111 protein-coding genes and 1 pseudogene (1 of these 112 running past the window's edge) are annotated in these 115,343 nt (G+C 42.2%); 93 read left to right on the top strand and 19 right to left on the bottom strand.

Annotation, left to right across the window (positions count from 1 at the left end):
• From ISX45_RS15095 to ISX45_RS15060, 8 genes are all read left to right on the top strand, one after another.
• On the top strand, window positions 1-21 hold the 3' portion of the coding sequence (locus ISX45_RS15095; RefSeq protein ID WP_181555357.1) for an acetyl-CoA C-acetyltransferase. The gene continues 1,161 nt to the left of window position 1, outside the view; the window shows 21 of its 1,182 coding nt (coding positions 1,162-1,182); the start codon falls outside the window, past its left edge; the stop codon is at window positions 19-21.
• A gap of 86 nt (window positions 22-107) precedes the next feature.
• Window positions 108-959: a 3-hydroxybutyryl-CoA dehydrogenase gene (locus ISX45_RS15090; protein ID WP_194520729.1), complete on the top strand. Its 852-nt coding sequence runs from the start codon at window positions 108-110 to the stop codon at window positions 957-959.
• Between the two features lie 33 nt (window positions 960-992).
• On the top strand, window positions 993-2,126 hold the full coding sequence (locus tag ISX45_RS15085) for an acyl-CoA dehydrogenase (protein WP_181555359.1): 1,134 nt from the start codon (window positions 993-995) through the stop codon (window positions 2,124-2,126).
• Between the two features lie 21 nt (window positions 2,127-2,147).
• Complete coding sequence (locus ISX45_RS15080; protein WP_181555360.1) at window positions 2,148-3,287, top strand: acyl-CoA dehydrogenase; 1,140 nt, start codon at window positions 2,148-2,150, stop codon at window positions 3,285-3,287.
• Window positions 3,288-3,316: 29 nt separating this feature from the next.
• Window positions 3,317-3,946 (top strand): TetR/AcrR family transcriptional regulator, encoded by a 630-nt coding sequence (locus ISX45_RS15075; RefSeq protein ID WP_181555361.1) that lies wholly within the window; start codon window positions 3,317-3,319, stop codon window positions 3,944-3,946.
• Window positions 3,947-3,967: 21 nt separating this feature from the next.
• Entirely contained in the window at window positions 3,968-7,225 is a 3,258-nt protein-coding gene (gene icmF / locus ISX45_RS15070) for a fused isobutyryl-CoA mutase/GTPase IcmF (protein ID WP_181555362.1), read from the top strand.
• A gap of 179 nt (window positions 7,226-7,404) precedes the next feature.
• The gene (rpoE, locus tag ISX45_RS15065; RefSeq protein WP_194519341.1) at window positions 7,405-7,959 is read left to right on the top strand and encodes a DNA-directed RNA polymerase subunit delta; all 555 of its coding nucleotides are present in this window, start codon (window positions 7,405-7,407) and stop codon (window positions 7,957-7,959) included.
• Window positions 7,960-8,133: 174 nt separating this feature from the next.
• Window positions 8,134-9,729, top strand: coding sequence for a CTP synthase (locus ISX45_RS15060; RefSeq protein ID WP_181555363.1), 1,596 nt, complete (start codon window positions 8,134-8,136; stop codon window positions 9,727-9,729).
• A gap of 53 nt (window positions 9,730-9,782) precedes the next feature.
• On the opposite strand, the gene ISX45_RS15055 is transcribed toward ISX45_RS15060, so the two are convergent.
• The gene (locus tag ISX45_RS15055; RefSeq protein WP_181555364.1) at window positions 9,783-10,319 is read right to left on the bottom strand and encodes a DUF2529 domain-containing protein; all 537 of its coding nucleotides are present in this window, start codon (window positions 10,317-10,319) and stop codon (window positions 9,783-9,785) included.
• A gap of 147 nt (window positions 10,320-10,466) precedes the next feature.
• Here ISX45_RS15055 and ISX45_RS15050 point away from each other — a divergent pair, with 147 nt between their 5' ends.
• The 13 genes from ISX45_RS15050 (at window position 10,467) to ISX45_RS14990 (ending at window position 23,922) form a co-directional block, all read left to right on the top strand.
• The gene (locus ISX45_RS15050; RefSeq protein ID WP_194519340.1) at window positions 10,467-11,345 is read left to right on the top strand and encodes an IS982 family transposase; all 879 of its coding nucleotides are present in this window, start codon (window positions 10,467-10,469) and stop codon (window positions 11,343-11,345) included.
• A gap of 151 nt (window positions 11,346-11,496) precedes the next feature.
• Complete coding sequence (locus ISX45_RS15045) at window positions 11,497-11,859, top strand: response regulator (RefSeq protein WP_181555365.1); 363 nt, start codon at window positions 11,497-11,499, stop codon at window positions 11,857-11,859.
• 221 nt (window positions 11,860-12,080) lie between these two features.
• Window positions 12,081-12,944 carry a class II fructose-bisphosphate aldolase gene (locus ISX45_RS15040; RefSeq protein WP_181555366.1) on the top strand — a complete coding sequence of 288 codons (864 nt, stop codon included), beginning with the start codon at window positions 12,081-12,083 and terminating at the stop codon, window positions 12,942-12,944.
• Between the two features lie 103 nt (window positions 12,945-13,047).
• Window positions 13,048-13,686, top strand: a complete 639-nt coding sequence (fsa, locus tag ISX45_RS15035) for a fructose-6-phosphate aldolase (RefSeq protein ID WP_181555367.1) — start codon at window positions 13,048-13,050, stop codon at window positions 13,684-13,686.
• A gap of 110 nt (window positions 13,687-13,796) precedes the next feature.
• Entirely contained in the window at window positions 13,797-15,083 is a 1,287-nt protein-coding gene (locus tag ISX45_RS15030) for a UDP-N-acetylglucosamine 1-carboxyvinyltransferase (protein WP_181555368.1), read from the top strand.
• Window positions 15,084-15,111: 28 nt separating this feature from the next.
• The gene (glpX, locus tag ISX45_RS15025) at window positions 15,112-16,074 is read left to right on the top strand and encodes a class II fructose-bisphosphatase (protein WP_181555369.1); all 963 of its coding nucleotides are present in this window, start codon (window positions 15,112-15,114) and stop codon (window positions 16,072-16,074) included.
• A gap of 258 nt (window positions 16,075-16,332) precedes the next feature.
• On the top strand, window positions 16,333-17,619 hold the full coding sequence (rho, locus tag ISX45_RS15020; RefSeq protein ID WP_181555370.1) for a transcription termination factor Rho: 1,287 nt from the start codon (window positions 16,333-16,335) through the stop codon (window positions 17,617-17,619).
• A gap of 154 nt (window positions 17,620-17,773) precedes the next feature.
• The gene (gene rpmE, locus ISX45_RS15015) at window positions 17,774-17,974 is read left to right on the top strand and encodes a 50S ribosomal protein L31 (protein WP_181555371.1); all 201 of its coding nucleotides are present in this window, start codon (window positions 17,774-17,776) and stop codon (window positions 17,972-17,974) included.
• A gap of 176 nt (window positions 17,975-18,150) precedes the next feature.
• The gene (locus ISX45_RS15010; protein WP_181555372.1) at window positions 18,151-18,774 is read left to right on the top strand and encodes a thymidine kinase; all 624 of its coding nucleotides are present in this window, start codon (window positions 18,151-18,153) and stop codon (window positions 18,772-18,774) included.
• 67 nt (window positions 18,775-18,841) lie between these two features.
• Window positions 18,842-19,282 (top strand): hypothetical protein, encoded by a 441-nt coding sequence (locus tag ISX45_RS15005; protein WP_181555373.1) that lies wholly within the window; start codon window positions 18,842-18,844, stop codon window positions 19,280-19,282.
• Window positions 19,283-19,633: 351 nt separating this feature from the next.
• Window positions 19,634-20,782, top strand: coding sequence for an iron-containing alcohol dehydrogenase (locus tag ISX45_RS15000; RefSeq protein ID WP_194519339.1), 1,149 nt, complete (start codon window positions 19,634-19,636; stop codon window positions 20,780-20,782).
• Entirely contained in the window at window positions 20,782-22,440 is a 1,659-nt protein-coding gene (locus ISX45_RS14995) for a sensor histidine kinase (RefSeq protein WP_407649651.1), read from the top strand. The genes ISX45_RS15000 and ISX45_RS14995 overlap by 1 nt, the downstream gene beginning before the upstream one ends.
• Before the next feature lie 24 nt (window positions 22,441-22,464).
• Window positions 22,465-23,922 (top strand): sigma-54-dependent transcriptional regulator, encoded by a 1,458-nt coding sequence (locus ISX45_RS14990; protein WP_181555375.1) that lies wholly within the window; start codon window positions 22,465-22,467, stop codon window positions 23,920-23,922.
• A 168-nt stretch (window positions 23,923-24,090) separates the two neighbouring features.
• On the opposite strand, the gene adhP is transcribed toward ISX45_RS14990, so the two are convergent.
• Window positions 24,091-25,104 (bottom strand): alcohol dehydrogenase AdhP, encoded by a 1,014-nt coding sequence (gene adhP / locus ISX45_RS14985; protein WP_181555376.1) that lies wholly within the window; start codon window positions 25,102-25,104, stop codon window positions 24,091-24,093.
• A 405-nt stretch (window positions 25,105-25,509) separates the two neighbouring features.
• On the opposite strand from adhP, the gene prfA reads away from it, so the two are divergent.
• The 38 genes from prfA to ISX45_RS14795 all read left to right on the top strand — a co-directional run bounded on the left by prfA (window position 25,510) and on the right by ISX45_RS14795 (window position 60,964).
• Window positions 25,510-26,586, top strand: coding sequence for a peptide chain release factor 1 (gene prfA, locus ISX45_RS14980; RefSeq protein WP_181555377.1), 1,077 nt, complete (start codon window positions 25,510-25,512; stop codon window positions 26,584-26,586).
• Window positions 26,576-27,445 carry a peptide chain release factor N(5)-glutamine methyltransferase gene (gene prmC, locus ISX45_RS14975; RefSeq protein WP_181555378.1) on the top strand — a complete coding sequence of 290 codons (870 nt, stop codon included), beginning with the start codon at window positions 26,576-26,578 and terminating at the stop codon, window positions 27,443-27,445. Before prfA ends, prmC begins: the two co-directional genes overlap by 11 nt.
• Before the next feature lie 95 nt (window positions 27,446-27,540).
• Complete coding sequence (spoIIR, locus tag ISX45_RS14970) at window positions 27,541-28,194, top strand: stage II sporulation protein R (protein WP_194519338.1); 654 nt, start codon at window positions 27,541-27,543, stop codon at window positions 28,192-28,194.
• 248 nt (window positions 28,195-28,442) lie between these two features.
• Window positions 28,443-29,447 (top strand): L-threonylcarbamoyladenylate synthase, encoded by a 1,005-nt coding sequence (locus ISX45_RS14965; protein WP_194520727.1) that lies wholly within the window; start codon window positions 28,443-28,445, stop codon window positions 29,445-29,447.
• A gap of 63 nt (window positions 29,448-29,510) precedes the next feature.
• Window positions 29,511-30,065, top strand: coding sequence for a manganese efflux pump MntP (locus tag ISX45_RS14960; protein ID WP_181555380.1), 555 nt, complete (start codon window positions 29,511-29,513; stop codon window positions 30,063-30,065).
• Between the two features lie 123 nt (window positions 30,066-30,188).
• A complete protein-coding gene (locus ISX45_RS14955; RefSeq protein WP_194519337.1) occupies window positions 30,189-30,635 on the top strand; it encodes a low molecular weight protein arginine phosphatase in 447 nt (148 codons plus the stop codon).
• A gap of 11 nt (window positions 30,636-30,646) precedes the next feature.
• Window positions 30,647-31,942, top strand: a complete 1,296-nt coding sequence (locus tag ISX45_RS14950; RefSeq protein ID WP_181555382.1) for a methyl-accepting chemotaxis protein — start codon at window positions 30,647-30,649, stop codon at window positions 31,940-31,942.
• Window positions 31,943-32,060: 118 nt separating this feature from the next.
• Entirely contained in the window at window positions 32,061-32,507 is a 447-nt protein-coding gene (rpiB, locus tag ISX45_RS14945) for a ribose 5-phosphate isomerase B (protein ID WP_181555383.1), read from the top strand.
• Between the two features lie 15 nt (window positions 32,508-32,522).
• On the top strand, window positions 32,523-33,104 hold the full coding sequence (locus ISX45_RS14940; protein ID WP_407649650.1) for a TIGR01440 family protein: 582 nt from the start codon (window positions 32,523-32,525) through the stop codon (window positions 33,102-33,104).
• A 92-nt stretch (window positions 33,105-33,196) separates the two neighbouring features.
• A complete protein-coding gene (gene glyA / locus ISX45_RS14935; RefSeq protein ID WP_181555384.1) occupies window positions 33,197-34,432 on the top strand; it encodes a serine hydroxymethyltransferase in 1,236 nt (411 codons plus the stop codon).
• A gap of 288 nt (window positions 34,433-34,720) precedes the next feature.
• Window positions 34,721-35,350 carry a uracil phosphoribosyltransferase gene (upp, locus tag ISX45_RS14930; RefSeq protein ID WP_181555385.1) on the top strand — a complete coding sequence of 210 codons (630 nt, stop codon included), beginning with the start codon at window positions 34,721-34,723 and terminating at the stop codon, window positions 35,348-35,350.
• Window positions 35,351-35,632: 282 nt separating this feature from the next.
• On the top strand, window positions 35,633-35,854 hold the full coding sequence (locus ISX45_RS14925) for an AtpZ/AtpI family protein (RefSeq protein ID WP_181555386.1): 222 nt from the start codon (window positions 35,633-35,635) through the stop codon (window positions 35,852-35,854).
• A gap of 4 nt (window positions 35,855-35,858) precedes the next feature.
• A complete protein-coding gene (locus tag ISX45_RS14920) occupies window positions 35,859-36,242 on the top strand; it encodes an ATP synthase subunit I (RefSeq protein ID WP_181555387.1) in 384 nt (127 codons plus the stop codon).
• Window positions 36,243-36,260: 18 nt separating this feature from the next.
• Window positions 36,261-36,974 (top strand): F0F1 ATP synthase subunit A, encoded by a 714-nt coding sequence (atpB, locus tag ISX45_RS14915; RefSeq protein ID WP_181555388.1) that lies wholly within the window; start codon window positions 36,261-36,263, stop codon window positions 36,972-36,974.
• Between the two features lie 53 nt (window positions 36,975-37,027).
• Window positions 37,028-37,240: a F0F1 ATP synthase subunit C gene (gene atpE / locus ISX45_RS14910; RefSeq protein ID WP_017436872.1), complete on the top strand. Its 213-nt coding sequence runs from the start codon at window positions 37,028-37,030 to the stop codon at window positions 37,238-37,240.
• A gap of 203 nt (window positions 37,241-37,443) precedes the next feature.
• Entirely contained in the window at window positions 37,444-37,965 is a 522-nt protein-coding gene (gene atpF / locus ISX45_RS14905) for a F0F1 ATP synthase subunit B (RefSeq protein ID WP_181555529.1), read from the top strand.
• Window positions 37,962-38,498, top strand: coding sequence for a F0F1 ATP synthase subunit delta (locus ISX45_RS14900; RefSeq protein WP_181555390.1), 537 nt, complete (start codon window positions 37,962-37,964; stop codon window positions 38,496-38,498). Before atpF ends, ISX45_RS14900 begins: the two co-directional genes overlap by 4 nt.
• A 25-nt stretch (window positions 38,499-38,523) precedes the next feature.
• The gene (atpA, locus tag ISX45_RS14895; protein ID WP_181555391.1) at window positions 38,524-40,032 is read left to right on the top strand and encodes a F0F1 ATP synthase subunit alpha; all 1,509 of its coding nucleotides are present in this window, start codon (window positions 38,524-38,526) and stop codon (window positions 40,030-40,032) included.
• Window positions 40,033-40,128: 96 nt separating this feature from the next.
• Window positions 40,129-40,986, top strand: coding sequence for a F0F1 ATP synthase subunit gamma (locus ISX45_RS14890; protein ID WP_181555392.1), 858 nt, complete (start codon window positions 40,129-40,131; stop codon window positions 40,984-40,986).
• Window positions 40,987-41,090: 104 nt separating this feature from the next.
• Entirely contained in the window at window positions 41,091-42,512 is a 1,422-nt protein-coding gene (gene atpD, locus ISX45_RS14885; protein WP_181555393.1) for a F0F1 ATP synthase subunit beta, read from the top strand.
• 25 nt (window positions 42,513-42,537) lie between these two features.
• The gene (locus ISX45_RS14880) at window positions 42,538-42,939 is read left to right on the top strand and encodes a F0F1 ATP synthase subunit epsilon (RefSeq protein WP_181555394.1); all 402 of its coding nucleotides are present in this window, start codon (window positions 42,538-42,540) and stop codon (window positions 42,937-42,939) included.
• A 320-nt stretch (window positions 42,940-43,259) separates the two neighbouring features.
• Window positions 43,260-43,652 (top strand): NADH-quinone oxidoreductase subunit A, encoded by a 393-nt coding sequence (locus ISX45_RS14875; protein ID WP_323744642.1) that lies wholly within the window; start codon window positions 43,260-43,262, stop codon window positions 43,650-43,652.
• The gene (locus ISX45_RS14870; RefSeq protein WP_181555395.1) at window positions 43,643-44,155 is read left to right on the top strand and encodes a NuoB/complex I 20 kDa subunit family protein; all 513 of its coding nucleotides are present in this window, start codon (window positions 43,643-43,645) and stop codon (window positions 44,153-44,155) included. Before ISX45_RS14875 ends, ISX45_RS14870 begins: the two co-directional genes overlap by 10 nt.
• A 3-nt stretch (window positions 44,156-44,158) precedes the next feature.
• Window positions 44,159-45,265: an NADH-quinone oxidoreductase subunit C gene (locus ISX45_RS14865; RefSeq protein ID WP_194519336.1), complete on the top strand. Its 1,107-nt coding sequence runs from the start codon at window positions 44,159-44,161 to the stop codon at window positions 45,263-45,265.
• 3 nt (window positions 45,266-45,268) lie between these two features.
• On the top strand, window positions 45,269-46,369 hold the full coding sequence (locus tag ISX45_RS14860; protein WP_181555397.1) for an NADH-quinone oxidoreductase subunit D: 1,101 nt from the start codon (window positions 45,269-45,271) through the stop codon (window positions 46,367-46,369).
• Window positions 46,366-47,367: an NADH-quinone oxidoreductase subunit NuoH gene (gene nuoH, locus ISX45_RS14855; RefSeq protein ID WP_194520724.1), complete on the top strand. Its 1,002-nt coding sequence runs from the start codon at window positions 46,366-46,368 to the stop codon at window positions 47,365-47,367. Before ISX45_RS14860 ends, nuoH begins: the two co-directional genes overlap by 4 nt.
• 20 nt (window positions 47,368-47,387) lie before the next feature.
• Window positions 47,388-47,807, top strand: coding sequence for an NADH-quinone oxidoreductase subunit NuoI (gene nuoI, locus ISX45_RS14850; protein ID WP_181555398.1), 420 nt, complete (start codon window positions 47,388-47,390; stop codon window positions 47,805-47,807).
• Window positions 47,804-48,316: an NADH-quinone oxidoreductase subunit J gene (locus tag ISX45_RS14845; protein WP_181555399.1), complete on the top strand. Its 513-nt coding sequence runs from the start codon at window positions 47,804-47,806 to the stop codon at window positions 48,314-48,316. The genes nuoI and ISX45_RS14845 overlap by 4 nt, the downstream gene beginning before the upstream one ends.
• Window positions 48,316-48,630 carry an NADH-quinone oxidoreductase subunit NuoK gene (gene nuoK / locus ISX45_RS14840; RefSeq protein WP_194520723.1) on the top strand — a complete coding sequence of 105 codons (315 nt, stop codon included), beginning with the start codon at window positions 48,316-48,318 and terminating at the stop codon, window positions 48,628-48,630. Before ISX45_RS14845 ends, nuoK begins: the two co-directional genes overlap by 1 nt.
• A 142-nt stretch (window positions 48,631-48,772) precedes the next feature.
• Window positions 48,773-50,629: an NADH-quinone oxidoreductase subunit L gene (gene nuoL, locus ISX45_RS14835; protein WP_194519335.1), complete on the top strand. Its 1,857-nt coding sequence runs from the start codon at window positions 48,773-48,775 to the stop codon at window positions 50,627-50,629.
• Window positions 50,629-52,155 carry an NADH-quinone oxidoreductase subunit M gene (locus tag ISX45_RS14830; protein ID WP_194519334.1) on the top strand — a complete coding sequence of 509 codons (1,527 nt, stop codon included), beginning with the start codon at window positions 50,629-50,631 and terminating at the stop codon, window positions 52,153-52,155. Before nuoL ends, ISX45_RS14830 begins: the two co-directional genes overlap by 1 nt.
• A 5-nt stretch (window positions 52,156-52,160) precedes the next feature.
• Window positions 52,161-53,669 carry an NADH-quinone oxidoreductase subunit NuoN gene (gene nuoN / locus ISX45_RS14825; protein ID WP_194519333.1) on the top strand — a complete coding sequence of 503 codons (1,509 nt, stop codon included), beginning with the start codon at window positions 52,161-52,163 and terminating at the stop codon, window positions 53,667-53,669.
• 71 nt (window positions 53,670-53,740) lie between these two features.
• Window positions 53,741-53,983, top strand: a complete 243-nt coding sequence (locus ISX45_RS14820; protein WP_194519332.1) for a DUF1146 family protein — start codon at window positions 53,741-53,743, stop codon at window positions 53,981-53,983.
• A 146-nt stretch (window positions 53,984-54,129) separates the two neighbouring features.
• Window positions 54,130-54,882 (top strand): YwmB family TATA-box binding protein, encoded by a 753-nt coding sequence (locus ISX45_RS14815; RefSeq protein ID WP_228485563.1) that lies wholly within the window; start codon window positions 54,130-54,132, stop codon window positions 54,880-54,882.
• Between the two features lie 31 nt (window positions 54,883-54,913).
• Complete coding sequence (gene murA / locus ISX45_RS14810; protein WP_181555405.1) at window positions 54,914-56,221, top strand: UDP-N-acetylglucosamine 1-carboxyvinyltransferase; 1,308 nt, start codon at window positions 54,914-54,916, stop codon at window positions 56,219-56,221.
• A gap of 795 nt (window positions 56,222-57,016) precedes the next feature.
• The gene (spoIID, locus tag ISX45_RS14805) at window positions 57,017-58,051 is read left to right on the top strand and encodes a stage II sporulation protein D (protein WP_194519331.1); all 1,035 of its coding nucleotides are present in this window, start codon (window positions 57,017-57,019) and stop codon (window positions 58,049-58,051) included.
• Window positions 58,052-58,180: 129 nt separating this feature from the next.
• On the top strand, window positions 58,181-59,086 hold the full coding sequence (locus ISX45_RS14800) for a stage II sporulation protein SpoIIQ (RefSeq protein ID WP_181555407.1): 906 nt from the start codon (window positions 58,181-58,183) through the stop codon (window positions 59,084-59,086).
• A 264-nt stretch (window positions 59,087-59,350) separates the two neighbouring features.
• Window positions 59,351-60,964: a gamma-glutamyltransferase family protein gene (locus tag ISX45_RS14795; RefSeq protein WP_228485562.1), complete on the top strand. Its 1,614-nt coding sequence runs from the start codon at window positions 59,351-59,353 to the stop codon at window positions 60,962-60,964.
• Window positions 60,965-61,189: 225 nt separating this feature from the next.
• On the opposite strand, the gene ISX45_RS14790 is transcribed toward ISX45_RS14795, so the two are convergent.
• Window positions 61,190-61,681 (bottom strand): BsuPI-related putative proteinase inhibitor, encoded by a 492-nt coding sequence (locus tag ISX45_RS14790; RefSeq protein ID WP_181555408.1) that lies wholly within the window; start codon window positions 61,679-61,681, stop codon window positions 61,190-61,192.
• A gap of 288 nt (window positions 61,682-61,969) precedes the next feature.
• Here ISX45_RS14790 and spoIIID point away from each other — a divergent pair, with 288 nt between their 5' ends.
• From spoIIID to ISX45_RS14750, 8 genes are all read left to right on the top strand, one after another.
• Window positions 61,970-62,227, top strand: coding sequence for a sporulation transcriptional regulator SpoIIID (gene spoIIID, locus ISX45_RS14785; protein WP_181555409.1), 258 nt, complete (start codon window positions 61,970-61,972; stop codon window positions 62,225-62,227).
• A 115-nt stretch (window positions 62,228-62,342) separates the two neighbouring features.
• Window positions 62,343-63,344: a rod shape-determining protein gene (gene mreB, locus ISX45_RS14780; RefSeq protein WP_181555410.1), complete on the top strand. Its 1,002-nt coding sequence runs from the start codon at window positions 62,343-62,345 to the stop codon at window positions 63,342-63,344.
• Window positions 63,345-63,585: 241 nt separating this feature from the next.
• Window positions 63,586-64,422, top strand: coding sequence for a flagellar hook-basal body protein (locus ISX45_RS14775; RefSeq protein ID WP_181555411.1), 837 nt, complete (start codon window positions 63,586-63,588; stop codon window positions 64,420-64,422).
• Window positions 64,423-64,448: 26 nt separating this feature from the next.
• Window positions 64,449-65,297, top strand: a complete 849-nt coding sequence (locus ISX45_RS14770) for a flagellar hook-basal body protein (RefSeq protein ID WP_181555412.1) — start codon at window positions 64,449-64,451, stop codon at window positions 65,295-65,297.
• Between the two features lie 16 nt (window positions 65,298-65,313).
• Window positions 65,314-65,562, top strand: a complete 249-nt coding sequence (locus ISX45_RS14765; protein ID WP_181555413.1) for a DNA-directed RNA polymerase subunit beta — start codon at window positions 65,314-65,316, stop codon at window positions 65,560-65,562.
• Window positions 65,563-66,100: 538 nt separating this feature from the next.
• Window positions 66,101-66,538, top strand: coding sequence for a 3-hydroxyacyl-ACP dehydratase FabZ (fabZ, locus tag ISX45_RS14760; RefSeq protein WP_181555414.1), 438 nt, complete (start codon window positions 66,101-66,103; stop codon window positions 66,536-66,538).
• A 440-nt stretch (window positions 66,539-66,978) separates the two neighbouring features.
• Window positions 66,979-67,338: a hypothetical protein gene (locus ISX45_RS14755; protein WP_181555415.1), complete on the top strand. Its 360-nt coding sequence runs from the start codon at window positions 66,979-66,981 to the stop codon at window positions 67,336-67,338.
• Between the two features lie 536 nt (window positions 67,339-67,874).
• Window positions 67,875-69,206 carry a radical SAM/SPASM domain-containing protein gene (locus ISX45_RS14750; protein WP_194519330.1) on the top strand — a complete coding sequence of 444 codons (1,332 nt, stop codon included), beginning with the start codon at window positions 67,875-67,877 and terminating at the stop codon, window positions 69,204-69,206.
• Between the two features lie 555 nt (window positions 69,207-69,761).
• On the opposite strand, the gene ISX45_RS14745 is transcribed toward ISX45_RS14750, so the two are convergent.
• The 5 genes from ISX45_RS14745 to ISX45_RS14725 all read right to left on the bottom strand — a co-directional run bounded on the left by ISX45_RS14745 (window position 69,762) and on the right by ISX45_RS14725 (window position 74,812).
• Entirely contained in the window at window positions 69,762-70,781 is a 1,020-nt protein-coding gene (locus ISX45_RS14745; protein WP_181555418.1) for a substrate-binding domain-containing protein, read from the bottom strand.
• A 42-nt stretch (window positions 70,782-70,823) separates the two neighbouring features.
• Window positions 70,824-71,510: a DUF624 domain-containing protein gene (locus ISX45_RS14740; protein WP_194519329.1), complete on the bottom strand. Its 687-nt coding sequence runs from the start codon at window positions 71,508-71,510 to the stop codon at window positions 70,824-70,826.
• A 68-nt stretch (window positions 71,511-71,578) separates the two neighbouring features.
• Window positions 71,579-72,430: a carbohydrate ABC transporter permease gene (locus ISX45_RS14735; protein ID WP_228485561.1), complete on the bottom strand. Its 852-nt coding sequence runs from the start codon at window positions 72,428-72,430 to the stop codon at window positions 71,579-71,581.
• Window positions 72,431-72,444: 14 nt separating this feature from the next.
• Complete coding sequence (locus ISX45_RS14730; protein WP_181555420.1) at window positions 72,445-73,458, bottom strand: carbohydrate ABC transporter permease; 1,014 nt, start codon at window positions 73,456-73,458, stop codon at window positions 72,445-72,447.
• A gap of 76 nt (window positions 73,459-73,534) precedes the next feature.
• Window positions 73,535-74,812 carry an ABC transporter substrate-binding protein gene (locus ISX45_RS14725; RefSeq protein WP_194519328.1) on the bottom strand — a complete coding sequence of 426 codons (1,278 nt, stop codon included), beginning with the start codon at window positions 74,810-74,812 and terminating at the stop codon, window positions 73,535-73,537.
• A gap of 971 nt (window positions 74,813-75,783) precedes the next feature.
• On the opposite strand from ISX45_RS14725, the gene ISX45_RS14720 reads away from it, so the two are divergent.
• The 7 genes from ISX45_RS14720 (at window position 75,784) to ISX45_RS14690 (ending at window position 82,256) form a co-directional block, all read left to right on the top strand.
• Entirely contained in the window at window positions 75,784-76,773 is a 990-nt protein-coding gene (locus ISX45_RS14720; protein WP_181555422.1) for a LacI family DNA-binding transcriptional regulator, read from the top strand.
• Window positions 76,770-77,666, top strand: a complete 897-nt coding sequence (rbsK, locus tag ISX45_RS14715) for a ribokinase (protein ID WP_181555423.1) — start codon at window positions 76,770-76,772, stop codon at window positions 77,664-77,666. The genes ISX45_RS14720 and rbsK overlap by 4 nt, the downstream gene beginning before the upstream one ends.
• Window positions 77,663-78,061, top strand: coding sequence for a D-ribose pyranase (gene rbsD, locus ISX45_RS14710; protein ID WP_181555424.1), 399 nt, complete (start codon window positions 77,663-77,665; stop codon window positions 78,059-78,061). Before rbsK ends, rbsD begins: the two co-directional genes overlap by 4 nt.
• A 29-nt stretch (window positions 78,062-78,090) precedes the next feature.
• Window positions 78,091-79,587 (top strand): sugar ABC transporter ATP-binding protein, encoded by a 1,497-nt coding sequence (locus ISX45_RS14705; protein ID WP_194519327.1) that lies wholly within the window; start codon window positions 78,091-78,093, stop codon window positions 79,585-79,587.
• Window positions 79,587-80,525: an ABC transporter permease gene (locus ISX45_RS14700; RefSeq protein ID WP_194519326.1), complete on the top strand. Its 939-nt coding sequence runs from the start codon at window positions 79,587-79,589 to the stop codon at window positions 80,523-80,525. The genes ISX45_RS14705 and ISX45_RS14700 overlap by 1 nt, the downstream gene beginning before the upstream one ends.
• Before the next feature lie 39 nt (window positions 80,526-80,564).
• Window positions 80,565-81,503, top strand: coding sequence for a ribose ABC transporter substrate-binding protein RbsB (gene rbsB, locus ISX45_RS14695; protein ID WP_194520719.1), 939 nt, complete (start codon window positions 80,565-80,567; stop codon window positions 81,501-81,503).
• A gap of 309 nt (window positions 81,504-81,812) precedes the next feature.
• Window positions 81,813-82,256 carry a VanZ family protein gene (locus tag ISX45_RS14690; protein WP_194520718.1) on the top strand — a complete coding sequence of 148 codons (444 nt, stop codon included), beginning with the start codon at window positions 81,813-81,815 and terminating at the stop codon, window positions 82,254-82,256.
• Window positions 82,257-82,342: 86 nt separating this feature from the next.
• Here the strand turns inward: ISX45_RS14690 and ISX45_RS14685 are convergent, their stop codons facing one another.
• Entirely contained in the window at window positions 82,343-83,326 is a 984-nt protein-coding gene (locus ISX45_RS14685) for a Gfo/Idh/MocA family protein (protein ID WP_194520717.1), read from the bottom strand.
• Window positions 83,327-83,385: 59 nt separating this feature from the next.
• A pseudogene (gloA2, locus tag ISX45_RS14680) lies at window positions 83,386-83,776 on the bottom strand (SMU1112c/YaeR family gloxylase I-like metalloprotein).
• Window positions 83,777-84,449: 673 nt separating this feature from the next.
• On the opposite strand from gloA2, the gene ISX45_RS14675 reads away from it, so the two are divergent.
• Entirely contained in the window at window positions 84,450-85,895 is a 1,446-nt protein-coding gene (locus ISX45_RS14675; RefSeq protein WP_194519325.1) for a glycoside hydrolase family 1 protein, read from the top strand.
• A 24-nt stretch (window positions 85,896-85,919) separates the two neighbouring features.
• On the opposite strand, the gene ISX45_RS14670 is transcribed toward ISX45_RS14675, so the two are convergent.
• Window positions 85,920-86,651, bottom strand: a complete 732-nt coding sequence (locus ISX45_RS14670; protein ID WP_194519324.1) for a MurR/RpiR family transcriptional regulator — start codon at window positions 86,649-86,651, stop codon at window positions 85,920-85,922.
• A gap of 201 nt (window positions 86,652-86,852) precedes the next feature.
• On the opposite strand from ISX45_RS14670, the gene ISX45_RS14665 reads away from it, so the two are divergent.
• The 10 genes from ISX45_RS14665 (at window position 86,853) to ISX45_RS14620 (ending at window position 98,208) form a co-directional block, all read left to right on the top strand.
• Complete coding sequence (locus ISX45_RS14665) at window positions 86,853-87,866, top strand: sugar-binding protein (protein ID WP_194519323.1); 1,014 nt, start codon at window positions 86,853-86,855, stop codon at window positions 87,864-87,866.
• Window positions 87,862-89,337, top strand: coding sequence for a sensor histidine kinase (locus ISX45_RS14660; RefSeq protein ID WP_194520716.1), 1,476 nt, complete (start codon window positions 87,862-87,864; stop codon window positions 89,335-89,337). Before ISX45_RS14665 ends, ISX45_RS14660 begins: the two co-directional genes overlap by 5 nt.
• Window positions 89,315-90,877, top strand: a complete 1,563-nt coding sequence (locus ISX45_RS14655) for a response regulator (protein ID WP_194519322.1) — start codon at window positions 89,315-89,317, stop codon at window positions 90,875-90,877. Before ISX45_RS14660 ends, ISX45_RS14655 begins: the two co-directional genes overlap by 23 nt.
• A 310-nt stretch (window positions 90,878-91,187) precedes the next feature.
• Window positions 91,188-92,480: an ABC transporter substrate-binding protein gene (locus ISX45_RS14650; RefSeq protein WP_194519321.1), complete on the top strand. Its 1,293-nt coding sequence runs from the start codon at window positions 91,188-91,190 to the stop codon at window positions 92,478-92,480.
• Between the two features lie 67 nt (window positions 92,481-92,547).
• The gene (locus ISX45_RS14645; protein ID WP_181555433.1) at window positions 92,548-93,519 is read left to right on the top strand and encodes a carbohydrate ABC transporter permease; all 972 of its coding nucleotides are present in this window, start codon (window positions 92,548-92,550) and stop codon (window positions 93,517-93,519) included.
• Window positions 93,519-94,340, top strand: a complete 822-nt coding sequence (locus tag ISX45_RS14640; RefSeq protein ID WP_181555434.1) for a carbohydrate ABC transporter permease — start codon at window positions 93,519-93,521, stop codon at window positions 94,338-94,340. Before ISX45_RS14645 ends, ISX45_RS14640 begins: the two co-directional genes overlap by 1 nt.
• Window positions 94,341-94,398: 58 nt before the next feature.
• A complete protein-coding gene (locus tag ISX45_RS14635; RefSeq protein ID WP_323744676.1) occupies window positions 94,399-95,277 on the top strand; it encodes an ROK family protein in 879 nt (292 codons plus the stop codon).
• 213 nt (window positions 95,278-95,490) lie between these two features.
• The gene (locus ISX45_RS14630) at window positions 95,491-95,652 is read left to right on the top strand and encodes a hypothetical protein (protein ID WP_181555436.1); all 162 of its coding nucleotides are present in this window, start codon (window positions 95,491-95,493) and stop codon (window positions 95,650-95,652) included.
• A 12-nt stretch (window positions 95,653-95,664) separates the two neighbouring features.
• Window positions 95,665-96,585, top strand: a complete 921-nt coding sequence (locus ISX45_RS14625; RefSeq protein WP_194519319.1) for a TetR/AcrR family transcriptional regulator — start codon at window positions 95,665-95,667, stop codon at window positions 96,583-96,585.
• Window positions 96,586-96,603: 18 nt separating this feature from the next.
• The gene (locus tag ISX45_RS14620; protein WP_306465180.1) at window positions 96,604-98,208 is read left to right on the top strand and encodes an MDR family MFS transporter; all 1,605 of its coding nucleotides are present in this window, start codon (window positions 96,604-96,606) and stop codon (window positions 98,206-98,208) included.
• Window positions 98,209-98,261: 53 nt separating this feature from the next.
• Here the strand turns inward: ISX45_RS14620 and ISX45_RS14615 are convergent, their stop codons facing one another.
• The 3 genes from ISX45_RS14615 to ISX45_RS14605 all read right to left on the bottom strand — a co-directional run bounded on the left by ISX45_RS14615 (window position 98,262) and on the right by ISX45_RS14605 (window position 101,078).
• Entirely contained in the window at window positions 98,262-98,597 is a 336-nt protein-coding gene (locus ISX45_RS14615) for a DUF779 domain-containing protein (protein ID WP_181555438.1), read from the bottom strand.
• Window positions 98,598-98,660: 63 nt separating this feature from the next.
• Window positions 98,661-100,181, bottom strand: coding sequence for an aldehyde dehydrogenase (gene adh, locus ISX45_RS14610; protein WP_181555439.1), 1,521 nt, complete (start codon window positions 100,179-100,181; stop codon window positions 98,661-98,663).
• A gap of 327 nt (window positions 100,182-100,508) precedes the next feature.
• Complete coding sequence (locus tag ISX45_RS14605) at window positions 100,509-101,078, bottom strand: hypothetical protein (protein WP_181555440.1); 570 nt, start codon at window positions 101,076-101,078, stop codon at window positions 100,509-100,511.
• Between the two features lie 246 nt (window positions 101,079-101,324).
• Here ISX45_RS14605 and ISX45_RS14600 point away from each other — a divergent pair, with 246 nt between their 5' ends.
• The 4 genes from ISX45_RS14600 to ISX45_RS14585 all read left to right on the top strand — a co-directional run bounded on the left by ISX45_RS14600 (window position 101,325) and on the right by ISX45_RS14585 (window position 104,923).
• Window positions 101,325-101,759 carry a DUF1284 domain-containing protein gene (locus ISX45_RS14600; protein WP_181555441.1) on the top strand — a complete coding sequence of 145 codons (435 nt, stop codon included), beginning with the start codon at window positions 101,325-101,327 and terminating at the stop codon, window positions 101,757-101,759.
• Between the two features lie 132 nt (window positions 101,760-101,891).
• Window positions 101,892-103,262: an aspartate kinase gene (locus ISX45_RS14595; protein ID WP_181555442.1), complete on the top strand. Its 1,371-nt coding sequence runs from the start codon at window positions 101,892-101,894 to the stop codon at window positions 103,260-103,262.
• A gap of 89 nt (window positions 103,263-103,351) precedes the next feature.
• The gene (locus ISX45_RS14590; RefSeq protein WP_194519318.1) at window positions 103,352-104,317 is read left to right on the top strand and encodes a processed acidic surface protein; all 966 of its coding nucleotides are present in this window, start codon (window positions 103,352-103,354) and stop codon (window positions 104,315-104,317) included.
• A 6-nt stretch (window positions 104,318-104,323) separates the two neighbouring features.
• Window positions 104,324-104,923 (top strand): class D sortase, encoded by a 600-nt coding sequence (locus ISX45_RS14585; protein WP_407649647.1) that lies wholly within the window; start codon window positions 104,324-104,326, stop codon window positions 104,921-104,923.
• Window positions 104,924-104,988: 65 nt separating this feature from the next.
• Here ISX45_RS14585 and ISX45_RS14580 read toward each other — a convergent pair whose 3' ends face one another.
• A complete protein-coding gene (locus ISX45_RS14580) occupies window positions 104,989-105,441 on the bottom strand; it encodes a YwpF-like family protein (RefSeq protein WP_181555444.1) in 453 nt (150 codons plus the stop codon).
• A gap of 255 nt (window positions 105,442-105,696) precedes the next feature.
• Between ISX45_RS14580 and ssb the strand changes: the two genes are divergently transcribed.
• Complete coding sequence (gene ssb, locus ISX45_RS14575; RefSeq protein WP_181555541.1) at window positions 105,697-106,041, top strand: single-stranded DNA-binding protein; 345 nt, start codon at window positions 105,697-105,699, stop codon at window positions 106,039-106,041.
• A 182-nt stretch (window positions 106,042-106,223) separates the two neighbouring features.
• Here ssb and ISX45_RS14570 read toward each other — a convergent pair whose 3' ends face one another.
• Entirely contained in the window at window positions 106,224-106,634 is a 411-nt protein-coding gene (locus tag ISX45_RS14570) for a helix-turn-helix domain-containing protein (protein ID WP_181555445.1), read from the bottom strand.
• A 215-nt stretch (window positions 106,635-106,849) separates the two neighbouring features.
• Here ISX45_RS14570 and ISX45_RS14565 point away from each other — a divergent pair, with 215 nt between their 5' ends.
• On the top strand, window positions 106,850-107,341 hold the full coding sequence (locus tag ISX45_RS14565) for a hypothetical protein (protein ID WP_194520714.1): 492 nt from the start codon (window positions 106,850-106,852) through the stop codon (window positions 107,339-107,341).
• 158 nt (window positions 107,342-107,499) lie between these two features.
• Here the strand turns inward: ISX45_RS14565 and ISX45_RS14560 are convergent, their stop codons facing one another.
• Both ISX45_RS14560 and ISX45_RS14555 read right to left on the bottom strand, forming a co-directional pair.
• On the bottom strand, window positions 107,500-110,262 hold the full coding sequence (locus ISX45_RS14560) for a DEAD/DEAH box helicase (protein WP_194519317.1): 2,763 nt from the start codon (window positions 110,260-110,262) through the stop codon (window positions 107,500-107,502).
• On the bottom strand, window positions 110,246-111,844 hold the full coding sequence (locus ISX45_RS14555; RefSeq protein ID WP_194519316.1) for a hypothetical protein: 1,599 nt from the start codon (window positions 111,842-111,844) through the stop codon (window positions 110,246-110,248). Before ISX45_RS14555 ends, ISX45_RS14560 begins: the two co-directional genes overlap by 17 nt.
• Before the next feature lie 244 nt (window positions 111,845-112,088).
• Between ISX45_RS14555 and ISX45_RS14550 the strand changes: the two genes are divergently transcribed.
• Both ISX45_RS14550 and ISX45_RS14545 read left to right on the top strand, forming a co-directional pair.
• On the top strand, window positions 112,089-113,477 hold the full coding sequence (locus tag ISX45_RS14550; protein WP_194519315.1) for a C40 family peptidase: 1,389 nt from the start codon (window positions 112,089-112,091) through the stop codon (window positions 113,475-113,477).
• Between the two features lie 83 nt (window positions 113,478-113,560).
• Window positions 113,561-113,764 (top strand): hypothetical protein, encoded by a 204-nt coding sequence (locus ISX45_RS14545; RefSeq protein ID WP_194519314.1) that lies wholly within the window; start codon window positions 113,561-113,563, stop codon window positions 113,762-113,764.
• A 435-nt stretch (window positions 113,765-114,199) separates the two neighbouring features.
• Here the strand turns inward: ISX45_RS14545 and tagU are convergent, their stop codons facing one another.
• Window positions 114,200-115,135, bottom strand: coding sequence for a polyisoprenyl-teichoic acid--peptidoglycan teichoic acid transferase TagU (gene tagU, locus ISX45_RS14540; RefSeq protein WP_194519313.1), 936 nt, complete (start codon window positions 115,133-115,135; stop codon window positions 114,200-114,202).
• Between the last annotated feature and the right edge of the window lie 208 nt (window positions 115,136-115,343).

The following is a 115,343-nucleotide window of genomic DNA, read 5'->3' as shown; positions in this document are numbered from 1 at the left end:
ATTATGGTGCAAGTCGATTAATGAGTCCATACGTATAAGCGCTGTTGCTCTTCAAGACAGCAGCGCATTCCATTTTCGAAAAAGATTTGGCGATAGGAGATGAAATGATGGATATAAAAACAATCATGGTTGTCGGTGCAGGACAAATGGGGTCAGGAATTGCACAAGTATGTGCCATGGCGGGATATAATGTCATTTTGCATGATCTCACACAGGATCATATCAATCGTGGATTTGCAACGATAACGAGAAATGTAACCCGTCAAGTCGAAAAAGGAAAAATGACGGAAGAAGAAAAAGAACAAGTGTTAGGGCGGCTTACCACTTCTTTAGATTTACAAAACGCAAGCGAAGTGGATTTAGTCATTGAAGCAGTTGTTGAAAATATGGAGGTCAAAACAAAACTTTTCGCGCAACTAGACGAATTTGCTCCTCCGCATACCATTTTAGCAACGAACACCTCCTCGCTTCCGATTACGGAGATTGCCGCAGCAACGAAACGACCGGAAAAAGTGATCGGCATGCATTTTATGAACCCCGTTCCGGTCATGAAACTTGTGGAAATTATTCGCGGCTTAGCGACAGCCGATGATGTGTATGAAACGATTGAACATATTACACGAAAATTGAACAAAGTGCCGGTAGAAGTGAACGATTTTCCGGGTTTTGTATCCAACCGAATTTTAATGCCGATGATCAATGAGGCGATTTACGCACTATACGAAGGAGTAGCTACGAAAGAAGCGATTGACGCAGTGATGAAGCTGGGGATGAATCACCCGATGGGGCCGCTGACGCTTGCTGATTTTATCGGTTTAGATACATGCCTATACATTATGGAAACATTGCATGAAGGATTTGGTGATGATAAATACCGTCCATGCCCATTGTTAAGAAAATATGTGAAAGCTGGTTGGCTCGGTCGCAAAACAGGAAGGGGATTTTACACGTACGAGTAATCGGCTAACATTCAGCAAAGAGGGTGGATGTACATGAACTTACATTTTACTGAAGAACAAGAAATGATGCGAAAAATGGTCAAAGAATTCGCACAAAGCGAAATCGCCCCATTTGTCGAGCGAATGGAACAAGGGGAGTTTCCGCGCGACATTTTACGTAAAATGGCTGAGCTTGGTTTAATGGGGATTACGATTCCAGAAGAATACGGCGGAGCCGGGATGGACTTTATTTCTTATATCATTGCGATTCACGAAATCTCGAAAGTGAGTGCAACGGTCGGCGTCATTTTATCGGTGCATACATCCGTCGGTACTAACCCGATTCTTTATTTCGGAACAGAGGAACAAAAGAAAAAGTATGTACCGAAATTAGCAAGCGGCGAGTATTTAGGAGCGTTTTGTCTAACAGAACCGAGCGCTGGCTCAGATGCGAAAAGTTTAAAAACGAAAGCGATTCGCCAAGGTGACTACTATATGTTAAACGGCTCAAAAGTGTTTATCACCAACGGCGGCGAGGCGGATACGTATATCGTGTTTGCACGTACGAATCCGAATGAAGAGGGGAGCCGCGGCATTTCCGCATTCATTGTCGAAAAAGATACACCGGGCTTTATTGTCGGCAAAGATGAGAAGAAAATGGGGCTACACGGGTCAAGAACGGTACAAATTTTGTTTGAAGATGCAAAAGTGCCAGCTGAAAATTTGTTAGGCGAAGAAGGACAGGGGTTTAAAATCGCGATGGCGAATCTCGACGCTGGACGCATCGGCATCGCTGCTCAGTCGCTTGGCATCGCTGAGGCAGCGCTAGAATATGCGGCCGCTTATGCGAAAGAGCGCATTCAATTCGGAAAGCCGATTGCTGAACAGCAAGGCGTTGCGTTTAAGCTTGCCGATATGGCTACAGCGGTAGAAGCAGCCAGACTGCTTGTCTATCGAGCCGCATTTTTACGTGCGACTGGGCTTCCTTGCGGCAAAGAAGCATCGATGGCGAAATTATTCGCGTCAAGAACGGCGATGGAAGCAGCCATTGAAGCGGTGCAAATTTTCGGCGGTAACGGATATACGAAAGATTATCCGGTAGAGCGGCTGTTCCGCGATGCGAAAATTTGCGAAATTTACGAAGGAACAAGCGAAATTCAACGCATTGTCATTAGCAAGCAATTATAAAAACGATCGGGGGATGGGGACATGAACTTTCAATTAACCGAAGAACATGAAATGATCCGAAAGATGGTTCGCGAATTTGCTAAAAATGAGGTAGCTCCAACCGCAGCGGAGCGCGATGAAGAGGAGCGGTTTGACCGCGAAATTTTTAATAAAATGGCTGAGCTCGGCTTAACAGGGATTCCGTGGCCGGAAGAATACGGCGGTATCGGCAGCGATTATTTAGCGTATGTCATTGCTGTTGAAGAGCTATCAAAAGTTTGTGCCTCCACAGGTGTCACGTTATCGGCACACATTTCTCTGGCAAGCTGGCCAATCTATAAATTCGGAACGGAGGAACAAAAGCAAAAATATTTGCGCGCCCTTGCTACAGGAGAAAAACTTGGTGCTTATGGTCTTTCGGAGCCGGGTGCAGGTTCGGACGTCTCTTCGATGAAAACAAGAGCGGTATTGGACGGAGACTACTACGTACTGAACGGTTCTAAAGTATGGATTACAAACGGCGGTGAAGCGGAAATTTACGTTGTTTTCGCCGTCACAGATCCGGAGAAAAGACATAAAGGTATTAGTGCGTTCATCATCGAGAAAGGTACGCCGGGCTTTTCCATCGGTAAAAAAGAGAAAAAATTAGGCATTCGTTCTTCACCGACAACGGAACTAATTTTTGAAGATTGCCGCATTCCGAAAGAAAACCTTCTCGGCCAAGAAGGAGAAGGATTTAAAATTGCGATGATGACATTAGATGGCGGACGGAATGGCATTGCCGCACAAGCGGTCGGTATCGCTCAAGGGGCGCTCGATGCGGCGGTTGAATATGCGAAGGGGCGGATTCAATTTGGAAAGCCGATTGCCGAACAACAAGGGATTGCCTTTAAATTAGCGGATATGGCTACCGCGATTGAAGCAGCGCGTCTATTAACCTATCAAGCAGCATGGTTGGAGACGAATGGACTTCCATATGGAAAAGCTTCAGCGATGGCCAAATTATTCGCAGGCGATACTGCGATGAAAGTTACAGTCGATGCTGTCCAAATTTTTGGGGGATACGGCTACACGAAAGACTATCCGGTTGAGCGGTTTATGCGCGATGCAAAAATTACGCAAATTTACGAAGGAACCCAAGAAATCCAACGGCTTGTCATTTCACGAATGCTTACAAAGTAAACGGCAGGCTATTCTTGTAGGTGATAAACATGAAAAAGCGCGAAGTGTTAGCATCAGTGAAAGATGAGCGGCTTGTGAAAAAAAGACGCAATCAAATGATTAAAGGTGCAATTTCTCTTTTTAAGCAAAAAGGGTTTCATCGTACGACGACAAGGGAGATCGCGAAGGCATCCGGTTTTAGCATTGGAACGCTTTACGAGTATATTCGCCAAAAAGAAGACGTGCTGTATTTAGTATGCGACCGTATTTACGACGAAGTACACGAACGAATGGAAAAAGACATTGGTACTCATCACGGTACGATCGAAAGTTTCAAATTGGCGATTGCCCGCTATTTCAAAGTCATCGATGACTTGCAAGATGAAGTGCTTGTCATGTATCAAGAAGCAAAGTCGCTCAGCAAAGAATCGTTGCCGTATGTGCTAAACAAAGAAATGCAAATGGTTGCGATGTTTGAAAAAATTTTACAAACATGTGTGAACAATGGAGTATTTCAGCTAACAGAGCAAGAAATTCAGCTGTTTGCTCACAACATTTTTGTCTTAGGACAAATGTGGGCGTTTCGGCGTTGGGCGTTGCAGAAAATGTACACGCTCGAAGAATACATTGAATTACAGACAGATTTATTATTAAGGGGAATTATGGAGAAGCGGTCATAACGAAAAAAAGGGGGAGAGAGAATGGTTCACATTTACCGTCCGAAACATCATGTTCGCTTTGTGACAGCTTCGAGTTTGTTTGATGGCCATGATGCATCGATTAATATTATGCGCCGCATTTTGCAAGCAAGCGGTGCTGAAGTGATTCATTTAGGTCATAATCGTTCGGCCGAAGAAATTGTTAACGCTGCTATTCAAGAAGATGTGCAAGGAATCGCTATTTCTTCTTATCAAGGAGGGCACGTTGAATTTTTTAAATACATGTATGACCTCTTGCAGAAATATGGTGCTTCCCACATCCGCATTTATGGCGGCGGCGGCGGTGTCATTATTCCTAGGGAAATAAAAGAATTGCACGAATATGGAATCGCTCGCATTTTTTCACCGGAAGACGGTCGCGTTCTCGGCTTGCAAGGAATGATTAATGTCATGATGGAAGAATGCGATTTTCCGACCGTCAAAGAAATTACCGATGAGCTTGAACGTCTTCCAGACGGGGATAATCAAGCGATTGCTCGCTTGATTACCCTTTGTGAAAATCGCATTGGCGTTTCCAAAGAAGCAGCCGCTACCGCCGAGAATGTCCTTGAGAAAGTAAAAGCGCTCACAAAACCGGTTCCGGTCGTTGGCATTACTGGTACGGGAGGAGCTGGAAAAAGCTCGTTAACAGACGAATTAGTCCGTCGCTTCCTCAACGAAATTCCGGAAAAGAAAGTAGCGATACTATCCGTTGATCCAACGAAGCAAAAAACAGGTGGTGCGCTGTTAGGCGATCGCATTCGCATGAACTCGATTAACTCTCCGCGTGTTTATATGCGCAGCTTGGCGACGAGAAATTCGCGTTCGGAGTTGTCGCTTGCCATCAAAGACGCGATTAATGTTGTCAAGGCGTCCGGATTTGACTTAGTCATCATAGAGACGAGCGGAATCGGTCAAGGGGATGCAGCCATTGCAGAAGTGTGTGACATTTCCATGTATGTCATGACAAGTGAGTTCGGTGCGCCGACGCAGCTTGAAAAAATCGATATGATTGACTATGCCGACCTCATTGTCATTAACAAATTTGAGCGCAAAGGCTCGGAAGATGCGAAACGTCAAGTGCAAAAACAATACCAACGAAGCCATCAGCTATTCGATAAAGATTTATCGGAAATGCCGGTGTACGGCACAATTGCGAGCCAATTTAACGATCCGGGAACGAATACGCTATTTGTTGCTCTGATTGATTTGATTAATAAAAAATCGGGGACAAATTGGACGACTACTCTTGAGAAAGTTACCGATGTCCAAAAGCACAATGTCATTATTCCAAATGAACGACGTTACTATTTACGTGAAATTACCGAAACGGTTCGCAACTATCATAAAAACGTAGAGCGGCAAGTCGAAATCGCTCGCCGCTTGTTTCAAGTAGAGGGAGCCATCGAGGCAGTAAAAGAGCGCGAACAAAACGAAGAAGTGCTAGCATCTCTCGAAGCATTGAAACAGCACTATGAACAACAGCTAACCCCGGAATCAAAACGGATTCTTGCTTCATGGGAAGACGTGAAAGCTAAATATGCAGCTAAACAATTTGTCACCAAGATTCGCGGTAAAGAAATTGTGACCGAATTAACGACAAAAAGCTTGGCTGGATTAGAGATTCCAAAGGTGGCGCTGCCGAAGTTTAAAGACTATGGCGAAATTTTACGGTGGGTCTATAAAGAAAACGTACCGGGTTCATTCCCTTATACCGCTGGAGTTTTTCCATTTAAGCGACAAGGCGAAGATCCAAAACGACAATTCGCAGGGGAAGGAACGCCGGAGCGAACGAATCGCCGCTTCCACTATTTATGTAAAGATGACCCAGCTAAACGGCTTAGCACAGCTTTTGACTCGGTAACCTTATATGGTGAAGATCCTGATTATCGTCCGGATATTTTCGGAAAAATCGGCGAGAGCGGCGTCAGTGTTTGTACGTTAGACGACATGAAAAAGCTTTATAAAGGATTTGATTTATGCCATCCATCCACATCTGTTTCTATGACGATTAATGGCCCAGCGCCTATTATTTTAGCAATGTTTATGAATACAGCGATCGATCAGCAAGTCGAAAAACGCGAAGAGGAACTAGGCCGCCCGCTAACAGAAGCGGAATACGAAGAAGTGAAAACCTTTACATTACAAGCGGTTCGCGGTACGGTACAAGCGGATATTTTAAAAGAAGACCAAGGACAAAATACGTGCATCTTCTCTACGGAATTCGCGTTAAAGATGATGGGGGACATTCAAGAATACTTCATTAAACATAACGTACGCAACTATTATTCTGTCTCCATCTCCGGCTACCATATTGCTGAAGCAGGAGCAAATCCAATTACCCAACTTGCCTTTACATTAGCAAACGGCTTTACGTATGTCGAATATTATTTAAGCCGCGGCATGAAGATTGATGAATTTGCACCAAATCTTTCATTCTTCTTCAGCAACGGATTGGATCCGGAATATTCTGTCATCGGTCGAGTCGCCCGTCGCATTTGGGCTGTTGTCATGCGCGAAAAATATGGGGCGAACGAACGAAGCCAAAAATTAAAATACCATATTCAAACATCCGGCCGTTCGCTGCACGCTCAAGAAATTGACTTTAACGATATTCGCACAACGTTACAAGCTCTCATGGCAATTCATGATAACTGCAACTCATTACACACGAATGCCTATGATGAAGCGATCACGACACCGACCGAAGAGTCGGTCCGTCGTGCGATGGCAATTCAATTAATCATTACAAAAGAGCACGGTTTAACGAAAAATGAAAATCCATTGCAAGGCTCATTTATTGTTGAAGAGCTCACCGACTTAGTAGAGGAAGCAGTATTAAAAGAATTTGAACGCCTCAATGACCGCGGCGGCGTGCTAGGCGCGATGGAAATGCAATATCAGCGCGGCAAAATCCAAGACGAATCGATGTACTATGAAATGAAAAAACATAGCGGAGAGCTTCCGATTATTGGAGTGAACACATATTTAAACCCAAATCCTCCGTCCGAAGAAGAATTAAACAATATTCAGCTTGCGCGAGCTTCCTATGAAGAAAAAGAATTGCAAATTACCAACTTACGAAAATTCCAAGAACGAAATAAAGATAAAGTCGAGGAAGCATTACAGCGGTTAAAACACACAGCCATAAGCGGCGGAAATATTTTCGAAGAATTAATGGAAACAGTTAAAGTGGCGAGTCTCGGACAAATCACGCGCGCTTTATACGAAGTCGGCGGCCAATATCGCCGCAACATGTAATGATACATGGGAAATCGATTGTCGATTTCCCTTTTTCACTGGAAAAATAGCAATTTTTTAAGTAAGGAACTAGCATAAACGAAGGGAAATTGTTTATAATGAATGGTATGTATTCTAATCGCATTCATAATATTGTACCGGTAACGAAAAGTTTATTACATAGAAAGGGAGTGCCAAATTTGAGTTTGCAGCAATACTCTCCAGAAGAATTACGAGAAATGTCACTTGTCGAACTTGCTTATTTAGTGATGACAGAAAAAAAGGAAGCATTGCCATTTCAACAGATTGTTCAAGAAATTGCTGCGCTAATACACTTATCTGAAGACGAAGTAAGAGAGCGCATCGCGCAATTTTATACAGATTTAAATATTGACGGCCGGTTTATTTGTATCGGAGAAAATCGTTGGGGTCTACGTTCCTGGTATCCATATGATCAAATTGAAGAAGAAACAGTACCAACCATCAAACCGAAGAAGAAGAAGAAAGTATTGGATGAGTTTGAGGATTACGATGAAATCATAGATGACGAAGACCTTGATTACGATGATCTCGATGACTATGAAGATGAAGGAGATGTCGATCTTGACGACGATCTTCTTGACGATGATGAATTCGATCTGGATGAAGCGGATACATTTGACGATGAGCTTCTCGACGAAGATGAATTTGATTTAGCAGACGAAGAGTTAGACGAAGATCTTGACATTGACGAGCCAGAAGAAGAGGAAGAATGATTCCCCTTGACTTTATAGACCAGACTATGTAGAATCTTATTTGGGCTCTTTAAAAATTGATGATTTAAAAATTATATCGCTCCCTTACTAGTGAATGTAAGAGGAGCGTTTTTTATTTTTGCATTTTGTACACACTTTAAGTGTTACATATATTTCGGCAAGGGGGAACTTGAAATGACAAAATATATTTTTGTAACCGGCGGTGTTGTTTCATCGTTAGGAAAAGGAATCACAGCGGCATCATTAGGACGTTTGTTAAAAAATCGCGGGCTCAATGTGACGATTCAAAAGTTTGACCCATATATTAACGTCGACCCGGGAACGATGAGTCCATATCAGCATGGAGAAGTGTTTGTCACTGACGATGGGGCGGAAACCGACCTTGATTTAGGCCATTATGAGCGTTTTATCGATATTAATCTAAATAAATATAGCAACGTGACTACGGGAAAAATTTATTCTACTGTTTTGAAAAAAGAGCGCCGCGGCGACTATTTAGGCGGTACGGTACAAGTCATTCCTCACATTACAAATGAAATTAAAGAGCGTGTTTTTCGCGCTGGTCGTGAAACTAATGCTGATGTTGTTATCACTGAAATCGGTGGTACAGTCGGTGATATTGAGTCGCTGCCGTTTTTAGAAGCAATCCGTCAAATTAAAAGCGATATTGGCCGTGAAAATGTCATGTACATTCATTGTACTCTCGTTCCATATATTAAAGCGGCTGGAGAAATGAAAACAAAACCGACACAACATAGCGTCAAAGAACTTCGCAGCCTCGGCATTCAACCAAACGTCATCGTTGTTCGCACGGAAATGCCGATGTCTCAAGATATGAAAGATAAAATCGCTTTGTTCTGTGACATTGACCCGAAAGCCGTTATTGAAGCGCGTGATGCAGATACGTTATACGCGGTTCCGTTAATGCTTCAGGAGCAAAAATTAGATCAAATTGTTTGTGAGCATTTAAAATTAAACTGTAAAGAAGCGGATATGTCAGAATGGAAAGCACTCGTCGAAAAAGTGCGCAATCTTTCTAACAAAACAAAAATCGCTCTTGTTGGTAAATATGTTGAGCTGCAAGATGCGTACATTTCGGTTGTTGAGGCGCTTCGTCATGCAGGGTATGTCTTTGATACGGACGTAGAAATTAAATGGGTGAATTCTGAGCATGTGAACCGTGAAAATGTAGAAGAGCTATTAAAGGACGTTGACGGCATTCTTGTTCCTGGCGGCTTTGGCGATCGTGGCATTGAAGGGAAAATTGAAGCGATTCGCTATGCCCGTGAAAAGAAGGTTCCTTTCCTTGGAATTTGTTTGGGGATGCAGCTCGCTTCTGTTGAGTTTGCCCGCCATGTCGTCGGATTAGAGGGCGCTCATTCGGCAGAAATTAATCCGAACACACCGCACCCAATCATTGATTTATTGCCGGAACAAAAAGACGTTGAAGATTTAGGCGGAACGCTTCGTTTAGGGCTATATCCTTGCAAATTGTTAGAAGGAACGCTCGCGTATGAAGCGTATCAAGACGAAGTTATTTATGAACGTCATCGCCATCGTTACGAATTTAACAACCAATATCGCCAGGTCATGGAACAACACGGTTTTGTCTTTTCTGGTACAAGTCCAGACGGCCGTTTAGTCGAAATCATTGAGCTAAAAGACCATCCGTGGTTTGTCGCGGCGCAATTCCATCCAGAATTTACGTCGCGTCCAACAAGACCGCAGCCGTTGTTCCGCGAATTTGTCAAAGCGTCGTTAAAACAATAATTTGTGTACAACAGGGCTATCTTCGCAAAAAGATAGTCCTGTTGTTTGTATTTTTATATCTCTTCATATTCTTCCAGAATTTCACTAATAGTAAAAAACAGACAATAGTAAGCGAATAAAGCGGTAATGACAGCAGGAAATCCGAAGCGTGTTCCGTCGTCTTTTGGAATAAGCGGTTTTATGAGTTTGCTGTCAATATGTACATCAGCCACATCCGCAAGCGATGCCCCTTCGTCATGCACTACTGCTGATATCGCTACTATTTGGCTGCCTTTCTCTTTTACGTGTGTAGCTACTTCGATGGCTTTTTCATCGTTTGAAAAGCGCGTAATAAGCAAAATGCAATCTGTCTCATCTATATCGTCACGAATGCGCCCATGTTGCATTAAACGTTCCACTTTTGGCAGTTTTTCTTGCCCTTTTGTTGCTTCCACAACAACTGCTTCCATTTCTTCGAATCCGTGAAGCAAAATGCGCCCTTCCCCGATGATTGCTTGGGCCAGCAACCGCGCTCCATCTTCGATTGACATCTCTTCTTTCTCAGCGATTTTTTGCAAATAACCTGTTAACTGCGTTACAAAGATTTTCAAGATTGTACTCCCCTTTCTTCTATTTAGTAAAGTATACTTTATTACCCGTGGTGCTAGATAAAATCAAACAAGCATAAAAAATAGCTCTTGCCTGGCGAATCTCCTGTAGAATGAAAGTGCGACCTACCATTCGAAAGGAGAATCCCCATGCAAGAGCACTTTCATTTTACTACAGATCGTGTCAAACTTCAAAAACAATATGCATCGATTTTGCTTTTTGTATCGGCTCAACTATCGAGTATCCAGATTCCTCTTCAACGTCGAAATCGTCATTTGTTGAAACAGAAAGACGAAGTCATCATCACCATCCATGTCCTTGGAAAGTTGTTGGGCTTCACTTCCGAACGGGCTTGGCATCGGTTTGTGATTGGGAATTTGTTTCCCAAGGACTTGTTCCCTGAGCGTTCTCGGTACAACCGTCGCTGCCGAGCGCTTAGCTTTGCGATCAAGTGGATTCGGCACCAGCTGGCCAAGCGTGGGCAACACCATGCGTATGCGGTCGTGGACAGCTTGCCGATCGAGCTGTGTCATTCAGCTCGAATGCATCGCGTCAAACGATTCCGTGGAATTGCCGATATTGGCTATTGTGCTTCCAAAAGGATCACTTTCTATGGGTGGAAACTTCACCTGCAGGTCACCGACCAAGGGCTTCCGATGGGATATGTTGTCACCGAAGCGTCTTGTCACGACCGGGTGGCCGCTGAAACCGTCATGACGCAAATTCCACATCCGTATAACCTCGGTGACAAAGGGTATATCAGCCAAAAGCTGCAAAAGAAGCTGTACGAAGAGCACCGAGTCGCTTTTTGGACGCCCGTTCGAAAAAATCAGCGAATTCGCCAATCGGACGCATGGAAACAGTGGATGAAGCGAAAACGTAAAGTGGTGGAAACCGTGTTTTCGATTTTAGTCGATTCGTATCGGATCACCGAGATTCGAGCGAACTCGGTTTCTGGATTTGAAACGGCACTGGATGGTATTTTACTGACTTACTCGCTTGTTGTTCTTGGGCTAGTTGAGCGTTAAGACTCAACTAGCACCACGGGTTACTTTATTATATGATAAAACAGCCGCTGCACGGTAATTTGTCATTAATCGAGCAAAAAGCAGCAGGAAAATAGTAGACAAATGTGAAACTAATACATTTGACGAAAACAAAGAATTGAGGTGCGAAGGGATGAGTAATAAAATTTTAATTGTCGACGATCAATACGGGATTCGAATTTTGTTAAACGAAGTGTTTCAAAAGGAAGGATATGAAACTTTTCAAGCTGCTAACGGAGTACAGGCATTGGAGATTGTTCGGAAGCATCATCCAGACTTAGTATTACTTGATATGAAAATTCCTGGTATGGATGGAATTGAAATATTGAAGCGCATTAAAGAGATTGATCAAGATATCAAAGTCATTATTATGACCGCTTACGGTGAACTTGACATGATTCAAGAAACGAAAGAATTGGGCGCGATTATGCATTTTGCCAAGCCGTTTGATATTGATGAGGTGCGTGAAGCAGTAAAAAAACATTTATCGGTATAAGAATGATCCCGTGTTCGTCAACTTTTTGCATGATTCGTCAAATTTCATAATTTTGTATGATTCGTCAAGCTTCATAATGTTGCTGTTTTTTTTGGAAGTTGGTATGCTTATAACGTAAGTAGAATTGCGCCTTTCATACATATATGAAACAACAAACGGCGATGCTACGCATAGCATCAGATTTTTTCAGAAAGGCGAAGCTAGAAAAGGAGGACATTACAATGCCTTTAGTATCAATGAAAGAAATGCTCAACAAAGCATTGGCGGAAAAATATGCCGTCGGTCAATTTAACATTAACAACCTTGAATGGACACAGGCGATTTTAGCCGCGGCACAAGAAGAACAATCTCCAGTCATTCTTGGTGTGTCTGAGGGAGCAGCTCGTTACATGGGCGGCTTTAAAACGGTTGTGAACATGGTAAAAGGCTTAATCGAAGATATGAACATTACCGTTCCGGTCGCAATCCATCTTGACCATGGTTCCAGCTTTGAAAAATGTAAAGCAGCGATTGATGCTGGTTTTACCTCTGTCATGATTGATGCTTCCCATCATCCGTTTGAAGAAAACGTTCAGATTACGTCTCAAGTCGTCGAGTATGCCCATGCGCGCGGCGTGTCCGTTGAAGCGGAGTTAGGTACCGTCGGCGGTCAAGAAGACGATGTAGTCGCAGATGGAATTATTTATGCTGATCCGAAAGAATGCGAGGAGCTTGTCAAACGGACAGGTATCGACTGTTTAGCTCCTGCATTAGGCTCTGTTCACGGTCCTTATAAAGGAGAGCCAAAATTAGGATTTAAAGAAATGGAAATCATCCGCGATTTAACGCGTGTACCACTCGTTTTACATGGTGGAACAGGTATTCCAACGGAACAAATTCAGCGTGCAATTTCTTTAGGTACGTCGAAAATTAACGTTAATACTGAAAACCAAATAGCGTTTACTAAAGTTGTTCGAGAAGTATTAGCCAAAGACGAGAAAGTGTACGACCCACGCAAAATCATTGGTCCTGGCCGTGACGCGATCAAAGAAACGGTCATCGGTAAAATGCGTGAGTTTGGTTCTTCAGGAAAAGCGAGCGAATAACGTTCGCATAAGTAAGGAAAACCGCATAACGGAAACAACGGGCCGTTGTCAAGTTAGCGCGTTTTCCTTTTTCTTAAACAAAAAGACCAGGGGGACTTTCATCATGAAATTTTTTATTGATACGGCGAATCTAGAAGAAATAAAAAAAGCGAATGAATTAGGAGTTTTAGCCGGGGTCACGACGAACCCAAGCCTTGTGGCGAAAGAAAACGTTTCGTTTCATGATCGCCTCCGTGAGATTACCAAAATTGTATCCGGTTCCGTAAGCGCTGAGGTGATTTCGACGGAAGCGGAAGGAATGATTCAAGAAGGGGAAGAGCTTGCGAAAATCGCCCCAAACATCACGATTAAAGTTCCGATGACACCAGAGGGGCTAAAAGCGGTTAAAGTGTTTAGTGAGAAAGGGATTAAAACGAATGTTACGTTGATTTTCACAGCCAACCAAGCACTTTTAGCAGCTCGTGCCGGAGCAACGTATGTTTCCCCGTTTCTTGGTCGTTTAGACGATATCGGTCATAACGGTCTTGAACTCATTTCCACGATCGCTACTATTTTTGATGTTCACGGAATCGATACAGAGATTATCGCTGCCTCCATCCGTCATCCGCTCCATGTGACGGAAGCGGCTTTAAGAGGTGCGCATATTGCGACTGTTCCGTACAAAGTATTAATGCAATTATTCCAACATCCGTTAACGGATCAAGGCATTGAGAAGTTTCTGGCAGACTGGAACAAACGATAAAAAAGCGGATTTTTGTCTAAAATGTAAAGTAAAGTGAATCGGTGAGTAGCGAACTGTTTCCTTGTACACTTGCACAAATAGCAGTCATCTTCGCTAGAAGGGAGACCATAATGGAAAAACTGAAAATTATCGGTGGCGATCCTTTACAAGGAACGGTGAAAATCAGCGGAGCAAAAAATAGCGCCGTAGCTTTAATCCCTGCCACGATTCTTGCCCAATCACCGGTCACCATCGAAGGATTGCCAGATATCTCGGATGTTCGGATTTTAGGACAGTTGATTGAAGAAATTGGCGGAACATTTCATTTTGATGGAAAACAGGCAACCATTGATCCGACAAATATGGTATCCATGCCTCTCCCGAACGGAAAGGTGAAAAAATTACGTGCTTCGTACTACTTAATGGGAGCCATGTTAGGTCGTTTCAAAAAGGCCGTCATCGGCTTGCCTGGCGGATGTCATTTGGGGCCTCGACCGATCGACCAGCATATTAAAGGTTTTGAAGCATTAGGAGCCAAAGTGACAAACGAGCAGGGAGCAATTTATTTGCGCGCCGACGAATTGCGCGGTGCTCGCATTTACTTAGACGTTGTGAGCGTCGGGGCAACGATTAACATTATGTTAGCTGCCGTTTGTGCAAAAGGGCGCACCATTATTGAAAATGCGGCAAAAGAGCCGGAAATTATTGATGTTGCCACCTTGCTGTCCAATATGGGAGCAAAAATTAAAGGTGCGGGGACGGATGTCATCCGCATTGATGGAGTAGAAACATTGTCTGGCTGCCGTCACTCCATTATTCCCGACCGTATCGAAGCCGGTACGTTTATGATTGCAGGTGCAGCGATGGGGAAAGAAGTGATTATTGATAATGTCATTCCACAACATGTCGAATCGCTCACAGCAAAACTGCGAGAAATGGGCGTGCATGTGGAAACAAGCGATGATCAAATTTTAGTCATGGGTCATTCTCATTTGAAAGCGGTAGATGTGAAAACGCTCGTGTATCCCGGTTTTCCAACCGACTTGCAACAACCGTTTACGGCTTTGTTAACGAAAGCAGAAGGGACGAGCATGGTGACCGATACAATTTATAGCGCTCGCTTTAAGCATATTGATGAGCTGCGAAGAATGAACGCCAATATTAAAGTAGAAGGGCGTTCTGCGATTGTGACAGGTCCTGTGCAATTGCAAGGAGCAAAAGTGAAAGCAAGCGATTTGCGGGCTGGGGCTGCTCTTGTCATTGCCGGGTTGATGGCAGAAGGTCTTACAGAGATTACAGGATTAGAACATATTGATCGAGGTTATAGCCATCTTGTCGAAAAGTTAACAGGATTAGGCGCAACCATTTGGCGGGAAAAAATGACGGATGAGGAGATTGAGCAAGTACAAAATTCATAGGCAACGAAGGGGAGAGGGAGAAATTACGATGGAAAGAAGCTTATCAATGGAGCTTGTTCGTGTGACAGAAGCGGCCGCCCTTGCCGCGGCCCGTTGGATGGGACGCGGCAAAAAGAACGAGGCGGACGAAGCCGCCACATCGGCGATGCGCGATGTATTTGATACGATTCCAATGAAAGGAACAGTTGTCATTGGCGAAGGCGAAATGGATGAAGCGCCAATGTTATATATTGGTGAAAAACTCGGTAACGGTTATGGGCCGCGCGTGGATGTAGCCGTTGATCCGCTGGAAGGCACCAATATTGTCGCTTCCGGCGGATGGAACGCCTTAGCGGTTGTTGCTGTAGCGGATCATGGCAATCTGCTTCATGCTCCCGATATGTACATGGATAAAATAGCCGTTGGCCCAGAAGCGGTGGGCATGATTGATATTAACGCCCCGATTATTGACAACTTGAAAGCGGTTGCCAAAGCGAAAAATAAAGATATTGAAGACGTTGTGGCGATTGTGTTAAACCGTCCGCGTCATGAGCGGATTATTGCGGAATTACGTGAAGCCGGCGCGCGCATTAAGCTCATCAATGACGGTGATGTCGCCGCAGCCATTAATACGGCGTTTGACCATACAGGCGTGGATATTTTATTCGGTTCTGGTGGGGCGCCAGAAGGAGTTTTAGCAGCCGTTGCCCTTAAATGTCTAGGCGGTGAAATTCAAGGGAAGCTGCTTCCGCAAAACGATGCAGAGCTTGAACGATGCAAAAAAATGGGGATTGATGTCAATAAAATACTACGTATGGAAGACTTGGTAAAAGGGGATGATGCGATTTTTGCTGCGACGGGAGTAACAGACGGGGAATTATTACGCGGAGTCCAGTTTAAAGGCTCTTACGGAGAAACCCATTCCGTCGTCATGCGAGCAAAATCTGGAACGGTCCGCTTTATTGATGGACGCCATAGCTTAAAGAAAAAGCCAAATTTAGTTATTAAATAAAGGACTCATTAGCGAGGCGCGAGATCTCGGAACATCGCTCTCGCTCATTTTTTTACATGAATGAAAAAAATATTGATTAAAAAATAGAAAAAAGGGTAAAATAGTCATGCTGCGTGTGCATAAAAATAAGCTCTGCTATTCTGCTTCTTTTTTTAAACCTTCATCATCTTCTTTTCATCCCATCCATATTCATTTCATTACTCAATTCGAAGCGTACATGGGAGAGGAAATGAAAAATTGTAAAAGCGTGGTGTTGAAATGGACTTAACAATTTCAGTATTAGAAAATATGAAACTGAAAGAGCTGTATGAACTAGCTCGCCAATATAAAATTTCTTATTACAGTAAACTAACAAAAAAAGAGCTTATTTTTGCAATTTTAAAAGCGCGAGCAGAACAAGATGGATTATTTTTCATGGAAGGCGTTCTCGAAATCATTCAATCGGAAGGATTTGGATTTTTACGCCCAATCAACTATTCACCAAGTTCTGAAGACATTTATATTTCTGCGTCACAGATTCGTCGTTTTGATTTGCGGAATGGCGATAAAGTGTCCGGAAAAGTACGCCCCCCAAAAGAAAATGAACGTTATTTTGGATTGCTTCATGTCGAAGCTGTTAATGGAGAAGATCCAGAAATTGCAAAAGAGCGCGTTCATTTCCCAGCACTTACGCCGCTGTACCCAAATCGTCAAATGAAATTAGAAACAACGCCTGACAAGCTATCGACAAGAATTATCGATTTAATTGCTCCTGTCGGCTTCGGTCAGCGCGGGTTAATTGTTGCACCACCAAAAGCAGGGAAAACGATGTTATTAAAAGAAATTGCTAATAGTATTACAACCAACCATCCTGAAGTGGAATTGATTGTTCTTCTTATTGACGAGCGTCCTGAGGAAGTGACCGACATCGAACGTTCCGTTGCCGGTGATGTGGTGAGCTCCACGTTCGATGAAGTTCCAGAAAATCATATTAAAGTGGCAGAGCTTGTATTAGAGAGAGCGATGCGCCTTGTTGAACATAAGCGCGATGTTGTTATTTTAATGGACAGCATTACCCGTCTTGCGCGCGCTTATAACTTAGTCATTCCGCCAAGTGGTCGCACGCTTTCCGGGGGGATTGACCCAGCTGCATTCCATCGTCCGAAGCGATTTTTCGGAGCTGCGCGCAACATCGAAGAAGGTGGCAGCTTAACCATTTTGGCAACGGCACTTGTCGATACAGGATCGCGCATGGATGATGTCATTTATGAGGAATTTAAAGGAACGGGCAACATGGAGCTGCATCTTGACCGTTCATTAGCGGAACGCCGCATTTTCCCTGCGATCGACATCCGTCGTTCTGGTACGCGTAAAGAGGAATTACTTATTCCGAAAGAACATCTTGAAAAGCTATGGGCGATTCGAAAAACGATGTCCGATACGCCTGATTTTGTTGAACGCTTTTTAAATAAACTTCGTCAAACGAAAACGAACGCAGAATTTTTTGAGCTGCTTGATGAAGAATGGAAAGAAGTGAATTCACTAGGGGCAAAACGACTTTCGTAAAAAGGGGAAAAACGGAAAGAATAAGCAGTTGCAAAACACCTCAGCCCTTGGTATAATTTTGTCATGTGTGTTTTGACAAACGGTGAGAAATGACTCACAACTCATATATAAACTCTGTTTCGAAATGATTCAGGGCGGAAGGAGATGAAAGATAATGAAAGCAGGAATTCATCCAGAGTACAAAAAAGTCATCGTAAAATGCGCTTGCGGAAACGAATTCGAAAGCGGTTCTGTGAAAGATGAAGTGCGCGTAGAGATTTGCTCTGAATGCCATCCATTCTATACAGGACGTCAAAAATTCGCTTCTGCTGCAGGACGTATCGATAAATTCAACAAAAAATACGGCCTTAAATAAGAAAAGCGGAGCCGATGCGATTCATTCGCGCGTACGCTTACAATTACGTCCGTTGATAAACACGAAAAACAGGCAGGCGTCTGATCACTTGCCTGTTTTTTTCATGAACATGAATGAAACAATAATGACAAAGGTACATACATGGGATAGAAGAGAACGAAGGGAGAGGCCGTTTTATGTATGTAATGAAACAATCAGGCTGGCTCGAAGTCATTTGTGGCAGCATGTTTTCAGGAAAATCGGAAGAGTTAATTCGTCGTGTTCGTCGCGCTACGTTTGCTAAGCAAGAGGTAAAGGTCTTTAAGCCAGAGATCGATAACCGCTATAGCGAAGAAGCCGTTGTATCGCATAATGGCACATCGATTATCGCCATCCCTGTTGCGTCAGCTAGTGAAATTTTCGAACACATTTCTGAAAAAACTGATGTCATCGCCATTGACGAAGTCCAGTTCTTTACAGAGGAGATTGTTGAAGTGGTCCAAACGTTAGCGGATCGAGGATATCGTGTCATTGTAGCTGGGTTGGATCAAGATTTTCGCGGTGAACCGTTTGGGCCTGTACCGACATTAATGGCGCTTGCAGAATCGGTTACGAAGCTGCAAGCAGTTTGTACAGTATGTGGTTCTCCAGCAAGCCGCACACAGCGATTAATTAACGGCTCTCCTGCTTCTTACCATGATCCTGTGATTTTAGTGGGAGCGAGCGAATCGTATGAACCGCGTTGCCGTCACCATCACGAAGTGCCTGATAAACCGACCGGGCGTATACATCGCAATGTGAATAATCATCTGACACGATAAGCGGCGAATCCTTCCATCTATATTTTTTAAATTACTGGAAAAGCTAACAGCAGGGAGGCGACAAGTAATGAAAAGCTTACTGCTGTTACTTTTAGGAATTTTACTTTCGGCCTGTACGATGAACCCAAATGACTCACAATATCACCAGCAAAGCGAAGATAAAAATGGAACAAGACTCATTACACATGATCGAGCGCAAAAAGATTACGATCGTTACTTATATAACAATTTTGATGATCCGGAGAAAACGAATCAAAACCCAAATTTTATCAGCTTAACGGAAGGCAGCGAAAATAATCAAGCGGATGTTCGTAAAGCGGTTCAGGTAATTGAAAAATATACAAATTATGAGCCCAGTTCTGTTTGGATAAATGGCAATGATATGTGGGTGAGTGTTCAAGCTCCTGACTCTGTTTCAACACGACAAAGAGAAAAAGATCGAACCCGACTATATGAACTGCTCACAAAAGCGATCCCTACTTATGATATTCATGTCAATATAAAGTAATACGTGCGCCCTTTTTATAGGGTGCTTTTTATTTATGAGTAAAATGTTTTTAAACAAAAAATAGCTGTCAAATCCATACGGAAGGAAAGAACCATGTTTACAGAAAGGGCCTAGAAGCCATTTTATTCAGTTATTATACGAATTGCTTTGTTTTTGTCTTTGTCTGTTTGTGTAAAAAGGAATTTTCAATTTGTCTATGGAATAAAGATATCAACGTGAATATATTTTGGACATTATAACGATCTATCTTTGTTTTTACATTTAACATATCTGTTGATTCTTGATTTTTCTACAGACTTGAAGCAGTGAAGCGCTTGAAATGTTACGATACGACTTCTGTTGGAGGGAAACATGAATATCCATAAATTTGTTATGCCGGAGATCATTTTTGGCAATGGAGCTATTCACCAAGTTGGGGAAAGCTGTCTTAGACTTGGGGCTACAAACGTATTCATTGTAAGTGATCCTGGTGTCATTGAAGCTGGATGGCTAGATGTCGTCATTAAAAGCTGCAAACAAGTTGGTTTAAAATATACGACATTTTATGATGTAACCATTAACCCAAAAGATAGAGAAGTGGAAAAGGGATGTGAGATGTATATCCAAAATGAATGTGATTCGATTATTGGAATTGGCGGGGGAAGCCCTATCGATGTGGCAAAAGCGATTGCTATTCTTGTAACGAATGGCGGGAGAATTCATGACTATGAAGGAATTGATAAAATTAAAAATCCCCTTCCCCCGCAAGTAATGATTCCAACAACAGCCGGGTCTGGCTCAGAAGTGTCGCAATTTTCAGTAATTGTAGATACGGTAGGACAAAAAAAGATGACCATTATTTCAAAATCGCTTATTCCTGATATTGCGATTGTAGATCCGGAAACATTGTCAACAAAAAGTGCGCATTTAACTGCCTCAACAGGATTAGATGTTTTAACGCATGGAATTGAAGCGTATGTAAGTTTGGCTGCGACTCCGTTAACCGATGTTCAAGCAAAAAATGCCATTTCTTTGGTAGCGGAACATTTACGTCCTTCTGTAGCGTCAAAAATAAATAAGGAAGCTAAGACAAATATGGCGATGGCAAGTTTGCAAGCCGGCCTTGCTTTTTCCAATGCCATTTTGGGAGCTGTACATGCCATGTCACATGCAGTAGGGGGGAAGTATCCAATCCTTCACGGCGACGTGAATTCCATATTGCTTCCATATGTAATGGAATATAATCTTCTGGCAAGTCCCAAAAAATTTGCCGATATTGCTCTTTTCCTTGGTATTGATATTCGTGGCATGTCTTACATGGAGGCAGGAAAAAAAGCAATTGAATACGTAAAGAATTTAACAATGGATATTGGAGCTCCACAGCGATTGTCCGATATTGGTTTGGAGAAAGAGGAAATACGAAAGATGAGCCTGATTGCCTTACACGATGCCTGCATGATTACAAATCCTCGGGACATAACGGTTGAAGATATTGAAGAAATATTCAGAAAGGCATGGTAATGATGGGGATTAAAGAACGGCAAAAAATGATTAATCTTCTAACGGGAGTTCAATCTTCCAAAAAAAGTTATTATACAGAATTAAAAAAGATGGTTGTTGAACTAAAAAAGAAAAATATGCAGTTGGAAATTATAAATGATGTAACCAAAAGTTTTAACATCGATATGTCAATGGACGACATGTTAAAAAATATTTTTGATAAATTAAAAGAAATTTTCCCGCTAGAAAGGATCAGCTTATCTTTATATGAAAATGAAAAATTGATTTTAACCAATGTTTATCCGGCTCATTCGTTATATTTTCCAATCGGCTTTGTTCTGTCCAAAGAACGTTCTCTTTATTGGAAGGTAGTTCAATCACTCGAAAAGGTTTTCTATCAGGTACAGGCAAAAAAAGATTCTTATATTGAAAATAAAGTGTATGAAGTATTGGGAATTCAAAGCGTGTTGTTAATCCCTCTCATTAGCAAGGGAAAAGCCATCGGGGTGTTAAGTATAGGCAGCAAAGAGGTCATTCAATATGATGAGGCCGATCTTTCCTTTTTCCAGCAACTTTGCGATCAATTGGCTGTTTGTATTGAAAATGCTAGGCTTTACAATGAGGTGCTCACAAGTAAAAAAGAGTGGGAGGAGACTTTTCGGGCCGTTTCCGAAATGATATTGGTTGTTGATCTGCAAGGAAATATTTTACGCTATAATGATGCGGCGAAAGAATTCTTTCAATTCGATTTGCAGAAAAATGCTAGGGAAAACGTTCATCAACTGTTATCAATGGACATCAATGAAAGTCCCATAATAGAAAATCTTCAAACCAAAAAACCTGTTCATCGGCAGATTCACATCCAACAAAGGGTGTGTGAACTTCATTCATATCCTGTGTTTAATGAGAGTCAAAACATGTATGCTGCAATTATTTATATCAATGACATCACAGAGAAATGCAGGATTGAAGCTCAATTATTGCAATCCGGGAAACTGGCTGCAATTGGCGAGATGGCAGCGGGAATTGCCCATGAATTGAATAATCCGTTAACTGCTATTCTCGGAAATGCTCAACTATTGTTAAGATCTGTTCCAAAAGATGACCGCTCGTATAAGCTTCTGTCAGATATCCATTCGTGCGGGAAGCGATGCAAAACCATCATTCAAAATTTATTGACCTTCTCACGGCAAGATGAATATATGTTTGAGGATTGTTCTGTAAATGAGGCTGTTGAACAAGTGTTGGGATTAATAGGAGACCAAATCAAAAAACAGAACATTATGATTCAAAAAAAATTAGATGATTCAATTGAATTCATTGAAGGGAATGTTCAACAAATTGGACAAATCATTTTAAATCTTTTAATCAATGCAAAAGATGCACTCGAAGATACTAATATTCCAAACAAAGTTATAACGATTGAAACAAGATCAATCCTAGAAAATGAAAAACATTGGGTTCTTCTTTCTGTCAAAGATAACGGAAAAGGGATAAGCCCCCAACATTTACAAGAAATTTTCAACCCGTTTTTTACAACAAAGAGGCCAGGAAAGGGGACTGGACTTGGATTATCGGTAAGTTTGGGAATAGCGGAAGCTCACGGTGGGACGATTGAAGTGATGAGCGAACTTGGAAAGGGAAGCCAGTTTATATTAAAACTTCCGGCAAAGCAATAACTGTAAATGGGGATGGGGGAAATCATGGAAAATATTTTAGTGATTGATGATGAACGGGAAGTAGGCAATTTTTTTCTGCATTTATTAGAAGGGAAGGGTTATCACGTAAAACTCGGATTTAATGGAAAAGATTTTGCCAAATTAATCAAAGAACACTCATTCGATCTGGCATTGATTGATGTAAAATTACCAGATACAAATGGTTTAGATCTATTAAAACAACTAAAAACAGCCTTGCCATCTTGTAAAGCGATTATTATGACTGGCTATAGCACGGTGAAAACAGCAGTGGAGGCCATTAAATATGGCGCAAGCGATTATATCGAAAAACCATTTGACGATATTGATGAATTAGAAAGATTAATAGAAGGGTTATTAGACAACAGTTCAACATCATCCCAAAATGATATGTATAAGCTGGCTGAAACACTTGGTTTTATTGTGGGAAAAAACAAAGAGATGAATGATTTAATTAAACTAGCCTACAAAATTGCGAAAAAAAATGTCAATGTGCTAATTGAAGGGGAGACAGGGACAGGAAAAGAAGTGTTGGCGCATTTTATCCATCATGCGAGCATGCGTTACGATCAGCCTTTTATCGGAATCAATTGCGGTGCAGTGTCTGAAACCCTTTTGGAAAGCGAGCTGTTTGGCCATGAGAAAGGTGCGTTTACAGGGGCTGTGAAAGAAAAAAAAGGAATTTTTGAAATAGCCAACAGAGGGACACTGTTTTTGGATGAAATTGGCGAAGCCTCTCTTGCTATTCAAGTAAAATTGCTGAGGGTGTTGGAAACAGGGGAGTATATTCGGGTAGGAGGCGAGACGATCCGGAGAACAAATACACGGATCATTGCTGCTTCTCATGTCAACCTTGCCCAAGCGGTAGCTGAAAAAACATTCAGGGAAGACCTATTGTATCGGTTAGACGTGGTGAAATTAACGATTCCTCCTCTCAGAGAACGAATAGAGGATCTGCCGCTTTTTATAGAATACTTCTTGAAAAAATTGAATTCGCATCTATCTTTTTCGGATGACACTATTTTACAAATGAAACAATATCATTGGCCGGGAAATGTGCGGGAGCTTTTTAATGTGGTGAAGCGGGCAGTGACATTGGCAGAAGGGGAAACGACAATCATCACTCCTGATTTCTTGCCTGAAAAATTGAAAACGGAAAGAACCTTGCCGTCACAGAAATTATTTTCCATTGGTAAAAATACTAGAGATGACATAGATTTAGAACGTTATCTGAACGAATGGACAAGCTATATTCTTTCATTATGGAAAGAGAACAAGAAAGTCGACCTCGAACGTGTGCTGTCATTAGTCAAAGATTTAGAGAAACAAATAGGAAGATCTTTTGTAATGAAAACTTTAAAGGAAACAGTAGGGAATAGGAAAGAAGCGTCGGAACGGTTAAATATCACTGTCCGTAAACTTAGATATTTATTAAAAGAAAAAGGGGCTGACCCAAAAGTATAAATCACTTTTGGGATTCAGTCCCTTCTTGTTGGTTAGTTTCAATTTTATCAAATATTTGAGGTGGCAATCCTTCATTTGTGGAAATATAGTATATTTTTCGCTTTTAATAACAGGAGCAGATGATGAAAGCGCTCTCTATTTATTGCAAAGTGAAATGAATGATTTTGTTTATTTCATTGTCAATACAATCCGTCCATTGATTTGCCCCTTTTCCATTTTTTCGAATACTTCATTAATAGAATCTAATGGAGCCGTTTCCACAATTGGACGGACTTTCCCCCTTGCAGCGAAGTCTAAAGCTTCTTGCATATCTTTTCTCGTACCTACGATGGAACCTTTTACAGTCACTCCGTTTAAGACTGTGTTAAAAATCGGAATCGGTAAATCAGCATTTGGCAAACCGACAACAACTAAGGTTCCGCCACGTTTTACTGATTGATAAGCTTGTTCAAATGCCTTTCTTGTTACCGCGACGCTAATCGCTGCTTGTACGCCGCCTACTTTTTCCTGGATTGTTTCTACCGGATCTTCTTTCAACCCATTAATCGTAATGTCAGCGCCTAATTTTCTGGCAAGCTCCATTTTTTCATCACTTATATCAACAGCAACCACATTCAACCCCATTGCTTTGGCGTATTGAAGCGCTATGTGTCCTAAACCGCCAATCCCGTAAATAGCTACCCATTCGCCAGGTTTTGCATTCGAAACTTTTAATGCTTTGTATGTTGTCACCCCTGCACAAAGAATAGGTGCGACTTCAACAGGATCTAAATTTTCTGGAATTCTAGCAACATAGTCAGCTGGTGCTTTACAATATTCAGCATATCCGCCGTCTACGGAATACCCCCCATTTAATTGATGTGGACAAAGTGTTTCTTGTCCGCTTAAGCAATATTCACATTCACCACAAGCAGAATATAGCCAAGGGATGCCAACACGATCTCCTACTTTTATCGATTTGACTCCTTCGGCCACTTCCACAACAATTCCTACCCCTTCATGTCCAGGAATCAACGGAAGTTTCGGCTTTACGGGCCAATCCCCATGCGCGGCATGCAAGTCGGTATGGCAGACGCCACAAGCTTCAATTTTTACAAGCACCTCTCCATACTCTAGTTTTGGTTTCTCTACTTCTTTAATCTCAAGTTTTTGTTTAAAGTCATTGACAACAGCTGCTTTCATTCTCCCAATCCCCTTTCAAATTCGTTTCATTGGTTTCACAAAACAATAATGCAAAAAGTGTGCCAAACCTAAAATAAAGTAAAATACGTATCTATTTCATTTTTTGTGCCAAAATTTTGTTAAATTTGTACAAATAATCGGCATTTTCCTCATAAAATTGGCACGTCTTATGTGAAAGGTTTAACTTCCCTAAATGATCTTATAACAGTAGTTGTGCAATTTTTTCTTGGCATTAAAATGGTGTGGAAATCTTTCTCCTCTTGCTCTTGAATCGAAACAATATATTCTACTGCTAAATACATTTCTCCTAATAGGAGGATTATTTTTCTGATACTTTGCCGTTTGGCAAAACTATAGTATAATTATAAATTAGACTGTGTATGGACAAAGGCAGAGGTGAATAACGTGTTTGAACGTCTTCAAGCAGTAGAAGAACGTTATGAAAAACTAAATCAATTACTCATGGACCCAGAAGTCATTAACGACCCGAAAAAATTGCGCGACTACTCAAAAGAGCAGTCCGATTTAGAAGAAACAGTGCAAACCTATCGAGAATACAAATCGGTTCACCAGCAGCTAGCTGATGCAAAAGCGATGCTGGAAGAAAAACTTGACCCTGAAATGCGGGAAATGGTGAAGGAAGAAATTGGCGAGCTTGAAAGCCGAGAAGAGGAGCTTGTCAATAAATTAAAAGTTCTTCTTCTTCCGAAAGACCCGAATGATGATAAAAACGTTATTATGGAAATTCGCGGAGCGGCTGGCGGCGAGGAAGCTGCTTTATTTGCGGGCGATTTATATCGAATGTATACGCGTTACGCGGAGTCACAAGGATGGAAGACAGAAGTGATTGAAGCAAGCCCGACCGGCTTAGGTGGCTACAAAGAAATTATTTTTATGATTAACGGTAAAGGTGCGTACTCAAAGTTAAAATTCGAAAATGGAGCGCACCGCGTTCAACGTGTTCCGGAAACAGAATCTGGCGGGCGCATTCATACATCGACAGCGACCGTCGCTTGCTTGCCGGAAATGGAAGAAATCGAAGTCGAAATTAACGAAAAAGATATTCGTGTTGATACGTTCGCTTCAAGCGGACCGGGCGGGCAAAGCGTAAACACGACGATGTCAGCCGTACGGTTAACGCACATTCCAACGGGCATTGTCGTTTCTTGCCAAGACGAAAAATCACAAATTAAAAATAAAGAAAAGGCGATGAAAGTCTTGCGCGCTCGTATTTACGATAAATACCAACAAGAAGCGCGCGCTGAATATGATCAGACGCGCAAGCAAGCGGTCGGAACAGGTGACCGTTCGGAGCGCATTCGCACGTACAATTTTCCACAAAACCGCGTGACCGATCATCGCATTGGATTAACGATTCAAAAGCTCGACCAAGTATTAGAAGGCAAGCTTGATGAAATCATCGATGCGCTCATTTTAGACGATCAATCAAAAAAATTGGAGCAAGCAAACAATGAATCATAATCGAATTTACGAAGTCCTAAATTGGGCTTCTTCTTTTTTAAAAGAACATGGGAAGGAAGAACGTGTCGCTGAATTGTTATTGCGACATCATTTGCAAGTAACGCGGGCGCAATTGTTTGCACGGCTGCGGGACGAAATCGATGATCGTGTCAAACAAGCGTTCATCGATGATCTCAAAAGACATGTATATGAACATGTGCCTGTGCAATATGTAATCGGTTTTGAAGAGTTTTACGGCCGCTCCTTTCTCGTAAATCAAGAGGTCCTCATTCCACGACCAGAAACGGAGGAATTAGTCGAAGGAGTTTTAACAAGAATTCAAAGGTTGTTTCCTGAGAGAGAGACGATCGATCTCGTGGATGTTGGAACGGGAAGCGGCGCGATTGCGATTACGCTAGCTCTTGAAAATCCAGCATTGCGCGTCAGTACAATCGATATTTCGCTCGAATCGTTACAAGTAGCTAAAGAGAATGCCCGTCGCTTCAGTGCAGAAGTCGAGTTTATCTGCGGAGATTTATTACAACCTTTTATTCAGGCAGGACGTAAAGTGGATGTCGTCGTTTCCAATCCACCGTATATTCCCGAAAGTGACATTGCCTTTCTTTCCCCAGTTGTGAAAAACCATGAACCGCTTCGGGCACTTGTGGGTGGCAAAGACGGCCTTCATTTTTACCGTCGCTTTATGGAGGAACTGCCGGTTGTATTAAAGGCCCGTGCTTTAGTTGCATTTGAAGTCGGCGCTGGGCAAGGTGAAGCGGTGGCTCAATTGTTACGAGAAACGTTTCATACAGCGATCGTTGAAGTCGTTTTTGATATGAATGGAAAAGATCGGATGGTATATGCTGAAATAAAACAATAACTTCCAGAACTAATCTGGAAGTTTTTTTAGATTCATAGAGTTTAAAATTTGCTTGTGTTGTCCACAATAAGGTAGTGAAAGGACGGTGCAAGCAAATGAAAAAACGAAATATTGTCATTGTTTTATATATACTATTGCTTATTATCGGGGTACTTGTGAATGTTTACGGGCAGCAGACGGAAGCTGGAGCAAATGCGTCGGTTGCTATCCCCGACCAAGCGATTCGCTTGCGGATTTTAGCGAATAGTGATTCAGCGGAAGATCAAGCGCTAAAACGCAAAGTCCGCGACGCAGTCAATGCAGAAATTAACCAATGGGTCGCTGATTTAACATCGTTTGACGAAGCAAAGCAGGTGATTCAATCCCATTTACCTGATATTGAGAACATTGTCGCTAACGTTTTACGGGAAGAAAAAAGTAATCAAGCATATCGTGTTCAATTTGGAAAAGTGAATTTTCCAACAAAAATTTATGGAAACTATGTGTATCCAGCCGGGCAGTATGAAGCGATTTTAATTACGCTCGGCGCAGGGAAAGGGGCCAACTGGTGGTGTGTATTATTTCCACCGCTATGTTTTCTGGACTTTTCCAATAGTGAAGCGGTTCGTGAGGACAAACAGAAGCAGGAAGTGAAACAAGCAAGTGTAACTACTCCTCCACCTTCTCCTTTCGTTGAGGAAGACAAAGAGGAAAAGGTAGAGGTCAAGTTTTTCTTTAAGGAAATACTAGAAAAATTGATACCGTCATAATCTGTGGATAAAGAAACAAATTTATTGACAAAACAACAATGTATCCACAAAGTTATCCACTAAAATAATTATTTTATTCACATTTTGTGGATAACGCTTGTGTTTATTTTCCTTCTTTCTTATACTTTGTATATAACCTTCTACTAAATCATTGATAAATTCATATATTTCGTGATTGTGGTTTGGAAATAGTCGAGGTGAATTCATTGGAAACAAAAATTTGGGTTGTGGACAAAGTTGTGGACAAGATGAATGATTATCCCCAAATTTCACAAGCAGCCAAATTATTGCAAGCGAATGAAGTGGTAGCTTTTCCCACCGAAACGGTGTATGGATTAGGGGCGAATGCGAAGGAGACGGAAGCGGTGAAAAAAATCTTTTTTGCGAAGGGGCGTCCGAGTGATAACCCGCTCATTGTTCATATCGCTCATCGCGATCAGCTTGAAGAAATCGCTTCTGACATTCCTGATGTCGCCTATACATTAATGGAGCATTTCTGGCCGGGACCGTTAACGTTAATTGTAAAAAAGAAAGGAGATGCCATTTCCGATAAGGTGACAGCAGGGTTGCCAACGATTGCGGTGCGCATGCCCGCTCATCCAGTAGCCCTTGCCTTAATCGAAAAAAGCGGGTTGCCGCTTGCTGCACCGAGTGCCAACGTATCAGGACGTCCAAGCCCGACAAGTGCAGCTCATGTATTTGATGATTTGAAAGGGAGAATTGCCGGCATTGTCGATGCGGGAGAAACGGGGATTGGTGTCGAGTCAACCGTGTTAGACTGTACGACAAAAGTGCCAACGATTTTACGCCCTGGAGGCGTAACAAAAGAAGAGCTTGAACGGGTGATTGGCTGTGTGGAAGTGGATCATGCGTTAACGGATGAAAGACAAACGCCAAAATCGCCGGGGATGAAGTATACGCACTACGCGCCAAAATCTCCGCTCATCCTTGTCGAAGGGCAGCCATTTTTCTTACAAAAGCTCGTCGATGAACAACGCGCAAACGGGAAAACGGTAGGGGTGCTGACGACCGAAGAGCGTCAATATATGTATGAAGCGGATGTCGTGCTCGCGTGCGGGTCACGAAGCGACTTACATACGGTGGCCAGCCATCTCTACGACACATTGCGACAGTTTGATGAAACCGATGTTGATATCATTTATAGTGAGGTATTTCCAACTAATGGAATAGGAGCAGCGGTGATGAACCGTCTGAAAAAAGCAGCGGGTCATCAAGTGATTCACGAAAAATAAACCTTCTAAACCTTTTCGGACATACATATGTTAGCAATAAGGCGAGTCCGGGGAGGGAACGGAATGGATATGTTCATCGGCGAACTGATTACGTTATGTATGATGGCATTTGCATTAGGCATGGATGCCTTTTCTATCGGGTTAGGAATGGGCTTTTTTCGGTTGCGTTTAAAACAAATTTTTTACATAGGTGCAACGATTGGATTATTTCATATTATGATGCCGCTGTTAGGAATTGTTGTCGGCCGCTTTTTATCACAACAATTTGGCAGCATTGCTTCTTATATTGGCGGCGCTTTGTTGCTTTTGTTAGGAGTACAAATGATTGTCACCTCTTTTAAAGATGAAAATGAACCGCTTGTTTCTCCGATTGGAATTGGACTCATTTTTTTTGCTTTGAGCGTCAGTTTAGATAGCTTTTCTGTCGGACTTAGTCTTGGCATTTATGGGACGCGAACATTGCTAACGATTTTATTGTTCGGTTTTTTCAGCACAGTGTTGACGTGGGGAGGATTAATGCTGGGTCGCCATTTTCAGCAATGGCTGGGAGTATATAGTGAGGTGTTAGGCGGCAGTATATTATTGGCTTTTGGTTTAAAATTATTATTTCCGTTCTAAGAGACAGCCGTACGGCTGTCTCTTTTTGTACTATATTTCCAGCGGTAATTCGATTATAATGGTACTATATACATTATTATAATGGTACTATATACATCCTCAACGATTACAAGGGGGGGCTTTATGTCTATCCGTGTATTATTTGTGTGTACAGGGAATACATGCCGAAGCCCTATGGCGGAAGCGTTGTTAAAGAGCAAGCAGCTGCCGCACATCGATGTGAAGTCGGCGGGAATATTTGCGATGGAAGGAAGCGATGCGTCAAGTCATGCAAAAACGGTATTAGAAGAAAAAGGAGTTCAGATGGCACACCGTTCCTCGTTTTTAAAACAAGAAGATATCGACTGGGCAACGTACATTTTCACGATGACCGTTGGGCATAAACATCATGTCATCGACAGGTTTCCAGAAGCTAAAGAGAAAACGTTTACCCTAAAAGAATTTGTTTCTGGACAAGAAGAGGATATTCTTGATCCATTCGGCGGTTCTGTCGAAACCTATCGTCAAACGAGAGACGAGCTGGAACAGCTCATTGACCAATTGATTCACAAGTTACAGCAAAACGAGTAGGGGGAAACGATATGATGAGGGAGAAAAAGGGATATCGGTTTAGCTTACGGTTAAAGCTAGTTGTGTTTACGACCATATTAGCAGTCATTACGTATTCAACAAGTGCATTTTTCATTTATTTTTTATATGATTTTGTTTCCGACTATGTTAGTGAACATGTGTTTACGATTATCACGTTGCTGTTGGGCATTTTTTGGTCAGGAGTTCTCGCTTACGTGGCAGCAGGCTTTATTATACGCCCATTACAGCGATTAGAGGAAGCCGCGATAAAGGCAGCGAACGGCCAAATTAACGAAGACGTTCCGCTTGCGAAATCAGATGATGAAATTCGCTCCCTTGGCTTGGCTTTTAATGAAATGTTAAGAAATTTGCGAACGATGGTTCGGAATATCGAAGAAAACTTTTCTCATACGAATGAAAAAGTCGTTGAAATTACAAACGCTTCAAGCATTGCTGTAGAGCGATCGGAAAATATCGCAAGAACCATTGAGGAAATTTCAAAAGGAGCAAACGATTCTGCCGTTTCGATGCAAACAACAGCGGAATCGGTCGACGATGTGTTGCGCATCGCTAATCAAGTGCAGCAAAAGGCTGAACAATCGGAGCAATTGGCGACGGAAATGGTTGACACCTTACATAGAAGCAAGGAAGTCATTCATTCGCTTGTGACCGGCATCCAACATCTAGCTCACAATAATCAGGCTTCCTTACACGCCGTTCACCGCTTAGAACGACATGCGAAAGAAGTAGAGAACATTATTTCTCTTGTCGGTGATATTGCCGGGCAAACAAATTTGTTAGCATTAAATGCTTCGATTGAAGCAGCGCGCGCTGGTGAGCATGGAAAAGGCTTTGCGGTAGTGGCGGAAGAAGTGCGGAAGTTAGCAGATGAAAGTGCAAGAGCCGTTCAAGGAATTTCCGATTTAATTAAAAACATTCAAAAAGAAGTGATTCATGTTGTCGCACAAATTAACGAACAAGTGAAATCGGCGAACGAAGAAGCCGCAAAAGGAACCAATACGAACAACGCGATCACTGAGATGACAAAATCCATTCACGAAGTCGCTGATGCTGTACATCAAATTGTCGATTTGGTGGAAGAACAGATGAAGCATATTGAAAAAACGTCTATTCAATCACAGGAAGTCGCAGCTATTGCGGAGGAAACATCGGCAGGAGCTCTTGAGGTAACGGCAGCGACGCAAGAACAAACAGCAGCTATTCATCATGTCAACGAACTCGCTGAACAACTAGCGGAACAAGCGAAAAAATTAAAAGGCACGATTGAATGTTTTTCTTTGAAGTAGTGATCGTCTGAATAAAGTGCATAATAAAAAAGATAAAGATAATGAAAAAGTCGCCTTCAATCGCTAAAATGAAAAGAAAGGCGACTTTTTTCGAAGGATCACGAAGGAGGAAAAAATCATGAAGGTAGCCATTGCATCTGACCATGGTGGGGTAAATATTCGCGAGGAAATAAAAAAATTAATGGATGAAATGGGAATTGAATATATTGATTTAGGCTGCGAATGCGGTGTGTCCGTTGATTATCCAGATTATGCGATTCCTGTTGCTGAAAAAGTGGCAAACGGAGAAGTCGACCGCGGCATTTTAATTTGCGGTACAGGTATTGGCATGTGCATCGCCGCCAATAAAGTGAAAGGTATTCGTTGTGCGCTGGTGCATGACGTGTATAGCGCCAAAGTCACGCGTGAGCATAACGATAGCAACGTGCTTGCCATGGGAGAGCGTGTCATCGGACCAGGTTTAGCACGAGAGATTGCTAAAGTATGGCTAACGACCGAATTCGAAGGCGGTCGTCATGCTAATCGTGTTAATAAAATTCAACAATATGAAAATGAACATCTATGAACGGGAGTGATGCCGATGGTGCTTTCTCCTTTACAACAATGGAAGCAGCAATGGCAAACGATTTTAGCGGAGTTTCAACAACAAGTCTCTCTTTCTTCAGAGCATATTCTCGTCATCGGCTGCAGCACAAGTGAAGTCATCGGCGAGAAAATTGGTACAGCCGGTACAACGGAAGTCGCAGAAATGTTATTTACAGAACTAAAGAGATGGCATGATGAAACGGGTGTCCAGCTTGCCTTTCAATGTTGCGAGCATTTAAACCGCGCGCTTGTCGTCGAGAAAGAAACGGCTCTGACGAGAAATTTAGAAATCGTTTCGGTTGTCCCCGTACGTTCAGCGGGAGGAGCGATGGCAGAGTACGCTTATAATCATATGAACGATCCGGTCGTTGTTGAATTTATTAAAGCTGATGCGGGCATTGATATTGGTGATACGTTTATCGGCATGCATTTAAAACATGTTGCCGTCCCTGTACGCACGTCATTGAAGCAAGTCGGACATGCCCATGTCACATTGGCAAAAACAAGACCGAAATTAATCGGCGGCGCAAGAGCTGTATATTCGAGGGAAAATCCGAATGATTCATGTAAATCATAATGATTTTGTTCATTTTTTCTTTGAACAATCCGATAAAAAGCTGGTAAAATAGAAAAGAATACTGTCATATTTCGAAAAAGGGGGAGCTAGTGATGAATTACTTGCCACAACAAGATCCGCAAGTGTTTCAAGCCATTCAAGATGAATTGAAACGGCAACAAAGTAAAATCGAGCTGATCGCTTCGGAAAACTTTGTTAGCCGTGCAGTGATGGAAGCACAAGGTTCCGTATTAACAAATAAGTACGCAGAAGGATATCCGGGCCGCCGCTATTACGGGGGCTGCGAATATGTTGATGTTGTAGAAGACTTAGCGCGTGAACGGGCGAAGCAATTGTTTGGTGCCGAGCATGCAAACGTACAGCCGCATTCCGGTGCACAAGCGAATATGGCCGTTTATTTTACTGTTCTTGAACATGGTGATACCGTGCTTGGTATGAATTTATCACATGGCGGGCATTTAACTCACGGCAGTCCCGTTAACTTTAGCGGCATTCAATATAACTTCGTTGAATATGGTGTAGACCCAGAAACTCATCTTATTAATTATGATGACGTCTTGGAAAAAGCGCGTGCACATAAGCCGAAGTTAATTGTTGCTGGTGCAAGTGCGTATCCAAGGGTTATTGATTTTCAACGTTTCCGCGAAATTGCCGATGAAGTGGGCGCTTATTTAATGGTGGACATGGCGCATATCGCAGGTCTTGTTGCGGCAGGTCTTCATCCGAACCCGGTTCCTTATGCACATTTTGTCACGACGACGACGCATAAAACGTTGCGTGGTCCGCGCGGCGGTATGATTCTTTGCAAAGAAGAATTTGCCAAACAAATTGATAAGGCGATTTTCCCAGGTATTCAAGGTGGCCCGTTAATGCATGTCATCGCTGCAAAAGCGGTTGCTCTAGGGGAAGCATTGCAAGACAGCTTTAAAACATATGCGCAAAATATTGTCAATAACGCAAAACGCCTAGCTGAAGCACTTGTCAAAGAAGGCTTTACTCTTGTATCTGGCGGAACGGACAACCACTTGTTATTAATCGACTTGCGTTCGTTTGGATTAACAGGAAAAGCCGCTGAAAAAGTGCTCGATGAAGTAGGCATTACCGTGAATAAAAATACGATTCCGTACGATCCAGAAAGCCCGTTTGTTACAAGCGGCATTCGCATCGGTACCGCAGCGGTTACAAGCCGAGGCTTCGGCCTTGAAGAAATGGACGAAATCGCGAGCATCATTGCATTTACACTAAAAAACCACGAAGACGAAGAAAAATTAGAAGAAGCAAGAAAACGCGTTGCTGCTTTAACGGAAAAATTCCCACTTTACATTTAAACGCAAGCACCTAGCATAGGCATAAGACCATGCTAGGTGCTTTTTATAGATACCGTTTAAAAGAAAACGATCTATCTTGGTTCGTTTCTTGAGCAGAACAATTGCTTAAAGCATCCCTTGAAAAGTGAGATTTTAAGCAACCCGGGGTCAAACCATCCCTCGGGGTGGTAAAGGCCGTCTAGTGACCGAAGAACATTAAGAGCGCTTACGCTTTTCTTATTGAATCAGTCTAGCTTTTTCGGTAGAATTGAGGGAAGTGTAGACTGCAAAAAGAGGAGAGGATATTCAATGGGAAAAGTGTATGTGTTTGATCATCCACTCATCCAACATAAACTTACATATATCCGTGACAAGCACACAGGTACAAAAGAGTTTCGCGAACTGGTCGAAGAAGTGGCAACATTAATGGCGTTTGAAATTACGCGCGATCTTCCGCTTGAGGAAGTCGAAATTGAAACACCTGTTAGCAAGGCGAAATCGAAAGTGATCGCAGGGAAAAAGCTCGGTGTTATTCCGATTTTGCGTGCGGGTATCGGCATGGTAGACGGTATCTTAAAGCTGATTCCGGCTGCGAAAGTCGGGCATATCGGCTTATATCGTGACCCAGAAACGTTAAAGCCGGTAGAATATTATGTGAAACTACCAACGGATGTTGAAGAACGCGATTTTATTGTTGTTGATCCGATGTTAGCTACAGGCGGTTCCGCCGTGGAAGCTATCACTTCCTTGAAAAAACGAGGTGCGAAAAACATTAAATTCATGTGTTTAATTGCTGCTCCAGAAGGAGTAGAAGCCGTCAAACAAGCTCATCCTGATGTAGATATTTACATTGCGGCTTTAGACGAAAAACTAAACGACCACGGCTATATCGTTCCGGGACTTGGAGATGCCGGAGACCGTTTGTTTGGAACAAAATAGTGGGAATACTAAAAGACGGATCACTTTACCGAGGTGATTCGTCTTTTTATTTTGAAAGGTAAAAAATACATAGTGAAAAAAGTAAACATATCATTATACACTAATAGAGTGAAAAAGAAATTAATAAATGTCACAAATTATTAATAATTTCGTCTAATTATTGACTTTTTCACTGAAAATACATTGACATTGACCGGTGCCTATTGTATGCTTACAGGGGATATAATGATAAGGTTTTCATAAAGTGGAAATAAAAAAATTTTTATACAGGGATGTATGTCTATGCGTCCTAAACAACGCCACCCTTTTCAAGCAATGGCGTTAATGTCTGCCATTGTTTCTCAGCTAGTCGGTTCGATTTTGGTAGGGATTTTCGGAGGAAGATGGGTTGATGAGAAACTTCATACCGAACCCGTTTTTCTCATTGTTGGTCTGCTGCTCGGACTAGCAACTGGGGTATACGCTATGATGCGTTTAATCCGTCAATACTTCCCAGAGGAGTAGCCACATGGAAAAATTCCAACAAATGTTCCTAAGACAGCAAAAATACATATTTTATTTATTGTCCCTTTATACATTAGGGTGGGGATTTACGGAATATAAAACGTTGTTTTTAAGTCTTATTCTTGGAACCGTTGTTAGCCTGTTCATGTTATGGAGTTTAGTCCGGAAAATCGAAAAATTCGGACGAGCGGTTGCTCATGGGAAGAAGGTTCGCTCAATTGGTACGTTCTCCCGTCTAGCAGCTGCTGCTCTTGCAGCCGCCATTGCCATCCAGTATCCGCAATATTTTTCCATTGTTCCTGTTGTGCTGGGATTAATGACATCCTATATTGTCATTATAATAGATTTCCTTCTGCAAAAATTTCAAAAAAATGGATATCATGTATGAAAGAGAGGTGAAGAACGGTTGCAACACAAGGCACCTATTTATGAGTTTTTAGGGCTTACTTTTAACTTATCCAATGTTTTAATGACGACGGTCACGAGTTTGATCGTATTCATCATTGCGATTGCCGCAACGCGATCTCTTCAGCTTCGTCCACGAGGAATGCAAAACTTCTTGGAATGGGTCTTTGATTTTGTGAAAGGGATCATTAATAGTACGATGGATTGGCAAACGGGTGGCCGCTTCTTAACGTTAGGTGTAACGCTCATCATGTACATTTTCGTGGCAAATATGCTCGGTCTACCGTTTTCCGTTCGCGTAGGGGAGGAGCTTTGGTGGAAATCTCCGACGGCGGATGCCACGATCACGCTGACTCTCGCAGTCATGGTCGTTGGGTTAACCCACTACTATGGCATTAAGATGAAAGGATTTAAGGCATATACCCTTGACTACTTTAGACCAATGAAGTTTTTATTCCCTTTAAAAATCGTTGAGGAATTTGCTAATACCTTAACGTTAGGCTTGCGTCTATACGGTAATATTTTTGCTGGAGAAATTTTGCTGGGGTTACTAGCAGGGCTTGCTACCAATGGCGGCGTTTTCGGTGCTATTGGCGCTGCGATCCCAATGATGGTATGGCAAGCATTCAGTATTTTTGTCGGCTGTATCCAAGCATTCATCTTCACGATGTTAACAATGGTTTATATGGCCCATAAAGTTAGCCAAGACCATTAAACATAAAAAATTTGAATATAAAAATGCAAATAGGTAGAAGGAGGATATTCACAATGAATTTAATTGCAGCTGCGATTGCAGTAGGTTTAGCGGCACTTGGTGCTGGTATTGGTAACGGTCTTATCGTAGGTCGTACAGTAGAAGGAATTGCTCGTCAACCAGAATTACGTCCTGTACTTCAAACAACAATGTTCATCGGGGTAGCGTTAGTCGAAGCGTTGCCTATCATTGGCGTAGTTATCTCATTTATCGTCATGAACAGATAATGAAATAACTCATTTATAATGGCGAAGTTCGTGTAGACAATCACCTTCGCCATTCCTTTATGTACTTTTCAAAAACGATGGAAGATCGTCTGTGAACGCCTTATGTGAGAAGCTTGTGATGGGTTTCACGTTCATCGCATAAGCGATAAGGTTGGCGTTTTAGAGGACAGCTGTTGAAGGGAGTGAAAGCGGTGTTAATAAGCATGAACACGTTGGTGTTAGGCGCTGCCGAACATCATACAGGCATTAACAGCGGTGATATTATCTTTCAATTACTCATCTTTTTAATCTTATTAGCATTGCTCCGTAAATACGCGTTCGGTCCACTAATGGGCATCATGAAGCAACGCGAAGAGCACATTGCTAATGAAATTGAACAAGCAGAAAAGCATCATCAAGAAGCAAAAAAACTTGCTGAAGAGCAACGTGAGTTAATGAAAAAATCTCGTCAAGAAGCACAGCAATTAATCGAAAATGCACGCAAGCTTGGCGAAGAGCAAAAAGAGGAAATTATCGCTGCGGCTCGTGCGGAAGCGGAGCGCTTAAAAGAAGCGGCGAAAAAAGAAATCGAGCGCGAAAAAGAGCAAGCGGTGGCTGCGTTGCGTGAGCAAGTGGCGTCTTTATCCGTATTGATTGCCTCAAAAGTGATTGAAAAAGAACTGAGCGAGCAAGATCAAGCGAAGCTGATCAGTGAGTACATTCAAGAGGTAGGAGAAGGGCGATGAATAAAGAAGTTGTAGCCAAACGATATGCGTTAGCTCTTTTTCAAATCGCCAAAGAACAGCAGCTCCTTGATCAGTTAGAAGAGGAAATTCGCGTCGTTCGACAAGTGTTTGCGGACAATGAAGCGTTTTTATCCGTATTAAATCATCCGAAGATATCACTGGAAAAGAAAAAGGCACTCATTCAAGAAACGTTCGCGTCGGTATCAACACCTTTGCAAAATACGTTACTGCTGTTGCTTGACCGCCATCGCATTGACATCGTCCCACAGCTGGCAAACGAATTTATTGCCCTTGCCAACGAGGTGCGCGGTGTAGCGGAGGCGACTGTGTACTCGGTTCGTCCGTTACGGGAAGAGGAAAAACAGGCACTTTCCGATGTATTTGCGAAAAAAGTCGGGAAAGTGGCGCTCCGTATCCATAATGTCGTTGATCCAAGCTTGATCGGCGGTGTGAAGCTTCGCATCGGTAACCGCATATATGACGGAAGCGTGAGCGGAAAATTAGAACGACTACAGCGTCAACTTATTGGCTAAAGATTTGTAGATAGGGGTGAAATGCATGAGCATCAGAGCTGAAGAAATTAGCGCGCTGATAAAAAAGCAAATTGAGAATTATCAGTCTGAAATTCAAGTGAGCGATGTAGGTACAGTAATCCAAGTTGGTGACGGTATCGCGCGCGCTCATGGCCTTGACAATGTCATGTCGGGGGAGCTCGTTGAGTTTGCAAACGGTGTCATGGGAATGGCACTCAACCTTGAAGAAAATAACGTCGGTATCGTTATCTTAGGACCATATACAGACATTAAAGAAGGCGATGAAGTGCGCCGTACAGGTCGTATCATGGAAGTGCCTGTAGGAGAAGCATTAATCGGCCGCGTTGTGAACCCATTAGGACAACCTGTGGACGGGCTAGGACCAATCGAAACGACAGAAACGCGTCCAATCGAAAGTCCAGCTCCTGGCGTTATGGACCGTAAATCCGTTCACGAACCGCTGCAAACAGGGATTAAAGCGATTGACGCGCTTGTGCCAATTGGTCGCGGTCAGCGTGAGTTAATCATTGGGGACCGCCAAACGGGTAAAACATCTGTTGCGATTGACACGATCATCAACCAAAAAGATCAAAACATGGTTTGTATTTATGTTGCGATCGGACAAAAAGAATCGACCGTTCGCAACGTTGTTGAGACATTGCGTAAACACGGAGCATTAGATTACACGATCGTCGTTACGGCGTCTGCATCCCAACCAGCTCCGCTTTTATTCCTAGCTCCATATGCAGGCGTATCCATGGGCGAATACTTCATGTACAAAGGGCGACATGTGCTTGTCGTATACGATGACTTATCCAAGCAAGCTGCGGCTTATCGTGAGCTGTCTCTATTATTACGTCGTCCACCAGGCCGTGAAGCGTATCCAGGGGATGTGTTCTACTTGCACTCTCGCCTCTTAGAGCGTGCGGCAAAATTAAGCGATGCCAAAGGTGCTGGTTCATTAACGGCATTGCCATTCGTTGAGACACAAGCTGGCGACATTTCTGCATACATTCCAACGAACGTCATTTCGATCACAGACGGACAAATTTTCTTGCAATCTGACTTATTCTTCTCTGGCGTGCGCCCAGCGATTAATGCAGGTCTTTCCGTATCTCGCGTCGGTGGTGCAGCGCAAATCAAAGCGATGAAAAAAGTAGCTGGTACGCTTCGCCTTGACTTAGCGGCTTATCGTGAGCTTGAAGCGTTCGCACAGTTCGGTTCCGACCTTGATAAAGCGACACAAGCGAAACTTGCACGCGGTGCACGTACGGTAGAAGTATTAAAACAGGATTTACACCAGCCGCTTCCGGTCGAAAAACAAGTGGCAATCATTTACGCATTAACGCGTGGATTCTTAGACGATATTCCAGTTGAAGACATTCGTCGCTTTGAGAAAGAATTTTTCCAATGGCTCGATCAAAATCGTCAAGACTTGCTTGAGCATATTCGCACAACAAAAGACCTTCCAAACGAAGAAGATTTCAATAAAGCGATCGAAGACTTCAAGAAAACGTTTGTCGTTTCTGAATAACAATGGCAACGGAACAGAAGGGACGCGATGCTTCTGTTCCTTGTCTATTCCTCATATTTGAAAACAGAATCAGCGCTAAAAAGGTGGTGAAAACCTTTGGCATCATTACGTGACATTAAAACACGCATTAACTCGACAAAGAAAACGAGTCAAATTACAAAGGCGATGGAGATGGTCTCGGCTTCTAAGTTAAACCGTGCTGAAATGAATGCGAAATCGTTTGTTCCGTATATGGAAAAAATTCAAGAAGTCGTTGCCAACATCGCGCTCGGAAGCTCTAATGCTACGCATCCGATGCTAATAAAACGGCCGGTGAAAAAGACAGGATATTTAGTCATTACATCGGATCGCGGTCTAGCCGGGGCATACAACAGTAACGTTCTTCGTGCTGTTTATCAAACGATTCAACAGCGCCACCAGTCGCCTGATGAGTATGCTGTCATCGCGATTGGCCGCATTGGTTTAAGCTTTTTCAACAAACGCAACATTCCCGTCGTTTTAAATATTACCGGTCTACCTGACCAACCGTCATTTGCTGATATTAAAGCGATTGCCAGCCAAACTGTCAATATGTTTGCCGACGGAACATTTGATGAACTGTACATGTATTACAACCATTTTGTGAGTGCGATCCAGCAAGATGTGGCAGAGAAAAAATTATTGCCGCTCACCGATTTAGCGACAACCAAAAAGTCAGCATCGTACGAATTTGAACCTTCACAAGAAGAGATTTTAGAAGTGCTTTTGCCGCAGTATGCAGAAAGCTTAATTTACGGAGCGTTATTGGATGCGAAGGCGAGCGAACATGCCGCGCGCATGACAGCAATGAAAAACGCAACCGACAACGCGAAGGAACTCATTCGCACGCTTACCCTTTCATACAACCGCGCTCGTCAAGCAGCGATTACACAAGAAATTACAGAAATCGTGGCAGGAGCGAATGCGTTGCAATAATGTGACAAATGGAACTTCAACACGGAAAAAGCTTTTGGAACAGACATACAATCAGCGTTTTATGACCCAAAAGCTTTGCAAGTAGCAAGTTAGGAGGGAAAACGATGGCAAAAGGACGCGTTATTCAAGTTATGGGTCCAGTTGTAGACGTAAAGTTCGAAAACGGACATCTTCCTGCGATTTACAACGCCCTTAAAATTCAGCACAAAGCGCGCAACGAAAACGAAATCGATATCGACTTAACATTAGAAGTAGCCCTTCACCTTGGTGATGACACGGTTCGTACCATTGCTATGGCATCAACAGACGGTCTCATTCGTGGAATGGAAGTCATTGATACAGGTGCGCCAATCTCCGTTCCAGTAGGTGAAGTAACGCTTGGGCGCGTATTCAACGTATTAGGCGAACCGATTGACTTAGATGGCGACATTCCAGCGGATGTACGCCGCGATCCAATTCATAAGCCAGCACCAAAATTTGAGCAACTTTCTACGCAGGTAGAAATTTTAGAAACAGGGATTAAAGTTGTAGACCTGCTTGCGCCATACATTAAAGGTGGAAAAATCGGTCTTTTCGGTGGTGCAGGTGTAGGTAAAACAGTTCTTATCCAAGAATTGATTAACAATATTGCTCAAGAGCACGGCGGTATCTCTGTATTTGCTGGGGTCGGTGAACGCACTCGTGAAGGTAACGACCTTTACCATGAAATGAAAGACTCCGGCGTTATTAACAAAACGGCAATGGTGTTCGGACAAATGAACGAGCCACCTGGAGCACGTATGCGTGTGGCATTAACAGGTTTAACAATGGCGGAATATTTCCGTGACGAACAAGGACAAGACGTGTTGCTCTTTATCGACAACATTTTCCGTTTCACGCAAGCAGGTTCTGAGGTTTCTGCGCTATTAGGACGCATGCCATCTGCGGTAGGTTACCAACCAACGCTTGCGACAGAAATGGGTCAATTACAAGAGCGTATCACTTCAACAGCTGTTGGTTCTATCACGTCTATTCAAGCGATTTACGTACCAGCGGACGACTATACAGACCCAGCGCCAGCGACAACATTCGCGCACTTAGATGCAACAACTAACTTAGAGCGTAAATTGTCGGAGATGGGGATTTACCCTGCGGTAGACCCGCTTGCATCCACATCTCGTGCGCTTTCACCAGAAATTGTTGGCGAAGAACATTACCAAGTTGCACGTAAAGTACAACAAACATTACAGCGTTACAAAGAATTGCAAGATATTATTGCGATTCTTGGTATGGATGAGCTTTCTGATGAAGACAAACTTGTCGTTCAGCGCGCTCGTCGTATCCAATTCTTCTTATCACAAAACTTCCACGTTGCGGAGCAATTTACAGGTCAACCTGGTTCTTACGTGCCTGTTAAAGAAACAGTTCGCGGCTTCAAAGAAATTCTTGAAGGTAAATACGACCATATTCCTGAAGATGCTTTCCGCTTAGTAGGACGCATTGAAGAGGTCGTTGAAAGAGCGAAGCAAATGGGCGTAGAAGTTTAATTTAGGGACCTAGGAGGATTTTATGATGAAAACGATCAAAGTCAGTGTCGTTACTCCTGATGGCCCGGTATATGAAGCGGACGTCGAAATGGTTAGCACGAAAGCAAAAAGCGGAGAGCTCGGAATTTTACCGGGGCACATTCCGTTAGTAGCTCCACTGGAAATCGGGGCATTACGCTTAAAAAAGGATGGGAAAACAGAGCTGATTGCTGTAAGTGGCGGATTCCTTGAAGTTCGTCCAGATAAAGTGACCGTTTTAGCACAAGCAGCAGAAAAAGCAGAAGATATTGATGTCGTTCGCGCAAGAGCGGCGAAAGAACGCGCAGAACAACGTTTGCAAGGCAAACAAGACGACATCGATTTTAAACGTGCAGAGCTTGCTTTAAAACGGGCAATCAATCGTTTAAATGTAGCTGGAACAAAATAAATCCAAAAGAACGGGAGAGAATGGTTTCTCCCGTTCTTTTTTATTTGTCCGAAAAGAAAACTGTCTAGTTCGGCGGCTGGCCCTTCTGTGCCAACCGGTCCGTTTTGAAGTGACAAGCACTTCTCCGAGGCAAGAACATTTGCTCATCTCATTTAATGGATCGTCTCCGCTTTTATTATTCATGAAAGTTAAACAATATCAATATATTCCTTATAAGATAAGGGAATAGCGTTCTGTCGACACTTCTGGATATAAATGTTATAATGATATCGATTACATGTCATAATTATTTGATATTTTTAAAAAATTTAAGGTAATAGATGGCAAAGGGGGCGGACATAGGGGTGCTCAATGTATACTTAAATAACTATTTAATCGTTTTTGTGTTTTTATGCTTGGGGATTTTGCTTCCTGTTGTTGCGTTAACGGCAGGGCGTTTTTTACGACCGAATGTACCGAGTGATGCGAAACAGACGTCATACGAAAGCGGAATCGAACCATTCCATGATTCACGTGTTCAATTTAATGTTCGCTACTATATTTTCGCGCTTTTATTCGTCATTTTCGATGTAGAAACTGTATTTTTATATCCGTGGGCAGTTGCTTACGATCGGCTTGGATTATTCGCTCTGGTCGAAATGCTCATTTTTGTTCTTATGTTGGTAATTGGTCTCGTTTATGCTTGGAAAAAGAAGGTGTTAAAATGGATGTAAAATTGTTGAACGTACCGGAAGAAGAAATGGAAGAACTGCGACGCAATGTCTTTTTGACAACATTAGAACAATTGAAAGCTTGGGCGCGCAGCAACTCGTTATGGCCATTGACGTTTGGGTTAGCCTGTTGCGCGATTGAAATGATGGGCGTTGGTTCTTCTCATTACGATTTAGATCGTTTCGGCTCCTTCTTCCGAGCCTCTCCGCGTCAATCAGATGTTATGATTGTATCGGGAACGGTAACGAAAAAAATGGCCCCGATTGTTCGCCGCTTATATGATCAAATGCCAGAACCGAAATGGGTCATTGCGATGGGGTCCTGTGCAACAGCGGGAGGGCCATACATCAAATCCTACTCGGTCGTGAAAGGTGTCGATCAAATTGTGCCAGTCGATGTATATATTCCAGGATGCCCTCCGAACCCGGCTGCATTGATTTACGGAATTAATAAGTTAAAAGAAAAGATTCGTTATGAAGCAAAGACAGGGAAGAAGGTGCTGTAGTCGATGAGCGATGAAAAAGATTTACAGCAGCAAAAAAAAGAAGCAGCAGAACGAGCGAAACAATTAGCTCGTGAACGCATAGCTGCTAAAAAAGCCGCCGAGCAAACTGAACAGACGCTCGAAGAAACATCGGCCCATTCTGAAAAAGAGGCCAGTGAACAAGAAGACGACCTAGAACTGGCAAAGAAAAAAGCGGCCGCAGCAGCGAAGGCAAAGGCCGCGGCGCTGGCGAAACAGAAGGCAAAAGAAGCAGAACAAACCGAGTCATCAGTGGGAAGTGAAGATGACCTAGAGCTCGCAAAGAAAAAAGCGGCCGCAGCAGCGAAAGCAAAAGCCGCCGCTCTTGCGAAACAAAAAGCAAAAGAAACGGCAAATGAAGAAACGGATGATGACATAGCGAAACAAAAAGCGATTGCCGCTGCCAAAGCGAAAGCAGCCGCGGCAGCGAAAGCGAAGGCGGAAGCACTCGCGAAACAACAAGAGGGAAGCGGTACAGCTGCAAGTGATGATGAAATTGCAAAAGCCAAAGCGAAGGCGATTGCAGCGGCGAAGGCAAAAGCAGCAGCGGCGGCAAAGGCGAAAGCCGCAAACGCAGGCGGGGCGGAATCGCCAAAACGGGAGGAAACGCCATCACCTAACCAACCGTTGCTCGATAAATATGTGAAAGTCATTAAAGAGCATCTCGGCGATGACGTGTTAGAAGATGCTTATATTAATCGTCTTTCTAAAGATGTTCCTACTCTTGTGGCAAAAAAAGATACATATTACAAAATCGCAGAGTTTTTAAAATACAATGAACAGCTTGGGTTTGACTATTTATCGGAGTTACATGGAACCGATTTTGAAACGCATATGGAACTGTATGTTCACCTGTATTCGTACAAAAATCATCAGTCAGTTGCCCTAAAAGTGAAGCTTGATCGAGACCATCCAGAAATTGATTCGCTTGTGCCGCTTTGGCAAGGAGCGAACTGGCCGGAATGCGAAGCGTATGATTTACTTGGCATTCGCTTTAGAGGACACCCAAATTTAATTCGCATTTTTTTAGGAGAAAATTGGATTGGTCATCCGCTCCGAAAAGATTACGAACCGTATGATGTGGAGGTGTAGCTTATGCTTCGAACGGAAGAAATGCTTCTTAATGTAGGGCCGCAGCATCCAAGTACGCACGGCGTTTTTCGCCTCGTATTAAAAATCGATGGGGAAATTATTCAAGAGGCTACACCTGTCATTGGTTATCTTCACCGCGGCACGGAAAAACTTGCGGAAAACTTGCAATATACGCAGATCATTCCGTATACAGACCGGATGGACTACTTGTCAGCGATGACGAATAACTATGTCATTTGCCACGCTGTCGAAACGATGATGGGCATCAAAGTTCCGGAACGAGCAGAGTATTTGCGCGTCCTTGCCATGGAGCTCGGGCGCATCGCCAGCCACCTTGTTTGGTGGGGAACGTACTTATTGGATATTGGTGCAGTAAGTCCGTTTTTGTATGCGTTTCGCGAGCGGGAAATGATTATTAATCTACTAAATGAACTGTCAGGAGCACGTCTCACGTTTAACTATATGCGTGTCGGTGGCGTCAAATGGGACGCGCCGGACGGTTGGATTGAAAAGGTGAAAGAGTTTGTTCCTTATATGCGCAAGCAGCTTGCAGGATACCATGAGCTTGTCACAGGGAACGAAATTTTCCGTCAGCGCGTTATCGGTGTTGGGAAATATACAAAAGAAGAGGCCATAAACTATTCGTTAAGCGGCGTTAACCTTCGCTGTACAGGTGTGAAGTGGGATTTGCGGAAAAACGAGCCGTATTCCATTTATGATCGCTTTGATTTCGATGTGCCGGTACGCGATACCGGTGACTGCTTTGCGCGTTATGAGTGCCGGCTTGCCGAAATTGAGGAGTCGCTAAAAATTATTGAACAGGCGTGTGAACAATTCCCGAAAGAAGGGGAAATTATGGCGAAGGTGCCGCGTATTATTAAAGCACCGCCGGGAGAAGCGTTTGTCCGTATTGAATCTCCACGTGGTGAAATCGGCTGTTATATTGCCAGCGATGGAAAAAAAGAACCGTATCGTCTCAAATTCCGTCGACCATCGTTTTACAACTTGCAAATACTCCCAAAATTATTAAAAGGAGAAAATATTGCTAACTTAATTGCGATTCTAGGGGCGATTGATATTGTGCTCGGGGAGGTCGATGGATAATGGAGGAATTATTGCATTCTGCTCCAAGTTGGACGAACCTAGCTATCTTTTTTGGACTTGGGACCGCTCTTTTACTCATTGTGCTCGGCTTTGTCACATACGGGATTTTAGCGGAACGAAAAGTGATGGGATTTATGCAGGGACGTTATGGTCCAAATCAAGTCGGTGGTCGCTGGGGATTATTACAAACCGTAGCTGACGTCTTAAAATTGCTTCTTAAAGAAGATACGATTCCTAAAGCAGCAGACAAACCATTATTTGTTTTAGCACCCGTAATCGCTTTTGCGCCGGCGTTTATGGTGCTAGCAACATTGCCGTTTACAGATGAGCTTCAGTTTGCTGATATCGGCGTCGGTTTGTTATACTATATTGCTGTTTCCGGATTAACGACGGTAGGCGTTGTCACCGGAGCGTGGGCATCGAACAATAAATATGCACTGCTCGGTGGCATGCGGGCAGCAGCACAAATGATTTCATATGAAATTCCGCTCGTTATGTCCGTGCTTGGTGTCATTTTGTTAGCTGGCAGCCTAAATTTAAACGACATCGTTGAAGCTCAAAAGCACGTTTGGTACATTTTTGTTCAACCAATCGGCTTTCTCGTCTTTCTCATCGCTTCGGTCGCTGAGTTAAACCGAACACCGTTTGACTTGCCAGAAGCGGAGTCCGAGCTTGTCGCTGGATTCCATGTCGAGTACTCAGGATTCCGTTGGGCATTCTTTATGCTCGCTGAATACGTGTATTTCTTCGCAATGGCGGCACTTACAACTATATTGTTTTTAGGCGGCTGGCAGCCTGTTATGCTCCTTGATTTTATTCCGGGTGCTGTTTGGTTTTCATTAAAATTTAGCGCGGTTGTTTTTTTGCTAATTTGGTTCCGGGTTACGTTTCCGCGTCTGCGAGCCGATCAGTTAATGGAATTTGGTTGGAAAATATTACTTCCAGTAGCATTGGCCAACATTTTTATTACCGCGCTCATAAAGGGTCTATTTTTCTAATGAAATGAGGTGAGCATAACATGATAGGCTTGGCAAAAGGTTTAACGTATACCCTAAAAAATTTAACGAAGCAAAAAGTCACCTATGATTACCCGAACGAGCCACTTGCACTTCCTGAACGATTTCGCGGTATTCAAAAGTTTTACCCAGAAAAATGTATCGTCTGTAATCAATGCGCCAACATTTGCCCGACGGACTGTATTCAATTGACAGGAAAAAAACACCCTGATCCAACGAAAAAGGGAAAAATTATTGATACGTATGATATCAACTTTGAAATTTGCATCTTATGCGACCTTTGCACAGAGGTCTGTCCGACAGAAGCAATTGTAATGACGAATAACTTTGAGTTGGCAGAATACAGTCGCGATGCTCTATTTAAAGACTTAGCGTGGCTTGACGAAAATGATACGAATGTGAGAAAGGAGAATAAGCCGTGAGCGGAGAATATCTCGCATTTTTAGGGCTCGCGCTTGTCGCCATCGCCGGTGGAGTTATGATGCTCAATTTAACGAAAGTTGTGCATATGGTTGTTGCGCTTGTGTTTACATTTGTAAGCATCGCCGGTCTTTATGTTCTCTTATCGGCAGAATTTGTCGCTGCCGTCCAAGTACTCATTTATTCCGGAGCGATTACGATCATCATGTTATTTGGAATTATGTTAACGCGTCATCAAGACGAAGAGGAAACAACAACAGGGGGATTTTGGCGAAAAGCCTTAACGGCGTTAGCTGTGTTCGCGTTTGGCATTGCTGTCTATATCGGCATCTATCGTTTGGATTTTGGCGAGCAGGCCACACACCTTCATGAAAAAAATACGGAACAAATCGGAGTCGCCTTATACTCGAAATATATCATTCCATTTGAGATTACGTCGGTCATTCTATTAGTCGCACTTGTCGGGGCGATTGTGTTAGCGAAAAAAGAAGATGAGGAGGCGCAAAAATGATGAGCTCCGTTCCGTTATCCGCCTATCTTGTGCTGGCTTTAGTGTTATTTTGTATCGGGTTATACGGAGCACTGACAAAACGAAATACAGTCATTGTGCTCATCTGTATTGAGTTAATGCTCAATGCAGTCAATATTAATTTAGTCGCCTTCAGCAAATACGGGGGAAATCCGAGCATTACAGGACAAATCTTTTCACTATTTACGATTACAGTGGCCGCAGCTGAAGCAGCGGTAGGACTAGCCATTTTAATAGCGCTCTACCGCAATCGAAAAACAGTTCGTATCGATGAAATCGATTCGATGAAGCATTAATGGAGATGGTCAGATAGAGGAGCTATCCATATATATGGGGGATTTTTATAAAAACGAGTTCGGTATATCGAAAATGAAAAAGGGGTGTTCTCTTACTAATACTAAAAGAGATCGCTCTTTATAAAAAGGGGATTGTGATACAATGATGGAAAATGCTTGGCTTATACCGCTTTTTCCGCTCTTTTCCTTTTTGATTTTACTTCTTGTCGGCAAGAGAATGAAAGAAACCAGTGCTTATGTCGGCATTATCATGACGTTTCTTTCGTTTATCGGTGCTGTAGCAGTGCTTTTGGAACGGCTTGATGCACCGACGTATAAAGCAGAACAAGTATGGTTCACCATTGGCAGCATCAAAATCACAGCTGGTTTTGAAGTGAATGCACTGAATGCGCTCATGCTTGTCGTTGTATCGCTTGTCAGTTTTCTTGTACATATGTATTCAAAAGGATATATGCACGGGGATGATCGGTTTTCAGTATTTTATGCCTATTTAGGCCTGTTTACGTTTGCAATGCTTGGTCTAGTCATGTCACCAAACTTGTTGCAAACATATGTATTTTGGGAACTTGTCGGTCTCGGTTCATTCTTATTAATCGGTTTTTACTTTTACAAAGAGGAAGCAAAAGCGGCAGCGAAAAAAGCGTTTATTATGACGCGCATCGGCGATGTCGGCTTGCTGATCGGAATGATTCTATTATTTTGGCAAGCGGGTAGCTTTGAATATGATCATATTTTCGCAGCAGTCAAAGCAGGAAACGTTTCACAAACCATGATTACGCTATCAGCGATTTTGATCTTTATCGGAGCGGTGGGTAAATCTGGTCAGTTTCCGCTTCATACATGGCTTCCGGATGCGATGGAAGGTCCGACGCCAGTTTCGGCACTTATTCACGCTGCTACGATGGTCGCAGCCGGTGTATACCTTGTTGCCGCGCTCTTTCCGCTTTATGAAGCAAGCGAAACAGCAATGTTGACGGTTGCCATAGTAGGTGGTTTTACCGCAATTTTTGCTGCTTCTATCGGTTTGGTACAAACGGATATTAAACGCGTCTTAGCATATTCTACGGTAAGCCAGCTTGGCTATATGATGCTTGCTCTTGGTTCTGGAGGATATGTGGCAGGTATATTTCACTTAACGACGCATGCGTTTTTTAAAGCTTTGCTGTTTTTAGCAGCTGGAAGTGTCATTCATGCGGTTCAGACGCAAGATATTGAGAAAATGGGCGGTCTTTGGCGAAAAATGCCGCTGACAGCGCCTCTATTTCTTATTGGAACATTAGCGATTAGCGGCGTGCCGCTTCTATCGGGATTTTTTAGTAAGGATGAGATCTTGGTGGCGGCATGGACGCATGGGCATTCGGTATTATTTTGGATTGCCGTTGCGGCAGCGTTTTTTACCGCATTTTACATGTTCCGCTTATTCTTCCTTGTCTTTAGTGGGGAGGAAGGGCGTCACGAGGCGAAAGAGGTTCATGAATCACCGGCCGTTATGACGTTCCCGATGATCGTGCTTTCTGTTTTGGCCATTTTTTCTGGATACATCAATACACCGTGGTTTGGCACATTTCTCGGCGACTGGCTTACGGATGGGAGATTCGCTCATGAAGAAGCGCCAAGTTGGATTATGGTTGTGGCGACGGTTGTCTCACTGCTTGGGATCTTATTAGCGTGGCTTATGTACGGCAGACGTTCTTTAGCAAGAGATTGGCTCAGCTCAAGAGCTCCGCTCACATACAATGTACTTTTCAACAAATATTATATTGATGAGTTTTATGCAATGACGTTCGGCTATGTGACGAAATTCATTAGTGTATTATGCAAATACATCGATCGCTTTGTGGTGGAAGGGATTGCAGTTGCCATTGCCGCAATAACAAAAGCGATCGGAGCATTCGGTGCACGACTGCAAAACGGGCAAGTACAAATGTATGGAGCGGTGACGTTGATCGGTTTGACGATTCTTGTCGTCATTCTTGCTTTCACAGGGGGGTATTTATAATGAATGGAACGTACTTTCTTTCGCTGATCATTTTCTCCCCGCTGCTTGGCATTATATTGTTAGCATTTGTACCAAAGACGCAAGAGCAGACAATTAAATTACTCGGTTTTTTGGCAACATTGCCTTCGCTCATATTAGCGTTATTTGCCTTCGTCCAATATTTACGGGGTTATGACCTTAGCCGGTTAGCGGAAAAACATAATTGGATTCATTTTGGGAAGTTTTCGTTTCTCACAGAATCAACGTTTGCTGTTGACTACGAGCTGAATGTTGACGGGTTCGCCCTTGTGATGATCGTGCTTACGGCCCTTTTGGCAACACTTGCAGCGGTAGCCTCCATTCATATTAAAAAAGAATGGAAAGGGTATTTCATGCTGTTTCTTCTTTTAGAAATCGGCATGCTCGGCGTATTTGCTGCTGGAAACTTACTGTTGTTCTTCATTTTCTTTGAGATTACTTTAATTCCAATGTTTTTCTTAATAGGGAAATGGGGATATTTCGAAAAAGAAAAAGCAGCGTATAGCTACTTAATTTATAACGGAATTGGTTCCGCCATTTTATTAATTGTCATTTTAATTTTATTTGCTCGGACCGGCACATCGAACATTTCATTATTGAAAGAGATGCTACATAATCCGGCTGCAAAGGCACAACTGATTGCACCGATTTCTAATGATTTGCAATATGGTTTATTTATCGCGCTACTGGTGGCATTTGGGGTAAAATTACCCATTGTACCGCTTCATCGTTGGATGTTGCGTGTTCACGTTCAAGCGCCACCATCGATTGTTATGTTGCACTCAGGGGTGCTATTGAAAATCGGGGCATTCGGTCTCATTCGCTTTGGACTTGGACTATTTCCCGAGCAATTTCGACATTTTGCGTTATTCATTGCCATTTTAGGTGTTGTGAATTTGCTGTATGGAGCATTTTTAGCGTTCATTCAAGATGATTTTAAAATGGTACTTGCCTACTCAAGTATTTCTCATATGGGCATTGTCTTAATCGGGTTAGGAGCGCTCAATGAAGCCGGAATCCAAGGTGCGATTTTCCAAGTTGTGTCACACGGATTCATTTCTGCTTTACTGTTCTTGCTTGTAAGCATCTTTTACGAGCGAGTTCATACGACCATGCTAGGGAATTTAGGGGGAGCGGCAAAAGCGATGCCGCTAACAGCTGGATTTTTGCTAGCGGGAGCGATGGCTTCGCTCGGGTTGCCAGGAATGTCTGGATTTATTAGTGAGTTCACCGCGTTTTTAGGTCTATTTAAAGTAGCGCCTATCATTGCTGCTATTGGTACAATTGGCATTATTATGACAGCTGTTTATTTATTGCGTGCGGTATTAAACATTACGTACGGCACAGCAAAGCGTGACTACGGAGAAGTTGTCGATATTCAAGTGATTGAAATCGTTCCTGTACTAGTGCTTTTAGGGCTTATTATTTTCATTGGTGTGTACCCACATATTTTAGCGCATCCATTGCAAGCAACGATTGAAACGATGCTAGACGGGTTAGGAGGGTGAGAGAAATGAAGTGGGAGACTTTAGTTCAGTATAAATGGGGAATGATGACACCAGAATTCATCATTCTTGGTGTGGCGACCATTCTCTCGCTCATCGACCTATTCATGCCAAGAGGCAAAGATCGTCGGCTGCTTGCATGGTTTGCGTTCGTGGGAGTTGCGATTGCGTTTGTTTCTGTTATTGGACTTCTTCCAGCTAATACGGCATCCATTTTATACGATACGTTTCGCCTTGATGCATTTGCAAAAGCCTTTAAGCTCCTTTTATTGGCAGGAGCGGCGCTTGTTTTGTTGCTGGCGCTTGATTATAAGCCAAAAGAGGGGATAAAGTATCGCGGCGAATTTTATTATTTATTTTTAACAGCCTTACTTGGCGCGATGATGATGACATCAAGCGGAGATTTAATAACGTTATTTGTAGGTTTGGAACTTTTATCCGTGTCCTCTTATATCTTGGCAGGGCTAAGGAAAACATGTAGACTGTCAAATGAATCAGCGATGAAATACGTCATTAATGGCGGAATTTCAACAGCGATGACGTTATTTGGCATGAGTTATGTATTCGGATTAACCGGTTCGACGAACTTAAAAAAGATCGCGGTGCAATTAAGTACGCTCACTGATGGTGGTCAACAATATTTGCTTGCGCTGGCTTTTCTCATTTTATTCGTTGGACTGTCATTTAAGCTTGCGTCTGTTCCGTTTCACATGTGGGCGCCCGATGTGTATCAAGGAGCACCGACTCCGGTTACGGCTTTTTTAAGCGTTGTGTCCAAAACAGCTGGATTTGTCATTGTTTTGCGCCTATTTATTACAATATTTGCGGCTGCTCCATCGCATGGAAAAGACCCGTCATCAATGTTGTTATCCATGCAAGATTATATTGCCTTTTTAGCAGGAGCGACGATGATTATCGGAAATACGATTGCGTTAAAACAACGAAATGTCAAGCGTCTATTCGCTTATTCAAGCATCGCCCATGCCGGTTACGTCTTAGTCGGCTTTGCAGCGATGTCATGGGTGATGGTGGACTCAATATGGTTTTATTTCGTTGCTTATTTGCTCATGAATCTTGGTGCCTTTGCGATTTTACAAGTGATTTCAGATCAGTCAGGTTCAGAAGATATCAGCCATTTTGCGGGGCTTTATAAACGAAATCCGTTCATGGCAATGACAATGGGCATTTTCTTACTGTCTCTTGCCGGTATACCGGGAACCGCAGGCTTTATTGGAAAGGTAAATATCTTTTTAGGGGCGTTCATGACAGAACCAGCTCACTATGTACTCGCTGCTATTATGATTGCCACAACAGTCGTATCCTATGTATATTACTTTGGATTATTTACCCAAATCTTTTTCCGCCCGACAGCTGAGCATGAGCCTATCAAGTTGCCGCTTGGTGTAACCATTGTGGTTATTGTTTGCGCTGTTGGTACCATTTTATTTGGGATTATCCCAAGCCTGGCCTATAACTTTTTAGATCAATTTCAACATTTTGGCGATTTTCTTCAGTAACGTTACAATATATATAGAAGGGGCAAACTTCCCCCTTCTTTTTTCATCGGTCGAAAGGAGTGTCATACATCATGCTGCCAAGCCTTGGTCAACAAGCATTAGTAAGCATTATGGCCCACCTTGTTTTTATTGCGTTAACATGGTGGACGCTGCAAGGGGTGCATATTGAAAAGATTTTAAAGCCGAACCGTGTATTTCAAGCACGCCTGTTCTATATTTTATTGACGATTGCTATTGGTTCAACAGTCGGAAATTTTTTCTTGGACTACTTATCTTGGTCGAAGCAGTTGCCATTTATATTCGGAGGCGAGTAAAAAATTGGCTCGCCTTTTTTGCTGATGATGTTGAACCGAAATAAACGCAAAAACCCCTCATCTTTTTTCTGATTTTGTCGAGTTTTTTCGCGTATGTTCACTTCCAATCTGGCAACACTAACAATAAGGAGAGGAAGTGAAACGGTATGAAGATGAAAAAAAGAGAACTGATAATATTGGCAATCTTATTGACCATTATTGTGATGTGTCACTACTCCTTCGGCGAGGCTAAAGGGAAAGAGCCGCTGCAAGAAATAGAAAAAATGGCTCATGTATTACAAAAAAACGGTGCGCATATTCAAGAATGGACCATTTACACAAGAGAGTATATCCCAACCGTGAAAAATGATCAGGCTTTTTTGAAAAAGTTAAACGAGCTAAAGAAACAAAATAATCAATTTCGATGGACGTTAGAAACAGAACACGACATTCGTAAAGCAACAGGGTTGTATAAACATTCCTCCATTCAAGAAAAAATTCAACTTGTTACTACCGTCACAAACGAACAGCCCCAAACGTATATCCTCTATGAGGTCAAAGGATTAAATTGGAGCGAAAAAACTCGAAGAGAAGCGAGCGGAACCATAAAAAACACAACATTTCAACTCTTTACGAAACAGCCTACATTTTTCTCTTGTGTAAAAGGGGAATTCAGTGATAAGATGAAAGGTGTTTTGTTAAAACAAGCTTATCACCTTCTACATGAATTTCAAGCCACACCAATTGAAGCATTGCGGGAAGAGACATTTGTCTCCGTATCTGCATATACTAGGCAGTGGGAGAACGCTCTTCCGACCAACAGACATCCGATGAATATTCAGCTTGCATTACGAAAGGAAGGATTGGGCCAAAAGACTACGGTTGTAGTTGGAACCCCAATCATTACGATTGAATATTAATATAGAGAAATTGGACGCGGAGGGGAATACCTTGGAAAAAATCATCGTCCGTGGCGGAAACCGGTTAAGCGGCACCGTAAAAGTCGAAGGAGCGAAGAATGCCGTTTTGCCTGTCATCGCCGCAACCTTATTAGCGAGTGAAGGAAAAAGTGTCATTCATGATGTACCTGCTCTCTCCGATGTGTATACGATCAGTGAGGTACTGCGTTATTTAAACGCAGAAGTAATGATAGACGAAAATAAAATCACTGTAGATGCATCACGAGAGCTAAAGTTAGAAGCCCCGTTTGAATATGTACGCAAAATGCGTGCTTCTGTTCTTGTAATGGGTCCGTTACTTGCAAGAAATGGTCGTGCCCGCGTGGCCTTGCCAGGCGGTTGTGCGATTGGTTCACGTCCGATTGACCAACATTTAAAAGGGTTTGAAGCGATGGGCGCTTCCGTGAAAGTCGGGAACGGCTTTATTGATGCGGAAGTAAACGGAAAACTTCGCGGGGCAAAGATTTACTTAGATTTTCCAAGTGTGGGAGCAACAGAAAATATCATGATGGCTGCCGTGTTGGCAGAAGGAACAACTATCATTGAAAACTGTGCTAAGGAGCCAGAAATTGTTGATTTGGCCAACTTTTTAAACGCAATGGGAGCGAAAGTGCGCGGTGCCGGAACAGGAACAATTCGTATTGAAGGGGTAGAAAAGTTAAGCGGCACAACACATACTGTCATTCCTGATCGCATCGAAGCAGGTACGTTCATGGTAGCGGCAGCTATTACAGGAGGAAACGTCCTTGTTCAAGGTGCTGTTCCAGAGCATTTGAGCTCACTAATTGCGAAAATGGAAGAAATGGGTGTAACCATTATTGAGGAAGAGAACGGTTTACGCGTCATCGGCCCAGAAAAATTAAAAGCCGTCGACATCAAAACGATGCCGCATCCAGGGTTTCCAACTGATATGCAATCACAAATGATGGCATTATTGTTAAAAGCAGAAGGAACTAGCATGATTACGGAAACGGTATTTGAAAACCGTTTTATGCACGTCGAAGAATTTCGTCGTATGAACGCAGACATTAAAATTGAAGGGCGCTCTGTTATCATTAACGGACCTTGTAACCTACAAGGGGCCGAAGTAGCAGCGACTGATTTGCGTGCAGCGGCTGCGTTAATTTTAGCAGGATTAGCTGCAGAAGGGTACACCCGTGTAACGGAGTTGAAGCATCTTGATCGCGGCTATGTTCGTTTTCATGAAAAATTAGCTGCTCTTGGTGCTGATATCGAGCGTATCAATGAAGAAAGCAATATTGCTGTCGAGGATGCCAAGGTAAAGGATCTCAACCTCTAAGACAAAGAAAAACGACCGTCAACTACGTAAAAAACAGTAGTGAATGGTCGTTTTTAATTTTCCGTTTGTTTTCGCCAAGAGAAGAAGAGTTGTGATACAGTTATAAAAAGCAATTTATGTTAGAAAGAAGGTTGAATGGATAGAAGAGCCTTTGAAGCGGTTTATTTATGGTGCAGATGAAAGATTTGGCTGATTGAACAATGTAGAAATTCGGTTAAATGTATTAGAAAAAGTTTAAGAGAAGAACAAGAACGGACATTAATGTATAGTAGCATAACAGTCAGTGATGTGCTGACGATATTAACGAATAAGTACTGAAGAAACGCTAAGATATTAGTCTACTAGCGGAAGAACAGCAAGTCATATCCCAGCGCATTAGCTACATAATATCACGGAATGCGTCAGGAATCGGTCTTTTATTATATGGCAGATTAATAAGAGAAAGAGAATTTGAAATACGCGAATTGAGGTGAGAAGCTGTTTCAAACATGCAGAAAAAGTGGGCGAGCAGTATTGGGAAGTGATAGAGCTGGTCGCAGCGAGAATTCAGTAGGAAGTACGAACTCAAAGAGAAGTTCTTTTTGTTCTTTCCATCCTATTGATAGATCACTAAAAGAAGTTGTCATATATACTTGTCCAAGCCCATAACTATGTAATAACGAAACGGCAGCCATTACTCTGATGGCGACCGTTTATTTATGCAAGCACATATGACCGCGCCTGCAAGATCGCCGGAAAAAGGATGATTTCGTCCTTATGCTTGCGCTTGAAAAATTCATATTGGGGGCTCGGACTATGAAACGTGTAAAACCACTCATCGTACTAGTTTCTTTTTTATTTTTCGTTGTATTACTTATCCCGACTCTATTAGTCATTCCGTTTAGCGACAAAGAGGACGGGAAACTAGCTGAAGAGCTTCGTAAGCAGCAGGCAGTGCAGACGGTCAAAGCTAAAACGCAAGAAAGGGGACCGGCTGTAGAGGTAGCAGTGTACCGCAGCAAAGAAAAACGTATTGAGCATATTCCGCTTGAGCAGTATGTGATCGGTGTCGTCGCAGCGGAAATGCCGGCTGAATTTGAAATGGAGGCACTTAAGGCGCAAGCACTAACAGCAAGAACCTATATTGTCAAACAAATGCTTAATGATCAACCAATTAGTTTGCCAAAAGGAGCCAATGTCACCGATACAATCATGCATCAAGTCTATTACAGCAATGAAGAGTTAAAACAGCTTTGGGGCAATGACTACGACTGGAAAATAAAAAAAATCACCGAAGCGGTGGAAGCAACTCGTGGACAGATTTTGACGTATAATAATGTTCCTATTGAAGCTTCGTTTTTCTCGACAAGCAACGGCTTTACGGAGAACTCAGAAGCATATTGGGAAAATGAATTCCCTTACTTAAAAAGTGTAGCGAGTCCGTGGGATAAACAGTCGCCGAAATTTTACAACCAAACAGTTATGTCGGTTGCTGAATTTCAACAAAAATTAGGAGTCACTTTGCCGAAAGACGGGTCCGTCGGTGTTGTCATTTCACGAACACCGGGAAAACGTGTGGATGTTGTTGAAATTAATGGAAAGCGGTTCAAGGGAAGAGAAGTGCGTGAAAAACTAGATTTAAAGTCGACGGATTTTACATGGGTACGTAAAGGGGATGAAATTGTTATTACAACAAAAGGATATGGACACGGTGTTGGTATGAGTCAATACGGAGCGAATTTTATGGCAAAGGAAGGAAAAACGTATGATCAAATTGTAAAGTACTACTATCAAGGCGTGACTATTTCCTCAGCAACAGCTTTTTTAAACAAGCTCACCGTGAAAAAGTAGAGCGAGGCGTATTTCCGCCTCTTTTTTTTGCATAAAATCACCCTTTTTTCAAAAAATAAATGAAAAAATAGTTTGATCATGTATATATTTTCCTCTTTCTGTTCAAAATGGTTGCTGAGGTGATGAATAATGAGAGAGGAAGAAAAGAAACAAACTTCTCCGACAAGACCAAGTTTACAGCGTTTGCTCAGAAAGCGTTGGGTGTTTCCAGCCATTTATTTAACGAGTGCTGCGTTAATTTTAGCAGGAGTACTTTGGTTCCAAAACAAAAATGACGGAAAAGTGGCAAAAGATGAGTATGAATATAGCCAAGACGTTCCGGGAACATCTCATCACAATGATCCAGCCGTCCCAGTTAATGAAGCAGTTGAAAATTTTGTGATGCCAGTCCTTGATCCAAACACTGTCGAAATTCAAAAACCATTCTATGATGACACCGCATCAAAAGAAGAACAGGAAGCAGCCCTTGTCTTTTATAATAATACGTATCATCCAAACCGCGGGATCGACATTGCCACGAAGGACGGCAAAACATTTGATGTTACCGCCTCTTTAAGCGGTACTGTGACAAAGGCAGAAAAGGACCCGATTTTAGGTTATGTGGTGGAGATTGAGCATGACAAAGGCGTTACGACTGTTTATCAATCTCTTGCAGACCTAAAAGTTAAATCTGGTGATAGCGTTAAACAAGGACAAGTCATCGGCAAAGCGGGACAAAGCCAATTTAATCAAGAGGCAGGCATTCATGCCCACTTTGAAATTCGCAAAGACGGCAAGCCGGTAAACCCAATCGATTACTTTGATAAACCGGTCACTGCTTTAACTGAACAAAAGGCTGGAGAGCAAAACGCAACTGACCAAAACAGTGAGCAAACAACAGATGAACAATCTCAAACAGATAAACAATCACAATCTGACGAAGAAACTCAATCGAAAGATCAATCAACAGATGAGAATACAACAACAGCACCAAATGAACAAGAGCCATCTTCTTCTAAAACGCCAGACGCTTCCATTGGAATGGCAAGAGCGTAATTTTTAGTTCAAAAAGAATCACCTACTCCTTCTCGTAAATGAAGAAGGGGTAGGTGATTTTTTTCATAACATACATACTCAAAATAGAAAAGGAAAAACATTTCGTGAGTCGAATAAGGAATGGTATATAAACGAAAAAGCAACTAGGTCATCTAGTGAGTACGCCAAAAGGATGTCGGTATTCCATACGCGATGTCCAATCATAAACGGAAAAAATCACTATGTTGTTTAGTAGGATGATGAGAAGAAAAAGGAGAGGAGACGATGCTGCAGCTTGATTATTTGCACTACCCATATTCTTCACAACGGATGACGACGTTTGCCGCCAATGGAATGGTCGCTACGTCGCAACCGTTAGCAGCTCAAGCAGGGCTGGATATTTTAAAAAAAGGCGGCAATGCCATTGATGCGGCGATTGCCACCGCAGCATGTTTGACAGTTGTTGAGCCGACTTCAAACGGAATTGGCGGCGATGCATTTGCACTTGTTTGGGTGAACGGGGAACTTCATGGATTGAATGCAAGCGGCTATTCGCCAAAAGCAATATCGATTGAAGCGGTAAAAGAACGGGGATATAATGAAATGCCAAAACATGGATGGGTCCCTGTGACTGTTCCGGGAGCCCCGGCGGCTTGGGTCGCTTTGTCAAAGAGGTTTGGAAGACTGCCGCTAACGGAAGTATTAAAACCAGCCGTTGAATATGCAGAAAATGGTTATCCGATTTCACCGATATTAGGGAAGTACTGGAACTACGCGTTTCGTGAGTTTCAAACTTATCTGAAGGGGCCCGAATTTGCAAGCTGGTTTGAAACATTTGCTCCTCGAGGGAGAGCGCCGAAAATCGGGGAAGTTTGGGCTTCGAAAGACCATGCTGATACATTGCGTTCCATCGCAAAAACAGAGGGCGAAAGTTTTTACCGAGGAGAATTAGCAGAAAAAATTGCTGCGTATTCAAAACAATATCATGGTTTTTTATCTTTCGACGATTTAGCCGAATACGAAGTCGAGTGGGTCAAACCGATTTCCGTTCATTATCGGGGTTACGATGTATGGGAGATTCCCCCTAACGGGCAAGGATTGATTGCGTTAATGGCATTGAATATCATGAAGGAATTTGACATTCCTAATATCCCAACAATAGAGACATACCATCAACAAATCGAAGCGATGAAACTGGCCTTTGTAGATGGACAAACATACATTACCGATGCTCGTTACATGAAGCACTCTGTCGATGAGCTATTATCAGAGGAATTTGCCCGGTCAAGACGAAAGCTGATTGGCGAAGAAGCGTTATTTCCTGAACCGGGGACGCCGTCAAAAGGGGGGACGGTTTATTTAGCAACAGCTGATCGAGAAGGCAATATGGTTTCCTTTATTCAAAGCAACTACATGGGCTTTGGCTCCGGTCTAGTCGTGCCGGGAACAGGAATCGCTTTACAAAACCGCGGACATAATTTTTCCCTCAATGAAACACACGATAATCGGTTAGCACCGCGAAAGAAAACGTATCATACGATTATTCCGGGATTTCTTACAAAAGGAAAGGAACCGATAGGACCATTCGGTGTCATGGGCGGCTTTATGCAGCCGCAAGGGCATTTGCAAGTGGTGATGAATACGATCGACTTTCATTTAAACCCGCAAGCGGCGTTAGATGCACCAAGATGGCAATGGATAGAAGGGAAAAAGATTCTCGTCGAGCATCACTTTCCTCACGACATCGCTCAGGCCTTAGCCCGAAAAGGACACGACATTCACGTCGCCCTCGATTCAGGTGCATTCGGACGCGGACAAATTATTTGGCGCGATCCGCATACAGGAGTGTTGGCTGGAGGTACAGAAGCCCGTACTGACGGAATGGTTGCTGCTTGGTAGTTTGGTGAAAAAAGCATAAAGGGTTGAACGAAAAAACGAACCTGCCTTTTACATCAAGGCAGGTTTTCATAACCTTAATAATGCAATGTTATGTGAATCAGTAAGACATTCCGCTTTTTTATCCCGCAATGTTTGTTGAAAACTAATCTTCATTCTTGAGGCGGTACGTACCTTTGCCGGGGACAGACGTTGCTTTCAGCGTTAAAGCGATGACCACAGCTTTTCTTATTCCACCGTAAACGTCACTTTGGCCTTTGCATTCGGCCAATTTGGGTCGGCAAGCCACCATTCGAGCGTATAGTGACCTTTCGGTAATGATTCGAACGTTTCCGTAAAGACAAGTTCCTCCCCTTGTTTTAATGGGCGCTCTTCGTAAATTTGGATAAACGCTTTTCCTTCGCTGAACTGCTTGACCTTTTTCCCATCGCGATACAAAATGTAGTCATATTTTTTTCCACTTGTAAATGTGATTTTTTGCACGCGTTCCGTTTGATTTTTCACCATAAACGTAAACACATATCGATTGTTTTTCTTTTCATATACAAGCGATGGTTGTAATGTGCCTGCGACAATTCCACCGTGATGATGCTGCGGTTGCTTTTGCGGGGGAGTATCTTTTGCCTCCGATTTCATCATGCTGTTTGAAGTAAAAAACACCCCTACTGCGGCTAGACCAGCAAACAATCCCAACCATCCAATGATTCGCCCTTTTCCCATCATGATTCACTCCTTTCTATCTATAGTCGTTCCCATTTTTTATCTTGTTACAAAAAAATTATGGAAAATCTCTTGTCCTCCTTGATATTTCTGGCATATATGAACCATTTGTCTAATAAAATGTTACAAACTTAACAACAACGAGAGTGTTTGAGGTGGGGATCGTCTGTAACAGCAAGAATGGAGTCCGAGATGCTTTCGAAATGAACAAGTGGAAGAGCTTTTTATCATCAACGAAGCGAGTCTCATTTCACACTTCTCACATCCAACTTAGGGAGGGCGAGTGGTGTGCACGATTACATCAAAGAGCGTACTATCAAGATTGGAAAGTATATCGTGGAGACGAGGAAAACCGTTCGCGTTATCGCGAAAGAATTTGGCGTTTCCAAAAGTACCGTTCATAAAGATTTAACCGAGCGGCTCCCCGAAATTAATCCGGAGCTAGCAAGCGAGGTTAAAGAAATTCTTGATTATCATAAATCAATTCGTCATTTGCGTGGAGGTGAAGCAACAAAGAAAAAATATAAAAAAGAAACGATTCAATAAAAAATCTCTTCCTTGCGTCACATCTTTCCAAAAAAATAGTATCCTACTCCTATTCTTAATATGGTAAAATAATCAATTAGGAGTAATGTCAGGGTGAATGCAAGGAGGAACATATATGTTTGCAAGGGATATTGGTATCGACCTCGGTACAGCGAACGTACTGATTTATGTAAAAGGAAAAGGTATTGTTTTAAATGAGCCGTCCGTTGTTGCGATTGATAAAAATACGAACAAAGTATTAGCTGTCGGCGAAGAAGCAAGACGAATGGTAGGACGTACTCCTGGGAATATCGTTGCCATTCGGCCACTAAAAGATGGTGTCATTGCCGATTTTGACATCACCGAAGCGATGTTAAAACATTTTTTGAACAAACTGGATTTAAAAGGCTTTTTCGCCAAACCGCGCATTTTAATTTGTTGCCCAACGAACACGACATCCGTTGAACGAAAAGCGATTAAAGAGGCAGCAGAAAAAAGCGGCGGCAAAAAAGTATACTTAGAAGAAGAACCAAAAGTAGCGGCTATCGGTGCGGGCATGGATATTTTTCAGCCGAGTGGAAATATGGTTGTCGATATTGGCGGTGGCACGACAGATGTTGCCGTTCTGTCCATGGGCGATATTGTCACCGCCTCTTCCATTAAAATGGCCGGGGACAAGTTCGACATGGAAATTTTGAATTACATTAAGCGCGAATATAAATTGCTTATTGGTGAACGTACTGCTGAAGAAATTAAAATTAAAGTCGCAACTGTATTCCCAGGCGCACGTGATGAAGAAATTGATATTCGTGGCCGCGATCTTGTCACGGGGTTGCCGCGAACGATTACCGTTCGTTCTAGAGAAATTGAGAATGCGCTTCGTGAACCGGTCGCTCTGATTGTACAAGCTGCTAAAAGCGTATTAGAACGTACACCACCTGAGCTGTCTGCAGATATTATCGATCGCGGTGTTATTTTAACAGGAGGCGGTGCACTGTTGCACGGCATTGACCAGCTGTTGTCCGAAGAGTTAAAGGTTCCGGTATTAGTGGCGGAAAACCCAATGGATTGCGTTGCCATTGGAACAGGGATTATGCTCGACAATATTGACCGGGTACCTAATCGCCACCTCATTTAACTTCAAATACCGCTAAACAAAGTTCTATCACAATGATCATTTTAGAGCGGACACAGGGTGTGCAGGGAGGCTGCTGGCTATCGCCTATAATTAACCGCTTCTCTGATAAGTGGTGATAAATTTACCACTCGCTTATGTCTTCATCGTAAGTATGGAAATGGTACCTATTCGCATTTTTCCGATTTTTGCCTTATAATGAGAGTAGACAAAAAGTGTACAATATCAAGCGGGGTGACGGTCCTTGTTACGAGGGTTCTATACAGCTGCCGCTGGCATGCTTTCTGAGCAACGGCGCGTGGAAATGCTAACGAATAATATGGCCAATGCAAATACACCGGGATATAAAGCTGACCAATCAACATTGCGGGCGTTTCCAGAAATGCTTCTCGCACGTTTAGATCAAACAACGATTCCTACAAAAGAACCGAGGTCTTTTCCACTGCGACCAACGCTTGGAGCCATTAACACTGGCGTTTATATGCAAGAACTCATTCCAAATTTTGGGCAGGGTGACATAAAAGAGACAGGACAAGCAACCGACCTCGCCCTTGTTGACGGCATACTGCCGGTTGATGCGGCAACAGGAACAAAAGGTGCGCTCTTTTTTGTTGTCGAAAATGAAAATGGCGACATTCGCTATACAAGAAATGGTAACTTTACATTGGATGCACAAGGCTTTTTAACGACGAACGAGGGCTTTTACGTATTGGATGAAAATGGACAGCGTATTCAGTTGCCAAGTGCTGACTTTACTGTGACTTCAGACGGAACGATTGTTGCCAATAACAATCGTATTGCTCGGCTCGATATTGCGTTTGCTGCCAATCCCAATACGGTTGTGAAAGAAGGAAATGGTCTTTTCCGCAGCGAAAATGGTAGATTACCAAGCGCGGTTAACAATCCAAATGCGACATATCAAATTAAGCAAGGTTTTCTCGAACGCTCGAACGTCGATATTTCTCGCACTATGACTGATATGATGTCTGCGTACCGTGCTTTTGAGGCAAACCAAAAAATATTACAAGCGTACGATAAAAGCATGGACAAGGCTGTCAATGAAATCGGTCGCCTCAAATAACGGAGACGAGCTTAGGGGGATTTTACGTGCTACGTTCAATGATTACTGCAGCGAATACAATGAATCAACTGCAACAACAGCTTGACGTGATTAGTAACAATATTGCCAATAGCAATACTACCGGATTTAAACGTCGTGAAGCAAGTTTTGGTGAACTGCTTGTGCAGCAGTTTAATAACTTGCCGCGCGAACAGGTAAATCGCTTGACTCCTGACGGGGTACGACTCGGTGTTGGCGCAAAGCTAGCGGAAACAAATCTCGTTCTCAAGCAAGGTCCGATTATGCAAACGGGGCGGTCTTTAGACGTCGCTCTGACAAAAGAAGGACAATTTTTCCGCGTCCTTGTCCAAGAGGACAATGGAACGAGGGCGATCCGCTATACTCGGGACGGCGCTTTTTATTTGAGTCCATCGGCTAACAATCCGAATGAACTCATGCTTGTCACAAGCGATGGTCATCCTGTTCTCAACAGCAATAATGAACCCATCTTCATTCAAGACGGGTTTAAAAATATCACCATTTCTAACACAGGAACGCTGACTGTCACTGATCCAAACGGAAGAGTCACTCAAACAGTCGATCTTGGTATTACAACTATCCTTCGTCCGCAATTATTGCAGTCCGTTGGGGAGAATTTGTTCGCTCTTCCGAACTTAAATGCACTCAATGTCAATGAAGCAGATGTAATAGTCGATATGACTGGTAATTTACGTCAACAAATTGGTATGGAGCAAGGCGCGCTCGAGCAATCGAACGTTGAGTTATCGACCGAAGTAACTGATATGATGATTACACAACGCTCGTATCAAATGAACGCCCGATCAATTTCAATTTCCGATCAAATGCTCGGCTTAATTAATGGAATTCGCTCGTAGTGAGGGAGAAGTGGGGATGAATGAAGAACGCCAAGAGGAAAAACAAACAGAACAGAAGAAGCAGCGCTGGACATGGCAGCGTACCCGCTTAATCCCGATCTGGCTTCGCCTCGTTATTGTCGTTTTTCTCATGATCATAAGCACTGTGCTCGGTGCGATGATTGGCTACGGCGTCATTGGCGATGGCAAACCGTTCGACGTATTCAAACCGTCGACATGGCAGCGGATTGTTGATATTGTCGAGAAAGATGGAAAAGGTCAATAACAGGGAATAGGAAGGTACATGCCTTCTTTTTTTCTGTTATTCATCGCTTATTGTAAAGAAACGGTCTATGTTTGACTGAACAAATGTTACTTAGCAAGTGTCGTTGCGCGATTTTATTCGTTTATCCCTTAATGGCTTCTACTTCTCTAAACAGAAGATCGATATCTGTCTGTATCGTTTGTGACAGTTCTGATGTCCTTTCTTATATTTGGAGGGTCAATCCTCAACATTGTGTGATGTTTCAATGCATTTTTTATTTCTTTTAATCAAATTCAACAGTTATCAAGCTGTTGTTTGACATTTATTAAACGATTTTTCAATATGATCAAGCCAATGATTGACTTAAATAGTTTTCGGCGTTACTCAATCGGTGATTAACTTGTTGAAAGGCGTTTTCAAGGTTACTGAATCTCTCACTTACTTCCGAGCGGAACTCACGCATTTCTTACACGAACTGTTTTAACCGTTCTTCCATTTTTCTCACCTCCCTTTTATATTTACTCCATTGGAGAGGTACAAAAACAAAGGAGGCTTACATATGCTTGATATTCAACAAATTCAAGACATTATTCCACACCGTTATCCATTTTTATTAGTCGACCGTATTTTAGAAATCGAAGAAGGAAAGCGTGCGGTCGGTATTAAAAACGTCAGTGCGAACGAACAATTTTTCGTCGGTCATTTTCCGGAATATCCGGTGATGCCTGGTGTGTTAATCGTCGAAGCATTGGCACAAGTTGGTGCAGTAGCGATGTTGAAAAAAGAAGAAAACCGCGGTCGTCTCGCCTTTTTCACAGGCATTGACAATTGCCGATTTAAAAAGCAAGTGAAACCGGGTGATCAGCTTCGTCTCGAAGTTGAAATCATCCGCGCTAAAGGTCCGATCGGCAAAGGAAAAGGTATCGCTACCGTCGATGGGGAACTTGTCTGCGAAACAGAAATTATGTTTGCTCTTGGAGAAAAGAAAGACGCCTAACCAAATCCCCCTTTCCAAGGAACATTTTATTGCTGTCGAGGAAAGGGGGAATTTTGTCAAAAGTGTGCGTTTCCTGATAAAAAGAGAAAAAAGGGGCTAGAAGAAACGGTTCATCTGCTATTTAAAAATGTCATTGATAGTTGAGCTGCTTATTTTGATTAAATCATAAACCATATAGTTGAACGATACGGTGAATGAAACGAAGAACTTGAACGGCATGAATGTATGATCGAATCTCTTTCTTTCCGCTTCCTCAAGCAGAAAACTGAAATCAAGGATTTCAGACAAATAATGAGATTATAGGTGAAGACGTCTGCCCTCTTTCCGCAAAATTAAGGAAAGAGAGGTTTTTTTGCATGAAATTCTTCTTTCTGGGCAACATAAACAAGGACCGGTTTTTACATAGGTCACTTTATTATGTATGGAAAGGAGAAGGAAACATGAATAAAAAATGGCTTTTATTGAAGCTATTTGGTTCACTAGTCGCGATTATGCTTGCATCTGGTTGTAATTGGGGCAATGACAATGATAACAACCAAAATCCGCCACCGCCATCACAAAATCAAGACGTCAACGATACGGATATGAACCCGGCTGATGATATCAACCAAAACGATGACGTCGACAATAACAATAATCTCAATGACAAAAATCTCAATGACAACAACAACACGAATGTACCTCCAGGAGACGACACGAACAACGGACCTGGCGATGATGAAAACGATAACGTCCCAGACCGAGAAGATCCAATTGAAGACCAGAAAGATGTGAACGATAAAGATAACAAAGATGAATAGCAAAACGGGAGGCTGCCCCCAAGGTATAGGGGGCAGCCTTGTTTAGTATATAGTTTATCAACAGTGTTACATTAGCAAAAAATAAAGAGATACTCCTCGAAAGTTATAAGCAATAATAGGGAGTCTTTTTTTTCGAGGAATTTTGTGGTTCGGGAATTGTTCATCTCTCCGTTTTTGGTATTCTTGCCTTTCTCTGATGGAAGATGCTGTTTCCTCATCGTTTCGCATATGTTGAACATTAATTATTTTGATGCATTAATGAACCGAGGTGTCGATGTCACTGAAAGGATAGCCAAGCGAGATCGATGTCTTTTTGGAACGAAATGGAGCGTAAACACGCTCCATTTCGTTTGTTCATTGTCAATTTTTTTTAGAAAAATGTTCATATAACGTTCAAGACCACGATGGGTTCATACTTGTTTATTTCTTTACAATAATTCAGTAGCGACAGCTATAGTGGTCAAAAAGGGTGCTTGTTACGTAACAGCCAAAAGGTGTATGTCTTTATATGATTTTATAAAAAGGGTGTAGGAGCAATGAGAAGTATGAAATGGATTCCATCTCGATTTAATGCGATTTCACAAACAGAACGTGGTGAACTCATTCTTTACAATAGTTATACAGGGGCAATCGGTGTTGTGACAGAGGAAGAGAAAAAAACTGTGTTGCAAGCATTAAAGCGGAGCGGCATTGATCGAGACTTACTGCCTATTGAAAAAACGCTTGCCGAATGCGGGTTTCTTGTTTCACAGCAAGTGAACGAGGAAAAGCGTGCCCAATTTTTGCATCAAACGTTACATCGGACGGATACGATGCACCTTATTGTACTTCCTACAGAAGCATGTAATTTTCGTTGTACATACTGTTATCAAGATTTTTCGCGCGGAAACATGAGCCGCGATGTTGTCAATGGGTTAAAACATTTTTTTGAAAATAAAATTCCTAGATTGGAACATCTTACGGTCAGTTGGTTTGGTGGAGAGCCTCTATTAGCGCTTGATATCATCGAAGAATTAAGCGAAACGATAGTAGAATGGACCGATCGGCACGACGTAACCTATCAAGCGGAAATGTCAACGAACGGCTATTATTTATCAAAAGAAACACTGCAAACGTTATTGAAATATAAAGTGAATCGTTTTATGGTGACACTCGATGGAAGCAAAGACGTGCATGATTCGCGCCGAGCACTAACGAATCGAGGACCTACGTATGAAACGATACTTAACCATTTGAAAGATATACAAACATTAAATGATTCGTTTGAAATTTACCTGCGCATTAATTTTGATGAAGACAACCTTTCACACATTCCGCATTTTTTAGAAGAGTTAGCTTGTTATTTTGCGGGAGACCCGCGCTTTCAAATTTTCTGTCGCCCTGTTGGTAAATGGGGGGGAGCAAACGATGAAGGATTACCGATATGTGACAATCGTACAGCAGAAACGAAAATATGGGAGTTTACGGAATTTGGCATAAATCGTGGGTTAAATATGAGTTCGATCATTGAGTCGATGTTAATGCCTACTGGGGCGGTTTGTTATGCGGCAAAGCCACATTCGTTTGTCATTGGTGCCGATGGTCAAGTGTATAAATGTACTTGTTTCCTTCAGGAGGAATATAACCATGTTGGGCGGCTTCATGCCGATGGAACAATGGACGTTGATTTCGATAAATTAGCCTTATGGGTCACGTCAGGAGAAGAACAAGATGAACATTGTCAGGCGTGCTTTTTTCGTCCTGCATGTCAAGGGAATCATTGCCCATTGTATCGCATACGTAAAGGAAAGCGTCCTTGCCCTTATGAAAAGCGAAAAATTAAACAAGTGTTGCGCTTACTTCATGCACAACAATCTGAAACAAAGTAACTTAACGGTGATGCGATGATTTTGCGCTACAAAGTGTTTTTTAATTCTTGACAGTGAATTTTTTTACTTACTAAGAAAGGAGGTGGAAAGATGCGTATTTTGCGTCCAGCTGTATCCCCAATCGCAGCGTCTAACTCAGGAAGACTTTCTAAATCTGTTCCGGGCAACTTAAAATAGGTAGCCTGTACGCGAAAAGTGCGGAAAGTAACATTGGCGATGGGGGGCATTAGGAGGGGATAAGCTGTCACAGTTTTATCTTAATTGATTCCTCCGGGTAAACGCCTCGATGGATGATTTTATTAGTAGTACTTACTCCATCGACAGGCTGTTTTCTAAACAGCTCCCCATCTAGCTGGTTTTCCTTTTTATTTCTTTTTGAACTAAGCGATCATAATTTTCTCGAATATCTTCAATCTTTTCTACTGTTGTTTTTGTTTCTGATAACAGGCTAAAATAGGATTGCATTGATATTCTTTTTTGCCGATGAAATGAAGAAAGGGCTGAATCCCAAAAGTGTTGGGACAGCCCCTTGAATATTATTTTTGATGCATATTTTCACGATCGTTTTGGCGCCAAGGCGGTCGATTCTCTTTTAATGAGTTTAGAAGAGAGGAGAATTTCTTGGAACGGTTCGTTTTTGTTTTCCATTCTCCAGAAAAGCAGTTCGACCGCTCTTCTACCGTAAAGTTCCAAATCAATATCAACCGTCGTCGTTTTCGGCGTAGAGATTTTTGATAATTGACCATTATCGTAACTGCATATGGATGCTTGATCAGGAACTTGAATGCCTTGTTGTTTTAAGCCCGAGTTGACTAAAAATCCTAACCTGTCATTAGCGCAAAACCAAGCAGTTGGTTGCTGCTCTAATTGCTGAATATACTGGAGAATGACTTCTTCTTTTTCTTCCGCATTTTTGAAAATAAACTCCTCGTTTGGTTCGATGCCATATTCCCGCAACGCGAGCAAATATCCTTCATAACGTTCTTCATAGCTAGGCAAATATTTCACATTGCCGACAAAAGCGATGTCACGATGATTTAATTCAATTAAATGTTGTACCGCAAGATAAGCACCAAAACGATTATTGGTTAGCACGGCATCCGCATGAATATTAGGGTGATGGTAGTCAACAAGCACAGTCGGAATATCGGTAGAGATGACTTTATTAATATATTCGGTACTGATGTGCGAAAGAATTAAGATTCCATCCACCATCTTATTTTCGATGAAAGAAGGTAAAATAAGGTTTTCTTTTTGATCGCGATTAATCGATTGAATGTGTAAGTTCATGCCCCGTTTTACGACTTCTTTTTCAATGCTCAAATAAATTTCTCCAAAAAAATTTTTAAAGGAGAACGCAAAATCGGAAGCGATTAATCCGATGTTCCCTGTTCTTCCTGGTTTCTTTTGCTTTCGTGCTCCTGGATATTGATAGCCCATTTCCTCAGCCACACGTTTAATTCGCTCCCGAGTTTCTTCGCTCACGCCTTCTTTTCCTCTTAAGGCTTGCGATACCGAATTCTTCGATATATTTAATTGATCGGCAATATCTTGCATCGTTACTTTCTTTTTCATATGGCAACACCTACTATTCTAATAGACCTCAGCACCAAGTGTTTAATGATGCGGTTGAAACATGGTCTCGATTTCTTGAAATAGGTCATTGATAATCAACATGACAGCAAAGCAGAAAGGACCAATTAAGAAGTATACAGATACCTTAGGAATATAATAAAGGATGAAACCTGTAAATAAAAGCAAAGCAAGTAGCAATAATGTTGTTTTCCATTTCGTGAATGAACACCATACTGATAATTTTAACACCGATTTATTGGTAATGAAAAAACGAGAGAGCAAAGGATATACATATAATCCTACTAATACATTCATGATTAAAAGTGAATATAATAGTGGACGAATATAATGACCGATTGGATAGTTTTTTAAAAATGCGATATCAGCAATTAATATTGTAATAAGAATACACTGAATTGAAAAGAAGAGAGCGGATTGAACGAAATTTACTTTCAAGCTCTTAAAAAACGTTTTCGTTATTTCTACTTGTTTTTCTTTCACTAATTTCCCCATGACACTAAAGGATGCAGTAAGGGCAGGTCCCATTGGAATCGTAACAAGAAATAAGATCAACCACGTGAATAGATTGGAGTAATCCCACTGAAAGAGCAGAAATAAGGATGCAGGGATACATAAGAGGAAAAAGTACACATTACATAAGATGAACCAGTAAGTATAAAGAATGATTCGGTAAAACATATTATCTTGTAAATCAGCTGTTGGAAGCATCAGAACCGACCTCAATCCCTTAAAGATAAGTATAGAGGATTTAAAGGAATTCTCCTTTAAATCCCGTATTAACCTTTAATTCCAGTAACAGAAATTCCCTCAACAAAGTATTTTTGCATCGCGAAGAAAAGGAGAAGTGTAGGCAATAATACTAAAATGGAAGCGGCCATTAATGGGCCCCACTCGACTTTCGTCATTCCGTTAAACATCGCGAGACCTAATTGTAATGTAAATTTGTTCGAATCATTTAAGTACATTAATGGTCCTAGTAAGTCGTTCCACGAACCTTGGAAGGAAAATAATCCAATGGTGATTAAAGCAGGCTTGGATAATGGGAGAAAGATTTTATAAAAGATTTGGAATCTTGTTGCCCCGTCGATTAAGGCGGCTTCTTCTAATTCCCTTGGTATCGTTAAAAAGAATTGACGCAACAGAAACACAAACACGGCTTGCCCACCGAAAAAGGCAGGGACGACGAGAGGTTTGAATGTGTTAATCCATCCAAGTTTTTCAAACATCATAAATACAGGAATCATCGTAATTTCTCCAGGCAGCATGATTGTCGATAAAAGAATAATAAACCAAATATTTCTACCTGGGAAGTCGAAGCGAGCGAACCCATAAGCAACAAGGGCAGAAATAAACACTTCGGCAAATACTCGACATCCTGTAATGATAACTGTGTTTTTTAAATATAGAAAAAATGGAATATCGGTGACGGCACGTCGATAGTTTTCCCAATAGAAAGAATCAGGAAGCCATTTTGGCGGAATTTGAAAGATGATGTCTCCGGATTTTAATGAGGTGGAGATCATCCAAAGTAATGGCAATACCGTTGCCGCAGATGCGATGATCAGAAACAGGTAGACAAAAAAGGCTTGAATTTTTTTTCGCTGTGGGTTTGTTAACGTAAATGTCAAGAGGATTCCCCTCCTTAACCGTTGATTTCCGTCCCTTTTAAACGATTCATTTCTGAACCTTTTAAACCATTGATTTCCGCACCTTTTAAACGGTTGATTTCGTAACCTTTGAATACGTTTTTCTCGAATGTCTTTTTCTTTTTTGATTTTGAGCTTTGAATTTCACCGGCATAATAAACCCATAAAGGTGATGTTTTAAAAACAAGCAACGTTAAAAGCAAGATGATGACAAAAAGGACCCATGCCATCGCTGTCGCGTATCCCATTTTATAAAAATTAAAGGCATTTTCGTATAAATAGACCATATAAAATTTTCCTTGATTTTCAGCACCGCCAATAATATAAGCATCATTAAACTTCCGGAATGAGCCGATAATTCCCATGACGAGATTGTAAAAAATTACTGGGCTCAGCATCGGAAGGGTAATATGGCGGAATTTGTGCCACCAATTTGCCCCGTCAATTTCCGCTGATTCATATAAACTGCGGGGGATATCTTGTAATCCTGCAAGGTATGTTAGCATTCCGCCGCCGGCTCCCCAAATGGCCATCATCACATAGGAAGGTAAAACCCAAGACGGATCGCCAAGCCAGTTCGGTCCAGAGATACCAATGTATGATAATAGTAAATTAATCAAACCGTAATCAGGATCGAGAATCCATCTCCATAAAAGAGCAATGGATACGCCAGATACAACGGCGGGAAGATATAAGGCTGTACGGAACAAATAGATTCCTTTTACTTTCACATTCACAATGGCGGCAATGGTTAAGGAAGATATGATTCCTAAAGGAATAGCAAATATAGCATATAAAGCGGTGACTTTCAGCGAGTTTAGGAAATTGGGATCTTTAAATAGGTTGATATAATTGTCTAAACCAATAAATTTCGGTGCGGTGAAGGAGTTCCAATCGGTAAATCCGATATAAAAGGCAAACGATATTGGAAACAATGTAAAGATGAAAAATCCAAGGATCCATGGTGATATAAACAGCAATCCTTCGTATTTCTTTAACAACTTCTTCATTTTTATCAACCTCTTTTTAACTCAGTAAAGTAAGAATAAGCTGACTTTCATCAGCTTATTCTTACGTAAGGGGATATTATTGACCTAAGATTTTGCGAAGTGCTTCTGCAGCGTCTTTTGCTGCTTTTTCTGGGGATTTTTTGCCTAGAAGAATTGGCTCGTATAATTCTTGCCAAATGGCGTTATCAAGTTCGTTTTGCTGCTTCTGGTTATTGAAGCCGCGTGCCATTTTTGCACTTTCTTTGATGATATCAACCGCATATTTTTTATCTGGACGAATTTTTTCTACCTTTTCTAAGTCTGATTTTGTAGGAGGAAGTATTTTCCAATCGTGAATCGCATTTGTCAAGTCAACTAATGCTTCCGCGGCGACTTTTTTGTTCTTTGTATTGTTCGACATGACTGTGTGGGCAATCCAACTGAAAGTTGCTTCTGTTTTGGCATGAGGCACTTTTGTCATGCCGATTTCGAAAGCATTTCCGACTTGTTTTTCGAAATCGTCGCCAGCACCACCGAAGAACATGGCGACCTTTCCTGTTTTAAACATTTCTGGACCGCCCGTATTTTGTGCTTGAGTTTTAGTAGGTGTTACCTTGTCCACATTAATGAGTTTATTCAACATTTTAATACCTTCAATGGCTTCTGGCTCATCGATGCGAACTTTCCCATTTTTATCAATAATTTCTCCGCCATATGTCCAAACCCATGTTGCAATTGGTGGCCAGCCATCGATAACCGTTCCAAATTGATCTACTTTCCCGTCGTGATTCGTATCTTTTGTTAAAGCTTTTGCCGCTTTTTCAAAGTCTTCCCATGTCCAGTCTGGTTTTGGAAGTTCAACACCCGATTTTTCAAAGAGTGTTTTGTTATAGTAAAGCATCACAGGTTGGTTAATCCAAGGTAAGCCGTAAAGTTTTCCATTGACTTTTCCAACTTGTAACGGACCTTCAAAGTAGTCATTAAGATTTACTTTAGGATTTCCTTTAATGTAGTCATCAAGTGGAGCGATTACCCCTAACTCGGCATACATTGGTATGTATTCTTGAGATAACCAGAATAAATCAGGTGCCTGTTTCGCAGCTGCCATTGTTTGAATTTTTTTGTAGTAATCAGCAGGGATGCTTTGGATGGTTAAATGATAGTCCTTCGATTCTTTATTAAGCTTATCTACGATCGCTTGAAATTCTTTTAGTTCTTGTGCACCAGCCCATGTTCCGATTTTTAATTCCACTTTTCCGTTTTTAGATGAATTGGAATTTGCAGAATCTGATGCATTTGAACATCCTGCCGTTCCAACGAGCAAAATAGATGTTAAAAATCCTGCTGCTAATTTCTTAAGAAAGTTTTTCTTCATTTACCTCTCTCCTTTCTGATTTTTTAGAATGCATTTGTAATGAATTTGTAATCAGAAAAGAAAGATTACTAAATTAGTAATGTAACGTTACATTACGTTTTGATTATTGCATGATTTGCTGAAGTAGTCAACTGATATATTTAGAGAAATAGCGAATGAGAAAATGAAGTTTTACCAAAACTCTAAGAAAAATGCATAAAAGAAAGACGGTTTATGAACTGAATGGTTAAAATAATTGGTTTGCATGATGTATATGTAATGTGAAATTTGATTTTGTAATTAAATTTGTAATGTTATGGAGTTTTTTGAGAAAAGAGGTGTAAGCAGTTTGTTGAAAATTGATGAGAAAGCTTTATAAATACTTGGCTCTGTTATCGTTTGATGTTGATTTTAGGATTATTAAAAACCTTCAAATTGAAAGTGTTCATTTTTTGTCCCTTGTTGCATTAACGTACCTGTTAGCTGAATAAGAAATAAAATAAATAGCGGTTTAAGTGCTTTTTTGCTACTGTTATTTTTATTGGTTAATCTGCTTTATATAGCAAGTTCCCCCACTTGTAAGCCCAATTTGGTACGATTTTCGCTCCGCGCGGCAATGCTCAGGAATGATGTTGAGTCCAAGGATATGAACGTAAAAGTGCTTTGGCCCGTTCATAATTAGAGGACAAATTGTAGCCGCATGGTCAATGCGGGGCAAGTTCATGATCTTTCGTCTTTTATGATGTTTTTGACAAGGCGATGTTAAGATTTTTTGTCAAACGGAAAGATTAACTAAAATTTATTGGGCTTCTATTTCCAATTGCAGTTGTGTTTCTGCCAATTTGGGTGAGTTTTTTGGTTTCTAATACATCGATATTCACAGTTTTTATGTGCTAATCTCAGAAATATGCAGATTAACTTACTTGATTATTTTTTATATTTTTTGATATACTTCATGTAACCGGTTACATGAAATAAGGTGGAGAATGAATATGGCAACGATTCGAGATGTTGCTAAGTTAGCAGGTGTTTCTGTCGCAACAGTTTCGCGAGTGTTGAATCAAAACGGTTATGTAAATGAAGAAACGGAAAAACGTGTGAGACAGGCGATTAAAAAATTAAATTACAAACCGAATGAAGTAGCGCGGACGCTTTTTAAAAAGACATCAAAAACAATCGGATTAATTGTTCCGGACATTTCAAACCCTTTTTTTCCAGAGCTTGTTCGCGCGGTTGAAGATGTCATGAATATTTATGATTACACTGTGATCTTGTGTAATTCTGATGAGAAGAATGAAAAAGAAAAAGAATATATGGAAGTATTGAAGCAGAAATACGTTGATGGCATTATTTTAACAACCAATCAATTGGAACTAGATGAAGTGTCTGAAATCAATGTTCCAGTTGTTGTCTTGGATCGACCACTAAACCATTCATTTCCATCTGTGATTGCAGATAATTACGGTGGAGCGCGGCTAGCGACGCGACATTTATATGAAATCGGCTGTCGAAGGATTGCCCATATTCAAGGTCCTTCGCACGTTGTCAATGCAGTAGAACGTTTTAATGGTTATCGTGATGAAATGAAGGAGTTAGGTCTTTGGGACGAACGTCTAGTTATTCTTGGAAACTATCAGCTGAAACAAGCGAAGGAAGCGGTATTACAAGCTTTGAAAGAATATGATATTGATGGGATTTTTGCCGGAAATGACGCGATGGCGGTTGGTGCTCTGAAAGCTGTTCAGCAGCTTGGACTTCGCGTGCCGGAAGATGTTGCAATTATCGGCTATGATGGCATTCCGCTGACAGAGATGACAACGCCTGAACTATCGACGATTTCGCAACCCATTTATGAAATGGGAGCGATTGCGGCAAGAATTTTAGTCAAGAAAATTGAAGGGAAGCCGCTTGAGCAAATTCATTATGTGCTGCCTGTCGAACTTATTGAAAGACAATCGACGCGTAAGGGGGAAAGGAAATGACAAAGCCAGTGGTTACTGTCATTGGAAGCATTAATATGGACCTTGTAACGATAGCAAACCGTGTTCCTTCACAAGGTGAAACGATTCTCGGAGAACAGTTTCACCTGATTCCTGGAGGAAAAGGGGCGAATCAAGCGGTGGCAGCCGCTCGTTTAGGAGCGAGGGTTCACATGATTGGTGCGGTCGGTACGGATACATTTGGAAAGGAGCTTCTTCACTCTCTGGAACAGGAAGGTGTTTGCATCGATAATGTGAAACCGGTTACATATGTAGAAACGGGAATTGCTTCGATCACAATATCAGATGGCGATAATCGAATCATTGTTGTTCCTGGAGCCAATCATGCTCTTTGTCCGGAAGATATAGAACATTGCGAAGAAATTATTGCTCAAAGTGATGTTTGCTTATTACAGTTGGAAATTCCGTTGTCCGTTGTTGAAAAAGCCGCTTGTTTAGCGAAAAAGCACGATGTCCGCGTCATTCTAAATCCAGCGCCAGCACAGCCGCTACCACAACAATTAGTAGAGCAAGTCGATATTCTGACACCAAATGAACATGAGCGCGACGTTATTTTTGGCGGAATGGATGTAAGCCAATTTGCTCATAAATTAGTTGTCACGGAAGGAGCACGTGGCGTAACGATGATGAAAAACGGACAGCCGACGTTAATACCGGGTTTTAGCGTTCCTGTTGTAGATACGACAGGAGCAGGGGATACGTTCAATGGTGCGCTTGCGGTAGCTTTAAGTAAAGGGATGCGTTTAGAAGAAGCATGTTTATTTGGTAATGCTGCGGCAGCGTTGTCTGTGACAAGATTGGGAGCGCAAACAGGGATGCCGACAGAAGACGAAGTTCGTCAGTTTCTAAAAACAAAGAAAGGATGTTTGGAATGAAAAAGCATGGCATTTTAAATCGAGAATTAAACACGGTTTTAGCTTCTCTAGGACATACGGATACGATTGTCATTGCTGATTGTGGATTACCGATTCCCGATGATGTTGTACGAATTGATTTATCGCTTGTGAAGGGATTCCCGCCGTTTCTGTCTGTATTAGATGCGATTTTAGAAGAGTTGGAGATTGAAGCGGTTACACTTGCAGAAGAAATTAAAACGAACAATATCAAGATGTATGAAGAAATTCATCAGCGATTGAAGACCGTCCCAGAACAATTCGTTTCTCATGAGCGATTGAAAGAAATGACAAAATCAGCAAAAGCCATCATCCGTACAGGAGAAGCGACTCCTTATGCGAATGTGATTCTTCACTCAGGTGTCAATTTTTCTTAAATTTCACCTTTAAAAAAGGGGGGAGAAATATGACAAGGCCGTTCATTGAAATGAAAGGGATTAAGAAGGCTTTCCATCAACATGTCGTATTAGATGGTGTTGACTTCGAAGTGCGTGCCGGTGAAGTGCATGCATTGATGGGGGAAAACGGCGCTGGAAAATCGACATTAATGAAAGTATTAACAGGGATTTATGAACGGGATGCGGGTACAGTCATGGTAGACGGGCGGGAAGTCCATTACCGGCATCCAAAAGAAGCCGAGATAGATGGAATTTCTGTGATACATCAGGAACTCAATATCATTCCGACGTTGACAGTAGCCGAAAATATTTTTTTAGGGCGCGAGAGAACAATAGGCTATACAGGAATTATTCGTAGTAAGGACATGGAAAAACAAGCAGAAAAGTATTTGCAGAAGCTTGGGGTTCAAATTGCTCCTAATGAAATCGCTGGAAATTTATCAGTGGGTAAACAGCAAATTGTCGAGATTGCTAGGGCGTTATCAACGAATGCCAAATGTTTAATTATGGATGAACCAACAGCCGCTTTAACTGAACGAGAAATTCAAACGTTGTTTGAAGTGATTCGCACGCTAAAACAGCAAGGAGTCGCCATTGTCTATATTTCGCATCGAATGGAAGAAATTTTTGCGATTTGTGATCGGATTTCGGTGCTAAGAGATGGGCAATTTATCGGCACAAAACATATACCAGAAACGAACTTTGATGAAATTGTTCATATGATGGTTGGCAGGAAAATTGGTGATCGCTTTCCAAAGCGAAAAACAAACATTGGTAAAGAACGGCTGAGAGTAGAAGGATTGACACAAAAAGGGGTATTTGAGGAAGTTTCCTTTTCTGTACGTGCCGGAGAAATTCTTGGCGTTGCTGGGTTAATGGGATCAGGGCGTACAGAAATTATGGAAGCGGTTTTTGGAGTTAGAAAGGTGCATGGGGGAGCTATTTATATTGATAACCGACTCGTCAATATTAAGTCCCCGCGACAAGCCATTGAGCATGGTATCGCTTTGATTACAGAAGATCGAAAGAGAAAAGGTCTTATTTTAAATATGAGTGTGCGTGAAAATTTAACCTTGCCGAAATCGGAACAATTGGCTGTTGCTGGTGTCATTCAAGAGACAAAAGAACGAGATTTAATTTCCTTATTAATAGCGAAATTAAACATTAAAACAGCTTCACCGGAATTAGAGGTAAAAGCATTGAGCGGAGGCAACCAACAAAAAGTAGTTTTCGGAAAATGGTTAGCAATGGAACCACGCATCCTGATTTTAGATGAGCCGACGCGCGGTGTTGATGTTGGGGCAAAAAAAGAAATTTACGAGATTATGAATGAACTCACTGCGCAAGGCGCGGCCATTATTATGGTATCATCGGAGCTTCCAGAAGTATTGGAGATGAGTGATCGCATTATGGTTGTTCATGAAGGCAAGGTAAGTGCCATTTTTGACAATAAAAACGTTGACCAAGAAATGATTATGCGCGCGGCGACAGGAGGGAACATGTAATGGGAAAAGGTTGGAGTTTTGATATTAAGAAACTGGGCCCGCTCATCGGCTTTTTATTGTTATCTATTGTGCTATCTATATTAAGTGATAATTTCCTAACCATGAATAACTGGTTAAATATTCTGCGCCAAGTATCAATTAACGCATTGATTGCCTTCGGAATGACATTTGTCATTTTAACGGGCGGAATTGATTTATCCGTTGGTTCGGTGTTAGCGCTTTCTAGTGCGATTACAGCTGGCATGATGGCCAACGGTATGGGAGGATTGGCCGCGATTCTCGTAGGATTACTTGCCGGACTCTTCATGGGGGCACTTAACGGTGCGATTATTACTAAAGGACGCGTTGCCCCATTTATTGCTACTCTAGCAACCATGACGATGTTTCGCGGTGCAACGTTAGTATATACAGACGGTCGCCCAATCACTGGGTTTTCTAATGATATTTTGTTCCAAATGATGGGGAGAGGTTATTTTCTCGGAATTCCAGTTCCAGTCGTGTTTATGATCGTCGTTTATATTGCGTTGTACTTTGTTTTAAAGAAAACGACATTTGGCCGCCATACATTTGCTATTGGCGGTAATGAAGAAGCAAGCCGTTTATCTGGTATTCGTGTCGACCGATTAAAAATTTGGATTTATTCACTAACGGGCGGATTATCCGCGTTAGCGGGAATCATTTTAACTTCTCGTTTGAATTCAGCGCAACCAACGGCAGGAACTGCTTATGAGTTAGATGCGATTGCCGCTGTTGTACTTGGTGGAACGAGTTTATCGGGCGGACGCGGCTGGATTTTCGGTACCTTTGTTGGTGCACTGATTATTGGTGTGTTGAATAATGGGTTGAATTTATTGAACGTATCTTCATTTTATCAACAGGTTATCAAAGGTGTTGTCATTCTTCTTGCGGTCATTTTAGATCGCCGTAAAGAAGTTTGATAGACAAAATTATTATTATTAAAGGAGAGGGAGAGATTGATGAAGAAACTGGTCAGTATGGTAATGTCGTTGCTGTTGTTAGCAGGGGTATTAGTTGGTTGTTCTTTAGAAAATGGTACGACGACAGGTGACAAAAAAGAAGGAACAAAGAAAGACGGTGATATGAAAATTGGCTTATCGATTTCCACGTTAAATAACCCATTTTTTGTCACATTGAAAGAAGGGGCCGAAAAAGCAGCGAAAGAAGAAAACGTGCAATTAATCGTAGTAGATGCCCAGAACGATTCGGCGAAACAAATTAATGATATAGAAGATTTAATCCAGCAAGGTGTTGATTTGATTTTAGTAAATCCAACTGATTCAAGCGCAATTACATCCGCCGTCGAATCGGCGAATAACGCGAACATCCCAGTCATCACAGTAGACCGCAGTGCAGATGGTGGCAAAGTTGTTACCCATATTGCTTCAGATAACGTCACTGGAGGTAAGATGGCAGGAGAATTTTTAATTGAAAAGCTAAAAGATGGTGGAAATGTTGTGGAATTAGAAGGAATCCCCGGCTCATCTGCGGCACGTGAGCGCGGGGAAGGGTTCCATCAAGTGATCGATAAGGCGAGCAATATTAAAGTAGTTGCGAAACAAGCAGCGGATTTTGACCGCGCAAAAGGACTGTCTGTCATGGAAAACATTTTGCAAAGCCATAGCGATATTAAGGCGGTGTTCGCTCATAACGACGAAATGGCTTTAGGAGCATTGGAAGCGCTTGAAGCCCGTGGGATGAAAGATGTGATCGTAGTCGGTTTTGACGCGACAGAGGACGCTGTCAAGGCAGTAAAAGACGGAAAAATGGCGGCAACGGTAGCACAAAAGCCGGAGCTGATTGGAGAAAGTGCGGTAAAAACAGCCTTGAAGGTACTAAAAGGTGAAAAAGTGGAAAAATTTATTCCAGTGCCGTTGGAGTTAGTAAAAGGAAATTGATGTGATAAACCACCTTCTGTCTATGTAAGGACAGAAGGTGTTGTCTTCTGTATAAGTATTTTTCTCTAATTTTTGAAGGCTCGCACCAATTGTCACCGTCCGAGAGGTGATGCAACTTTCCCTGCTGCTGCATGTGGAAAGTTGATGGAGAATGCGGATGAAGAGAGAAACACTGTCTCGAAGAAATCTACTATTCTTTCTGTGAGTAGCATATTTAAATATACATTACCGCCTTCTTCTGGATGAATATCGGAAAGAGGTGTTGCTATCTATAAAGAAAGATATTATGGTAGAGGATAGGTGATGAAGATGAAAAGCAAATTATTTTGGTGGGGCTTAGTTGTTTTATGGTGTGCGGTCATTTATTGTTTTAGTGAATTTTCCTTTTTCACAGGAGAAAATACGGAACATATCATTCGCCATATGATAAAAGATTTGTCGTTTGCTGGAGCGGAAGGGAATGATACGAGTTTTTCATTGAATTTCGTCATTCGGAAATTTGCTCATCTTTCAGCGTTTGGCGTGTTGGCAGTTCTTGTATGGAAGGCGCTTGTTCCGCACCGTTTTGCCTATATTGGTGGATGGAGTTTTGCCGTTTTGTATGCCGCTACAGATGAGTGGCATCAATCGTTTGAACCGGGGCGAACGGCGTTAGCGTCGGATGTGTTAATTGATGCGACAGGGGCCGCCTTGGCCTTATGGGTTGTCCATCTTTCCTTACGAATAAGGCGTTCTGTCCAACCCCGCCATTGAATTGTCTATCTAGCTGCTGGATACGTAAGAACAGCAGGCTGACCGAAAGACATCGATCAGCCTGCTGAGCAACCAAAGTGCCTGTCTTATTTGTCTGCCGGAAAGATAATTCCTGTCTGTTTTCGCGCTTGTTCGATGATGTCCATCGTGGTCAGAGAATGGTAATGGGAATTCGTTTCCGATTCTTTTTTTCCCATTTGAATAAGTTCGATGAATTCTTTTGCCTCATAGTACATCGGATGATGTGTTTGTGATTGGGTAATATCTTCTACGCGGCCGTCACGATAGCGAATTTCCACCTTTGTTGGTGTATGGATGGCGTCGATGATAATGCTTCCATTCTCCCCTTGGATTTCCGAAGGAATGTACGAATTCGTAATTTTAGAGTACATGACCACCGCATCCATGTCGCCATAATCAAGAATGATGCTGCCTTCTCCATCAACACCGGATTCAAGCATGGTACTGTTTGCTTTTATGCTAAGAGGTTTTCCGAATAATACAACCATCGGATACAGACAGTAAATGCCAATATCCATTAATGCGCCGTTGGAAAAAGCAGGGTTAAAGGCATTTAAGATCGTGCCTTGTTTATAGGCATCATAGCGTGACGAATATTGGCAATAGCTTGCAAAATAGCGGCGGACTTTTCCAATTTTATGTACATGCTCCCGAATCGCTTGAAAATTCGGCAGCAGTGTCGTTTTCATCGCTTCCATCAAGACGACATTGTTTCGCTTCGCTGCTTCAATCATCGCCTGTAATTCTGCCGTATTGGACGCAATTGGCTTTTCGCATAAGACGTGTTTGCCGTGGTTCATAAGCAGAATCGCTTGCTCAGCGTGAAATGAGTTTGGACTAGCGATGTAAACTGCATCGATAGCATCGCTTTTCGCCATCTCTTCTAAACTCGTAAATGTGAGTGAAGCCCCTACTTTTTCAGCGAATTCTTTTGCTTTCTCCTCTGTTCGCGAGTAGACCGCTGTTAATATGAAGTCTGACACTTCTTTTGCCGCTTTAATAAATTCTTGGGTAATCCAGTTCGTTCCGATTGTGGCGAATTTGATCATCATGAATTCCTCCTTATGGACGATGCTTCCTTAAGAAACTTGAAACGACTTCTCTTATTTTACCTTTCATACAACTCAATTGGCAAATCATCCGGATCGTGGAAAAATGTAAATCGTTTTCCCGTCACAGGGTCGATACGAATCGGTTCGACCGCAATCTTGTGCTTCTGTAAATGAGCGATCGTGGCATCGATGTCGTCCACTTCAAAAGCAAGGTGGCGCAATCCGCACGCTTCTGGATAACTTGGCCGTTTTGGTGGATGTTCAAATGAAAACAGCTCAATTTGCGTATGTTCTCCTACTTGTAAGTCTAATTTGTATGAATTTCGTTCCGCGCGATAATGTTCATGAATGATGTTAAGCCCAAGGATGTTCACGTAAAAATGCTTAGTTAGACCGTTCGTAATTCGAGCAAATGATCGCAATATGATGGATTCGTGTAAAGTTCATTGTTTTTTTCTCCTTTTATAATCGTTTTAATAAAAAGCACCTGCAATACAGAATCATTGTCGAATGCTCCCAGATAGGACGCAACTTGAGACTCCGTGCTATGTGCGTCATTGCTTCTTTGCCCGAGTACACCAGCAGCTATGGATAAAGATACTCCACTTTTCCTAATTCGTAAACTGATAAAGAAACTGAGTAAGAAATTTTTCGGTCAGTACGGCGGATGGTGAAAAAATTGCATCTGAAACGTACCGTTACGACGAAAATGGAAATCGGACAAACATTGGATAGCCAATGGGGAAACGATTATCTATCGCTCCGATGCCTTAGACTAATGAAATGAATCCTTTTTCAGTTAATTTTGAAATTATTTATCCGAAGCTAAAAGTATAGTTGCAACAAAAGAGCCTTACGTCTATGCTGCTCGTTGCAAATTTCCGGTGGCCCTGATGCTTTTACAGATTTAATTCGAACATTTAGCTATGTGCTCTTCCACAGAAGGATGGACGAGAAAAGAACGTCATTTTGTATGTTGTGTAACACTCTGTTACCGGAATGAAACAAATTCTTTCTTGCTTGTACATATTACTAAACGTTCCAAATGTATTTACTTTTTGTCTCTGAAAACGTTTATTTAAAGTATGAAAACTAGTCAGAACATTTGGAGGAGGGCGCTATGGAACACAAGCAATTACGTCCGTTCCCAAGCAGCTTTTTATGGGGGTCCGCTTCAGCGGCATATCAAGTAGAAGGAGCTTGGAACGAAGACGGAAAAGGGTTATCGGTCTGGGATGTGTTTGCAAAAAAAGAAGGAACGACATTTAAAGGCACGAACGGGGATGTCGCGGTCGACCATTATCATCGCTATAAAGAAGATGTTGCCTTAATGGCTGAAATGGGGTTAAAAGCGTATCGTTTTTCAGTGGCATGGAGCCGCATTTTTCCAAACGGAAGAGGGGAAATCAATGAAAAAGGGTTGCAGTTTTACGACAACTTGATTAACGAGCTTTTGAAGTATCGCATTGAACCGATTATCACATTGTATCATTGGGACGTTCCGCAAGCATTGATGGATGAATACGGTGCATGGGAATCGCGGCAAATCATCAATGATTTCAACAACTATGCGGTGACTCTCTTTCAGCGCTTTGGCGATCGCGTAAAATATTGGGTGACCTTGAACGAGCAAAATATTTTTATCGGCCTTGGGTATCGTTTAGGCGTTCATCCGCCGGGTGTGAAAGATTTGAAACGAATGTATGAGGCGAACCATATCGCCAATTTGGCCAATGCAAAAGTGATTCAATCGTTCCGGAAATATGTACCCGATGGGAAAATTGGGCCAAGTTTTGCGTATTCTCCGATGTATCCATACGATTGTCGGCCAGAAAATGTGTTGGCCTTTGAAAATGCGGAAGAGTTCCATAATCATTGGTGGATGGATGTATATGCATGGGGAACATATCCGAAAGTTATATGGAATTACCTCGAAAAGCAAGGACTGACGCCAACGATTCACGACGGGGATTGGGAACTTCTTCAGTCGGCAAAGCCGGATTTCATGGGGGTCAACTATTATCGGACGGTGACGATCGAAAAAAATCCGCTTGATGGTGTCGGCGAAGGAGTCATGAATACGACAGGAAAAAAAGGAACATCGACCGACACAGGAATTCCGGGATTGTTTAAAACGATTCGCAATCCGAACTTAGAAGCGACGAACTGGGATTGGGAAATTGACCCGGTTGGTCTTCATATCGGCCTGCGCCGCATTGCCAATCGCTATGGATTACCGATTCTCATTACGGAAAACGGCCTTGGCGAATTTGATAATCTGGAAGAAGGAGATGTTGTCAGCGATGACTACCGCATCGAGTATCTCCGCAGTCATATTTACGAAATTCAGCGGGCGATTAGCGATGGCGTCGAAGTATTAGGGTATTGTACGTGGTCGTTTACCGATCTTCTCAGCTGGCTGAACGGCTATCAAAAGCGATACGGTTTTGTATATATCAACCGGGATGACGAATCAGAAAAAGATTTACGCCGCATTAAGAAGAAAAGTTTTTATTGGTATAAACAAGTGATTGCGTCAAATGGGGAAGCGATTCACCGATCGTGAAGAAAAAGGGGAGGATTTCCCCTTTTATTTTTGGTTCACAATACGATATGTTTCTTTTGCAAGGCTTTCTAAAAGGTATACAACCGGAATTTGTGTGGTGATATTCGCCTGTTCTACAAATTCCATGTTTACGTAGTATGCGATATTGTAGTCAGACATTTGGGCTAACGAGCAATGTTTCCGGTTGGTAATGCTAATGATGATGCTTCCTTCCTCTTTCAGGCGATGGGCCTGTGACAGAGTATGGGGGGTTTCGCCTGATACTGACAGCACAATGGATACGCTTTTTTTCAAATAGTGACCGTAAATCGGAAAAAACGGATCTTTAATATGGAGCGAGAATTTTTTAAAAGCTGAAAAATAACGAGAACCGTACTCTGCTAAAATCCCGGAGCTGCCTGCCCCGACAAAAATGACATGCTCCGCTTCAGCAATAACCTTAGCGACTGTTTGAATGGTCTGCTGGTAATCGGTTTTCAACGTGCGTTCAAAAAACTCAAATAATGAATCTTGTGCACTTGTGATGAATGGATGATTTGTTTCTTGAAGATACAACTTTAACTTTGTCTTGAATTCGGAAAAACCGTCACAGCCTAGTTTTCTGCAAAAGCGGAGAATGGTCGTTGGTGAAACATGAGTCGCTTCTGCTAATTCTCGTATCCTCATCAATACGACTTTATCCGCATGCGTTGTGACATAGTTGTAAATCATATATTCTAAGTCAGAAAACGAAGAAAGTTGTTCAGGTGTAAACATAGCGACACCTCAAAAATGAATAGGATTTTACTTATCATCATTATACAATTTGATTAGCGAAAGCACCTAATGATAGTGGCCGATCTTCCTTTTTGACATGAGTAGGATCGGTTTTTCCATGCTACAATGAAGCAAGTAACTCTGTTATTGTTTGAAAATTCGTTACAATAGAGGATAGAGGGAGAAAGGAGGTCTTTTCCGATGAGAAGATGGTGGAAGTGGGCCGTGTATATAGGGGGAATGAGCGTATTTGCTGGAAGCGCTTCCTTTACAGTGTATTGTGCGTGGAAAGTGTATATGTATCATCAGCCGGAGGAGAAGCCGGCGATAGCGGACAGAAAAAAAGCGTATCATTTTGTTCTCGTTCCTGAAGAGCTCGATAACGATTATTGGCGGTTAGTAGAAAAAGGGGCAAAAGCAGCGGCGAAGGAGATGGGGGTGCGACTGGAGTATATCGGACCGCGGCAAGCAAACATTGAAGAGCACGTAAAGATTCTCGAGAAAGCGGCTGCTTCGAAAGTGGACGGCATTATGACACAAGGGCTGACAGAACAGCAATTTACGCCCATCATTAACCGCATTGTTGAAAAGAATATTCCCGTCATTACGATTGATACAGATGCGCCGACAAGCAGGCGAACGGCATACATCGGCACGGACAACTATTATGCCGGATTTATTGCGGGACGCGCGCTTGTGGAAGATACGGGCGGAAACGCGAATGTCGCGATCATTACTGGAAGTTTTGAAGCATCTCACCAGCAGTTGCGCGTGAAAGGGTTTCAAGATGCGGTGAAACACGAAAAAGGCATCCACATTATTGCCATCGAAGAATCGGACATTACACGTGTTCAGGCGGCGGAAAAAGCGTATAAAATCTTAAAAGAGCATCCAGAAGTGAACGCATTTTATGGTACGAGCGCGTTAGATGCGATCGGGATTGCGAAAGTGATCGAACAGTTTCATCGTGGGCGTGAAACATATGTCATCGGCTTTGACACGCTTCCGGAGACCATTCATTACTTAGAAAAAGGAACAATTGAAGCAACGGTTGTGCAAGAGCCGTATGAAATGGGGTATCGTGCTGTGAAAATGATGGTTGATATCATTGAAGGAAATCATGTTCCATCGATCAATAATACGGAAACAAGGGTGATTCGTAAACAAGATTTACCGTTGCGGCCGGCACGCAACTACGAGGTGAAGCATGATTAAAATTCGCACGAAACTATTTATTTACTTCATGATTTTTATTCTGTTATTAAATGGAGTAACGTTCTTTTTATATGAAAGTAGCGAAGATATTGTGAATGAATACGATTATAGTTTACGCCGACTTTTATTATTAAACGAAGTCTCACAGCACACGAATGAAGCAGTCGAGCAATTAAACGCTTATTTAGCAGAAAAAGATGCGCGTTATTTGCGCGAATATGAGCAGCAAAGCCGTTGGTTACAGCAAAATCGGGCGCAAGTCGAAGAGTTTATTTCCAATCAACGAAACTCTCTCTTAGTAGAAAACTATGAACATATGATGGAAAGTTTTCTAGAGGAGGGAGCACTAACAGTTTATCATTTTCAAGCAGGCAATATAGGGCTGTATTCTACTCATCTTCACGAAGCTATGAAAATCGCTTCGTTCATCCAAGAGACGACCCTCTCGCTAGTGAACGAGGAACTGACTGCGTATCAGCGCTTTTACAACGAGGTTGAGGAGCGAAATCGATATTTCCGCTACATGGGGATGAGTCTATTTGTTACAACGTTAATGCTTGGAGCGCTGCTTGCATTATGGTTTTCCGGTGGCATTACGAAGCCGATTGAACGTCTTTCCCGCGCCGCAAGAGAGATTGCGAGCGGCAAACTTGATGGTGATGATGTAGCAATGACGACAAATGACGAATTAAAACTATTAACGGAAACGTTTAACGAAATGCGTCGCAATATTCGTAATTTAGTAGCAGAAATCAAACAGAAATCCGAGTTGGATCGGCTCGTCAAAGAACTGGAGTTAAAAAGTTTACAAAGTCAAATCAATCCCCATTTTTTATTTAATACATTAAACACCGTTGCGAAAATGGCGTATTTAGAAGAAGCAAATCAAACATCGCGACTCATTGAGGCAGTGGCTTTCATTTTACGGTATAACTTAGGCGATTTACAGCGTACAGTGACGTTAGCCGATGAGGTTCATATTGCGCGTGAATACTTCTTTATTCAACAAACGCGCTTTTTTGACCGCATTAAATTTTTTACAGAGGTCGATGAAGCATGTCTTGATCTTCCGATTCCACCGCTTACGTTGCAGCCGTTGATTGAAAATGCGTTTATTCACGGAATCGAGTCGTATGAAGAAGGAGCGCTGCTTATGCTAAAAGTGCTGAAAAAAGGCAATCGCGTCATCATCGAAGTCAGCGATAACGGTGTTGGGATGAACGAAGAAACGAAGGAAAAATTGCTTTCGTTCGCGAAAGGAGAAGGAGAGTCATTGTTTCAAAGTGAAAAAGGTCATGGTCATTCCACAGGTATCGGAGTCCGAAACGTCATTCGCCGTCTTCAGCTGTTTTATGGCATACGCAATGTAGTCGAGATTGAATCCTCGGTTGGGATGGGGACAACCATTCGCCTTTTACTTCCGATGACAAAAGAGGAGGTTCGTAACGTTGAAAATCGCGGTTGTAGATGATGAAGCATTGGAGAGGAAAGCACTGAAAAAAATGATTCGTGAGCATCTCCCGCAAGCGGACGTTGTCGCTGAAGCAGCGAATGGGCGAGCCGCAGTAGAAGTGGCAAATGAATATAAGCCTGATGTCATGCTCATGGACATTAAAATGCCGGGGATGGACGGGCTGGAAGCGGTTCGTCTCATTCGAAAGCAACACCCGAACATAAAGTTTATTATCGTGTCTGCATTTGATACATTCGAATATGCGAAACAAGCCATGCAGCAGGGCGTCAAAGAATATTTGTTGAAACCGAGCCGAAAGGAAGAAGTGATCGGTGCGCTTCAACGCGTCTATGCAGAAATGATGGAAGAGCGAAAAAAAGAGCAGGAAAACCGGCAGCTGCAAGAGCGGGTTCAACGGTTGCAAAAGCTGGTGGAAAAGGAATGGCTATCCGTGCTTATGCTTGAGGAAGTGTCACCAACCGAGCTCGAACAATGGAGAAAGTTACTCCCATTTTCCATCGAAGCAGGTGTATTTATTGTCATTAAATTTCCGCCGCATGAGCCAAAAGAAGTAGGGAGGGAATGGCTTGATAATGTGATCGCGACAAGGATGAAGATCGATTATGTGATAGGAAAAATGATCGATGATCAAGTGCCGGTATTGCTATTCTCGAAAACGAACAACGATGTCAATGAATTAAAAGTTCGTGCGCAAAAGCTGGCTCATCTCCTTGTCCAGCTGTTTCAACAAGAGCATAAAGGAAGAGAGTTATACATTGGAATCGGCACTCCGGCATTTAACATGGACCACTTGCGCCATTCCTATTATGAAGCGCTCTCTGCCTTGCAGTATTATGCAGCCCATCAAAAAGCAAAAAGCGGCTTTCTTCCGAAACAGGCTGCGTTAGTTCCGGTTGCGTTTGATAAAACAGAGAAAGAAAAACAGTTGTTTGATACCGTTCGTCAAGGGGATATGACACAGGCGCTTCAACAGTTCCAATTGTATATGGACGACATCATCGTTGCAAAAAAGAACCAATATGCAGCTGTGACGAAATCGCTCGAAGAAACGTTTATTTTGCTGGAGCGAATGTTATCTGACCTTGGGATTCTTTATGAGCGAGCGAACACATTTCATCAATGTTCCAATATTCATGAGCTGAAGAGAATGGCGACTGAGCAGCTTCGGCAAATGGTACACCATGTGCAAGCATGGCGCCACCAGCAAGCGAACGGAAAACTCGGAAAAGCCAAAGAGTATATTGCCGCTTATTATGACCGGCCATTGACGTTAGAGGAGGTTGCCGAACATGTCGGGCTAAGTCCTTATTACTTCAGCAAATTGTTTAAAGACCGTTTCGGAATGACGTTCATTGATTACCTAACTGAAGTACGCATCGAGAGAGCCAAAGAAGAAATGCGCGATCCGAAAAAAAGCTTAAAAGAAGTTTGCTTTCTTGTCGGATACAATGATCCAAACTATTTTAGCCGCGTGTTCAAAAAACAAACGGGACTATCTCCGACGGAATATCGAAAGACGCTCCACATCGCTCTATGATGACAGCGATGTGGTTTTTTATAAATTTTGAACAATTAGCTCGGCTCGCAACGTGTCTAGTGCTTGAATCAACTTCTTCGTTGACATGCGCCGAGTAATCGCAGGCGCAGCTAGTGGAACATAACCTTCCCAGGCATTTCTCGTCGGAAGAACATTTTCCTTCGGCGTTAGGCGTGTGCCTCCGCTTTTCTTGGCAAAAAAGTGAAGAATATCGCAAAAAAGTGAAGGAAGTTGGCGGCACGAGAGAAAAAGAAACATGCTACAGTGTATATGAAAGGGTTTTCAAAACAGGGAGAAGGGGGAAGATGGTGTGAAGAAAAAGGGGTTATGGTTGTCATTAGCACTTGCCTTCAGCTTAGCGCTTACCGGCTGTAATTCTGATTCCGCTTCGAAGAATACAAGCGGAAGCGGAGGAGAAAAAGGAAAAGAAAAGCTAGAGATTTTTAGCTGGTGGACCGGAGCCGGCGAAGAAGACGGATTAAAAGCGCTCATTAAGTTGTTCCAAGAAAAATATCCAGACATTCCGGTTGAGAACGCAGCCGTAGCGGGTGGTGCCGGTACGAATGCAAAAGCCGTGCTGGCTAGCCGCATGCAAGGAAACGATCCTCCTGCGACATTCCAAGTCCATGGCGGTGCGGAATTGAATGCAGGTTGGGTTGCTGCTGGAAAAATGGAGCCGCTCAATGATTTATACGAAAAAGAAGGATGGATGGATAAATTTCCAAAATCACTCATCGACATGGTCAGCAAAGACGGCAAAATTTATTCTGTACCAGTGAATATTCATCGCGGCAATGTGCTTTGGTATAACAAAAAAATCTTTGACGAAAACGGTCTTCAGCCACCAAAAACATTTGATGAATTTTTCCAAGTTGCTGACAAATTAAAAGCAAAAGGAATTACACCGCTTGCATTAGGCGATAAAGAACCATGGGCAGCTACGCATATATTTGAAACTGTTCTGTTAGGGACGTTAGGGGTAGATGACTATAAAAAGCTCTGGACAGGAGAACTGTCTTTTGACGATGCAAAAGTAAAAGAGGCTGTCAATACATTTAAGAAAATGTTGAATTATATCAATGAAGATCATAGCTCCCGCAACTGGCAAGATGCGGCGCAATTGGTCGCCAAAGGTGAAGCGGCGATGAACATTATGGGGGACTGGGTAAAAGGATACTTTGTGAATGACTTAAAATTGAAAGTCAATGAAGATTTCGGCTATGTTCCAACGCCGAATACGGACGGACAATTTATGGTTATCACTGATACATTTGGATTGCCAAAAGGTGTAAAAAATCCGGATGATGTAAAAAAATTCTTAGCGGTGCTCGGTTCTGTTGAAGGACAAGATGCATTTAACCCACTGAAAGGGTCCATTCCAGCCCGCATCGATGCAGACGTGTCCAAATATGACGAATACGGAAAAGCAACGATTGAAGACTTTAAAACGGCAAAACTCGCGCCAAGTTTAGCACATGGCTCTGCTGCTCCAGAAGGCTTCGTCACAAAAGTGAACCAAGCGGTGAACATTTTCGTCACGCAAAAAGATGTCAAATCGTTTATTGATACGCTTGTATCTGCTTCAGCAGAGTTAAAGAAGTAAGAAACGGAAAGGGGGGACGGGAGCCATTCTCTTCCCCTTTTCGTTTTACAATAGGGGGATTGATTTTATGGAAACGGTGAAAGTAACGGCGGAAACGAAAGCTACAGTTGTACCGGCAACGCGAAAAAAGCGGAAGTTGACAGCTGATCATTGGTTTGCTTTTTCATTTTTATTGCCATCCATTGTACTTATATTTATTTTCGTATACGGGTTTATCGGTTGGACTGGTTATGTATCGCTAAGCAGCTGGAATTCGCTTGTGCCTGATTTTTCGTTTGCTGGATTGAAAAACTATGCGTATTTATTCAGCGATTTTCGCTTTCAAGCCGATTTGCGCAATACTCTTGTGTTTACCATCCTGTTTATCAGTGTTGTCATTATACTCGGTCAGTTTTTAGCGATTTTGCTTGATCAAAAATTGCGCGGCGAATCGATTTTCCGCAACATTTTCTTTTTCCCGATGGCATTATCTTTTGTTGTCACTGGGGTTGTTTGGCAGTGGCTCTTAAACCCGTCAACAGGCATAAACTTATTTTTAAAGAAAATCGGATTCGAATCGAAATGGTATACAGATACGAATATTTTGGCCAGTCTCCATTGGGGAAAAATCGAGTTCGGTGTGCCGGTCGCGATGATTGCCGTTGTCATTGCAGCCGTATGGCAAATGACCGGTTTTGCGGTAGCGATGTATTTAGCAGGGCTGCGCGCAATCCCTGATGAAGTGAGAGAAGCTGCTCGCATGGACGGAGCAACGGAGTTTCAAATTTATCGAAAAATTATTATTCCGCTCCTGCGGCCGATCACGGTGAGTGTCATCATTATTATGGCTCATATTTCATTGAAAATTTTTGATCTCATTTATGCGATGACAGGACCGGGCGCGAATTTTGTAACGGATGTACCTGGGGTGTATATGTTTGAAACAACGTTCCGCGGTAACTACTATGCAAACGGAGCAGCAATTGCGATCATTATGCTTCTTTCTGTTGCGCTTTTTATCGTTCCGTACTTGATTTCGAGTCGAAAGGGTGAGTCGTGATGAAAAAAAGAACGATGTCACAGGCGGTGCTTTATGTCATTTGTATCATTGCCAGTTTATTTTTCCTGATGCCGGTATACGTCATGCTTGTGACGAGTGTAAAACCGCTGGATGAAGTGACATTAGCGGATATGTGGAAGCTTCCGACGACGTTTGATTTCAGCAGCTACACGACCGCCTTTGCGAAGCTTGCACCAAACTTTCTCAACTCGCTTTATTTAGTTGTGCCGGCGACGCTTTTATCGGCGTTGCTTGGGTCGTTAAATGGCTATGTTCTGTCGAAATGGAGGTTTAAAGGGGCAGACACGATTTTCACGTTAATTTTGTTCGGAATGTTTATTCCATACCAAAGTATTTTAATTCCCTTGATTCAATTTTTGCGGGAGATTGGCCTATATAACACGATTTCGGGTCTTGTATTCGTGCATGTCGTGTACGGAATCCCGATTACGACGTTAATGTTTCGCAATTTCTATGCAGCGATTCCTGATGAAATGATTGAATCTGCCAAAATTGACGGGGCAGGATTTCTACGCATTTTCCGCTATATTATGATTCCGCTTTCTTTAACTGGATTTGTTGTTGTGGCCATTTGGCAATTTACGAACATATGGAATGAGTTTTTATTTGCGGTAACGATTACGACTTCCGCCCAGCAGCCGATTATGGTGGCATTGCAAAATTTGTCGGGAAGCCAAATTGTGCAATGGAACGTGCAAATGGCAGGAGCTCTTTTAGCGGCATTGCCGACGTTGCTCGTCTATATTTTTCTCGGTAAATACTTCGTTCGCGGCTTATTAGCCGGATCGGTTAAAGGCTAATATACCAATATATGTTAAAATAATGAACGTAGAAAATGAAGGAAGCGGGGCGAAGAACGTGTATCTTGGAGCGATTGAAGCAGGCGGCACGAAATTTGTTTGCGCCGTTGGCGACCGTAACGGAAACGTACGTGAACGGGTGACGTTCCCGACAACGACGCCAGAGGAAACGATGCGTCATGTCATTGACTTTTTTCGGCAGTATGATTTATCGGCGCTTGGAATCGGTTCATTTGGACCGGTTGATTTGAACCGAAACAGTGCGACATATGGCTATATTACAAGTACGCCGAAACAAAAGTGGGCGAATTTTAATTTCGTTGGCGAGATGAAACGGCATCTCAACGTTCCGATCGGATTTGATACCGATGTCAATGCGGCGGCCCTCGGTGAACATTTATGGGGAGCGGCTCAAGGGTTAGATAGCTGCATTTATATCACCGTTGGAACGGGAATTGGTGTTGGTGCGATTGTCGAAAATCAGCTTTTACACGGCCTGACGCATCCGGAGATGGGGCATATTCTTATTCGTCGCCACCCAGATGATCCATTTCCTGGGAACTGTCCATTCCATGGTGATTGTTTAGAAGGAATGGCGTCCGGTCCCGCTATTGAAAAGCGTTGGGGGAAAAAGGGAGCAGAATTAGCCGACCGCACCGAAGTATGGGAGTTGGAAGCGTTTTATTTAGCCCAATCCATCGCCAACTATATCCTCATTCTATCACCAGAAAAAATTATTATTGGCGGTGGTGTTATGAAGCAGGAACAGTTATTGCCGAACATTCGCCGCCATGTCATCGACTTTCTCCATGGATATGTGCAACATGAAACGATTTTGCAGCATATAGATGAGTATATCGTCTCGCCGGGATTAGGGGATAACGCTGGCATTTGCGGAGCGCTTGCATTAGCAATACAGGCGCTTGATAAGCAGTAGGAAACGAAATTACGACCATTCGTTGCGTAATGACACGTAACGGAAGTGGTCGTTTTTTATGAAAACGCTTTGACTAATTGGTCAGTATGTTTTTTGAACATCATTCATAAATTTGTTTATAAAAATGTTGATAAAAATTGAACGTGAGTTTATAATAGTTTTGACCAACCGGTCATAAAATTCCGTTTATCGGATGAATAGGAGTGCGTGCCAATGGGGAAGCGTACAAAACAAAAGCATTATGAACGATTGATTGAGGAATTGCGAAAGTGCGGAGTGCATGCGGAAATTGCAAAGCCACGTGCGGAGCTCTCGGTATACAAACGTTCATCCACAAAAATAGAACTGTCTGCTCAGGAAGTTTCATCAGTATAGGAGATGGAAGGGATGGCGAATGAGCGCAGAACCCAATTTATCGAAACGGCAATGAAGTTATTTGCAGAAAAAGGCTATCATTCCACATCGATTCAAGACATTGTCGAGGCGTGGGGCATTTCGAAAGGGGCTTTTTACCATCATTTTTCATCGAAAGAAGATTTAATGCTTTCTATTGTGAAGCATCATTTTGAAATGCTGCATTCTGCATTTATGAATGTCAAGCAAGAGAATGAGTCCGAAAAAGAAATGTTAGTGAAGCAAATTACGCTTCAATTTGAGGGTATGCATTCGCATAAACATAAAGAATTTGTGCAAATGATGATGGCGGAGCAACTTCCGAAAATTAGCCATGACATTCATCAATATTTATTCAAGCAACGCGTTCGAATATTTAATTGGTATTGTCAACGACTAATAGAAGTATACGGTGAAAAAGTGGAGCACTATGTGTTTGATGTAGTGACGATGCTAATCGGAATGATTCGAGAATATATATTTTATATTTTGTTCAATCCAAATATGTTACAATTACGTTCCGAGGAAATCGCTCGTTTTATTGTGCGTCGGCTCGATGCGATTGTGGATAGTTTTGAGCCGCATGAATCGCCGCTTTTAAAAAAAGAAATGATCTGTTATTTTACTGAAATCGAAGAGCGGGAACGGCGTGAACGAAAAAAACAAATCGTCGCTCACATTGCGCGTCTAAAGGAAACATTATCATCGATTTCGTTGGACAAAAAAACTCACCATCAGCTTCACTCCGCTTTAGACACGTTAGAAGCGGAACTGACAAACGAACAATCAGCTCCAAGGGAATATGTCGTGAAAGGAATATTGTTATATATCGAAAGCCAAAAAATACAACCGTTATCGAACGATTTGGCTTCATTAACAGAGATTGTTCATGAGTATATCACAAATCACAAATGATAGATAGGAGACGAGAAGATGACAGAAGTAAATGCGTTGGAAATGCAACCAAGTATGATTAAACATCGCAACATTTTAATTACCGGATTAATTATTGCCATGTTATTTGGCGCTTTAGATGGGACGATTGTTGGAACCGCTATGCCACGGATCGTTGGCGAGCTGGGCGGATTAAGTTTGATGACATGGTTGACGACGGCTTACATGTTAACATCGACAACAGTTGTGCCGATTGCCGGGAAGTTGGCAGATTTATTAGGGAGAAAAGTCGTTTATGTTTCCGGCTTAGTCATTTTTATGATTGGTTCTGCTCTTTGCGGAATGGCGAATAATATGACGGAGCTCATTATCTACCGCGGTCTGCAAGGCATTGGCGGAGGCATTATGATGCCGATGGCGATGATTATTATCGGTGATTTGTTTACCGGAAAAGAGCGCGCCAAGTGGCAAGGGGTTTTTGGAGGGCTTTACGGTCTTGCTTCTGTGTTAGGTCCACAAATTGGTGGATGGATTGTCGACCATTTAAATTGGAAATGGGTATTTTACATTAACCTTCCTGTTGGAATTTTAGCGACGATTTTTATTGCGATGGGATTAAGTAAGCATCAGGCGAAAGGCCCTGTTAAATTTGATATAGCTGGAATGTTCACCATGGTGGTTGGTGTGGTCAGCTTGCTTTTAGCCCTTACGTTTGGCGGCGATAAGTACGCTTGGACGTCATGGCAAATCATTAGCTTGTTCGCTGTCGCTATCTTATTCTTAGCACTCTTCGCTTGGGTTGAATCAAAGGCAGAAGAACCGATATTACCAGTTCATTTCTTCAAAAATCGAACGTTTACGGTGTTAAACGGCATTGGCTTTTTAATGAGTATTGGCATGTTTGGTGCTATTATGTTTGTTCCGTTATTTATGCAAGGGGTCGTCGGCGTGAGTGCGACGCAATCCGGAACGATTATGACACCGATGATGATTACGATGATCATTGGCAGCATCATTGGCGGACGAATCGTTTATAAGATAGGTGTTAAGTCGCAATTGATTATCGGCATGTTGATTATGGCGCTTGGGTTCGGTTTATTAGGAACGATGGATATGGAAACGACGAAATGGACGGCAACATTCTACATGATTGTTCTAGGTCTCGGAGTCGGTTTAGTTATGCCGATTCTTACGTTAGCGCTACAAGAAAGTTTTCCGAAGTCTGAACTCGGTGTTGTCACTTCTTCAAGCCAATTTTTCCGTTCCATTGGCGGAACGTTCGGGATGACGATTTTAGGGGCAGTTATGAACCATCGATCAAGTAATTTACTAGAGGATCGTTTAATGCCGGTGTTACAATCGCTCCCAGCACAAGCAAAAGGAATGGCCAATCAGTTTGCTCATATGATTCACGATGATCCACAAGGATTATATTCTGCTTTGCTTAGCCCTGAAGCATTAGCAAAAATGCCGCCACAATTTAAGGAGATGCTTATTCCGATTTTAAAACATTCGCTCGTTGACTCTCTTCATTCGGTCTTTATGGTTGGGCTTGTGTTTGTGATCTGCGGTGTCGTGTTCGTGTTTGCACTGCGGAAAATCAAGCTTACCGATCAACGGCGTGCGGAGAAAGCGGCAAGTTAAACGGGGGAGTATAAAAGGGGTTCACTTCCATACGGAACGTGAACCCCTTTCGATTACTCAAATACTTTTGACCGGGTAAGGAAACGGACTCCCTCTGGCCCTTCCAGCGAGAACATCCCGCCGCGGCCGGGAACAACATCAATAATAAGTTGTGTATGTTTCCAATACTCGTATTGGGCCGCTGCGATATAAAATGGGCAGCCGCCAATTTCTCCAAGGAGCACATCGGAGTCACCGATGATTAAATCCCCTTGTGGATAGCACATGGGTGAGCTTCCATCACAACAACCGCCGGATTGGTGAAACATTAGCGGCCCGTATTTGGCTTTCAATTTTTCTATCAACTGTAACGCGGCTTCGGTCGCAATGACTTTCTTTTGTTCGCTCAAAGCAATTCCCCCTTTATAAAACAGGCAGCGTGCTTTTTCGCTCGCTGCCTGTGAATTTATGGATTAAAAGAAGCCGAGTTTTTTTGGAGAATAGCTAACAAGCAAGTTCTTCGTTTGCTGGTAATGTTCAAGCATCATTTTATGTGTTTCGCGACCGATTCCGGACAGTTTATAACCGCCGAATGCCGCATGGGCAGGATACGCATGATAGCAGTTTGTCCAGACGCGTCCCGCTTGAATGCCGCGACCGAAGCGGTAAGCGGTATTAATATCGCGCGTCCATACACCAGCGCCTAATCCATATAATGTTTCATTAGCGATCGCTAACGCCTCATCTTTGTCTTTAAACGTTGTGACAGAAACGACTGGCCCGAAAATTTCCTCTTGGAAAATACGCATTTTATTATGACCTTTAAATACTGTCGGTTTTACATAATAGCCGCCGTTTAAGTCTCCTTCGAGGAAATTGCGCTCGCCGCCGATGAGTAGTTCTGCTCCTTCTTGTTTACCGATATCAATGTAAGATAAAATTTTTTCCAATTGTTCAGAGGAAGCTTGTGCGCCAATCATCGTTTCCGTATCTAATGGATTGCCTTGTTTAATTTGTTTCACGCGCTCTAACGCCCGTTCTATAAATTTTTCGTAGATCGATTCTTGAATGAGGGCACGGGAAGGGCATGTACATACTTCACCTTGGTTTAAAGCGAACATTGTAAAACCTTCAAGGGCTTTATCAAAAAATTCATCATCTTTTTCCGCCACGTCTTCGAAGAAAATGTTTGGTGATTTTCCGCCAAGCTCTAATGTAACTGGAATAATGTTTTGAGATGCGTATTGCATAATTAATCGTCCTGTAGTTGTTTCGCCAGTGAAAGCAATTTTAGAGATGCGACTGTTTGAAGCAAGCGGTTTTCCGGCTTCGAGGCCAAATCCATTAACAATATTGATGACACCAGGAGGAACGAGGTCTTGAATTAATTCTATTAAAACAAGGATTGATGTTGGTGTTTGTTCTGCAGGTTTTAAGACGACACAGTTTCCAGCCGCTAACGCTGGAGCGAGTTTCCATGCCGCCATTAAAATCGGGAAGTTCCAAGGAATAATTTGTCCGACAACACCGAGTGGCTCTTTAAAGTGGTAAGCAACGGTATCATGATCGATTTCTGCTAAAGTGCCTTCTTCAGCGCGAATGCAACCGGCGAAATAGCGGAAATGATCGATCGCGAGCGGAATGTCAGCAGCTAGTGTCTCACGAACCGGTTTCCCGTTTTCCCATGTTTCTGCGACTGCTAGCATTTCCAAGTTTTCTTCCATGCGGTCGGCAATTTTGTTTAAAATGCGGGCCCGTTCTGCTGCGGAAGTGCGTCCCCAAGCATCTTTTGCTGCATGAGCTGCGTCTAACGCAAGTTCGATGTCAGCCGCTTTGGAGCGCGGTACTTCGCAGTAAACCTGCCCCGTCACAGGAGAAATGTTTTCGAAATACTCTCCATCAACCGGTGGGACCCATTTGCCGCCAATGAAATTTTCATAACGTTTTTTGAAAGTGACAAGTGAGCCAGGCTGTCCAGGCTGAGCATAAATCATTCCAATTCCCCCTTTGTTTTCATTCGTATGCGCTTGTTTGTAAACGCATACAGTTATTTTGTGAAAAATTTCTCACAATTCTGATATTAACATGGTATGATGTTTTTGTCAAAATAAAACTATTAATCTATGCCCGCGAATTTATTATACTCATCGCTTTGGTTATATATGCTATCGGTTTTTGATGTTGCCCTATAAAAACGTGCAAGTAGAAGCGAACTTGAAAGAATGAAAAAAGTAATTGCAGTCAGAGTTTTTTAAAGGAATCGTAGAGCATTTTCTGTGATTACGCAAAATGGGGATAGGCAGACTATCTCCATTTTCTCGTTAATACTCAAGATCAAGCCCATCTAACAACATGCTAGCATAGACACCTGTTAAGTGATGAAATGCTTCAAGTACATCGCGCGGATCCGCGGCGAAAAATCCTTTCATCATCTCTTGGTTACTTTTATGAATAAAACTAAGAATAAAATCAGTTTTAATACGATTGGCGACAAGAATGGCGCAATAGGAGCGCTCAAGTTGCTGTTTACGTTCAGTTTCATCGCTGATTTGAGCAAAATGCGTATTGTATTGCTCGGTGATTTCTGCAAGTCGTTCATGAATGCGCGTTTGTGCTTCCTTCATCATTGCTTCGACTGCCGCCGCAGAAGGAAAGGACTTTTTTGTTAAAATCACGTCTAACACTTGTTGGAGCGCATAGGTTGATTCGGTTGCAAATGCGATGTTTGCTAGCAATAGTTGGAGATATTCATCGTCATGTTCTGCCTGAACGCGCATTTTCATAATGACTTCTGTGACGTCGGAATGGACTTTTTCTTTTGTCCACTGGCTAGTAAGCTGGTCAAGCAAAACAGATAATACTTGTGCAACCTCTTCTTTTGTGATTTTCATTGTGTTTAGTCCCTTTCTTTCTCGAATTCGTATGCCATGTTACATTTAGAATGCCATTTTTAGTCGCCATAAGTCAACGGCAAGATACAAGGTATAGTCTCTTATCCCATTTTTTACAGTTGTAGGAATGAACACTCATCCGTTAAGATGGAAATAAATAATCGCTAAATATTTCGGCTTTTCTTGTGAATTAACTGCTTATTGCGTTTTTCTTGAAATGTATAAAAGGAAGAGGAGAGAAAAAGAGTGAAACCATTGCGGTTAAGGGGACATCATTTATTGTGTGTACATGGGTTTCGGGGAATGGGCTACAGTCCGTCATTTGTAGAAAAAATGTGGGAGATTGTTAAAGATATCCGCAACGAAGAAAAAGATTTCCCGATTCAAGTGGTGGTGGCGCTTGATGATGCCTGTTTTACATGCCCGCACCACGGCGAATCGACATGTCAAGCCGATCCAAATTCGAATGAACATGTGACATCCATGGATCGAAGAGTGATTGAACACCTTGGAATTGAAGAAAATGGGGTGTATTTAAAATCGGAGCTTGTGCAATTAACAGCGCGTAAAGTTCGTCCCGATGATTTAGAGCATTTATGTGCGAATTGTTCATGGCTTCCGTATGGGGTATGTAAAGAAGGCATCGCCAATGTCCGTAGTGGAAACGTGGCTCAACAATAGAAGCAGGCTTGGACGATCGTAACAGTGCTGGGATTTGTCAGAATTCATAAAAAATAATTGCTTCCTCTTTGATAAAAGTGTGGTATCATAACAAGATATAAAATGATTTTTCAAGAGAAAGGGTTATGGACCATGAAAGTAGCGAAATTCGGGGGAAGCTCTGTGGCAAGCGCTGAGCAGTTTCGAAAAGTGGCTGATATCGTATGTTCTGATGTGGAGCGCCGCATTATTGTCGTTTCTGCGCCGGGAAAACGGTATAAGGGCGACGTGAAAATCACAGATTTATTAATTCAGCTAGCGGATGCCGCGATACATGATGAACCGTATGACAGTGTCCTAGAAGCAATCGTAAAACGTTATGAAGAGATTGCGAGAGGTCTTGAGCTGTCTGTTTCGTCGCTCATTTCGCACATCGCGGATGATTTGCAACAAAAAATTGATACATACCGAGACGCCCCTGATCGGCTTATGGATGCCATAAAGGCAAGCGGAGAAGACCATAATGCTAGATTGATGGCGTTTTATCTCTATAGTTTAGGATTAGAGGCTCATTATGTAAGCCCGCGTGAAGCGGGAATTTTCGTGACCGATGAGCCGGGCAATGCGCAAATTTTACCAGAGTCATATGAAAAACTAAAAGATTTACGGAAACGACATGGGGTGTTAGTAATCCCGGGATTTTTCGGTTATTCCTTAACCGGTCATATCGTGACATTCCCGCGCGGCGGTTCGGATATTACCGGTTCGATTGTTGCCGCCGGAGTAGGAGCAGACGTCTATGAAAACTTTACCGATGTTGACTCGATCTACTGCGTGAACCCGGCCATTGTAGATCATCCACGTCAGTTGAAAGAACTGACATATCGGGAAATGCGGGAACTCTCGTATTCGGGCTTTTCCGTGTTTCATGATGAAGCGTTAGAGCCTGTCTATAAGGCTGGGATTCCTGTATGTGTCAAAAATACAAATAATCCAGCAGCACCGGGAACATGGATTGTCGCAGAGAGAAACCATAACGATGAACCGGTTGCCGGTATTGCTAGCGATGTCGGTTTTTGCAGTATTAACATTAGCAAATATTTAATGAACAGAGAAATTGGCTTTGGGCGAAAACTGCTGCAAATTTTAGAAGACGAAGGGATTTCCTATGAACATGTCCCATCAGGAATTGATAATATGTCTGTTATTTTGCGAGCGAACCAATTAGAAGGGGAAAAAGAGAAGCGCATTCTCGACCGCATTCAAACCGAGCTTCAAGTAGATGAAGTCCACATTGAACACGGGTTAGCCCTTGTTATGGTCGTCGGTGAAGGAATGGAGCGAACCGTCGGGGTAGCGGCGAAAGCGACAGCGGCATTTGCTGAAGCGAACATTAATATTGAAATGATTAATCAAGGATCTTCCGAAGTGAGCATGATGTTTGGCGTGAAAGAAGAAGTTGTCAAGGAAGCTGTTCGTGCATTGTATGAAGCATACTTTTCATCTCACATCCACTCTCTGTAAAAAGAGAGTGGATGTATTTTTTATACATAAGAACATGACAGTCGGAAAATACTACCATTGTATGAATTTTGACAATGGAGGAAATTGCGATGAAAAAACTTCTTTTCGTTGCTGTCATCTGCCTATTTTTGAATACGATAAATGTTGATGATCGTGCATTTGCCCAAATTAATGAAAAAGAGCTCCAGCAATATGTCAGCAGTTTCGGCTGGACGATAGAAGATTTACAGCATTACTTGGCCGACTACGACATGACGATCAACGATTTTGCAACATTAGAAAAGCTAAAAGAACGGCTTGGAACACCGATTACAGAAGAAAACTTAAATGAACTGCTTATGCGGTACAACCTCACACAGGAAGAACTAGAGGCGTTGCTTGGACAGTTCGGTGAAACCGTTCAAGACTATACATTTATTAAAGATTTAGATACGGCTGTTGATTTTTACTTACATCATGACAAAGAAATGCAAGAAATTAATGATATGCTTGCATCCATTGGATTCACAGAACAGGAAGTGAATCGGTTATTTGAACATATTATGTCGCTTGATGAAAGAGCGCTTGTTCAGCGATTAGAAGGAGTGGATGCGCGCCTTGAACCGTTTCTTCATATCGATGATCCAACGAAATTAACAGACGCGCAGCAAGAAGAATTGATATCCATTTGGGAAACTTTATTGTCGGCGCTCGAGATTCAACCGAAGTTTTATTTAGTCAAACATGGACAAAAACAAAAAGTATCGTCCCGACAATTGATGGCGATGAACACGCTTGGCGGGCGAGATTTGCTTGTAGAGCTATACAACAATCAAGGTGAACGATTAGTCGATCTGCAATTATCAGAGAATATGTTAACGTCCGATTACATTCTTCATGCGGGAGAAAGCTTCGTTCATGCCGGAGAAATGGCGGCAGAAATGAAAGAGAAAATGCAAGGAGAGAAAATGCCAAATACCGCTTCGCCTTATGTGACAAATACTCTTATTGGGTTACTTCTTATGTTGCTGGGTGCTTTTGTTTATTGGAGAACACGTGAAAAGGCAATGGAGTGAGAGGGAATGTCTCAGACGTGTCGCCATTGGAAAACTGTGTTGCGATATAGCGCGTTTGTTTTCATGATGCTTGGCCTTGCCGTGATGTTATGGAACGGGTATTCATTTTGGCAAGGATATCGTGCCGTTACACCATTAAAGGAAGCAGACAAACAATCATCCAAACGGCTTACCCGGGCACAAGAAACGCTTGTACCACCTAAGCTCGGGGAGCAAATGGGAACATTGCTCATTCCGAAGCTGCACATTTCGTTACCGATTTATCATGGGACGGACGAACAAGAGCTACGAAAAGGTGTCGGCCATTATCCGAAAAGCGCATTGCCGGGCCAACCGAATAATGTTGTGCTGTCAGGACATCGCGATACCGTTTTTCGTCAGTTAGGGCAAGTCGGACTTCACGATGAACTCATTGTCAAAACATCTACAGGCGAATTTGTATACCGGGTCAAAAAGGTGCGGATTGTCGATGAAAATGACCGCACCGTCATCGTGGAAAAGCCACGTCCCACTTTAACGGTGACGACCTGTTATCCGTTTGATTTTATCGGGAATGCGAAACAACGGTATGTTCTTATTGCTCAGTTCGTGAAAAAACGGACGTAACAGCATTCACCTGTAACGAGCCATGATAAAAAAGCTGACTCATCAAGGGCTAGAATAGAAGAGAATCAGCCCTTTGTTGAGTCAGCTTTTGTTGGTTCTTTTACACCGCGCCGTTCATGAAGTTGATGCTTAAATTCTCGCAAAAGCGCTTCTCCTTGGAGACCCTTTTCTACGAGGCCGGCGAGCACGACTTCAGCTAAATCCGTTTTATTGCGGATTAACAGGCCATCCATCAGAACGCTAATATGTTCATTTAGCGAAGTGATCGAACGTATGGTAGCGATCATGTTCGCGGGGTCGTTGCTTTTATTGGAAATCGTGACTTGGAGACGGAATTCGTCTTTTTCCTTTTGCAGCTCAGAAAAAAAATGTTCGTATTCTTTATCTAAATATGTTTCAATTAACCAGTGATTTTTCCCGTCTTCTTTATTAATAACAAGCCCATCAATGAGCGAAACCTCTTCTCGATGCAAATCATCGTAAACGACGGAGAGCCCTACAAGCTTAAAGGTCTTCATCCCATCACCTCGTCAATGTTGTCTTACGAAAAATTATAACATATCCACTTTGTGAAGGGGAAATAGGCAAAAATTTTATAGTGAGGTACAAAAATTGAATTTTTATGTCACATTTTCTCTTTTATTGTCAAAAAATGCTTATAGATAGTGAAAACATTGATGGGGAAAATTAAAAAATCGTAATTTTACGAAAAATAGTTTGTTGATTATGATAAAGGTGCAGACGGTGGTAGGAAGGGAGAGATGCAACTGACAATGATCAACCACGTTGTTCTTGTCGGGCGTTTAACAAAAGACCCCGAACTTCGCTATACTGCCGATGGTTCGGCGGTAGCCAACGTCACATTGGCGGTAAGCCGCAATTTTCGCAATGCGGAAGGGGTGATTGATACCGATTTTGTCCATTGTACGCTTTGGAGAAAAATCGCCGAAAACACAGCCAATTATTGTCGGAAAGGTTCGATTATTGGAGTGATGGGTCGAATTCAAACAAGGAATTACGAGAAGTCAGATGGACAACGCGTCTATGTAACCGAAGTCGTTGCTGAATCCGTCCGATTTATGGGTGGACAACCACAGCAATGGCTCGGACATTCATAATTAACTCCCTCATTGATTCTTCCTCTATGTTTCCTTTCCTAATTTTCCCCCTATATAGAGAAACTAGCCTCAATATTCCCTCTTACATTGTGCCAACAGACATTCGTTGGCGCATTTTTTATTATTTATCAAATAGACACGTGAGGTGACGATGCCTATTGCTCTTCTCTCATGAGGGGAGGCTATTCAATGGCCCGCGAAAATTCTTTTACTAGTGTAGCGATAATGGCTTCGATATGTTTGCGTTTTTTTGTCGGTAATTGTACTAGTGAATAAATTGCTTTTTCCATTTCGGGATTTTGTTTTAAATAAGCGATAATATCAAGCATCGTTTCATCGATACGGTCGGTTTGATAAAGGCGGTTGACTTCTCGTAGTAGCTCTTTTTTATTTGTTTGTCTTCCTATTAAAAAGTCTATGCTGACTCCATAGAGGTTGCTTAGCTTTTCTAACGATTGCACATCCGGTAACAACTCTCCGTTTTCCCATTTGCTAATTTGTGAGCGTGATATATTGAGGCGTTGGGCCAATTCTTCTTGCGTCCAATTTTGCTGTTTTCGTAAGTATTTTAATTGCTCGCCTAATCTTTTCATATTCTTCACCACAGCTCTATCAAAAATGAATCAATATATTAAAGATAGGAGATTGTGGAGAAGAAGTTCGTTCTGTTTTAGAACATATTATTATTTGTTGCGAAAAAGGTCGTTAAACTATCTTTTGCTAGTGCTCTACAGCTTTTTCCCGAACAAAGATTCTGTTAGAATATACAATAAATGGATAAATATTGACTTGGATGAAAAAGCGAGGGATTTGTGTGAATATTTATCTTGCAGATTTAATTGTGAGCGAGCGGAAAGTGGAGAAGCGCAAAATAGGCACATACAGCATCTTTGTGAAGGAGATGAAAAACCCGTTTTCGGTGCGGTTGAAAACGATTGCTCCGACGAACTTTGCTGATTCGTTACGGTTTTTAAAAAGCGGGGAAACACATGACCGCTTTTTAGACGAAGAAATGTGGTTTCGCACAATTAAATGCCAAGAGAATGCGCAACTGTATTTTGTCTTCAAATCCGTTGATCAACTCTATATGTTTGTTATCAAGCTTGATTTGAAAAAACGGCATTTCGAAATTACGTCTTATGAATGGAATCAGCTTCAACAAAAATATCTCCGCTTACATACGAACGAACTTCTCACAATTGAAAAACAGCTCATCTACTACATTCTCCAGTCGCTTTATATTTACGAAAATAAGCGAGTATCCTACCTTTTTGTTTCCCCTGTAAAGAAAAAACAATAAAAAGGGCTATCTCATCGCGGAGATAACCCCAGCATATTTTAACGATGTTGCTTTTGATTTGCAACCTCTAATTTTTTCGCCATCCGCTCATATAGCTTTTCCCATGGTGTTTTTACTTTGGCTTCTTTTGCTTTTCGCTTCGGTTGTTTCTTCATGTTTTATGCTCCTTTGCGAATGATTGTTGGGAGAACAAGCAATTCACGTAATTCTTCATTCGACAATTCCGTAATCCATGCTTCACTTTGAATAATTTCTTCATTTAGCGCCTGTTTTCGCTCCAGCATTTCGTCAATTTTTTCCTCCAGTGTGCCTACAGTAATGAGCTTATGAACGTGGACAAACCGTTTTTGTCCGATACGATATGCGCGGTCAGTTGCTTGATTTTCAACGGCTGGGTTCCACCAGCGGTCAAAATGAATCACATGGTTGGCTGCAGTTAAATTAAGCCCGGTGCCTCCCGCTTTTAATGACAATATAAAGATGTGAAATTGACCGGCTTGAAATTGTTCAATCATACGGTCGCGCTCTATTTTTGTCACGCTGCCGTTTAAAAAGAGGACGTTTTCCTTTAATCGGGAGGAAAGAAGCTGTTGAATCATCTCACCCATTTGAATATATTGCGTAAAAATTAAGCAGCTTTCTCCATTTGCGCGAATTTGCTGCACAAGCTCAAGCAATGTTTCAAGCTTATGCGACCGCTCTAATACATTTGTCGGGTTGCTTTCTTTTAAATAAAGAGCTGGATGATCGCATAGCTGTTTGAGCCGATTTAACATTTGCAAAATAAGCCCGCGCCGTTCCCGTTGGTTTGCTGTTTCAATATGTTTCAGTGTTTGTTGGACAAACTCCTCATATAAAGAAGCTTGTTCAGCGGTTAGCGGACAATATTCTTTTTGTTCGAGCTTATCTGGCAAATCTAAAGCAATCGCTTCATCGTTCTTTGTACGCCGCAATAAAAACGGGCGAATGAGCTTTTGCAGCATGGCGATTTTCGTTTCGCTGCGATCTTTTTCAATCGGTGCAACAAAGCGGCGTTGAAATTGCGTCAGGCTTCCTAAATAGCCCGGATTGATAAAGTCAAAAATGCTCCAAAGCTCGGTTAGCCGATTTTCCATCGGCGTACCGGAAAGGGCGATTCTATGCCCGCCTTTTAGTTTACGAATGGCCCGCGCTTGTTTTGTGTGAGCATTTTTAATATTTTGTGCCTCATCTAAACAGATTGTTCCCCAATCGACGGACGAAAGCTCGGCAAAGTCTAAGTGCACCAAGCTGTATGAGGTCATGACAATATCTGCCTCACGAACTGATTGTAAGAACGTTTCTCCCTTGGCGCGATTCGGACCGTGATGTGTGTAAATTTTCAGTGAAGGCGCGAATTTCGCGCATTCTTTTTGCCAGTTGCCGAGCACGCTTGTAGGACAGATCAGTAACGCTGGTTTGTGCACGGTTTCATGTTCTTTCACATACGAAAAGTACGCAAGCATTTGTACTGTTTTTCCAAGTCCCATATCGTCCGCCAAACATGCCCCAAGTCCGAAGCGCCGTAAAAACAATAGCCAATCGACACCGCGTTGTTGATACGGTCTGAGTGTGCCTTGGAATGAAGCCGGAACAGCCACGGACGGGATTTCATCTAAATGAGTAAGTTGGCGAATAAAGGTTTGGAAGCTGTGGTTTAACTCAATCGAAATATGTTGAAACGGCGTGCTTTCTTCCTCGCTCTCAGCATGCTCATGTTCTTGCTGCAAAAATGCTTGTTGTAACACATCACGAATCGGCAGCCCTTCTTTCCGCGCTTGGTCCATCAACGACTGCACGTGTCGGATGAAAGCGGGATCAAGCTGGATCCATTGTCCACGAATTTGCATAAGCCGTCGTTTCTGCGCGACTAGTTCGGCAAATTCTTCTTCGCTCAATTCAACCCCGTTTGTCGAGATGCGCCAGTCAAAATCGACAAGAGTCTGCAATCCGAGCGTTGCCTCGCCAGCTTTCGGGGCGGATTTCACTTTTGCCTTCATCGTTACGGTTGCTTGTTTGACCATCTCCCACCAGGATGGCAAAAAGATACGTGCTCCTGCTGCAAGAAGCTGCTCGCTTGCTTCTTTTAAAAAACGCCACGCTTTGTCTTCGCTTAGCGAATTTCGCAGCTGTCCATATCCATTGTTTAGCCACGGAACAGCTGTCAACCAAAGCCGGTGTGCTCGTTGAACAGCATGATTATACTCTTTCCATTCAGTCGGCAAATGTTCTTCTCCGCTCCAAATGAGAGTGTCACTGTTATCTTTAGCAATCAGCAACGTTTCCAGCTTCCAATCGTTTTCTTCGTCTGGTTCGCTTAGACGCAAAGCAACCGTAAACGGTGCCGTATCTTTTTTCCAGCCAATTTCATAAAGCCAATCTTCCTCGGAATAGAGCCAATGAGAACTATTATTTATAAGAAGCGGGTACGTATTCGTGATTTCTTGCCACACTTCATAGAGCTCTTGATCGCGCTGAATCCAATCATGAATTGCGAGAGAACGCCATGTTTTGATAAATGGATTTTGCTCTGTTTCTTCTTCCATTTTCCAACCGAAGCCCCCGTCTTTCCAGGCCGTAAAATTGGGCATAAATTGAAGGGTTCGTATATCGTCCATGATCGCTTTCGCCCATCGGCGAAACGTCATTGAAGGTTCATCCCATTGAAGGCGAGCCAACTCGTTTTCTGACGAAGAGGAAAAAAACGTCAGAGCTTCCCAAGGAGATAGCCATACTCCTTGCTGTTCACCGATTTTTTTGGTTGTCAAAAACGTTCCGTAAAAGCTTTCGGCATGCCACGAAAACGCCAGCGCTCGCCATTTTTCTACCGGTTCATCGCTATAAAGGAAAAAGGCGTTTTCATCCTCAAGCCAGCGGCTCATTAACTTATACCTTTTGATCATTAAGCAACTTTCCTTTCTGTATCTCTTCTTGAAAGGCACGGAGCCGTTTGTGCTCCTCTACTAATTTCGTGATATATCTGTTCCACACCTCTTTTTTCCCTAAAGCGCGGTAATATGTACGCAGCTTTTTTAAGTGCTTAACTGCCATTTTGTAACTTTCGCGGTTTTTCAATTGAATCATTTTGTGAACGGCATGATGATAGAGAGGTAACAATAAGGAACGATCATGCGTTTCAACAACTTTTAGAAACGAACGGTGAATATCGTTGACATCGATATCGGCAAGCAAATGCAAATCAACCCATTTTTTATATTGCCTGCTTGTGAGTAAAAAGTAACTATAATCGGAAGCGCTGTAAGGAAGTAAAACTTGCAATAATATTTCATAGTTTTCATCATCCCCGGTTGCCTTCGCGTACCGGTCATATAAATAAAGCAATTCTCTTGTGATAATGGCCCCGTCAGAATAATTCGTTGCAGCTAAGTACGACTCCATACTGGTGATGCATAGTTTCCACCAATGTTTGAGGCGTTCCCATTGTTGACCATGGATCAAGTTTTTCATCCATATTATTACATAAGGAATTGGAACAAATTTTAGTTTTTTCAAGAGAGAAAAAGTTTCCTCATCATTGCCGCGAAGAAATGCAAGATGTGCCAAAGCGAGTTGACACTCAAGCACAATATCACCGCGTTCTTCTTGCCGCTGTAACAACCATTCTTTTTCTTGCTGATTCCATTTTTCATTATGAAAAAGAACGCTCCATACCATTTGATAAATGGCGATGCGCTCATCCATCAATGCATCGCCAGCAAATAAAATGTGACGAACGTATTCGCGGCTTTCCTCAAGAAGCGGAGCGAATGATTTAGGAATAGAAACCTTCGCTAAATCTTCACATTTCTTTTTAATCGTTTCCATAAATTCAGACACGTTCGCGATCCAAAACGAGCGATAATAAGAAATGTGCTGATAGTGTCGTCCTTCCTCAAGAAGACGACAAAATGTAAAAAGTGCCGCATGAAGATGATACAGTCGTTTTTCTACAAGCAACATAGGTGCTTCATTCAGTAATGACGGGAAAAAACGGTAGCACAACTGGTGAATAAATGCATAATTTCCTTTATTCGATTTTGCGAAAAAGAGATGATATGATTTCTGAAACTGGTTTATCCAATTACGGACGGAAGAGGATGGGGTTACGAGTTCACGTGCTTTTGTTAAGGGCAATACGCTACTTGTTTGCTTTGTATTCCACTCGCGAATTAACTCTCCGATTTGCCCAACGTGGGAATATAAATAAAAAAACAAGGCAAGTAGATGGGGACAAACGTACGAATCACTGCATTGGCAATGACTTTGTGAAAGATGGGTGAAATAAATTGTCGGTTTGTACACATTCTCATCAAGAACATTCGCTTGAATGACGCCATTTTGAACGATTGCTGCATTATAGACAAAACCTTCCCGATACAGCTTAAGCCCCTTTTTCATTGCTGATTGATTGGAAAGTGTAACTTCTTTTTTTAGTTGACGTGCCGCTTGATCTAATACAGCTTTCGACAAGCTCGTTTGTAACAATCGATTTCATCCTCTCGCTATTGCTTACTCTCTTATTCTAGTTTAATCTGCAAAATTTTATATAAAATTATAGCAAAAGTCTCTTTCTATGAAAAAGAAAGTTTCGGTATACTAAACATAAGTATACAAGAATGAGAAATATTTCTTGAAACCGTATGTCGAAAAAAAGAATTCGGTGGCTGGATTCCTTTTTTCGACATAGCGAGCGCTAGGCTAGCAAGAAAAAGAGGGAGAGTGACAAACGATGCAATTAAAACCCAAGCACGTCATCATGACATCTGCTTTTGCCTCGGCCTTGTTTATGTTGCCGATGACCGGAAAAGCAGCGGAATGGAAAATCGGTATGAGCCACCCGCAAGTGAAAGAATTGCAGCAACTATTAAAGGCGAAAGGGTTTTTTACTTATCCTACTGCAACCGGTTATTTTGGAACGATTACAGAAAAGGCGGTGAAAGATTTCCAAGCATCTGTTCACTTGCCGGCAACGGGGATTGTCGATGACCAAACGTATGAGAAGTTAAAAAGTAGTGTGACATCGGCCAACCAATCGAAAAGCAAAGCGAGCCGTCCGCTGCAAATCGGTTCAACTGGAGATGCCGTGAAAGTACTTCAACAAAACTTAAAGAAGCTTGGCTATTTTACATACCCACAAATCACTGGTTATTACGGCACGATTACGGCTGATGCGGTAAAAAAATTCCAAAAAGCGAGCAGGCTTGCGATAACAGGTGTCGCTGATTCGCAGACCGTACAAGCGATTCAAAATGCATTGAATCGTCAAACTGCTTCGCCGTCGAATGAAACCGCTCTGCGAATTGGCTCAAAGGGGCCTGAAGTAAGCAAACTTCAGCAAAACTTAAAGCAACTTGGTTATTTTACATATCCGCAAATTACGGATTACTACGGTACAATTACGTCTGATGCTGTGCGTAAGTTTCAACAGCAATCCGGGCTAAAAGCAACAGGTGTCGCTGACAGCACAACGCTGGCGAAGATCCGCGAAGCCGTTGACCAAAAGACAAAACCGAGCTCATCAACACCAAAAACGACTATTTATTTAACAATTGGCTCTACTGGACAACAAGTCGAACAAGTACAAGCGAAACTAAAACAGCTCGGTCATTTTACATATCCGACGATTACCGGTTATTTCGGCCAAGTGACAGCCGAAGCTGTTAAGAAGTTTCAACAGAGTGCAAAGTTAAAAGTAACTGGCGTGGTGGATAATGAGACATATGAACAATTGATGGGACAAGCACCGGCAGTGAAGCTGGATGTCATGGAGCTAATGGCCGATGCGGCAGAATTATTGGGCAAGCCTTACGTATGGGGCGGCCAAACGCCAGAAGTCGGATTTGATTGCAGTGGTTTCATTGTGTATTTGTTTAAGAAACAAGGTCTGTCCTTACCGCGTACAGTAGCGATGATGTGGAATACGGGTACATCTATTGCTACTCCTTCGGTCGGCGATATTGTCTTTTTTCAAACCGATGGACCAGGCGCTTCCCATGCTGGTATTTACATCGGCAACAATCAATTCATCCATAGCGGCAGTTCCACCGGCGTCACGATCAGCCAACTTAACAACTCTTACTGGAAAGCGCGCTATTTAGGGGCGAAGCGATATTATTAAAATAAAAGGCTATTTTCTAAAAAGAGTGTTGCTAAAAGAATTGCATATTATGTGGTTAGAATAATGGAGTGAAGGTGTGGAAAATGAGGGACGAGACAAAAATCCACCCAATGGTGCTATTATCTACTTTTATCAATGTAATCGTTATGGCCATGTTCGCTTATGACAAATTCAGCGAAAAGCAAATGGGTTATAGTATTGCTTTTATATTGCTATCTCTTTTGTTTCTTGGTATGACAATTTATGGGTTGGCGAGAAACAACAAGATTGGCCGCACAGAAAAATAGTAACGGTTATCTTTGAGAGAGGATAGGAGTCATTGTAAACGTCGTGCCAAGCCATTGTTTTAACAGCTATGTTCCGTATAGCAGCAATTTACGCGGAAACAGCCAAATAAGAAAGTGCGAACGTCCCCTGCCCATGTCTTGTGGGCAAACAGCGGAATGTTGCCATCTTGGTTCCCTCGATGGACATTCTTTCCGCTGAGAAGCACTTGCACTTTGGAGAGAAAAGGTCATTTGACCCGGAGCGATTTGCGAACAGAGCTAAACAGTGAAGAAAAGCGGAGTCGGAGTGAATTGCTCTTAAACCTAAATATTCTTCCCGCGACAGAGTTCATGTCGTTTTTGGCACAAGAGAGCAAGATATAAGCATTGATGTGATAAAAGGGGACTGACTCTAAAACAGCAGTCAGTCCCATAAGAAAATACTTGTGATAAAATTTAAGGGGTGTCCTTTATTTCTAAATGTTCACGTAATTTATTGGACAATGCGATACGTTCCTGCTTAGGAACAATGATGTAGCTAACACCATTGATTGTTTGGCTATTACCTTTAATGTGCAACTGCTCGATATGCTGCCGTGCCTCTTTATAATTCGCTTGAATATCTTTCATTTGTTCAAACGTTAAATTCGTTTTTATGTTTTTCCCGATTGCAGCTAACAGCTCATCGTAGTTCGCTAACGATGAAAAACTTGCTCCCTTATTAATGACCGCTTCAATAATTTGCTTTTGCCGGTCTTGACGGCCAAAATCACCGCGCGGATCCTCGTAACGCATGCGCGAGTACTTTAATGCCTTTTCCCCGTCTAACTTGATTTCTCCTTTTGGAAACGTTACCCCGTCATACGTAAAGGCAAAAGGATTATTTACGGTTACTCCGCCAACGGCATCGACAATGTCTTTAAAGCTTTCCATATTGACTTTAATATAATAATCGATGGGAATGTCCAAAAATTTTTCGACGGTCGCCACCGTCATTTCGACGCCACCAAACGCATAGGAATGGTTAATTTTATCTTCTTTCCCCTTGCCGACAATCTCTGTTCTTGTATCACGCGGAATGCTCACCATTTCAACGGATTTCTTATTTGGATTCACCGTTAGTACAATTAATGAGTCGGCACGACCGCGATCCCCTTTTCGTTCGTCGACACCGATGAGCAAGATAGAAATAGGGGTCTGCTTTTTCAAGGAAACTGGTTGTTTTCGTTTCTCAGACGTCATGCGATGAATTGGCTCGTGCATTCGATCAGCTGTTTTCTTTAGATGATGATAAACTGAATAGCCATAAACTCCAACTCCTAAAAGGAACAATGCCAATAAGCTTGTTATTATCCATAACCATTTTTTCTTTTTTCGACGTTTTGCTCGCATGCATAATCTTCCTTTTTTAGGTTAATGGTAAATCTAACAATGATTATAAATATTTTTGAATATGGATACAACCTTCCAACTTTTGTTTACTCTTTTCATAAGAGAGAACACATGCTAGAATATGAACAGGCTTTAAGGGAATAAAGAGCAAGAATAATTATTGTCAAGATAAAAATGTACGAGCCAAATCATTACTAGTTATTGTAGG

It is taken from the genome of Thermaerobacillus caldiproteolyticus, assembly GCF_015326725.1.
Classification (GTDB): domain Bacteria; phylum Bacillota; class Bacilli; order Bacillales; family Anoxybacillaceae; genus Thermaerobacillus; species Thermaerobacillus caldiproteolyticus.
This window is presented reverse-complemented; position numbering and strand designations above follow the sequence as displayed.

Bases quoted from the DNA above. Each gene is read 5' to 3' on its own strand.
- ISX45_RS15090 (WP_194520729.1), top strand. From the start codon at position 108: ATGGATATAAAAACAATCATGGTTGTCGGTGCAGGACAAATGGGGTCA.
- ISX45_RS15085 (WP_181555359.1), top strand. From the start codon at position 993: ATGAACTTACATTTTACTGAAGAACAAGAAATGATGCGAAAAATGGTC.
- ISX45_RS15080 (WP_181555360.1), top strand. From the start codon at position 2,148: ATGAACTTTCAATTAACCGAAGAACATGAAATGATCCGAAAGATGGTT.
- ISX45_RS15075 (WP_181555361.1), top strand. From the start codon at position 3,317: ATGAAAAAGCGCGAAGTGTTAGCATCAGTGAAAGATGAGCGGCTTGTG.
- icmF (WP_181555362.1), top strand. From the start codon at position 3,968: ATGGTTCACATTTACCGTCCGAAACATCATGTTCGCTTTGTGACAGCT.
- ISX45_RS15060 (WP_181555363.1), top strand. From the start codon at position 8,134: ATGACAAAATATATTTTTGTAACCGGCGGTGTTGTTTCATCGTTAGGA.
- ISX45_RS15050 (WP_194519340.1), top strand. From the start codon at position 10,467: ATGCAAGAGCACTTTCATTTTACTACAGATCGTGTCAAACTTCAAAAA.
- ISX45_RS15045 (WP_181555365.1), top strand. From the start codon at position 11,497: ATGAGTAATAAAATTTTAATTGTCGACGATCAATACGGGATTCGAATT.
- ISX45_RS15040 (WP_181555366.1), top strand. From the start codon at position 12,081: ATGCCTTTAGTATCAATGAAAGAAATGCTCAACAAAGCATTGGCGGAA.
- fsa (WP_181555367.1), top strand. From the start codon at position 13,048: ATGAAATTTTTTATTGATACGGCGAATCTAGAAGAAATAAAAAAAGCG.
- ISX45_RS15030 (WP_181555368.1), top strand. From the start codon at position 13,797: ATGGAAAAACTGAAAATTATCGGTGGCGATCCTTTACAAGGAACGGTG.
- glpX (WP_181555369.1), top strand. From the start codon at position 15,112: ATGGAAAGAAGCTTATCAATGGAGCTTGTTCGTGTGACAGAAGCGGCC.
- rho (WP_181555370.1), top strand. From the start codon at position 16,333: ATGGACTTAACAATTTCAGTATTAGAAAATATGAAACTGAAAGAGCTG.
- rpmE (WP_181555371.1), top strand. From the start codon at position 17,774: ATGAAAGCAGGAATTCATCCAGAGTACAAAAAAGTCATCGTAAAATGC.
- ISX45_RS15010 (WP_181555372.1), top strand. From the start codon at position 18,151: ATGTATGTAATGAAACAATCAGGCTGGCTCGAAGTCATTTGTGGCAGC.
- ISX45_RS15005 (WP_181555373.1), top strand. From the start codon at position 18,842: ATGAAAAGCTTACTGCTGTTACTTTTAGGAATTTTACTTTCGGCCTGT.
- ISX45_RS15000 (WP_194519339.1), top strand. From the start codon at position 19,634: ATGAATATCCATAAATTTGTTATGCCGGAGATCATTTTTGGCAATGGA.
- ISX45_RS14995 (WP_407649651.1), top strand. From the start codon at position 20,782: ATGATGGGGATTAAAGAACGGCAAAAAATGATTAATCTTCTAACGGGA.
- ISX45_RS14990 (WP_181555375.1), top strand. From the start codon at position 22,465: ATGGAAAATATTTTAGTGATTGATGATGAACGGGAAGTAGGCAATTTT.
- adhP (WP_181555376.1), bottom strand. From the start codon at position 25,104: ATGAAAGCAGCTGTTGTCAATGACTTTAAACAAAAACTTGAGATTAAA.
- prmC (WP_181555378.1), top strand. From the start codon at position 26,576: ATGAATCATAATCGAATTTACGAAGTCCTAAATTGGGCTTCTTCTTTT.
- spoIIR (WP_194519338.1), top strand. From the start codon at position 27,541: ATGAAAAAACGAAATATTGTCATTGTTTTATATATACTATTGCTTATT.
- ISX45_RS14965 (WP_194520727.1), top strand. From the start codon at position 28,443: ATGAATGATTATCCCCAAATTTCACAAGCAGCCAAATTATTGCAAGCG.
- ISX45_RS14960 (WP_181555380.1), top strand. From the start codon at position 29,511: ATGGATATGTTCATCGGCGAACTGATTACGTTATGTATGATGGCATTT.
- ISX45_RS14955 (WP_194519337.1), top strand. From the start codon at position 30,189: ATGTCTATCCGTGTATTATTTGTGTGTACAGGGAATACATGCCGAAGC.
- ISX45_RS14950 (WP_181555382.1), top strand. From the start codon at position 30,647: ATGATGAGGGAGAAAAAGGGATATCGGTTTAGCTTACGGTTAAAGCTA.
- rpiB (WP_181555383.1), top strand. From the start codon at position 32,061: ATGAAGGTAGCCATTGCATCTGACCATGGTGGGGTAAATATTCGCGAG.
- ISX45_RS14940 (WP_407649650.1), top strand. From the start codon at position 32,523: ATGGTGCTTTCTCCTTTACAACAATGGAAGCAGCAATGGCAAACGATT.
- glyA (WP_181555384.1), top strand. From the start codon at position 33,197: ATGAATTACTTGCCACAACAAGATCCGCAAGTGTTTCAAGCCATTCAA.
- upp (WP_181555385.1), top strand. From the start codon at position 34,721: ATGGGAAAAGTGTATGTGTTTGATCATCCACTCATCCAACATAAACTT.
- ISX45_RS14925 (WP_181555386.1), top strand. From the start codon at position 35,633: ATGCGTCCTAAACAACGCCACCCTTTTCAAGCAATGGCGTTAATGTCT.
- ISX45_RS14920 (WP_181555387.1), top strand. From the start codon at position 35,859: ATGGAAAAATTCCAACAAATGTTCCTAAGACAGCAAAAATACATATTT.
- atpE (WP_017436872.1), top strand. From the start codon at position 37,028: ATGAATTTAATTGCAGCTGCGATTGCAGTAGGTTTAGCGGCACTTGGT.
- atpF (WP_181555529.1), top strand. From the start codon at position 37,444: ATGAACACGTTGGTGTTAGGCGCTGCCGAACATCATACAGGCATTAAC.
- ISX45_RS14900 (WP_181555390.1), top strand. From the start codon at position 37,962: ATGAATAAAGAAGTTGTAGCCAAACGATATGCGTTAGCTCTTTTTCAA.
- atpA (WP_181555391.1), top strand. From the start codon at position 38,524: ATGAGCATCAGAGCTGAAGAAATTAGCGCGCTGATAAAAAAGCAAATT.
- atpD (WP_181555393.1), top strand. From the start codon at position 41,091: ATGGCAAAAGGACGCGTTATTCAAGTTATGGGTCCAGTTGTAGACGTA.
- ISX45_RS14880 (WP_181555394.1), top strand. From the start codon at position 42,538: ATGAAAACGATCAAAGTCAGTGTCGTTACTCCTGATGGCCCGGTATAT.
- ISX45_RS14875 (WP_323744642.1), top strand. From the start codon at position 43,260: ATGGCAAAGGGGGCGGACATAGGGGTGCTCAATGTATACTTAAATAAC.
- ISX45_RS14870 (WP_181555395.1), top strand. From the start codon at position 43,643: ATGGATGTAAAATTGTTGAACGTACCGGAAGAAGAAATGGAAGAACTG.
- ISX45_RS14865 (WP_194519336.1), top strand. From the start codon at position 44,159: ATGAGCGATGAAAAAGATTTACAGCAGCAAAAAAAAGAAGCAGCAGAA.
- ISX45_RS14860 (WP_181555397.1), top strand. From the start codon at position 45,269: ATGCTTCGAACGGAAGAAATGCTTCTTAATGTAGGGCCGCAGCATCCA.
- nuoI (WP_181555398.1), top strand. From the start codon at position 47,388: ATGATAGGCTTGGCAAAAGGTTTAACGTATACCCTAAAAAATTTAACG.
- nuoK (WP_194520723.1), top strand. From the start codon at position 48,316: ATGAGCTCCGTTCCGTTATCCGCCTATCTTGTGCTGGCTTTAGTGTTA.
- nuoL (WP_194519335.1), top strand. From the start codon at position 48,773: ATGATGGAAAATGCTTGGCTTATACCGCTTTTTCCGCTCTTTTCCTTT.
- ISX45_RS14830 (WP_194519334.1), top strand. From the start codon at position 50,629: ATGAATGGAACGTACTTTCTTTCGCTGATCATTTTCTCCCCGCTGCTT.
- nuoN (WP_194519333.1), top strand. From the start codon at position 52,161: ATGAAGTGGGAGACTTTAGTTCAGTATAAATGGGGAATGATGACACCA.
- ISX45_RS14820 (WP_194519332.1), top strand. From the start codon at position 53,741: ATGCTGCCAAGCCTTGGTCAACAAGCATTAGTAAGCATTATGGCCCAC.
- ISX45_RS14815 (WP_228485563.1), top strand. From the start codon at position 54,130: ATGAAGATGAAAAAAAGAGAACTGATAATATTGGCAATCTTATTGACC.
- spoIID (WP_194519331.1), top strand. From the start codon at position 57,017: ATGAAACGTGTAAAACCACTCATCGTACTAGTTTCTTTTTTATTTTTC.
- ISX45_RS14800 (WP_181555407.1), top strand. From the start codon at position 58,181: ATGAGAGAGGAAGAAAAGAAACAAACTTCTCCGACAAGACCAAGTTTA.
- ISX45_RS14795 (WP_228485562.1), top strand. From the start codon at position 59,351: ATGCTGCAGCTTGATTATTTGCACTACCCATATTCTTCACAACGGATG.
- ISX45_RS14790 (WP_181555408.1), bottom strand. From the start codon at position 61,681: ATGGGAAAAGGGCGAATCATTGGATGGTTGGGATTGTTTGCTGGTCTA.
- mreB (WP_181555410.1), top strand. From the start codon at position 62,343: ATGTTTGCAAGGGATATTGGTATCGACCTCGGTACAGCGAACGTACTG.
- ISX45_RS14765 (WP_181555413.1), top strand. From the start codon at position 65,314: ATGAATGAAGAACGCCAAGAGGAAAAACAAACAGAACAGAAGAAGCAG.
- fabZ (WP_181555414.1), top strand. From the start codon at position 66,101: ATGCTTGATATTCAACAAATTCAAGACATTATTCCACACCGTTATCCA.
- ISX45_RS14755 (WP_181555415.1), top strand. From the start codon at position 66,979: ATGAATAAAAAATGGCTTTTATTGAAGCTATTTGGTTCACTAGTCGCG.
- ISX45_RS14750 (WP_194519330.1), top strand. From the start codon at position 67,875: ATGAGAAGTATGAAATGGATTCCATCTCGATTTAATGCGATTTCACAA.
- ISX45_RS14745 (WP_181555418.1), bottom strand. From the start codon at position 70,781: ATGAAAAAGAAAGTAACGATGCAAGATATTGCCGATCAATTAAATATA.
- ISX45_RS14740 (WP_194519329.1), bottom strand. From the start codon at position 71,510: ATGCTTCCAACAGCTGATTTACAAGATAATATGTTTTACCGAATCATT.
- ISX45_RS14730 (WP_181555420.1), bottom strand. From the start codon at position 73,458: ATGAAGAAGTTGTTAAAGAAATACGAAGGATTGCTGTTTATATCACCA.
- ISX45_RS14725 (WP_194519328.1), bottom strand. From the start codon at position 74,812: ATGAAGAAAAACTTTCTTAAGAAATTAGCAGCAGGATTTTTAACATCT.
- ISX45_RS14720 (WP_181555422.1), top strand. From the start codon at position 75,784: ATGGCAACGATTCGAGATGTTGCTAAGTTAGCAGGTGTTTCTGTCGCA.
- rbsK (WP_181555423.1), top strand. From the start codon at position 76,770: ATGACAAAGCCAGTGGTTACTGTCATTGGAAGCATTAATATGGACCTT.
- rbsD (WP_181555424.1), top strand. From the start codon at position 77,663: ATGAAAAAGCATGGCATTTTAAATCGAGAATTAAACACGGTTTTAGCT.
- ISX45_RS14705 (WP_194519327.1), top strand. From the start codon at position 78,091: ATGACAAGGCCGTTCATTGAAATGAAAGGGATTAAGAAGGCTTTCCAT.
- ISX45_RS14700 (WP_194519326.1), top strand. From the start codon at position 79,587: ATGGGAAAAGGTTGGAGTTTTGATATTAAGAAACTGGGCCCGCTCATC.
- rbsB (WP_194520719.1), top strand. From the start codon at position 80,565: ATGAAGAAACTGGTCAGTATGGTAATGTCGTTGCTGTTGTTAGCAGGG.
- ISX45_RS14690 (WP_194520718.1), top strand. From the start codon at position 81,813: ATGAAAAGCAAATTATTTTGGTGGGGCTTAGTTGTTTTATGGTGTGCG.
- ISX45_RS14685 (WP_194520717.1), bottom strand. From the start codon at position 83,326: ATGATCAAATTCGCCACAATCGGAACGAACTGGATTACCCAAGAATTT.
- ISX45_RS14675 (WP_194519325.1), top strand. From the start codon at position 84,450: ATGGAACACAAGCAATTACGTCCGTTCCCAAGCAGCTTTTTATGGGGG.
- ISX45_RS14670 (WP_194519324.1), bottom strand. From the start codon at position 86,651: ATGTTTACACCTGAACAACTTTCTTCGTTTTCTGACTTAGAATATATG.
- ISX45_RS14665 (WP_194519323.1), top strand. From the start codon at position 86,853: ATGAGAAGATGGTGGAAGTGGGCCGTGTATATAGGGGGAATGAGCGTA.
- ISX45_RS14645 (WP_181555433.1), top strand. From the start codon at position 92,548: ATGGAAACGGTGAAAGTAACGGCGGAAACGAAAGCTACAGTTGTACCG.
- ISX45_RS14640 (WP_181555434.1), top strand. From the start codon at position 93,519: ATGAAAAAAAGAACGATGTCACAGGCGGTGCTTTATGTCATTTGTATC.
- ISX45_RS14630 (WP_181555436.1), top strand. From the start codon at position 95,491: ATGGGGAAGCGTACAAAACAAAAGCATTATGAACGATTGATTGAGGAA.
- ISX45_RS14625 (WP_194519319.1), top strand. From the start codon at position 95,665: ATGGCGAATGAGCGCAGAACCCAATTTATCGAAACGGCAATGAAGTTA.
- ISX45_RS14620 (WP_306465180.1), top strand. From the start codon at position 96,604: ATGACAGAAGTAAATGCGTTGGAAATGCAACCAAGTATGATTAAACAT.
- adh (WP_181555439.1), bottom strand. From the start codon at position 100,181: ATGATTTATGCTCAGCCTGGACAGCCTGGCTCACTTGTCACTTTCAAA.
- ISX45_RS14605 (WP_181555440.1), bottom strand. From the start codon at position 101,078: ATGAAAATCACAAAAGAAGAGGTTGCACAAGTATTATCTGTTTTGCTT.
- ISX45_RS14595 (WP_181555442.1), top strand. From the start codon at position 101,892: ATGAAAGTAGCGAAATTCGGGGGAAGCTCTGTGGCAAGCGCTGAGCAG.
- ISX45_RS14590 (WP_194519318.1), top strand. From the start codon at position 103,352: ATGAAAAAACTTCTTTTCGTTGCTGTCATCTGCCTATTTTTGAATACG.
- ISX45_RS14585 (WP_407649647.1), top strand. From the start codon at position 104,324: ATGTCTCAGACGTGTCGCCATTGGAAAACTGTGTTGCGATATAGCGCG.
- ISX45_RS14580 (WP_181555444.1), bottom strand. From the start codon at position 105,441: ATGAAGACCTTTAAGCTTGTAGGGCTCTCCGTCGTTTACGATGATTTG.
- ssb (WP_181555541.1), top strand. From the start codon at position 105,697: ATGATCAACCACGTTGTTCTTGTCGGGCGTTTAACAAAAGACCCCGAA.
- ISX45_RS14570 (WP_181555445.1), bottom strand. From the start codon at position 106,634: ATGAAAAGATTAGGCGAGCAATTAAAATACTTACGAAAACAGCAAAAT.
- ISX45_RS14560 (WP_194519317.1), bottom strand. From the start codon at position 110,262: ATGATCAAAAGGTATAAGTTAATGAGCCGCTGGCTTGAGGATGAAAAC.
- ISX45_RS14550 (WP_194519315.1), top strand. From the start codon at position 112,089: ATGCAATTAAAACCCAAGCACGTCATCATGACATCTGCTTTTGCCTCG.
- ISX45_RS14545 (WP_194519314.1), top strand. From the start codon at position 113,561: ATGAGGGACGAGACAAAAATCCACCCAATGGTGCTATTATCTACTTTT.
- tagU (WP_194519313.1), bottom strand. From the start codon at position 115,135: ATGCGAGCAAAACGTCGAAAAAAGAAAAAATGGTTATGGATAATAACA.